Origin of the sequence: Fibrobacter sp. (assembly GCF_045601785.1) — a bacterium.
Lineage (GTDB): Bacteria > Fibrobacterota > Fibrobacteria > Fibrobacterales > Fibrobacteraceae > Fibrobacter.
The window spans coordinates 1-89,672 of sequence record NZ_JAZSAF010000001.1 but is presented as its reverse complement, the minus strand read 5'-3'; the positions used below and the strand labels follow the sequence as shown (position 1 = coordinate 89,672).

At 53.6% G+C, this 89,672-nt stretch carries 74 protein-coding genes and 1 tRNA gene; 35 read left to right on the top strand and 40 right to left on the bottom strand.

Features of this window, described 5'->3' with window-relative positions; translation table 11 throughout:
• Positions 1-206: 206 nt before the first annotated feature.
• Positions 207-1,112 carry a hypothetical protein gene (locus tag ACKI61_RS00375; protein ID WP_407455846.1) on the bottom strand — a complete coding sequence of 302 codons (906 nt, stop codon included), beginning with the start codon at positions 1,110-1,112 and terminating at the stop codon, positions 207-209.
• Positions 1,113-1,410: 298 nt separating this feature from the next.
• Between ACKI61_RS00375 and ACKI61_RS00370 the strand changes: the two genes are divergently transcribed.
• The 4 genes from ACKI61_RS00370 to ACKI61_RS00355 all read left to right on the top strand — a co-directional run bounded on the left by ACKI61_RS00370 (position 1,411) and on the right by ACKI61_RS00355 (position 11,327).
• Positions 1,411-7,572: a vWA domain-containing protein gene (locus tag ACKI61_RS00370; protein ID WP_407455845.1), complete on the top strand. Its 6,162-nt coding sequence runs from the start codon at positions 1,411-1,413 to the stop codon at positions 7,570-7,572.
• A 119-nt stretch (positions 7,573-7,691) separates the two neighbouring features.
• Positions 7,692-9,764, top strand: coding sequence for a transketolase family protein (locus tag ACKI61_RS00365; protein ID WP_407455844.1), 2,073 nt, complete (start codon positions 7,692-7,694; stop codon positions 9,762-9,764).
• 8 nt (positions 9,765-9,772) lie between these two features.
• A complete protein-coding gene (nrdR, locus tag ACKI61_RS00360; protein WP_072977912.1) occupies positions 9,773-10,216 on the top strand; it encodes a transcriptional regulator NrdR in 444 nt (147 codons plus the stop codon).
• A 208-nt stretch (positions 10,217-10,424) separates the two neighbouring features.
• Positions 10,425-11,327, top strand: coding sequence for a class I SAM-dependent rRNA methyltransferase (locus tag ACKI61_RS00355; protein WP_407455843.1), 903 nt, complete (start codon positions 10,425-10,427; stop codon positions 11,325-11,327).
• A 9-nt stretch (positions 11,328-11,336) separates the two neighbouring features.
• Here ACKI61_RS00355 and ACKI61_RS00350 read toward each other — a convergent pair whose 3' ends face one another.
• From ACKI61_RS00350 to ACKI61_RS00320, 7 genes are all read right to left on the bottom strand, one after another.
• The gene (locus tag ACKI61_RS00350) at positions 11,337-11,972 is read right to left on the bottom strand and encodes a CatB-related O-acetyltransferase (protein ID WP_407455842.1); all 636 of its coding nucleotides are present in this window, start codon (positions 11,970-11,972) and stop codon (positions 11,337-11,339) included.
• 21 nt (positions 11,973-11,993) lie between these two features.
• Complete coding sequence (locus ACKI61_RS00345) at positions 11,994-12,962, bottom strand: hypothetical protein (protein ID WP_407455841.1); 969 nt, start codon at positions 12,960-12,962, stop codon at positions 11,994-11,996.
• On the bottom strand, positions 12,955-14,268 hold the full coding sequence (locus ACKI61_RS00340) for a bifunctional phosphopantothenoylcysteine decarboxylase/phosphopantothenate synthase (RefSeq protein WP_407455840.1): 1,314 nt from the start codon (positions 14,266-14,268) through the stop codon (positions 12,955-12,957). Before ACKI61_RS00340 ends, ACKI61_RS00345 begins: the two co-directional genes overlap by 8 nt.
• Before the next feature lie 407 nt (positions 14,269-14,675).
• Positions 14,676-16,442: a 30S ribosomal protein S1 gene (rpsA, locus tag ACKI61_RS00335; RefSeq protein WP_407455839.1), complete on the bottom strand. Its 1,767-nt coding sequence runs from the start codon at positions 16,440-16,442 to the stop codon at positions 14,676-14,678.
• A gap of 35 nt (positions 16,443-16,477) precedes the next feature.
• Positions 16,478-17,146, bottom strand: a complete 669-nt coding sequence (gene cmk, locus ACKI61_RS00330; RefSeq protein WP_407455838.1) for a (d)CMP kinase — start codon at positions 17,144-17,146, stop codon at positions 16,478-16,480.
• A gap of 8 nt (positions 17,147-17,154) precedes the next feature.
• Positions 17,155-17,631: a hypothetical protein gene (locus ACKI61_RS00325; RefSeq protein WP_407455837.1), complete on the bottom strand. Its 477-nt coding sequence runs from the start codon at positions 17,629-17,631 to the stop codon at positions 17,155-17,157.
• Positions 17,631-18,242, bottom strand: a complete 612-nt coding sequence (locus tag ACKI61_RS00320; protein ID WP_407455836.1) for a hypothetical protein — start codon at positions 18,240-18,242, stop codon at positions 17,631-17,633. The genes ACKI61_RS00325 and ACKI61_RS00320 overlap by 1 nt, the downstream gene beginning before the upstream one ends.
• Positions 18,243-18,364: 122 nt before the next feature.
• Between ACKI61_RS00320 and ACKI61_RS00315 the strand changes: the two genes are divergently transcribed.
• From ACKI61_RS00315 to ACKI61_RS00275, 9 genes are all read left to right on the top strand, one after another.
• Positions 18,365-19,534 (top strand): TraB/GumN family protein, encoded by a 1,170-nt coding sequence (locus ACKI61_RS00315; protein WP_407455835.1) that lies wholly within the window; start codon positions 18,365-18,367, stop codon positions 19,532-19,534.
• An 89-nt stretch (positions 19,535-19,623) separates the two neighbouring features.
• Positions 19,624-21,024 (top strand): ATP-binding cassette domain-containing protein, encoded by a 1,401-nt coding sequence (locus tag ACKI61_RS00310; protein WP_407455834.1) that lies wholly within the window; start codon positions 19,624-19,626, stop codon positions 21,022-21,024.
• A gap of 21 nt (positions 21,025-21,045) precedes the next feature.
• Positions 21,046-22,170: an Mrp/NBP35 family ATP-binding protein gene (locus ACKI61_RS00305; protein ID WP_407455833.1), complete on the top strand. Its 1,125-nt coding sequence runs from the start codon at positions 21,046-21,048 to the stop codon at positions 22,168-22,170.
• The gene (locus ACKI61_RS00300; RefSeq protein ID WP_407455832.1) at positions 22,167-22,463 is read left to right on the top strand and encodes a DUF971 domain-containing protein; all 297 of its coding nucleotides are present in this window, start codon (positions 22,167-22,169) and stop codon (positions 22,461-22,463) included. Before ACKI61_RS00305 ends, ACKI61_RS00300 begins: the two co-directional genes overlap by 4 nt.
• Positions 22,464-22,525: 62 nt before the next feature.
• On the top strand, positions 22,526-23,377 hold the full coding sequence (locus ACKI61_RS00295) for an RNA polymerase sigma factor RpoD/SigA (RefSeq protein WP_407455831.1): 852 nt from the start codon (positions 22,526-22,528) through the stop codon (positions 23,375-23,377).
• Positions 23,377-25,092 (top strand): tetratricopeptide repeat protein, encoded by a 1,716-nt coding sequence (locus ACKI61_RS00290; RefSeq protein ID WP_407455830.1) that lies wholly within the window; start codon positions 23,377-23,379, stop codon positions 25,090-25,092. Before ACKI61_RS00295 ends, ACKI61_RS00290 begins: the two co-directional genes overlap by 1 nt.
• A 31-nt stretch (positions 25,093-25,123) precedes the next feature.
• On the top strand, positions 25,124-27,031 hold the full coding sequence (locus tag ACKI61_RS00285) for a tetratricopeptide repeat protein (protein ID WP_407455829.1): 1,908 nt from the start codon (positions 25,124-25,126) through the stop codon (positions 27,029-27,031).
• Positions 27,024-27,479 carry a septal ring lytic transglycosylase RlpA family protein gene (locus ACKI61_RS00280; protein WP_407455828.1) on the top strand — a complete coding sequence of 152 codons (456 nt, stop codon included), beginning with the start codon at positions 27,024-27,026 and terminating at the stop codon, positions 27,477-27,479. The genes ACKI61_RS00285 and ACKI61_RS00280 overlap by 8 nt, the downstream gene beginning before the upstream one ends.
• 119 nt (positions 27,480-27,598) lie before the next feature.
• Positions 27,599-27,829, top strand: a complete 231-nt coding sequence (locus ACKI61_RS00275; RefSeq protein WP_407455827.1) for a hypothetical protein — start codon at positions 27,599-27,601, stop codon at positions 27,827-27,829.
• 54 nt (positions 27,830-27,883) lie between these two features.
• Here ACKI61_RS00275 and prmC read toward each other — a convergent pair whose 3' ends face one another.
• Positions 27,884-28,792, bottom strand: a complete 909-nt coding sequence (prmC, locus tag ACKI61_RS00270; RefSeq protein ID WP_407455826.1) for a peptide chain release factor N(5)-glutamine methyltransferase — start codon at positions 28,790-28,792, stop codon at positions 27,884-27,886.
• A 58-nt stretch (positions 28,793-28,850) separates the two neighbouring features.
• Positions 28,851-29,918, bottom strand: a complete 1,068-nt coding sequence (gene prfA / locus ACKI61_RS00265) for a peptide chain release factor 1 (protein ID WP_073057722.1) — start codon at positions 29,916-29,918, stop codon at positions 28,851-28,853.
• A 43-nt stretch (positions 29,919-29,961) separates the two neighbouring features.
• Between prfA and ACKI61_RS00260 the strand changes: the two genes are divergently transcribed.
• Positions 29,962-31,353 carry a hypothetical protein gene (locus tag ACKI61_RS00260; protein WP_407455825.1) on the top strand — a complete coding sequence of 464 codons (1,392 nt, stop codon included), beginning with the start codon at positions 29,962-29,964 and terminating at the stop codon, positions 31,351-31,353.
• Here the strand turns inward: ACKI61_RS00260 and ACKI61_RS00255 are convergent.
• Positions 31,350-32,042: an LrgB family protein gene (locus ACKI61_RS00255; protein WP_407455824.1), complete on the bottom strand. Its 693-nt coding sequence runs from the start codon at positions 32,040-32,042 to the stop codon at positions 31,350-31,352. The two genes, ACKI61_RS00260 and ACKI61_RS00255, sit on opposite strands and share 4 nt — an antisense overlap.
• Positions 32,039-32,464: a CidA/LrgA family protein gene (locus ACKI61_RS00250; protein ID WP_407455823.1), complete on the bottom strand. Its 426-nt coding sequence runs from the start codon at positions 32,462-32,464 to the stop codon at positions 32,039-32,041. Before ACKI61_RS00250 ends, ACKI61_RS00255 begins: the two co-directional genes overlap by 4 nt.
• 42 nt (positions 32,465-32,506) lie before the next feature.
• On the opposite strand from ACKI61_RS00250, the gene fmt reads away from it, so the two are divergent.
• Genes fmt through ACKI61_RS00230 form a run of 4 tightly spaced genes read left to right on the top strand, consistent with a single transcriptional unit; the run spans position 32,507 to position 37,018 of the window.
• Positions 32,507-33,433, top strand: coding sequence for a methionyl-tRNA formyltransferase (gene fmt / locus ACKI61_RS00245; RefSeq protein WP_407455822.1), 927 nt, complete (start codon positions 32,507-32,509; stop codon positions 33,431-33,433).
• Positions 33,427-34,719 (top strand): transcription antitermination factor NusB, encoded by a 1,293-nt coding sequence (locus ACKI61_RS00240; protein ID WP_407455821.1) that lies wholly within the window; start codon positions 33,427-33,429, stop codon positions 34,717-34,719. The genes fmt and ACKI61_RS00240 overlap by 7 nt, the downstream gene beginning before the upstream one ends.
• Positions 34,720-34,727: 8 nt before the next feature.
• On the top strand, positions 34,728-35,321 hold the full coding sequence (locus ACKI61_RS00235) for a hypothetical protein (protein WP_407455820.1): 594 nt from the start codon (positions 34,728-34,730) through the stop codon (positions 35,319-35,321).
• On the top strand, positions 35,321-37,018 hold the full coding sequence (locus tag ACKI61_RS00230; RefSeq protein ID WP_407455847.1) for a hypothetical protein: 1,698 nt from the start codon (positions 35,321-35,323) through the stop codon (positions 37,016-37,018). The genes ACKI61_RS00235 and ACKI61_RS00230 overlap by 1 nt, the downstream gene beginning before the upstream one ends.
• On the opposite strand, the gene ACKI61_RS00225 is transcribed toward ACKI61_RS00230, so the two are convergent.
• The 7 genes from ACKI61_RS00225 to aroE are packed head-to-tail and all read right to left on the bottom strand — an operon-like array spanning position 37,015 to position 44,887.
• On the bottom strand, positions 37,015-38,088 hold the full coding sequence (locus ACKI61_RS00225; protein WP_407455819.1) for an A/G-specific adenine glycosylase: 1,074 nt from the start codon (positions 38,086-38,088) through the stop codon (positions 37,015-37,017). The two genes, ACKI61_RS00230 and ACKI61_RS00225, sit on opposite strands and share 4 nt — an antisense overlap.
• Positions 38,078-39,523 (bottom strand): glycosyltransferase, encoded by a 1,446-nt coding sequence (locus tag ACKI61_RS00220; protein ID WP_407455818.1) that lies wholly within the window; start codon positions 39,521-39,523, stop codon positions 38,078-38,080. Before ACKI61_RS00220 ends, ACKI61_RS00225 begins: the two co-directional genes overlap by 11 nt.
• A complete protein-coding gene (gene hisA, locus ACKI61_RS00215) occupies positions 39,492-40,268 on the bottom strand; it encodes a phosphoribosylformimino-5-aminoimidazole carboxamide ribotide isomerase (RefSeq protein ID WP_407455817.1) in 777 nt (258 codons plus the stop codon). Before hisA ends, ACKI61_RS00220 begins: the two co-directional genes overlap by 32 nt.
• Positions 40,268-41,320, bottom strand: coding sequence for a hypothetical protein (locus ACKI61_RS00210; protein ID WP_407455816.1), 1,053 nt, complete (start codon positions 41,318-41,320; stop codon positions 40,268-40,270). Before ACKI61_RS00210 ends, hisA begins: the two co-directional genes overlap by 1 nt.
• A gap of 41 nt (positions 41,321-41,361) precedes the next feature.
• Positions 41,362-42,345, bottom strand: coding sequence for a GDP-mannose 4,6-dehydratase (locus ACKI61_RS00205; protein WP_407455815.1), 984 nt, complete (start codon positions 42,343-42,345; stop codon positions 41,362-41,364).
• A 24-nt stretch (positions 42,346-42,369) separates the two neighbouring features.
• Positions 42,370-43,980, bottom strand: a complete 1,611-nt coding sequence (gene aroB / locus ACKI61_RS00200) for a 3-dehydroquinate synthase (protein WP_407455814.1) — start codon at positions 43,978-43,980, stop codon at positions 42,370-42,372.
• Position 43,981: 1 nt separating this feature from the next.
• Positions 43,982-44,887, bottom strand: coding sequence for a shikimate dehydrogenase (aroE, locus tag ACKI61_RS00195; RefSeq protein WP_407455813.1), 906 nt, complete (start codon positions 44,885-44,887; stop codon positions 43,982-43,984).
• Between the two features lie 148 nt (positions 44,888-45,035).
• On the opposite strand from aroE, the gene ACKI61_RS00190 reads away from it, so the two are divergent.
• Together ACKI61_RS00190 and ACKI61_RS00185 are read left to right on the top strand one after the other, a co-directional pair.
• The gene (locus tag ACKI61_RS00190; RefSeq protein ID WP_407455812.1) at positions 45,036-46,814 is read left to right on the top strand and encodes a DNA repair helicase XPB; all 1,779 of its coding nucleotides are present in this window, start codon (positions 45,036-45,038) and stop codon (positions 46,812-46,814) included.
• 116 nt (positions 46,815-46,930) lie between these two features.
• A complete protein-coding gene (locus ACKI61_RS00185) occupies positions 46,931-48,178 on the top strand; it encodes a hypothetical protein (RefSeq protein WP_407455811.1) in 1,248 nt (415 codons plus the stop codon).
• A 39-nt stretch (positions 48,179-48,217) separates the two neighbouring features.
• Here the strand turns inward: ACKI61_RS00185 and ACKI61_RS00180 are convergent.
• A tRNA-Thr gene (locus tag ACKI61_RS00180) sits at positions 48,218-48,290 on the bottom strand.
• Between the two features lie 107 nt (positions 48,291-48,397).
• On the opposite strand from ACKI61_RS00180, the gene ACKI61_RS00175 reads away from it, so the two are divergent.
• Positions 48,398-49,081, top strand: a complete 684-nt coding sequence (locus ACKI61_RS00175) for a tetratricopeptide repeat protein (protein ID WP_407455810.1) — start codon at positions 48,398-48,400, stop codon at positions 49,079-49,081.
• Here the strand turns inward: ACKI61_RS00175 and ACKI61_RS00170 are convergent.
• Entirely contained in the window at positions 49,078-50,088 is a 1,011-nt protein-coding gene (locus tag ACKI61_RS00170) for a rhomboid family intramembrane serine protease (protein ID WP_407455809.1), read from the bottom strand. The two genes, ACKI61_RS00175 and ACKI61_RS00170, sit on opposite strands and share 4 nt — an antisense overlap.
• A gap of 208 nt (positions 50,089-50,296) precedes the next feature.
• Between ACKI61_RS00170 and ACKI61_RS00165 the strand changes: the two genes are divergently transcribed.
• Both ACKI61_RS00165 and ACKI61_RS00160 read left to right on the top strand, forming a co-directional pair.
• The gene (locus ACKI61_RS00165; RefSeq protein ID WP_407455808.1) at positions 50,297-50,716 is read left to right on the top strand and encodes a hypothetical protein; all 420 of its coding nucleotides are present in this window, start codon (positions 50,297-50,299) and stop codon (positions 50,714-50,716) included.
• Positions 50,671-50,823 (top strand): hypothetical protein, encoded by a 153-nt coding sequence (locus ACKI61_RS00160; RefSeq protein ID WP_407455807.1) that lies wholly within the window; start codon positions 50,671-50,673, stop codon positions 50,821-50,823. Before ACKI61_RS00165 ends, ACKI61_RS00160 begins: the two co-directional genes overlap by 46 nt.
• A gap of 186 nt (positions 50,824-51,009) precedes the next feature.
• On the opposite strand, the gene ACKI61_RS00155 is transcribed toward ACKI61_RS00160, so the two are convergent.
• Genes ACKI61_RS00155 through ACKI61_RS00145 form a run of 3 tightly spaced genes read right to left on the bottom strand, consistent with a single transcriptional unit; the run spans position 51,010 to position 54,586 of the window.
• Entirely contained in the window at positions 51,010-52,602 is a 1,593-nt protein-coding gene (locus tag ACKI61_RS00155) for a PHP domain-containing protein (RefSeq protein WP_407455806.1), read from the bottom strand.
• Positions 52,602-53,678 (bottom strand): hypothetical protein, encoded by a 1,077-nt coding sequence (locus ACKI61_RS00150; RefSeq protein WP_407455805.1) that lies wholly within the window; start codon positions 53,676-53,678, stop codon positions 52,602-52,604. The genes ACKI61_RS00155 and ACKI61_RS00150 overlap by 1 nt, the downstream gene beginning before the upstream one ends.
• A 53-nt stretch (positions 53,679-53,731) precedes the next feature.
• Positions 53,732-54,586 carry an outer membrane protein assembly factor BamD gene (locus tag ACKI61_RS00145; protein ID WP_173565880.1) on the bottom strand — a complete coding sequence of 285 codons (855 nt, stop codon included), beginning with the start codon at positions 54,584-54,586 and terminating at the stop codon, positions 53,732-53,734.
• Positions 54,587-54,648: 62 nt separating this feature from the next.
• Between ACKI61_RS00145 and ACKI61_RS00140 the strand changes: the two genes are divergently transcribed.
• The 8 genes from ACKI61_RS00140 to nrdG all read left to right on the top strand — a co-directional run bounded on the left by ACKI61_RS00140 (position 54,649) and on the right by nrdG (position 64,788).
• Positions 54,649-56,061, top strand: coding sequence for an LptF/LptG family permease (locus ACKI61_RS00140; protein ID WP_407455804.1), 1,413 nt, complete (start codon positions 54,649-54,651; stop codon positions 56,059-56,061).
• The gene (locus tag ACKI61_RS00135; RefSeq protein WP_407455803.1) at positions 56,058-57,197 is read left to right on the top strand and encodes an LptF/LptG family permease; all 1,140 of its coding nucleotides are present in this window, start codon (positions 56,058-56,060) and stop codon (positions 57,195-57,197) included. Before ACKI61_RS00140 ends, ACKI61_RS00135 begins: the two co-directional genes overlap by 4 nt.
• Before the next feature lie 10 nt (positions 57,198-57,207).
• Positions 57,208-59,034 carry a diguanylate cyclase gene (locus tag ACKI61_RS00130; RefSeq protein ID WP_407455802.1) on the top strand — a complete coding sequence of 609 codons (1,827 nt, stop codon included), beginning with the start codon at positions 57,208-57,210 and terminating at the stop codon, positions 59,032-59,034.
• A gap of 8 nt (positions 59,035-59,042) precedes the next feature.
• On the top strand, positions 59,043-60,536 hold the full coding sequence (locus tag ACKI61_RS00125; RefSeq protein WP_407455801.1) for a sodium:solute symporter: 1,494 nt from the start codon (positions 59,043-59,045) through the stop codon (positions 60,534-60,536).
• Complete coding sequence (locus ACKI61_RS00120; protein WP_407455800.1) at positions 60,533-61,303, top strand: SIMPL domain-containing protein; 771 nt, start codon at positions 60,533-60,535, stop codon at positions 61,301-61,303. The genes ACKI61_RS00125 and ACKI61_RS00120 overlap by 4 nt, the downstream gene beginning before the upstream one ends.
• 412 nt (positions 61,304-61,715) lie before the next feature.
• Positions 61,716-64,046, top strand: a complete 2,331-nt coding sequence (locus tag ACKI61_RS00115; RefSeq protein ID WP_407455799.1) for an anaerobic ribonucleoside triphosphate reductase — start codon at positions 61,716-61,718, stop codon at positions 64,044-64,046.
• Positions 64,047-64,071: 25 nt separating this feature from the next.
• Positions 64,072-64,218 (top strand): anaerobic ribonucleoside-triphosphate reductase, encoded by a 147-nt coding sequence (gene nrdD, locus ACKI61_RS00110; RefSeq protein WP_072798566.1) that lies wholly within the window; start codon positions 64,072-64,074, stop codon positions 64,216-64,218.
• A gap of 6 nt (positions 64,219-64,224) precedes the next feature.
• The gene (gene nrdG, locus ACKI61_RS00105) at positions 64,225-64,788 is read left to right on the top strand and encodes an anaerobic ribonucleoside-triphosphate reductase activating protein (RefSeq protein ID WP_407455798.1); all 564 of its coding nucleotides are present in this window, start codon (positions 64,225-64,227) and stop codon (positions 64,786-64,788) included.
• 12 nt (positions 64,789-64,800) lie between these two features.
• Here the strand turns inward: nrdG and ACKI61_RS00100 are convergent, their stop codons facing one another.
• Together ACKI61_RS00100 and ACKI61_RS00095 are read right to left on the bottom strand one after the other, a co-directional pair.
• Entirely contained in the window at positions 64,801-65,778 is a 978-nt protein-coding gene (locus ACKI61_RS00100; protein ID WP_407455797.1) for a hypothetical protein, read from the bottom strand.
• Positions 65,779-65,791: 13 nt separating this feature from the next.
• Positions 65,792-67,111 (bottom strand): FISUMP domain-containing protein, encoded by a 1,320-nt coding sequence (locus tag ACKI61_RS00095; RefSeq protein ID WP_407455796.1) that lies wholly within the window; start codon positions 67,109-67,111, stop codon positions 65,792-65,794.
• Positions 67,112-67,196: 85 nt separating this feature from the next.
• Here ACKI61_RS00095 and pflA point away from each other — a divergent pair, with 85 nt between their 5' ends.
• The gene (gene pflA / locus ACKI61_RS00090; protein WP_407455795.1) at positions 67,197-67,937 is read left to right on the top strand and encodes a pyruvate formate-lyase-activating protein; all 741 of its coding nucleotides are present in this window, start codon (positions 67,197-67,199) and stop codon (positions 67,935-67,937) included.
• A gap of 252 nt (positions 67,938-68,189) precedes the next feature.
• Here the strand turns inward: pflA and ACKI61_RS00085 are convergent, their stop codons facing one another.
• Entirely contained in the window at positions 68,190-71,333 is a 3,144-nt protein-coding gene (locus tag ACKI61_RS00085; protein WP_407455794.1) for a GH116 family glycosyl hydrolase, read from the bottom strand.
• A 209-nt stretch (positions 71,334-71,542) separates the two neighbouring features.
• Between ACKI61_RS00085 and ACKI61_RS00080 the strand changes: the two genes are divergently transcribed.
• The 3 genes from ACKI61_RS00080 to ACKI61_RS00070 are packed head-to-tail and all read left to right on the top strand — an operon-like array spanning position 71,543 to position 74,380.
• The gene (locus ACKI61_RS00080) at positions 71,543-72,577 is read left to right on the top strand and encodes a hypothetical protein (protein WP_407455793.1); all 1,035 of its coding nucleotides are present in this window, start codon (positions 71,543-71,545) and stop codon (positions 72,575-72,577) included.
• A 1-nt stretch (position 72,578) separates the two neighbouring features.
• Positions 72,579-73,040, top strand: coding sequence for a hypothetical protein (locus ACKI61_RS00075; protein WP_407455792.1), 462 nt, complete (start codon positions 72,579-72,581; stop codon positions 73,038-73,040).
• An 11-nt stretch (positions 73,041-73,051) separates the two neighbouring features.
• Positions 73,052-74,380, top strand: coding sequence for an FISUMP domain-containing protein (locus ACKI61_RS00070; RefSeq protein ID WP_407455791.1), 1,329 nt, complete (start codon positions 73,052-73,054; stop codon positions 74,378-74,380).
• Positions 74,381-74,450: 70 nt separating this feature from the next.
• Here the strand turns inward: ACKI61_RS00070 and ACKI61_RS00065 are convergent, their stop codons facing one another.
• Genes ACKI61_RS00065 through ACKI61_RS00005 form a run of 13 tightly spaced genes read right to left on the bottom strand, consistent with a single transcriptional unit; the run spans position 74,451 to position 89,236 of the window.
• The gene (locus tag ACKI61_RS00065; RefSeq protein ID WP_407455790.1) at positions 74,451-76,247 is read right to left on the bottom strand and encodes an FISUMP domain-containing protein; all 1,797 of its coding nucleotides are present in this window, start codon (positions 76,245-76,247) and stop codon (positions 74,451-74,453) included.
• A gap of 42 nt (positions 76,248-76,289) precedes the next feature.
• Positions 76,290-77,723, bottom strand: coding sequence for an NADH-quinone oxidoreductase subunit N (locus ACKI61_RS00060; protein WP_407455789.1), 1,434 nt, complete (start codon positions 77,721-77,723; stop codon positions 76,290-76,292).
• 5 nt (positions 77,724-77,728) lie between these two features.
• On the bottom strand, positions 77,729-79,240 hold the full coding sequence (locus ACKI61_RS00055) for a NuoM family protein (RefSeq protein WP_407455788.1): 1,512 nt from the start codon (positions 79,238-79,240) through the stop codon (positions 77,729-77,731).
• A 19-nt stretch (positions 79,241-79,259) separates the two neighbouring features.
• Positions 79,260-81,215, bottom strand: coding sequence for an NADH-quinone oxidoreductase subunit L (gene nuoL, locus ACKI61_RS00050; RefSeq protein WP_407455787.1), 1,956 nt, complete (start codon positions 81,213-81,215; stop codon positions 79,260-79,262).
• Entirely contained in the window at positions 81,208-81,513 is a 306-nt protein-coding gene (gene nuoK, locus ACKI61_RS00045) for an NADH-quinone oxidoreductase subunit NuoK (RefSeq protein ID WP_072798596.1), read from the bottom strand. Before nuoK ends, nuoL begins: the two co-directional genes overlap by 8 nt.
• Positions 81,510-82,091, bottom strand: a complete 582-nt coding sequence (locus ACKI61_RS00040) for an NADH-quinone oxidoreductase subunit J (protein ID WP_407455786.1) — start codon at positions 82,089-82,091, stop codon at positions 81,510-81,512. Before ACKI61_RS00040 ends, nuoK begins: the two co-directional genes overlap by 4 nt.
• Positions 82,091-82,564 (bottom strand): 4Fe-4S binding protein, encoded by a 474-nt coding sequence (locus tag ACKI61_RS00035; RefSeq protein WP_407455785.1) that lies wholly within the window; start codon positions 82,562-82,564, stop codon positions 82,091-82,093. The genes ACKI61_RS00040 and ACKI61_RS00035 overlap by 1 nt, the downstream gene beginning before the upstream one ends.
• A gap of 1 nt (position 82,565) precedes the next feature.
• Positions 82,566-83,684, bottom strand: a complete 1,119-nt coding sequence (locus ACKI61_RS00030; RefSeq protein WP_407455784.1) for a complex I subunit 1/NuoH family protein — start codon at positions 83,682-83,684, stop codon at positions 82,566-82,568.
• A gap of 3 nt (positions 83,685-83,687) precedes the next feature.
• Positions 83,688-84,827 carry an NADH-quinone oxidoreductase subunit D gene (locus ACKI61_RS00025; protein WP_407455783.1) on the bottom strand — a complete coding sequence of 380 codons (1,140 nt, stop codon included), beginning with the start codon at positions 84,825-84,827 and terminating at the stop codon, positions 83,688-83,690.
• Positions 84,827-86,086: an NADH-quinone oxidoreductase subunit NuoB gene (gene nuoB, locus ACKI61_RS00020; RefSeq protein ID WP_407455782.1), complete on the bottom strand. Its 1,260-nt coding sequence runs from the start codon at positions 86,084-86,086 to the stop codon at positions 84,827-84,829. The genes ACKI61_RS00025 and nuoB overlap by 1 nt, the downstream gene beginning before the upstream one ends.
• A gap of 4 nt (positions 86,087-86,090) precedes the next feature.
• Positions 86,091-86,471: an NADH-quinone oxidoreductase subunit A gene (locus ACKI61_RS00015; RefSeq protein WP_072978267.1), complete on the bottom strand. Its 381-nt coding sequence runs from the start codon at positions 86,469-86,471 to the stop codon at positions 86,091-86,093.
• Between the two features lie 27 nt (positions 86,472-86,498).
• Positions 86,499-87,092, bottom strand: coding sequence for a hypothetical protein (locus ACKI61_RS00010; protein WP_407455781.1), 594 nt, complete (start codon positions 87,090-87,092; stop codon positions 86,499-86,501).
• Positions 87,089-89,236, bottom strand: coding sequence for a RelA/SpoT family protein (locus tag ACKI61_RS00005; RefSeq protein WP_407455780.1), 2,148 nt, complete (start codon positions 89,234-89,236; stop codon positions 87,089-87,091). The genes ACKI61_RS00010 and ACKI61_RS00005 overlap by 4 nt, the downstream gene beginning before the upstream one ends.
• Positions 89,237-89,672: the final 436 nt, after the last annotated feature.

Genomic DNA, 89,672 nt, shown 5'->3' with positions numbered 1-89,672 from the left:
TTGCAAAATCCTTTGGTTATTTGTTATGCAGGTGGTCAGACCGCGTGGCAAATTTAATCAAAGGATTTCTGCTTTCCACAAGGATGTAAAGCCGTAGGCTCTTTGGAACCACCCGCCTAGCGGGTGGTTTTCTGTATACAATAAAGAAGGCGCCGAAAGGCGCCTAGCTTGTTGTGAATTATTCAGATTTCTTTTTTGTGTGATCTTTACTTCTTCTTTTTGCGGGATTTCTTGCTCGACTTTTTCGAGGACTTTTTGGAAGCCTTCTTAGAAGATTTCTTTGTCGATTTCTTGGCGACCTTCTTCTTTGCTGCGGGCTTGGGTTCTTCAACCGGCGCTGCTTCCGGTTCGGGCTCGGCTACTTCTTCGGCGGCTTCGGGTTCTGTTGCTCCGGCACTTTCCTCGGCGCTTTCCGCTGCGGTGCTCTCTGCGGTCGCGGCCGTGTCGGGTTCCGTTGCTGTAGAATCTTCGGTTGGTTCGGCGGCGGGCTCTGCAACGGGTTCTGCGGCACTTTCTTCGGCTGCGGTCGTATCCTCGTCCGTTGCGGTCTGATCGTCAAGTTCGCTGTAGGCAGCGGTATAGGGTTCGACGGTGCTGTTTGTGTCCGTGCTTTCTTTCTTCTGTTCCTTTAGTTCTTCGTCGGATTTGTAGGTCCTGTCGTGAGAAAGCTTGATGCCAACAGAAAGCTGTAGACCGATACGGCCGGACGATACGCGGAACTTGGTTTTGGAACTTTCATAGGATTTCAGCATCGATGAGTAGTCGTAATTGACTTCGAGACCGATGTTGTAAGGCAGATAAGTTCCGAGACCGCCCTGGACAAAGAAGTTGAACGGACGTTCCCACCAGTTTCCGTTGCCGGAAAGCGGGGCCATTGAGCCTGCGCGGACGACGGCGTAGGGGGTGACTGACCAATCTTTTTTGAATGCACCGAAGGCGAGGTGGCCCCATACGGGAATCGATGCGGGGGTTGCCTGTTGGGAACCTTTCTTCTGGGCGCTCTTGTAGCCAAGGCCGAATCCATAATGGAGAGGGCTGAACTCGGCGGCAAACAACATTTCTGCTGCACCGATAAAGACGGGATCTGTGTTCCACTTCTTTTCTTGCTTCACACCCTTGGCGTCTTTTTCAATGTTTACTTTGGATGGAAAGTCGAATTGGAAAAAGGGGCGAACTTCAAATGCATTAGCTAATTGCGAACAAATGAAGACGACGGTCAGGAAAAGAATTTTATTGTAAAATTTATTTTGCATAAGTTCTCTGTGTTGTTCCTCTTGCGGGTGAAAGATAACTAAATCTTGCGGCAATAGTTGAAGAAAATGCTATAATTTTATATTTTTTACATATACAATTTTGAGAGGTTAGTTCATGAGGAGAATTTGGGGCATTGCATTTGTCATTTTTCTTTCCTTGGCTTTTGCCGCGGAAGAACATGGAGTTGTTTTCCCGATAACGGAAACGACGACAGAATATAACGCTAGCGACAATTTTTACGATGCAGCCGATTCCGGCCGGGTTCATTTTAGTTACACACCGTCGAAGTCCGGGTACTGCACGGTCACTTCGTCTTACGCGAGCTCCTCTTTTTATCGGTATCTCTACTATTATGGAACGGACGATAGTTTTTCCAGCTCCTTGGACAATTCTTCTAGCTACTATAGCCCTAGCGTATCCTTTTACTGCGATGCCGGAGAGACCTACTATTTCGTGGTCGATGTTTATTATAGCGACGATTATACCGATATCTTTGACATCAAGGCCTCCCGTGCAGATGTTTGGACTGTTACCGTAGAAAGCGAGTCTCCGAACTGCTCCCCGGTTACGGAAACGCAAAAGGTTCTCGATGGACAAATGGCCCTTTTGGAAGCGACCGGCGTGACGGGCTACCGTCCGAACGGCTGGAAGTTTGTAAGCGGCACGCACCAGTTCTCCGATTCGTCTGCATCGTCGATCGAGCTTACCGTTCTTGAAGACACTAAGGTCAAGCTGCTGTGCCGCGAGGCTAAGCTGATTGACATTTCCGAAAAGGTCCAGAAGTTTACCCCGAACAATGATTTCTACAATGTTTCCCCGGCAAATGGTATGCGCTTCAGGTATGTGGCTCCGACGACCGATCTCTATATTATGCGCGTGCAGTCGACCGATTTCTATGGGACTCACCGGTATTATGGAACCGACGACTCCTTTACGACTCCTGTAAAAACGGTATCTAGCACAAGGGCATCGTCTTATGAGTATGTGAAGGCGTCTGCTAAGGACGAAGCCTATTATTTGTCTGTCGTGCCCTATTCTTCTTCCTATTACGACGAATCGATTTCGGTCTTTGTAGACAAGGCTTCCATCGTGACCGTTGATGGTGGTACGCCGGACACCGTTTCGATGGGCAAGACGATGAGCCTGTCGGCCCCCCTTTCTAGTGGGGAACATTTTGCGGGCTGGAAAATCGTTTCGGGAACGGGCTCCTTCAGCGACAAGAATGACCCCAAGGCGACGTTTATTCCGACAGCTCCGGTGGTGAAGTTGTCGAAGACCGTAAAGGACCTTCCGATTTACGAGCTGACGGGCAAGTACAAGGGATTTTCGTATACCGATAATAGCAGCCAGACGGCATACGGCTACTACGGAATCCGTTCGTCGTACAAGGCCACCGATTCGGCGATGTATGCCCTAGTCTATAGGACGGCGCGGAACACGACCGCATACCGTTTCAAGGACAGCACCTTTGCTTCGTATTCAAACTATAGCAGCTGCTATCCGTCCGGAAACGAGATGGAATGCAAGATGCTTGTCACCTTGAATGCAGACTCTACGGTGTATTTCCTGTTGTATCCCACGGGAGATGTAACGGCAGATTCCGTGCATGCCAAGGTCCAAAAGACGGTCAAGGTGAGTGCCGATACGGTGGGGGGTGGCTATGCCTATGTGGGAATTAACAGCCGCAACTACGACTCCACCTATGTGTCGGGGGATTCTGTTCCCCTGCGGGCGTATCCGTTGAATTCATTGTACAGGTTCAAGTACTGGCAGAAGGTTTCGGGCTCGTGCAAGATTGTCGATTCCACCAAGGTAAACGCCTATGCGGTGGTGAACGGAGATTGCCGCGTGAAGGCCGTATTTGGCGAAGGCACGGTGTACACGATTACAAAGACTTCGACGGAGTACACGACGGCTGAACATTACTATTCTGGAAATGTCGGCAGTGCCGTCCGCTTCAAGTTCGTGGCTCCTTCTGCGGGAACATACGCCTTTGTCTTTAGCCGAGCCAAGAGAACATACTCCAATGTCTACCGGTACGATTCGTCCGACTTCTCCTCGTACACAAATTCTCTGTCAGGCTATGACATTGTAGTGGATTCCCTGAAGCTTGCCAAGGGCGATTCCGTGTTCTATACGTTCTCGAACGGTTACACGTCGGACAACGAAGTGCCCTTCTGGGTGAGCTATTCGACATCCAGGGCTTCCATTGCGCTCGAAGGCGGAAAGAATGGTGTCGCAATTCCCGCTGGGGGCTATCCGAAGGCATGGGCGAATGTGGGGTATCCCATCGATGCGATGGGCAAGGCGGGCTACCGTTTCTACCGCTGGAAGGTGATTTCTGGAAACGGAACCCTGGCCGATTCCAAGGCGAAGATGACGACAGTTTCCGCGAAGGATACGATTACGGTAAAGGCGTCTTTCAAACTCGGCGAATCTTATGAGCTGACCGAAACCAAGACGAAGTACAACTTCCGCGACAACTACTACAGCGATTCGACTTATTCAATGGTCCGGTTCGTTTGGTATCCGCCGGATACGAACGCCCACCTGCTTACCATTACGCATGTCGATGAACTCGATGGAAAATTTGTGAATTTTGGCAGAGATTCCACTTACAAGACGGCTGGCAAGCAGTATACCGTTTCGGGCGATACCTCGGTCGTCGTGCAGGGTATTCCTGGAATCCCGATTTATTTGGGCTTTGAAGATGCTCGCACCTCAGAATATCCTGACAAGTCCTTTGAAATGCAGATCCGCAAGCCCTATGTGATGTATGTAGAGTCCAATCAGGGCAGGGCGATTCCTTCGGGCAATGTCTACCTAGAACCGGGCAAGGATACCTCAGTAACGGTAGCTCCTTATGGCGGCTTTGTGTTTGACTCGTGGAGTCTGGTGGAAGGCAAGGCAAAGATTGTGGATCCGACAAACATCAAGACCAAGGTGATTCCCCAGTCTGAATACTGCCACATCAAGGCGAACTATGTTCTTGACTTCACGGTGGAACCCTCAATCGATATCACGGGCCTTGACCTGAGCAACCATCCGGGTGTCTGTGCTGAAGTTTCCGTGACCGACGAAAATACGGGCCGTCCGATTTATGGCTTGGATTCGACGAACTTCATCTTGTTCCAGGACAAAAAGTCGCTGCCGATTCAGGTAACGAGCATTCAGGACTTCGGGGGCGTTGCTGTGGCACTTGTCGTCGATGAAAGTGGCTCTATGTCAACATCCGATATTGCGGAAGTCAAGACCGCAGTTCGTGCGTTCATTGATGCCATGGGGCCTTCGGACAGAACGACACTTATTGGCTTTGAAACTTCGGCAAGAATTATTCAGCCGATGACATCGGATAAGAGCCTGTTGTATGCGGCGACCAACCAGATTCATTCGGGGGGCGGAACGGCCATTACCAATGGCGCCTATGCGGCCTTGGATGAATTGGCGAACGAAGCGGGTTCGACGACGATCATCATTTTCTCGGATGGTTCCGGTCAGGGATCCTACAGGACTGAAGAAATCGTTGAAAAGGCGTTCTGGCAGAACACGGTGATTCACTCGGTGGGTATTGGTGCAGGTGCGACCAAGGAACCTTTGAAGGGTATGGCGGAAGGCACTGGCGGAACGTTTGCGGTTGCACCTTCGGCAACAGAACTTGCAGACATCTATGCCTCTATCCAGAGCTCGGTGCAGGCAAAGTATATCCTTTGCTACCAGAGCCCCGATACGGTCTTGAACGGCGATACCCACGAAGTGATTGTCAAGACGGATTTTGTGAACAAGAACGATGTCGATACGGCCTACTGGAGCGAAGATTACCTGCCGCCGCAGGTGAAGCTCACCAAGGATACCTGGAAGAAGGTGGGAGTATCCCAGAAGCAGAAGGACAGCATCGAAATTACGGTTTACGTGACTTCGAAGGTGCCTGTCGTTTCGACCCGCATCTATATCCAAAGATCCAATACCTACAGACAGTCCTTTGTCTCTTACGAAATGGAACATGTCAAGGATAGCCTGTGGCGCTATGTGGTTCCTGCGTCAAGCGCCATTGCTCCGGGAATTGACTTTTATGTGATGGCGACGGACTCCCTGGCTCTGATCGGCAAGGCGCCACTGATTTCAAATCCGGCTCGCGAACCTTATTCGATACCGATCAAGAACGATGTCCCCGCGATAGCCTTCTCCGGTGTGGAATGTGTCGATACGACCGATGGAACAGGCTACATGGCCTTTGACATTACCGACGATGATGGCATCTACAAGTCGTCCTTGTACTACAAGGATTCTCTGGCGGTGCTGTTCCGTGAAGTTTCGATGGGGCGGACGACCGAAGACACTTGGATCGCGAATGTCCCTGCAGAAGCGTTCTCTGCGGGAACGCTGGAATACTATGTCCGCGCGATGGATGGCGATGGCTCGTCGGTACGCTATGAGAAGAAGAGCAACTACAAAATTTCTGCCTGTAAGGATGGCTACAAGGTGCCCGATGTCGATGACGAAATCAAGATTGTCTCGATGGACGAAGACGATCGCATTTCCCGTGAGACACCCTATATTGGACTTACTCTCAAGACGCAGAATTTCTCGTTCAAGGTGGACACCGCGAAGGTGAAACTCTCCTGCCTTATTTCGGGTGACATTGAAAACAACATCAAGCTTGTGGAAACGAAGAACGGATTCTTCAAGAAGGATTCCATTCCGAAGAACGAATTGTCCGCAAAGCGCGACAACGGAACAATCTCTTGCGCTCCGATCGATACGCTGGTCGCCGAATACAAGGATCCCGTCTACAAGACGGTCGTTTACGACACCGTGATTATTCACGACTCTGTTTCTGTCACCTACCGATTCCTAGAAGTGAAGGATGATGACGACCTGGATTCCGTAGAAACAACTATCAGCGCCCCGTTTCGTGTGCGGGTGACTGCAGAAAGTCCATCTTTGAACAAGGTGGATACCCTGAAGCTTATCCTGTTTACGGACCAGGGGGACTCCATTTGGGTGAAGGCTGTCGAGACGGGCAAGTTTTCTTCCACTTTCGAATATGTGGGCAAGTTCTATTTTGTCGAAGATTCGACTTTGCTGAAAGACTCGCAGCTCGATGCCGTGTTCAACCTGGACACCATTTACAACCGCGTTATAATCCATGCGCAAATTCTGGGCGACACATCTGAATTGGATGCTCGGGATTCCCTGGTCGTGTTCTCGAACTATGTGCCCGCAGACATCGCTGAAATCTACGATGCTGATTTGGATGGCCACGCCGATTCGATCAGGATTCACTTCAAGAAAAAGCTTGAGTCGATGGTGGTCGGTGTCGATACGGTCTACTGGAACGCTGCGGGGGGCGAGTGGCGTAAAGTGCCCAAGAAACAGCTTAAGATGGGCGACGATAAATCATGGATAGAAGCGAAACTCTCGGACGAGTTCGAGTATGGTGTAACGGCTGCTGATTCAGCGAATCCTCCCTACCTGAGAGTCAAGAAGACGGAAGACGACTTCTCTCAGAAGGTCCGCTTGGTGGACTATGTGGGGGCCGTTCCTGCCAAGGCGGTGAAACACCCCGGCACGCTGTCGATGACGGAGTTCTTGAATCCAGATGCGGAAACTCCGCCGGATACCATCGTCATCACGATGTCGGAACCGATTCGCAGGGCAAAAAAAGCGAAAAGCGACGAATGGAAGAGGCTCTTCTATCACAGCGCTTCTTGCGATGAGGAAAAGGAATACCCGATGAACCTGGCCAAGGAGCCCCTGGTCGATTCTACGGGGCAGGAATGGACGCTGATTCTTGCCGACTACAACATGATTGTCGGAAACTGCATCAGGACGAACCCGAAGGCGGCTTATGAGGATTCCTCCAAGAACTCGATGGGACATGGCGGGATCGAGATGGAAGGCGACGATGGCGACCGTTACCTGTATGAAGTGACTCCTGTGCCGTTTGTAAGTGGAATGGATAAGGGTGCCAAGTGGATCGAGCCGAAGGGAGATTCCTGGACCAAGGTCCCCGATACGCTTTCGACGATAAAAGTTGCAAGTATTGCGCCGTACAAGGCCTATATCACCATTTTCGACGGTTATTCCAATGTGGTCGCGACATTCAAGCAGACTTTCGGCTACGACGGCGAAATGAAGCAGAAAATTCGCGGAAACGACGAAAACAGGTCGAAAATAGGCTTCCTTTACTGGAATCAGAGGACGAATGAAAACCGCAAGGTCGGCACCGGAGTCTTTATCTGGCACATTGACTTTAAGTTCGAAGACGGACATTCTGAGTTCCGTTTGCTAAAAACAGGAATAAAAAGAAAGAAATAAGATTGTTTTAGCGTGAAATGCGCTCTGGAACCTTGAGAGAAAATTGTAAAAAAGTTAAATTTGGGTCGCTTATTTTATGGGCGGCTCATCGCCCGCTATTATAAAGAGAGGTTAAAAAAGTGCAAGACGCGTTGGTTACAAAAGCGGCTGACAACATTCGAATCCTTTCCGCTGCCATGGTGCAGAAGGCAAAGTCCGGACACCCGGGTGGAGCCATGGGCGCTGCAGACGCCATTACGCTCCTGTATTCGGAATTTCTCCGTTTTGACCCCGAAAACCCCTACTGGGAAGCCCGCGACCGCTTCTTCATGGATCCGGGCCACATGTCTGCGCTCCTGTACGGCGAACTTGCCATGCTCGGCAACCTCTCGATGGATGACCTCAAGAATTTCCGCCAGCTGGGTTCCCGCACTCCGGGTCACCCCGAAGTCGAAGTCGCCCTCGGCATCGAAAACTCTTCGGGCCCGCTCGGTATCGGTCATGCCGTAGCCCTCGGTAACGCGATTGCCGAACGCTTCATGGTGGAACGCTTTGGCGACATTCTGCAGCACAAGGTCGTATGCCTCGTGTCTGACGGCGGCCTCGAAGAAGAAATCGCTTACGGTGTGGGCCGTATTGCCGGTCACCTCAAGCTTTCGAACCTCATTTTCTTCTACGACGCGAACCAGGTGCAGCTGTCCTGCAAGGTCGAAGACGTGATGAGCCACGACTTGGCTGGTCAGTACGAATCCTGGGGCTTCCGCGTGATTGACGTGGCTGACGGTCACGACATCGCCGCCCTCCGCAAGGCTTTCAAGGAAGCCTGGGCCGAAACTGAAAAGCCGACCATCATCATCGGTCACACCACCATGGCCAAGGGCGCCATTGCCGAAGACGGCAAGTCCTTCGAAGGTGCCGTTTCAACCCACGGTCAGCCGCTCAATGCAGCAGGCGCTTCTACCGACGCAACGGTGAAGAACCTCGGCGGTGATCCGGCCGATGCATTCAAGATTTTTGACGACGTGAAGGCTGGCTTCGAGGCCCGTAAGGAAGAACTTCGCAAGCAGGTCGCCGAATGGAAAAAGGCCAAGGCCGCTTGGGACGCCAAGAACCCCGAAAAGGCCGCTACCCTCAAGGAATGGCTCTCGGGTAAGGCTCCGAAGATCGACCTTTCCAAGCTCGAACTCAAGGAAGGTGTCGCAACCCGCGTGACTTCCGGCACCGTGCTCGGCTACCTCGCCGAAAACGTGAAGAACTGCATCTGCAGCTCCGCAGACCTTTCCAACTCCGACAACACCCAGGCCTTCCTCAACAAGACCGGCATCTTCCGCGCAGGCGACTTCAAGGGCGCCTTCGTTCAGGTGGGCGTTGCCGAACTGACCATGGGCGCCATCTGCTGCGGTATCGCATTGCACGGCGGCCTCTACCCGATTTGTGCTACATTCTTCGTGTTCAGCGATTTCATGAAGCCGGCAATCCGTATGGCAGCCCTCATGAAGCTCCCGGTCAAGTTCATGTACACGCATGACAGCTTCCGCGTGGGCGAAGACGGCCCCACACACCAGCCGATCGAACACGAAACCCAGATCCGTTTGCTCGAAGGCCTCAAGCGCGAAGACGGCAAGTCCGAAATGCTGGTGCTCCGCCCGGCCGACGCCTTCGAAACCGTGACTGCCTGGGAAATGGCTTTTGAAAACAACGATCGCCCGACAGCGATTATCCTTACCCGTCAGAACGTGAAGACGCTCCCCGGTGACAAGCGCTACGAAGCTTCCAAGGCTTGCCGCAAGGGTGCCTACATCGTGAGCGACAACTGCGGTTCCGCACGCCCGGACCTGACCTTTGTGTCTAACGGTTCCGACGTGCTCCTGACTCACGACGCCGCCGAAATCCTCCGTGGCGAAGGCCTCAAGATCCGCGTGGTCTCCATGATCAGCCCGGCCCTCTTCATGGCTCAGGACAAGGCATACCGCGATTCCATCATTGTTCCTTGGACTCCGGTGTTCGCAAAGTCCAGTGGCCTTCCGCTTCTGTTCGCCCAGGTCGTGGGTGGCTTCGGCAAGGTCTCCGGTCTCGAACGCTTTGGCGCCTCTGCTCCGGCAGCCGTGCTCGAAAAGGAATTCGGTTACACTCCGGAAGCCGTCGTGGCTGCTGCGAAGGAATACCTCGCTGAATTCAAGGCAAATGTCGCTGAATTCAAGAAGTTCAACTAGGGTTCAAGATGATTTGCCCATTCTGCAAGAAAGATAACGACAAGGTGGTGGATAGCCGCGTGAGCGGTTCCTCCATTCGACGCCGTCGTGAATGCTGCGAATGCGGCAAGCGCTTTACCACTCGCGAATACATCGAAGTCCAGCCACTGACCGTAATCAAGCGCAGCGGCGAACATGAACCGTTCCAGCGCGAAAAGCTCTTGCGCGGTATCATGAACTCCTGCAAGAAACGTCCGGTTTCTGTTGCTGACATAGAACAGCTCGCGACCAACGTGGAAAACGCCTTGACCGTGACTGAAAACTTCGAAGTCAGCTACGAACAGATTGGCAATCTGGTGATGCAGGAACTCAAGAAACTCGATGCCGTCGCTTACGTGCGCTTTGCCTCGATTTACCGCGAATTCAAGGAAGTCGGCGAATTCGTGGACCAAATCAAGAGCATGGACAAGTAGCGCTGCGCGTCTATGAGTTTTGAGCGCGTTCGTAAACTCACTTTGAGGTCGGTGCTACGCACCTTTGAGGATTCAGCTAGGAACAAAAATTTATCTTTCTACTAAAGCCTCTTTCCTCATAGGGAGCTTAAGGCGACCGAGCTCATACCTCATTCCCATGAAAGATTTAACCAATAATTTAGATGCTGCTTATAAAAGACGTGCTCCTTTGCTAGGGGTTACCGAGGCTTTCCGCATTGTGAATGGGGCTCCAGATGGATTCCCCGGTATGACGCTCGACAAGTTCGGTGACCGTTACCAGATTCAGTTTTTCGGCGAAGAACTGCTCCGCGAAAAAAATGTTGTCGTTGCCGCCGTCTCAGAAAAGTTCGCGCCGGTTTGCCTCGTTATAAAGGAACGCCTTTCCCGTTCGGGCAAGTCGCTGGAGAACCCGCCGATGGAAGTGGCGGTGGGGCGCGCGGAAGATTCTGTAGGTGAAGTCCGCGAAGGTTCTGCGAAATTTCACATCGATTTGCTCGACACGGTGAATCCGGGGCTGTTCCTCGACATGCGTGCGATTCGATTGGAAATGGGCGAACGCGCGGCCGACCGCCGTATGCTCAACTTGTTCAGCTACACTTGCGCCTTCTCGGTGCACGGCCGCTTGGGCGGTGCAGAGATTTCGACGAACGCCGACATCAGCGCGAAGATTCTGGATAAGGGCCGCGAAAACTACGCCCTCAACGGACTCGAACCGAAGCAGGGTGAATTCTTCAGGGGTAACGCCGTCGAGTACGTTCACTGGGCGCAAAAGAAAGGCCTTAAGTTTGATGCCATCGTTTTGGACCCGCCGAGTTTTGCTCGCTTCAAGGGCAAGAATTTCAACGTGCGTGAACACCTGATGCCGCTGGTGGCCGATTGCGCCACGCTTCTGAACAAGGGTGGCTTCTTTATGGTGAGCTCCAACTACAGCGAATTTAATTTGTCCAAGTTTTCGCGCGATGCGCTCGCTGCGGTGGCGTCTGTTCACTCGAGCGCCAAGACGCTTTGGAACAAGTCGCAGGATATCGACTTTGTGGGCTCTGGCCACACTAAAGACAGCTGCCTAGTGGCGACGCTGATTGAAGTGTAGCTGTTTGAATTAATCTTTCATTAGCCGGTGGATTTCGGCTTTGACTTTATCAAGATCGCTGCTTGTAAGGATCGGAATCAGTTCGTTGATTTCTTCGACGGGCTTGTCCCACCATTTGAACTTCAAAAGGAGCGAAGTCAATTCTTCGTCAAAGCGGTAGCGGATTGTTTCAGCAGGATTCCCGACCACGACCGCGTAGGGTTCCACGTTGCTACCGACGACACTGTTTGCGCCGATGATGGCACCGTCGCCAATATGCACGCCAGGCAAGATGGTGGCGTTCTGCCCAATCCACACATCGTTTCCGATGACGGTGTCGCCCTTGAACGGCATGTCGCCAGCGGCAGGCGGTTTCATGTCCCAGCCCTCAAGCGTGTAGAACGGGAAAGTCGAAACGGCATTCATCTGGTGGTTCGCCCCGTTCATTACAAATTCTACGCCCGCGGCAATCTGGCAGAACTTTCCGATATTCAGCTTGTCGTCGATAAAATCGTAATGGTGCGTCACATGGCTTTCGAATTCCGAGTCCGCGATATAGGTGAAGTCCCCGACAATGATATTCGGGTTCTTGATAGTCGGCTTGACATAGATTTCCTTGTCATAGCCCGCAATTGGATGCACCGTGTTCGGATTCGGAGCGCTCATGCGATTCTGCCTCGTCGAAAATTACTTTGCAGCTATGGTGAAAAGCCCACTGCGCGGGATGTGAACCTTCCAGGTGAGCCATTTCATTTGCTTGTCGTTTACCATGAGGTAGGGGTCTACGAGAGCGACGCTCTTGGTGCCGGCGAAGTCCATGGCGGTGCCGGCGTTGTCGTCGAAATTCTTGCCCTTGCCGAATACCTGGTAGAACAGCGGCTGCCCGAAGGTCACCATGATTTCGGGCTGAATAAAGTCCAGTTCCTTGGTAAGCATCTTGCGGAGCGCGGCTTCCAAAAGCGGCGCGAGCGGGCGCTCGGTCGACTTGAAGAAGTACGTGATGCCGATGTCCTTCTGCTCGATGGAGAGGCTTGCGAACAGGCGCGAAAGCATTTGTCCGACAGCGGTCCCGAAGAAGGCGTCGGTGCTGCCCGCCGTATTGAAGGGGGATGCGGCGGAGCCAGCATCGGACAATTTTACGGCGGGGAGCACAAAGAGCAGCTTTGGCTTTGCAGGGCCCGCGTAGCGGGCGAGTGCGGTCTCCTTGGCGTACATGGCTTCGCCCTTGATGGATTCGTAGAATGCGTCAAGGGATTCTGCGGATTCAAAGGCGTGGGTAGCGCGCTTGACGGTGCGTGCCGTCGGCATGTTGGCGGCAGGAATTGCGGATGCCTTGGTGTCGACGGCGCCGAAGAGCGAGGGGGCAAATCCGGTGGTGTCCGGAATCGGGGCCTGCGGAATATCGGCGGGTGCGCCAGGTGTCGAGCTGTTCGGAAATTGCGGTGGCAGGTTGCGCGGCACCGGGCGAGCTGTGGCCGGAGTCGGCGGAATGGGACGCGCGGCAACAGCCGGGCGTGTGGCAGGTGCGGGCGCACCAGGAACAGCGGGCTTGCGAGTCAGCGTCCACGGTTCGTCGAGCAGCAGTTCCGCTTCGCCCAGGTCGATTTGACCTTCTAGGTAACGGTGCAGTTCGCTAAAGTCAAATTCGTCAGCCATTTAGGCGCTCCAGGCAAAAGTTCAAAATCGTCTCGGCCAAATCGACCTTCTCGCCCATGGCGAGCGGTGGAACGGCCTTGCCACGCTCCACCAGGGCGAAGCGCACGCAGTCGCGGCCGAAGCCGGAATCAGCGGCCACGGGTGCATTTAACAAGAGTGCGTCGGCGCCGCTCTTTTCAAGTTTTTCTGCGGCGTGTTCTTCGAAGTGGTCTGTTTCGAGTGCGAATCCGACGATCACCTGCTTGTGTGCTGCGGTTCCCGATGCGGAATTGCTGCGCGCCCTGCGGGCGGCGGTGCAATCGCGAAGTATGTTTGGATTCGGTACAAGTTCAATCGAGAGCTGGCTGCGGCTGTCCTTGATTTTCTCGTCGGCGGCGTGGGCGGGGCGGTAGTCCGCTACCGCCGCGCAATGCACGACGGCGTCCGCAGAATTGAACCTTTCCATCACGGCGTCGTGCATGTCCCGGGCGTTTTTCACGCGGGTCACTTTCACGCCGCCCGGGAACGCCGCCTCCATCGGGCCTGCGACCACTTCGACGTTAAAGCCGTTGGCGTAGAACACCGAGGCGAGTGCGACGGCGGTCTTTCCGCTGCTGCGGTTGCTGATGTAGCGCACCGGGTCAATCGCTTCTTCGGTGCGGCCCGCAGTCAACAGAACTTTTTTGCCGTAGCCGGGAAGGCTTGCGTCTTGTGTCGGCGGAACATCGACAGCGACAGGAACAGCCGGCACGGGGGTTTTAGGGGCCGAGCCCCTAGGCGATGGGGTACTTGCCCCTTCTAGCCACTTCACAATTTCGGCCGGTTCCATCAGGCGACCTTGCCCGACTTCGCCACAGGCGAGTTCACCCGCAGGCGATTCCAGCACGGTCGTGTCTTCAAAGCCGCGCAAAATCTCGAGGTTGCGCTTTACGGCGGGGGAGTTGTACATCGCCACATTCATCGCGGGCGCAATCACGCGCGGGCACGTGCAGCTCATAAAGCAAAGGCTCACCGGATCGTCGGCGATACCGCAGGCGAATTTACCGATGACATTTGCCGTCGCGGGCACAACCAGGTAAAGGTCGGCCCAGCGCGGAAAATCAATATGCTGGAAAGGGCGCGCCTCGACGGCGCCGTTCTTCAGGTATACGGGGCACTTGCTAAGGCTTGCAAAAGTCAGCGGTGCCACGAATTCTGTCGCCGCATCGGTCATGCACACGCGTACTTCTGCGCCCTTCTTTTGCAACAGGCGCAACAGCTCGCAGCTCTTGTACACGGCAATGCCGCCCGAGACTCCGAGCAAAATTTTCTTTCCAGCGAAATTCATGAGCATTAAAATAGAAAAATAACTTTTTGCCATTTTTCTACAACTAGAAATTAGACAAAAAAGAACACAACGCATATAAGAATTGCGTTTTTGTTCTTTTTATATGCTTCAAAACACCATAAGAAGATCTCTAAAAACATCTATCGTGCTAAAGAGGCATATAAATCATCTCCACTCTCTCATTTTATATGCTTTCGTGTAGCATAAACAAACTAACAAAAATGCTTTGCGAATTCAATAAGCATATAAATTGAACCATTTTTATTTTTTATATGCCGAACCGGCCCAAAAAGTATTTAGAATTCACAACAAAGTAACGAAATTGATTGCGCCCCCAAAAAAAAGAAACCCCGTGGTTTTACCCACGGGATTCCTTTAAGCTTTAGGCTTAGAACAACAGAAGCGAATTAAGCTTCGGCTTCAGCGTCTGCCTTCTTCTTGGAGGACTTCTTCTTCGGAGCGGCGGCTTCACCGATGGTGGTACCAGATTCGCCCGGCTTGTGAGATTCCATCCAAGCCTTGAGCTCGGCGTCTTCACGGTTCTTGAAGTAGTCAACCACGGAGAGGAAGATCTTACGGTTGTTCTGATCGATTTCGGTCACGACAGCCGGAACTTCGTCGCCAACCTTGAATGCATCGGCCGGAACCTTGATGTATTCAGCGGTGAGCTTGGAAACCGGAACGAAGCCTTCGATACCGTCGGCGAGTTCAACCACGACGCCGCGGTCGAGCATGCGAACGATCTTGCCCTTCACTTCGCTGTTCACCGGGTAGGTGGAATCGATGGTGTCCCACGGATCTTCGGTGAGGTGCTTCATGGAGAGGCTAATGCGGCGCTTTTCCTTATCGACGGCGAGCACGACGCATTCGACCTTGTCACCCTTCTTGACCATTTCGTTCGGGTGGGTGATCTTCTTGGTCCAGGACATGTCGGAAACGTGGATGAGACCATCAACACCTTCCTTGATTTCGACGAAGGCGCCGAAGGATGCGATGTTGCGGATTTCACCAACCACGCGGGCACCCGGCGGAAGTTCGGTTTCGATAGAATCCCACGGGTCGCTTTCGAGCTGCTTCATGCCGAGAGAGATACGTTCTGCATCTTCTTCAACCTTGAGCACGACGGCTTCGACTTCCTGACCAACGGTAAGGATCTTGGACGGGTGCTTGACATGCTGAGTCCAGGACATTTCGGAAACGTGGATGAGGCCTTCGACGCCGCTATCCAGTTCAACGAATGCACCGTAATCGGTAATGGAAACAACCTTACCCTTGACAATGGCGCCTTCCGGATAACGTTCGGCGATGTCCTTCCACGGATGCGGCTTAAGCTGCTTCATGCCGAGAGAGATGCGTTCCTTCTTGTCGTTGAAGTCGAGAACCATGACTTCGACTTCCTGACCAAGCTGAACCATTTCGGTCGGGTGGTTGATGCGCTTGTAGCTCATGTCGGTGATGTGGAGGAGGCCATCTACGCCGCCAAGGTCGATGAATGCACCGAAATCGGTGATGTTCTTGACGATACCCTTGCGAACCTGACCCTTCTCGAGAGTTTCGAGAACGTCGCCACGCTGCTTGTTGCGTTCTTCTTCGAGAACGACGCGGCGGGACACGACGATGTTGCGGCGCTGCTTGTTGACCTTGATAACCTTGAGTTCGTATTCCTGACCGATGAGGGCGTTGATGTCCGGAATCTGACGGAGATCGATCTGGGAACCGGGCAAGAAGGCGTCGATGCCGAACAGGTCGACAACCACACCGCCCTTGATACGCTTCGTGAGCGTACCACGCACGACTTCGTTGTTTTCGAATGCAGCGTGAATGCGATCCCACACGCGCACGAAGTCGGCCTTCTGCTTGGAGAGGATGAGACGTCCGTCTTCATCTTCAAGCTTTTCGACAAACACTTCGATTTCGGAACCGATTTCGAGGGAGTCCGTGTCCTTGAATTCAGCACGGTCAATGACACCTTCGGACTTGTAGTTCACGTCGATCAGGACTTCCTGGTCGTTCACCTGGCTGATCTTACCGGTAACAAGCTTGCCCTGTTCGAGGCAGTCCATGCCGGCGTAAACGTCAGCGTTCTGCTTACGGAAGTCGGGGCTGCATTCGCTCTGAGCGGCGAGGATTTCAGCGAGATCTTCTGCGGTACCGAATTTGAGATTTTGAGACATATTGTTTGATTGGGTTGTGGAACAAAGGATTCAGGCTACGCCACTACACCTACGTAGTCGAGAATCTTTTGAACCTGTTGTTGGATTGAGATGTGTGTAGTGTCAATTTCAATAGCGTCGTCTGCTTTCTTGAGGGGAGCGTTTGCACGGGAAGAATCCAGGCGGTCGCGTTCGACCAGGTTCTGGAGAACTTCTTCGAGCGTTACCTTCTCGCCCTTTTCAAGGAGTTCCTTGTAGCGGCGTTCGGCGCGGACTTTTACATCCGTCACCATAAAAAACTTGTACTTGGCGTCGGGGAAAACGACGGTTCCGATGTCGCGGCCGTCCAGAATGCAGCTCTGCTTCTTGCCGATTTCGCGCTGCTTTTCGGTCATCGCGGCACGGACCGACGGGAGGGCGCAGTAGATGCTCACGTTGCTCGACACCTTCATGCCGCGGATTTCGCTTTCGCGGCTCACTCCGTTAATGAGGATGTGGTTTTCGGAGTCGAACCCGAGGTCAAGGTTCTTGAGTAGTTCGTCCATGGCAGGGCCTTCTTCGGCCGCAAGTCCCTTGTCGAGGGCGGCAAGCGTCACGGCGCGGTACATGGCGCCGGTATCCAAATAAGTAATGCCGAGAGTCTTGGCCACAAGTTTGGCCGTGGTGCTCTTTCCGGTGCCGGAGCCGCCGTCCAGGGCGATAACGAAATTTTCTGAACTACTCATGAGTGGGGCTAAAAATAGAAAAAATCGTAGTAGTAGTAGGTGACCGTTCCGTCAAAAGAGTTCCAATAGGCGAGCGTTAGGCCGTCCTTGTAGACTGTCAGCTCGTCATCGTCTTGGTAGAAGTGGAAAAAACTGCCAAATTCCGAATCGTAGCCTTCGCTGTATTCGGATTCCATGTAGGTGTAGAGGTCTCCGTTTATCTCGAGCTTTGCAAATCCATCGCTGTCGACCCGGAGCTTCAGGTGCTTAGGGCGGTCTAGCCCCTCGATATCGCTGCAGAGGTACACGTCGTAGCTCACGGTATTGTAGCTACAGATCTGCACATAATAGTAGTTGTAGCTCCTATTGAACCTGGCTCCGTCCGCATCCGGGTCGGGGCCCAGGTCGCCACATGCGGTAAGGCCCAAAAGGAGAGCGGACGATACTGAAAAAAACGACGCCGTGTAAAGCGCCGTTTTAAAAAGCTTTTTAAACGAGTTGATCATTACGGATTTTCGTAGTCGCCACCGTAGAGTTCTTCTTCGGCTTCCTGGGTGTTTTCGTCCTGGTAGGCTTCGGGGGCCTGCAGGTCGCGGGTGCTTCCGTACTTGCGCTTTTCTTCTTCGGTCAGCTTGTTGGAATAGACGATTTCTTCCTGTTCCTGGTTGGCTTCGGATTCTTCTTCTTCCAAAATCTTCTGACCTTGCTCGAGGCGGCGCTTGATGCGTTCGTCTTCCATCTGCTTCAGGTTCGTGCCGACCTTGGCCTGCTCTTCGGACATCACGTAGCGTTCGTTGGCTTCATCCATGGCAGCCTTGATGCCGATCAGGCGGCCGCGACCGTCCACTTCGAGACCGGCCTTGCGGAGCGTCGAAAGCGGGAGACGGCGAGCGGCGGTCTTGTACTGGTCCTTGAATTCGTAGCCGTCGTCGGATGCGATGGCGCTCGCTTCGTCCGGGGTGACGTATTCCAGGGCTTCTTGCCAGCGGGAACCCTGCACGCAGGAAGTGAAAGCCACGAGGGCGTTGTCGAGAGCCTCGGGATCGTCCGACTTGGAACCTGCACAGGCAGTCAGAACCAGCGCCACAAAAGAAATACATGCCAAAAGTTTTTTCATAGGGTTTAGCCTCCGAAAAAAAATAGGATTTTACCTAAATATAAACATTTTTTTGTAAAGTAAACAAAAAAGTGAAAATTTTTTCAATCTAGACACCTTTTTCTTGCTATCATTATAGGCCTATGAACGAAAACGCAGACATTTACCGCATCCAAAGAGACGACCATGAAATCATTTTGATTGGAACCGCCCATATTTCGCAGGCCTCCAAGGAACTGGTTCGCGAAACAATCGAGGCGGAGTCCCCGGATACCGTCTGCGTTGAACTGGACGAAGGCCGCCTGAAGTCCATTCAGGATCCCGACCGCTGGAAAAAGACCGACCTTAAGGAAGTCATCAAGAAAAAGCAGCTCGCGACGCTGATTGCAAATTTGGTCCTTGGATCCTACCAGAAGCGTATGGGCGCCCAGACGGGTGTAAAGCCTGGTTCCGAACTAAAGGAGGCGGTCGATGTCGCAGGCGAGAAGAATGCCGAACTGGTGCTTGCCGACCGCGACATCAAGGTGACGCTTAGGCGCACATGGGCATGTACTCCCTGGTACCGCAAGCTGAACCTGCTGGCTGGACTTTTTGCAAGCATATTCGACAAGACCGAAGTAAGCGAGGAAGAGCTCGCAAAAATTAAGGAACAGGATGCCCTGAGTTCCATGATGCAGGAATTCGGCAAGAACTTTCCCGAAGTCAAGCAGGTGCTGATCGACGAACGCGACCAGTTCCTAGCGATGAAGATCAAGGCTGCGCCAGGAAAAAAGATTGTCGCCGTGGTGGGAGCCGGTCACATGAGGGGGATTGCAAGTATCATCGAGGAGGACAAGCCGCTTCCGAGCGAAGAATCCATCAGTGTCATTCCGAAGAGCTCCCCGGTCTGGAAGATTATCGGGTGGGCCATACCCATTGCGATTGTCGCAAGCATTGTCGCTGTCGGCGTACATGCAGGTGCCGCCAAGGCGGGTGAACTCAGCCTGCAGTGGGCGATGCTCACCGGTGGGGGAGCTATGCTTGGTGCGATTGTTGCTGGCGGCCACCCGCTTACGGTTCTGGTGGCGCTTTTGGTAGCTCCCTTTACGGGGCTTACGCCGCTCATCGGTGTAGGTTTCTTCACGGCACTTACGCAGGTGTACATGCGGCCTCCGCGCGTCTCTGAAATGGAAACCTTGGCCGACGATGTCTGGCAGGTCAAGCGCTGGTGGAAGAACCGCGTGACACGTGTAATACTCTGCTTCTTGTGCCCGGGAATTCCGGCTATTGTCGGGAAGATTCTCGCGATATTCAAAATATACCAAGCAATGTAGGGTGAAAGACCACTCGCGCCCAATCGTCAAGCCCAATCGGCTATGGCGTTATTCTTCTTTGTTGAGAAGACCTTTCTATATTTGGGAGTATGGAATTCAAGCGTTTTGAGGCCCTGATTGAAATGTACCCGCAGGTGCAGATTTTCAGCACCGAGGGCGAGGACTTGGACAGGGTCATTACCCATTTTTTGAACCAGCAGAAAAATGTTTCCACGATGTCGGAAGCGATGCAGCGGAAAATCCAGCGGGCGCTTGCCCCGTTTTTCCAGCAGCGTTTTATCAGCCTGCACGACTCTGAGGCCCCGCTCGTAAGGAACCTGCTCTTGAACAAGAAGTTCTTTTTGCAGACTGACCGCTACATTGATGACATGGCGTGGCCGGAGACTGATCCTGCAAAGCTCGACGAGGCCATAGCGATTGCGGAACTTTCCAAAGAAGTCTTGGATCGCAAGCTCCTGAGCTTATCGAATGGGGAACTTCGCCGCGTGCTCTTGGCGCGCATGTGGATGGAAAATCCCGAGTGGATTTACTTCAACGACCTGTTTGGAGGCCTTGACCCGGAATACCGCTGTCACCTTTCGGCAAGCGTCGTGGACTTGTCAAAGCGCCCCGGCGTAAAGCTTGCGGTGCGCCTTGCCCGTGAAGATGAGCTGTTGCCTGAAATTCCTGCGTTCGTGTATGCGGACAAGACCTTTACGCAGTATGCGGGAAAGCTCCCGGATGCCGCGGCCAAGCCCAAGTTCACCAAGGCCGAACTCACGGATTACGAGATAGTTTTGCTCAAACCTCAAAGCGAGCTTGCGAGCGACCCCATCGCTCAAACCTCTTCTGAAATCCTCTTTGACCTGAAGAACGTGAACGTGCAGTTCGGCGACACGACTGTCCTGAAAAATCTGAGCTGGACTGTCCGTAAGGGCGAGCACTGGGCGGTCATGGGTGAAAACGGCGCCGGCAAGAGTACGCTCTTGGGCATGCTCACGGCGGACCATCCGCAGATCTACAAGAACGACATCACGCTCCTGGGGGAGCGTCCGGGCCATGGGCTCAATATTTGGGACCACAAGGCGAAACTCGGATTCTTCTCGCCAGAACTTGCGTTACAGTACCGCGAAGACTTGGACCTTTCCGAAGTGCTGTGCACGGGTTTTACCGGGAACCTCTGCAAGGCCGAAAACACCACCTGGGAAGAACGCGCGAAGGCCAAGGATTGGCTCACGTACCTAGGTTTCGAAGATATTCACGCCCGTTTCCGTAGTCTCTCTCCCATCGACAAGCGCGTGGTGCTGATGGCTCGCGCGGCGATACGACCGCCCAAGGTGCTTTTGCTCGACGAGCCGACCCAGGGACTGCAGGGCGCCTACCGCGAAAAGATTTTCAACTTGCTGCAGCTGCTTTCTAGGGAGACGACGATCATTTTAGTGAGCCACTACGAAGAGGAGTGGCCTCCTTGCATGACCCATCTCCTTCGCATGCCGAAATTCTCTCTATAAACCAGTTTACCGCCTACTATTATGCAACTGAACGAACAGACCATTTTGAATGCCTTGCGGGCAGTTCAGGATCCCGATCTCCACAAGAATATCGTGGAACTGAATTTTGTCCAGAACTTAAAGATTGATGGCGACAAGGTGAGCTTCGACCTTAGGCTCACGACTCCGGCATGCCCTATCCGCGACCAGTTCAAGGACCAGTGCGTGGCTATTGTCAAGTCGCTTGGCGCCTCTGCCGTGGATGTGACATTTACTGCGCAGGGGCGCGTGGGGGACTCCAATACGGCTACATCTGCTCCAAAGGTGTCCTACTTGGGCGAAGTTGCCCATGTGGTCGCTGTCGCAAGCGGAAAGGGCGGCGTCGGCAAGTCTACGGTGACGGCGAACCTTGCCATGGCATTGAGCCTTTCCGGTGCGCGCGTAGGCATTCTCGATGCCGACATCTACGGACCGTCGATGGGTCTCATGTTCGGTATCGACAAGGCTCCCGAGGTCTTTGACGACAACACGATTGCCCCGGTCGAAGCGAAGGGGGGAATCAGCATCGTTTCCATGTGCATGTTTGCCGACAGCGACAAGGCGACCATCTGGCGCGGCCCCATGGTGTCGCAGATGATCCAGCACTTTATCCACCATGTGCGGTGGGGGCGTCTCGACTACTTGCTTGTGGACTTTCCTCCAGGAACGGGCGACATTCAGCTCACGCTCACGCAGAATTGCCCGATGGCAGGCGCCGTCGTGGTGACGACTCCGCAGGAAGTGGCTCTCGCGGACTGCCGCAAGGGTCTTGCCATGTTCGACTCGGTGGGCGTTCCTGTGGTAGGCGTCGTCGAGAACATGAGCTACTTCATTTGCGATCAGTGCGGCAAGCATCACAACATTTTCCGCGAAGGTGGCGGTGAACGCATCGCGAAAAGTTGGGGCGTGCCGCTCATCGCGAAGGTGCCGCTTGAACCGGCTGTTGCGGGCTGTGGCGACGAAGGGACCCCCGCGGTGCTGCGTTACCCGAACTCCGAGTCGGCGAAAGCGTTCATGCAGGCTGCAGACGCCACCGTGCGCACGCTTTCGATGTTTGAATCCGAAGGCGAAGCCGTTCTCAAGAATTTCAACTACGAATTTGCGGAACTTCCTGTGGAGGATGTATGATTCAGCCCAAGAAAGTTTTCAGAACAAGCGACGGAAAGCTCGGCTTTGAGTGGAACGACGGCAGCCGCGGTGCGTGTGGCATTCGCGAACTTCGTCTCGCGTGCCCATGCGCCCTGTGCGTCGACGAACATACGGGTGAAAAGCTTTTGGATGATACCACGGTTCCATCCGATATTGCTCTTGTGAAGGTGCAGTCGATTGGACGCTATGCGGCGGGCCTTTCATTTAGCGATGGTCACAATTCAGGAATTTACCCGTATGATAAGTTATACAACTTGACGAAAATAAAGTAAAAAGACATATTTGGAATGTCTTAAGGGAAATTTTCCTTGAAGAATCGAAGGTATGTGTTTTTATGAGTGATGCAAACGAAGCGCTATATTTTAGGGATCTGAATCGGTTTCCTACCCTGAGTCCCCAGGAAGAGGATGCTCTTCTTGAGATTATCAAGAGCGACCAGGCCGAGGAAATCCGCAAGTCCGCTCTGCAGCGCCTGATTCGTGGCAACCTCCGCTTTGTGGTGAGCGTGGCGCGAAAGTATCAGGGGAGGGGACTTTCTCTCCTGGATCTTATCAACGAAGGTAACATCGGACTCTACAAGGCTGCGAAACGCTTTGATATGGGCAAGGATGTCAAGTTCATTTCGTATGCGGTCTGGTGGATTCGTCAGTCCATTCAGAAGGCCCTGTTTGAACAGGTGGGGGCGGTTCGAATTCCTCCCAACAAGCTTGCCCTGGTGAATCGTTTTAAGCGTGCCCTGATGCAGAACGAAGGCGACTACGACCGCACTATTGCGATGGACGAGTTTGCCCCGTTCGAAAAGGATATCGTCGAAGTCATGGAAAAGATTGTCGACATCTCGCTCGACGCCCCCATTGGCGATGCAACGACCGTGGCGGGTACTGGCGATACGGTGAGCACCCTGATGGATGTCCTCGGTTCCGACGGAAACCAGAACGAAGATTTGGAAAAGGAAGAACGCAAGAAGCTGATTCAGGAAACCCTGTCCGCGCTGCCGCAGCGCGAAGAGGAAATCCTGCGCATGTTCTATGGACTGGATACCGTAGAAGACAATACGCTGAAGGACATCGGTGAGGACCTGAAGCTGAGCCGCGAACGTGTACGCCAGATCAAGAACAAGACTTTGCGCCGCTTGCAGAAGAGCAAGGAACACAAAGAAAGATTGGCTGATTTCCTGGAAAAATAATGGCGAATTCGTCTTCTTCGGCCCGAAAGGCCGCCTATCTGTTTTTGACGCTATGCTGTGGGGCCCTGCTTGCTTTGGCGGGCTTTCGCATTTATGATGTCTATGGCCCAAGTAAGATTATTGTCGGGGGTATCCCTTTTGGGCTTCCGGCTGGCTCCACGGTCATCCGCGGTGACACTCCGGACATCTCCGCTGAAATGGCCGCTGTTCCGGTGCAGGTCCAGACGGAGCTGCGCCGTGCGGCAGAACTGGCGCGGTCGGGTTCGCTTTCGTCGGCGTACGACATCTACGACGGCGTCATCGTTCTTTACCCCGATCTTTTGCCGGCGCTTCTGGGCCAGCTGAACATCTTGTTCGAAATGGATTCCCTGACGGATGCCCAGCAGGACCGCCAGTTCCTCCTGATAGAAAAGCTGCAGGTGCGTTTTCCGGGGTCTGGCATTGCCGCCTATCTGGAAAGCCGAAAAATCTACAAGTCCGGCAACGAGTCCGCGGCGATGGAACTTGCACGGGTCGCCTCGGAACGGGCGCCTGCGCTGTACCAGACCAGGCTGTGGTATGGCAAGATTTTGATGGATAACGGCCGCTACCTGCAGGCGACAAACGAATTCAAGACGGTCATCAGCTTGTCCAGCGGCGATGTCCCCTCTGCATACGAGTCGCTGGCCGACCTGTATCACCGGAGCGGTAACCTGGACAGCTGTGCTGCCATTGTAGAGTACGCCCTGTCGCAGTTCCCGGTCAATGTCAAGCTGCTCTTGCTGCGGGGCTATCTGGATGAATACCAGGGGCATTTCGACAAGGCCGAAAAAATCTACCAGCGCATTCTTGCCTTTATGCCCGACTATAAGCCCGCTCGTGAAGCTGCCTCGACTTTGGGAGAAAAGTCCCCGCCGGGTACGGGGGCAGGCGTGGTGCTTTCTCCGCAAGACCGTGCCCAGACCGCTTTAGACATCTTGGAGCCGCTCGTCGAGAAGTATCCCGAAAATCTGCCGCTGCGCGAAGCGCTTGGCCGCGCCTACCTGAAGGGTCGCCAGTTTGACCGTGCCCGAACACAGTTCCAGGAAATCCAGAAGGTCGATCCCGATTATCCGGATATCCAGCAGCGCATCCAGGAAGCGTCAATAACGCGCCCTGCGCCCATCAACAAAAACGATGGCCTGACAGCGAACTTGAATCGTGCCGTTGACAGCCTCCGCGAAAGCATGTCGCCGTCGAAGGTCCACGACTTCTCGACGATGCTTGGCCATTATGTTGTTCGTTATGGGGCGACCCCGAGGGAGTTCTTCAAGAAGTATTCCATATCAAATTTCAGGCCTGTTTCCAACAATGTGTGGCAGGAATCGTTCTACATTGCTCCCTACAAGCACACCTACACGGTCGTGTTCGACTCGCTCAATCATTTCCGCGAGGTCCATGTGGTCGTCTACGATTCGTCGTCGAGTTCGAACCACTTTGGAATCGCCCCGGAAGTGTACACGCGGCTCCTGAAGCAGAACTCTAGAATATCGGGCATCGGGAACAGCACTGGCGAAACGGACTGTGGCGACGGCCTTATTATCGATGCGGCCGTGTGGGAAACCCAGGACAACTTCGAAATGCTTGCCCGAGTGGTGGGTAAGCCCGCCGAAGTCCGCATGGTACGATTCGACAAGACGGCGCTTCCGCCGGGACTCAAGCTCTGCGATTACAGCAAGTACCTGAACCAGTACTAATGTGTAGTGTGGTTTTTTGTATCTTTACGCTATGATGTTCCGTTTTTTGGCATTGGCTCTTGTTGCCCTCGTGTTAGAGGGCTGCACTTGCTGTGCCTATCTGAACCACATGTTCAATGCGGAACGCCTGGACGAACAGGCCGGGGAGATGCGCGCCGCCCGCATGGACAGCATTCCCGATAGCGAAAATTCCCTGCCCGGCTCCGAGGAACGCCAGAAGTACGACAAAATTATCGAAAAAGGTTCCCGTGTGCTGGAACGCTTCCCCAAGAACAAGAAGCGTACCGCCGAGGCCGTTTTCCTGATTGGCGAGGCTTTCCGCCACAAGCACGAGTGGAGCAAGGCGATTACCAAGTACGACGAGTTTGAACGCTACTTTGCCGACCACGATTCCATGAAGGCGGTGGAGTACCAGCGCGCCTATTGCCTTTACCGCAACCAGGAATTCAACATCAGCCGTTTTGCTCTGGAACCGGTGGTTGCTTCAAAGGATCACCCGTACTATTTCCAGGGGCTGAATCTCCTTTCGCTTTTGGATGAACAGTCCGAAGCTCCCGAACAGGCGATTGCGTCCCTGGAAGCGCTGCTCGCGGATACGGCGGGAACACCCTTCATGCGCGGCAAGGCTCACTTCAGGCTTGCGGGGCTTTACTTCAAGAAGGAAAACTGGGACAAGGCCCGCGAACATTACATCGCCAAGGAAATCAAGGAACTGAACCCGCGCGAACAGCAGACGGCGGGCTCGCAGGCGGCGGAATGTCTAGCGAACCGCAAGGAATACCTGCAAGCCGCCGACGAATACAAGGAACTCTACAAGAATCCCGAATATGAATCCAAGCAGGCTGAATACCTGGTGCGCATCGGTGAACTCACCATGCTTGCCGAGCGTTACCCCGATGCCATTATCATCTTGCAGAAGGTGAATACGGATTATCCGCGTTCAGAAGAGGCTTCCCGCAGCTATTTCTGCCTGGGCGACTACGAACAGCACAAGACGATTGACTACGACAAGGCGGTGGTCTACTACGACAGCAGCTTTATCTCCAGGACCATTAGCAAGTGGGGCCAGGAAAGCCGCGAACGCCGCGACGCCCTGAAGCGCCTGATCGCGATGCGGAACCAGAACGACAAGGACCGCAAGGATTCCATTCCCAACGTGGAAAACTTCTTCCGTTCCGAATTCCTGATTGCAGAACTCTTCCTCTTCAAGCTTTCCGAAGTCGACAGCGCCATCATGAGGCTCGACAACGTCATCAAGGATTCGGGCGACAGCGCAAAGACCCTGCGCGCCATCTATGCCAAGGCGTTCATCTACGATGAATACATGCACGACCCCGATGCGGCCGAAGAAATCTACAAGGAAATCATCGAGAAGTACCCCGATACAGAGTATGCGAAGCAGGCGCAGGTGAACCTGGGAATGCGAGTGACGCTCAAGACCCGCGAGGACCTGGCAAAAGAAAAGTACATGGAGGCCGAAAGCCTCTGGACGATTGCCTCCGAGATGCCCCTGGACCAGATGGATTCCGTAGATTCGGCGTACGCGCGGGCATTCACCTACTTTGACACGCTGTATCAGCAGTATCCAGAAACCCAGTCGGGAATACAGGCCCTTTACATGAAGGCGGTCTATTTCCAGATGAACCCGGAACGCATCGACAGCACGATGCGGACATACAAGGAACTGCGCGACAAGTATGGACAGACCCCATGGGGCAAACAGGCTGCAAAGATGATGAACTCCCGCTTGACCATCACGGACAAGGATTTGGAGAGACTCCGCAAGCGCGTCAAGAGCACCGAAACACATGTGGATAGGCTGTCTGCGCAGTACTACGAAGAATTGAACAAGGCTCCCGAAGAAAAGCAGGCCGAAGTCAAGAGCAAGGAAGACGAAATTCTCGAAAACACCTACAACAGTATGTATGATTTTGAGTAGGTTGAAACATCTTGCCGCCTTGGCGGTGGTCCTTGGCCTTGCGACATCGCTCCTCTTGTCTGGCTGTGCGGCGGCAAATGCAAAAATTGCGTCGCGAAAGGGCTATGTTAGGTTCCCGGGCAAGCATTACGCTTCGGGTGAAAAAGCAGAGATTGGTACAAAGATCGAAGGAGAGGCGAGCTATTATGGCCCTGGCTTCCATGGAAAGCTCACGGCGAGCGGCGAGACCTTCGACCAAAACGACTACACCTGCGCCCATAAGACATTGCCTTTTGGCACAAAGCTCAAGGTGGTGCGCAAGGACAATGGCGAAAGCGTCGAAGTCCGCGTGAACGACCGCGGTCCCTATGTGGGCGACCGAATCCTGGACTTGAGCGTGGCGGCGGGCAAGAAGATTGGCCTTGACAAGGTGGGACATGCCTATGTTACCGCCACTGTCGTTGAATAAGCCGAATTTTTTTCAGAAAAAGCTTAAAATGTCATTATATGACATTGAATCGATTCTATATTTTGCTGTACAGAAAAGCACTAGTCCGTTTGTGTGCCTTTCTTTAAAAAAGAGGAAATATGTATAGCAAGTATCGTGTAGAAAAGTCTGCCTGTAAAACCGACTCCGAAGAGAACATTCTTTGGAAAAATTCCGGTTTTTTATCCTTCAAGCGCCGCATTGACGAACAGCTCCAGCTAAATGGCCTGGACAATTCGCTCCTCGACGACGAGACGCTCCTGCCCTATTACCGTATGGGAGAAAGCGAAACGTATGTGCTTTCTGCGCTCGGCTGTGCCGTGGGGACTTAAGCGTTATATGGAACTGTCATCCTGGATGCGTAGCGTCCAGGAATCATACGATTCTTACTTACACCTGTAACTTACGAATCGGACGCTGCCGCAGAAATCCTTGTGGATTCCTGCGAATTCGAGCCACGGATAGCTTTCGGCTTCGTTCTTCAAGACTTCGGCTTGCTCCGAACCGATTTCAAGGAAAATCGGGGCGCCGGAGCTGAGTCTGCCTTCGGTCTGCGAGAGCATCTTGCGCACGAGCGTGAGTCCGTCGGGTCCACCGTATAGGGCGAGCGCCGGATCGAACTTGTCAACTTCGGGCTGGAGTTTTCCCTTTTCGCTGTCGGGAATGTAGGGGAGGTTTGCGATCAGGCAGTCGATTTTTTTGTCGGCGCTGCCTGTGGCCTTTGCAATTACATCGGAGGTGACGGCGACGAGCAGGTCGCCTTGGACAAATTTTAGGTTCGAACCTTCGGAGCCTTCGCCGAGTCCGTTCGCTTCTGCGTTTTCGCGGGCGAGCGAAAGGGCGTCTTCAGAAATGTCTGTCGCAAGCACAATAGCCCCGGCAATTTCTTTCGCGCAGGCGATCGAAATCGCCCCTGATCCCGTGCCCACCTCTACAATGAACGGGTTCTCGATTCCCTTCAACGCCTCTTTGGCCATATCCACGAGGGATTCGGTTTCGGGGCGCGGGATCAGCGCCCGCTTATCGCACTTGATGATGAATCCGCGAAAGCTCGTGTCGCCCACGATGTGCTGTAGCGGTTCGCGGTTCGCGCGGCGGGCCACCATTTGGCGGAGTACGTCGAGCTCTGCATCGGTGAGCGGCTTTTCGAAGTTCAGGTAGATGTCCATGCGGCTCTTCATTTTGAGCCCGTGGCTGATGATGTACTCAGCGTCTAGGCGCGCGTCAGGAATTCCCTTCTTTTCGAAGAAGACCTTGGTGCGGTTCAAAATTTCAAGTACGGTCATCTGTGGCATTATAGACATTCCTATCGTGCGTCATTGCGAGGCCCCGTATGGGGGCCGCGGCAATCCATTAAGCGTTGAACTTCCCGAGCTTTTCCTGGGCGTTGGCCATCTGAAGCCCGTTGATGATTTCATCCAGGTCGCCAGTGATGACTTTGTCCAAATTGTACAGCGTAAGGCCGATGCGGTGGTCGGTGACGCGGTTCTGCGGGAAGTTGTAGGTGCGAATTTTGGCGCTACGGTCACCGGTGCCCACCAAGGCCTTACGGCTAGCAGCTTCTTCCTGTTCCTTTTTGGCAATCACGGCGTCCAAAATCTTGGAACGCAGCATTTCCATGGCGTGCAAGCGGTTCTGCAACTGGCTACGTTCTGTCTGGCAGCTCACCACCACGCCTGTCGGAATGTGGGTGAGTCGCACGGCGGAGTCCGTCTTGTTGATGTACTGACCGCCGGCGCCCGAAGAACGATAGGTGTCCATGTGGATGTCGGCTTCGCGAATTTCCACGTCGACTTCTTCTGCTTCGGGGAGAATGGCGACGGTTGCGGCAGAGGTATGCACGCGGCCCTGGGTTTCGGTTTCGGGCACGCGCTGCACGCGGTGCACGCCGCTTTCGAACTTGAGCGTTCCGTATACGCTGTCGCCTTCAATGAATACGCGGATTTCCTTGTAGCCACCCACGGTGCCTTCGCTCGCATCCTGAATGGTCATCTTCCAGCCCATGCGGCTGCAATAACCCTGGTACATGCGGAACAGGTCGCCCGCAAAAAGCGCCGATTCGTCGCCGCCGGTACCGCCGCGGATTTCGAGCGTCGCATTGCGGTAGTCCCACGGGTCCTTCGGCACCATCAGAATCTGGAGCTCGTCGGTAATGCCCGGCAGCTTCTTTTCGATGTCGGAAAGTTCCGACTTCGCCATCGCGACCATTTCAGGGTCGGAATCGCCAAGTGCGGCCTTCCATTCTTCCTGGTCGTTAAGCATCTGCAGGTATTCCTTGGCCTTGAGTACAGCCTTTTCGATACCCTTGTACTGCTTGTGAATCTTGTTGTAACGAGCCTGGTCAGAAAGAACATCCGGATTCCCGAGTTCCGATTCCAGTTCCTCGTACTTTTCAATCAGTTTTTTTGCCTTGTCTTTCATCGCGCTCAAATTTAGAAAAAAAAGACTTTTTTATCTTTTGGATATGCGGTTCTTTTCTGAAAAATACCACCACTCCATTCGCTATGTCCGCAAGGAAAAGCCTGTGGATTTGTCCTGGGAATCGCAGAAAACCGGTGACCGTCGCTACAAGGGGTGCAACCGGATCGACCTGCACCAGGGAGAAGTTCCCCCGTTTGGGTATGTTTCTGGCGATGGGCTTGCCCCGGTGGGTGTCTATGTCGTGGTGCGAGGCCGTTCCATTCCCGATGGAGTGTATGCCTACGACCCTGATGGCTACAGCTCGGCTCCCGATGTGGTGGGGCAGCTGGTGCGTATCGGTGGTAAGGAAGAGACGAAAAAGATTGTGTCGGCATTCCCTGACAGGGAAGTCGTCGAAGAATCTCCTTTGCTCTATATTTTTACGGGACAGATGGAAAGCTCCGTCTGGCGCTTCCGCGAAGCGGCCTATGCGCAGGTCTTGCAAGATGTCGGCGCCTGTGCGACAAGCGTCCTTTTGCATCAAAAATCCAAGGGGGCGAAGGTCTTTGCCTTGGGTGGCTTTGTCGATGACGAACTTGCCGTAGCACTTAATTTATCTGCAACCGAGCTTCCGCTCGCTGCCCTCGCGGTGTTTCCGGAATACAGCGAAACGGCCTTCAATTCTGTCGACGAAGGCGTTGGGGAGACCGCCTACTCCAACCGTAGCGAAATGGAGTGCGTTGCTGAAAATTCGGTTCTCTACGATGCGTCATCGCGTTATCCGTCGCAGTTCATGCTGCAGAACAGGGCCGAAAGCATCGTTGACCTTTCAAAGTGTATCCGCATTCGTAGGCTCTCGGCACAGGCACTCCCCGGCGATGAGTTCCCGCTGACGCCCGCCCGGTTCGACACCCCGCAGTACCTGAAGATGGCTTCTGACTTTGTGTCGGATTTTAGGGATTACCGGCCTTTCAAGAAGGTGGGCCTCGATCTCGACGACTTTTCGGGAATGCTCCGCTGGTTGGAAGTCGGGCAGATTAACTTGTTCGGGGCGGGGCTTCTGAAAATTTGGGTGGTCGCCTTCGACGTGATGTTCGTGTTCCCCGGCGTTTACCGCTATGTGCCGGTGCGGAAGTCCATCTACATGCAGTCGGGCGAGGTCAACATCAAGAAGTTCGCAAAGTGCCATGCCGTACCCGAAGAAGCCGAAAATGCGGGCTTTGCTGTGATTCTTACGGCCGACCTGAACGAGTCCTGCAACTTGCTCGGTGAACGCGCCTACCGCTACATGAACCTGAACGCGGGATATGTCTTGCAGTCCATGCACCTATCTTCTGAAATGCTCCAGCGGAAGGCCCGCGGCGAGCGCTTCTTCTATCACGACGAACTCAGGGCCCTCTGCGGCATCCCCGAAGGCGAAAGCATTGTCGCCGAGATTTTGGTGGGGAAGGTTTAGCGGATAAGATTCAAAATAATCGGTGCTGCGATTGCGGTGAAAAGTCCCGCGACTCCGATGGAAAGGCTGCTCATGGCGCCCTGAACTTCGCCCATCTCCATGGCTCGGGTGGTGCCGAGGGCGTGGCTTGCCGTGCCGATGGCGATTCCTTGGGCCACCTTGTGCTTGATGCGGCAGAACCTGCATACGGCGGGGGCCGCGACCGCTCCCGTGATTCCCGTGATGGTAATCGCGATGATGGTTACGGCCGGAATGCCGCCAATCTGCTCCGATACGACAGAACCCATCGGAATAGTGATGGACTTGGGTAAAAGCGATAGCATGAGTATCTCGCTAAGGCCAATCAGCTTGCTTACCGCGATGACGCAAGCGAGCGAAGTGAGGCTCCCTGCAAAAATGCCCGCGAGTATGGGTTTCCAGAATTTTGCGAGTTTAGAAATTTGTCTGTAGAGCGGTACGGCGAGAACGACGGTCGCGGGCGAGAGCATCACCGAGATGTAGTCTCCGCCCACGTTGTAGCTTTCGAGGCTGATGCCCGTGACTAGCAAAAAGCCGACAATCAGTACGTTCGCAATTAGGAGCGGGTTCAGGAAGGAATACTTGAACTTCTTGCTGATGGCGACGCCGATTTCAAAGGCGACGAGTGTGAGCAGAATTCCAAACAGGGGAGAGTTGATGATGGCGTTCATTTTTCGCCCCCGTCTGTTTCGTTATGGACTGCTCGTTTGGCAAGGCGCTCTGCACGCAAGGCGAGATTTTCGCGGTATTCTTGCTTACGGATAAAAAGCTGCGTGACCCGGCCGCCAGCTGCAATGGTCACGAGCGTGAAGGCGATGCAGAGAAACAGCAGGAGCGGCCACTTGGAAAGGACATCGTCGCCGACGGCCATGATGGCGATGCTTGGCGGCAAGAAGAAGAGTGCCAGGTGGTTCAGGAAAAAGCTCGAGACGCCCGAGATTTGCTCTGGCTTGATGACTTTTGTACAAAGTAAAATGAGCAACAGGACCATGCCGATAATGTTCCCCGGCAGGGGCACGCCCACGATGCGGTGGAGGAACTCCCCGGCGACGCAGATGGCGAAAATGACGGCAAGTTGGAGCGGGATTCTCATAGCGGGCGTAAATTTAGAAAAGTAAATTCTATATTTCGTAACATGAAAGTCGTATTTATGGGAACGCCGGAATTTGCGGCCTGTTTTTTGAAGCATCTCAAGGAATCTGATTTTGTGGACGTGGTGGCGGTTGTCACGCAGCCTGACCGCCCGGCAGGGCGCGGGCGTGTGCTTACGCCCCCGCCAGTCAAGCAACTGGCGCTCGAATACGGGCTCCCCGTGCTGCAGCCGACCGACCTGAAGTCGCCCGAATTCGAGAGCGCCCTGCGCGCCTTCGATGCAGACCTTTTCGTGGTTGTGGCCTACTCGATTTTGCCGAAGAACATTCTCGGTGTCGCGAAGTTCGGTGCCGTGAACGTTCACGGAAGCCTGCTTCCGAAGTACCGCGGTGCCGCCCCGGTGCAGCGCGCGATTGCCGATGGCCTCCCCGAAACGGGCGTCACGGTTTTCCGCCTGGACGAGAAGATGGACCACGGCCCGATTCTTGCCCAGCGCACGGTGGCGATTGACCATCAAGATACGACGGCCTCGCTTTTGGAAAAAATGGTCGCTCCCGGTTGCGACGCGCTGGACGATGCGATTCACCAGCTCATGGAAGGCCGCGAGAAGGACTTGACGCAAGATCATGCACAGGCAAGCGGTGCACCGAAGCTCAAAAAGGAAGAAGGCCTGATTGACTTCGACTTGCCCGCAAAGGTAATTCACGACAGGATTCGCGCGTTCAACCCGTGGCCCGGCGGTTACGGAAAGCTGGGCGGCCGCATGGTTTATCTGCGCAAGACGGATACTCCGGAGGCGGGCCCGAAGCTTGCCCCAGGTGCGGTAGAATTCAAGGACAACCGTTTTTACGTGGGGACGGGCGAGGGCGTGCTTGAAGTGATTGAAATTCAGGCCGAAGGCAAGAAGACGATGCCTGTGGCCGACTTTATGCGCGGAATCCAGAAGCGCGAAGGACTTTGTTTTTGCTAGACGAATCGCTGAAAGAGAGAATGGATGCGTTCCGCGTTCTTGTGCTCTGGCAGAAGGACGGAAGCTTTATCAAGGAAAGCGGACTTTTTCCATTCGCGATGGAACTTGCCCTAGGCGTGTGCCGCAGGCACCTGTACCTGCAATTCTTCGTGAAGTCGCTCGTGAAGAAAATGCCTTCGCTCGAAGTCTGCACGGTACTGGAACTGGGACTTTTCCAGATGTTCTTTACCGAAGTGCCGGACCACGCCGCCGTTTCGACGAGCGTGGAACTTGCGAAGGCGGCGAACCTTCAAGAAGGTTCCGCGCGGCTGGTGAATGCCGTGCTGCATGCCGCGCGCAGGTCCGGCCTGCCGCAGCTCCCTCCGCAGCGGGTGCGCCGGGTCTCCATCGAAAATTCGGTGCCCGAATGGCTGGTTCGCCGCTGGTTCGATGTCTACGGCGCTGACCGTGCCGAATCGCTTGCGAAGGCGACGCTTGAACGCCCCGTGGAATGGATCCGCGTGAACCTGCAGAAAGCATCTGCCCCCGTCGTTTCGCAGAAGCTCGGGCTCACGGGTGCCTCGATTCTCTACGACCGCTACATTCAGGTTCCCGATGATGCGAAACTCAAGCCGATTCTCGAATCGGAATCTTTCACGAATGGCGAGTTCAGCCTGCAAAACCCTGCCGCCTACGAGGTCGTGAAGCTTCTGGACCTGAAGCCTGGCCTTAAGGTGTGGGATGCCTGTGCTGCTCCCGGCGGTAAGGCGGCGCTCATGGCGGAGATGGATTCTTCGCTCCAAATTTTGGCGAGTGACGTTTCCGAAACCCGCGTGCTCAAGATGCATGACGTGGTGGATCGCTTGGGGTTAACGAACGTGCGCGTTGAATGCCGCGATGCGCTGGGGGGCGTTGCGGGTTCTCCCGCTAGAAGGGGTAGCGAGCAACGGAATCGTGCGAGCGAGGGGGAGACTTCCCCCTTCGACAGGATTTTGCTCGATGTGCCGTGCAGCAACATGGGTGTTATGGCACGCAGGCCCGAATCGAAGTACCGCATGACGCAAGATTCCGTGAAGGAACTAGCCGAACTGCAGTACAGCATATTGGAATCGGCGTCGGCAAGCCTTGCGGAAGGAGGCGTTCTCGTGTATGCCACATGCAGCCCCGATCCCGAAGAAACGACCAAGGTGGTCATGCGATTCTTGAAGGCGCATCCGGAATTTGAAAAGGCGGGTGAAGCCGTTTACCCAGCAAATGTGGATTCCCGTTTTGACAGTTTCTTTGCCCAAGCTCTGCGGAAAAAGTAGGACATGAGATGAACAAATTATTTTTCATAATCTTGGGATTCCTTGTTGCAATATCGCTCGCTCAGGCTGATTCCACCAAGGTCGAGGACTGGGCGTTTTCGCATGCTGCCGTTTCGATTGAAGGTGGCGAAGTCTACCCGTTCGGTGACCTGATCGATGCTGTCTACAATACCTATTATGGCGGTTTTGGTTTTCGATATTCCTATTGGGAAAATGTCGATGGCGTGGTGATGTTCCATTACTCCTACTTTGAGCCGCGTCCCAAGGAAGTGGTTTACGACGGTGTTCACCAGTTCATGGGCAAGGTCGGTCTGGATTGGCGATTCAAGGTGATTGAACCGGTCGTTCTCGGTGGCGGTTTTGCCTGCAACTGGACCCGCGCCGATTACGAAGAAAAGGAAAAGCCCGGTTTCAATGAGCCTGGGGGAACCCTGACCGACAACGAGACCGAATTCGGCTGGTACGCGCGCCTGAGGGTCGATTTTATAAAGCTTGAAAAGTATCGCGTCGGCCTGAATGTCATGTGGGAAGAAATCTGGACCCTGCCAAAACGCTCCGATATGCTGTACGCGGGCTTCTATATCGAAAGGAGTCTGTGGTGATGAAGATGCGTTCCTTGTTGTGGCTTGTGTTGGGAGCCGTGGCGATGTCCTTTGCCCAGGTCCCTGCCGAAATGGAAGGGATGGAATACGAAACCCGCGCCGATGGCACTTTCTTGATTGGCGGACCGACATTTGTGTTTGACCGCGTTCTGGGTGCGGGTGGGTTACATTCCGAGAGCGAGTTGTGGACTCCTGCGAAGTTGCGCGACCGCCTTCTGTTTAACCGCTGGTCGGGAGTTCCTTCGTGGACGCCCTTCGAGCCGTCGGTCTGGATGAAGACGGGCAATGAACTCGGCGACCTGATTTACCAGGACTTTATCACGCCGGAAAATAGACCTTCCAACAGGACTCCCGTTTTAGAAGCGGGATTCCGCACGCCGAGCTTCAAGGGCTTCTGGGCGACGGCGCGGATGTTCCAGGATGACCATTTCTGCAGCGGTGCCTACGGGATTCGTTCCAAGATGGTCGATGACGAATTTTCACACTTCGGCGCGAACTGGCCCTTCTTCAGTTCGGCTTATGGTGGCCTTGGCTATACGAATTCTCTTGTCAACGCATCTGTCCTAGTGGGTGATGAATACATCTGGTTCTATACGGAAACATCTCGCTGGATTCCGGCGCATTACAAACCGCGCGTAGAGGCTCGAACCGACATTGGCAACTTGTCTGTAACGGTGGCGTACGAAGATGTCGAATATCAGAACCGTCTTCAGAACGAGACGGGTGCCCGCAAGGAGGTGAACGGCTCGGTCTACTACAAGTGCGGCAAGTCGTGCAGGCAAGGAATCTTCCAGGTGGCGGCCGGTATGGCGTTCCGTGCGGTCGACGATTCGGGTTATGTGTATACGGAACTGGAAGAAGATCGTGTGGCGTGGCCGTTCATGGAACTGCGCGTGCAGCCACATCGCCGCCTGACCGCCGATGTGACTTTTGGAATCAACGAACGGGACTGGCTCGTGCAGGATAGCGTCGAGTACCATGTACCCGCTCCCAAGGACATGGGTGTGACGGTGGGTGTCAAGAATATCTCCGGTTCGCGCCTGAACCCGCTCGCGGATTCGTATGAAATCGTCGGTACTCGCATGGTGGATTTGACTGCCGACGGCCAGATGAATCTAATCCAGAGCTATGTCGCATTTGAAGATACCTTGGGACGTTTTGCGCTGGGCGGCCGCGGAAGTTTCTGGGCAGAACACGGTGCCGAGACTTTTGACGTCGAAGAGTATGAGGTCGACAAGGAATTCGGGCTGAAGACCCGCTATGGCAATGTGGACCGCATCGACGAATGGATCAAGGGCGTGACCGGTGAATTCTGGCTCCATGCCTGGTACCACGAAATGTTCCACTTTACGGCGATGGCCGGTTTTGAACATATCGAAGGCAACGTAGACAATGCCGAGGTCACTCCGGCGGAGTTCTACACGGGCTTTACGGGGGACTGGCTCTTGAACAGGACTTTCAAGGTGTCACATTCGCTGCGCTACCGTAGCGACGCGAAGTGGAACCTGCGTTCTACAAATCCGCTGGTGGTCAAGGGCGACTGGGTTTGGGACGCGTCGTTCTCGCAGATGTTCCCCAAGTATGGAATCACCTTGACGGGGACGCTCATGCATGTGCTTGCCGACGAAGTGGAGGAAACGGTGAACGGCGGCATTGACCGTCTGCGTTTCATCTGTACGGCGAAGAAAACCTTCTAGGGCTTTAGAAGGGCGAGCGCCTTCAAGCAGAAGCTGTTCGCGAAAAATTCTGTGGCATCGCTACGTTCAATCCACTGGATTTCATGCGCCGTTTTTGCAAGTTTGTTGCGAACGGGAGCCTTGCTGCTGAGTTTAATATGCAAAACGTCGCATTCGATTTTATGTATGGTGATGTTGTGCTTGAAAATGCCGATGTTTTCGACTACTGCAACATGGTCTGTGTTGATGTAGCTCTCGGCTTGCGCAGGTAGGCCCGCAGTTGCGCTTCGCGGCGATTCGAAATGCGGCAACGTGAACTGGTTCTTGAAAAATTTTTGTCCGCCGTGAATCGCCAGGATCTTGTGGTCGCTGCTTTCGATGATGAGAACTGTTCCGTGCCAATCTTTTTGAATATGTTTTTTGCTGGGCGGAAATTCGGCGGTACGGTTTTCGAGATGCGCTCGGCAGGTGTCCCGTAGAGGGCAGCTTGTGCATTCCGGATTTTTCACCTTGCAAACGGTGCGGCCAAGTTCCATCAAGGCTTCGTTGTGCATGTAGGCCTTGGGGGAGTCGGCGACTTCACGTGCGTAATCCCAGTAGGTATCTGCGGCTTCTTTAGAATCGACGGGAAGAATGCCTATGGCGTAGAGTCGCGAAAAAATGCGTACCAGGTTGCCGTCGAGAATCGCTTCTTGCTGGTGGAAGGCGAGGCTTAAAATCGCCCCTGCCGTGTATGCCCCGATTCCAGGCAACGCCTCGAGTTCTTTGCGGGCCTGCGGAAATTTCTGTGTGGCGCCTTCGGCGACAATCTTCGCCGTCTTTAGGATGTTTCTTGCGCGGCTGTAATAGCCTAAACCTTGCCAGTATTTAAAGACTTCTTCTTCTGTGGTGGCGGCGAGTGTCTCTATGTCGGGAAAACGCTTCATCCAGCGTGTAAAGTAGTCGCGGACGGTAGACACCTGCGTCTGCTGCAGCATGGTCTCGCTAATCCACACCGCATACGGATCGCGGGGGGCGTCTAAATCGCTCAAGCGCCACGGTAACTCAGCCGCATTCTTCCGAAACCAATTGCGGAGCTTTTTACAGTCCATACGCTTCGCGCTTCAGTTTCCTGAAGTATTCGAATTGTGCCTTGGTGGAAGATTCCATGGTGTATTTGAGGCTGCGTTCGTGGGCCGTCTCGCGCATCTTGGCGTAGGCTTCGGGCTGCTCCAGGTAGAGTTTGCGGGCATCTTCCAAGGCGTTTAGCCAGGCGTCTTCGTCAATCGGCAAAATGCGTCCGGCCGCTTCGTCCATCACGATGTCGTGCGGTCCGCCGTAGTCGCTCACGATTGCGGGCGTGCCTGTAGACATGGCTTCGACGACTACGTTTCCGAATGTGTCGGTAACGCTCGGGAACAAGAAGAAGTCGGAATCGGCGTAAAGGCTTGCGAGTGTTTCTCCGCCTTGTTCGCCTGCAAAGTGCACGCTGTTGTCGCCTTCAAAGAATTTCTTGATTTCTTCAAGGTACCAGCCGTAGCCTACGTACATGAGTTCTACGTCACCGTGCTTGGCAGAGAATTTTTTCCAGACTCCGTTCAAGAATTCCAGATTCTTTTCTTTAGAAATGCGCCCGATAAACGAGAATCGCACTTTGCGGTTTTCGCTCTGGACGGTTTCGGTTGCGCCGTTGTACTTTTCCCAGACGCCCTTGCCGCGCAATTCCGGCGAAAATTTCTCCAAGGGGAGCCCGCGCGGGAGTATCTGCACCTTGTTTTCGGGCACCTTCAACTGCGACGTGAGAATGTCGGCGTAGTCCTTGCACGGGCTTATCACGGGCTTCGTCATGCCGTAGAAAATCTTCATGAGCCAAAGCACGAAGTGGAACATCCATTTGGCTTTCACGAGCGTGCGGGTGTAAGTCGGAACGTCGGTGCGGTAATGGCTGAAGACCTTGATGCCTGCAACCTTTGCGCAAAAGCAGACGAGCCAGGCTCCCGGACTCGGCGTTTCAAATTCAATCAAGTCGATGGGGTAGCGCTTGAGCAGGCGAAGTACCGGTCCCACGCGCGGAATGGCCAGTTCGCTGTTCGCATACCCGAGCTGCTCCATGCTGAATAGGCGCGGGAGTAAAATACAGTAGCCGTTTTCGACGACACCGCAGGGGCGCGTGTTGAAAGCGTTCCCGGCGAGGAACGCGTGCATGCCGTGGGCGCGCATGTAGGGAATCACGTTTCTTAAGTTGTTTGCAATTCCGTTTGTCTCGTCCAGGTTGTCCGAATAGAAAAGGATGCGTACATCGTCGGCGGGGTGCTGCTTGCGTTCCTTTTTCAGGTAAGAGCGGAGCTTTAAGAGCTTGGGGATGTTTAGAATGAGTGAGCCGAAAACGATGGGCGGAATCATGCCCGTGCGCAGGTTTCCGGGGGGCTGGTGCTTGAAACCGAACATCTTCTTGAAGGTGCTCGTAACGGTGCGTCCAAAGATTGCCGGACGCGTATCTAAAACGTCGGTGGCCTTAAGCTTTGTTGAATTTGACGCAGTCGGCATATTTCACTCCTTTGCCACCGAACAGGTCCAAGGCCGATCCGATGGTGAGATCAATCGTTCCGTTAGAAATTTGTTTGCAGTGCTTTAAGTCTTCAAGCGACTTGGCGCCGCCGGCGTAGGTGCAAGGAATGGGACTGTGCTCGGCGAGGAACATAATCAGTTCGTCGTCCATGCCCTGCTGCTTTCCTTCGACATCGGCGGCGTGAATCAGGAATTCATCGCAGTAGCGCGAAAGGTCTTCGAGCGTTTCCTTGTTGACTTCGATGTCAATTAAAGTTTGCCAGCGATTAATCGCAATTTTCCAGCGGGGGGCTTCTTCGGGGGCGCTTACGCGCTTGCAGCTCAAATCAAGAACCAGGTGTTCCTTGCCGACCGTTTTAGAGAGCAATTCCAAACGTTCGCGGTCCAACTTGCCTTCGGGGAAAATCCAGCTCGTTACGATTACATGAGATGCGCCTGCATCCAGATATTCCTTTGCATTCTCGGCGGTAATGCCGCCGCCGACTTGCAGTCCGCCGGGGTAGGCGGCGAGTGCGGCTTTGGCGGCTTCGGTATTGCCCTTGCCGAGCATAATCACATGGCCGCCCGTAATGCCGTCTTTCTTATAGAGTTCTGCGAACCAGGCGGGGGAGCGGTCCGTTTCAAAATTCGTCTTGAGACCCGTGCCGCTGTCGTTGAGCGAGCTGCCTACAATCTGTTTTACACGTCCGTCGTGCAGGTCAATGCATGGGCGAAACTTAGTCATTAGTCTTTAACTCCGGTAATGCACCAGTCAATCTTTTTCCCGTGGCTTCCGTCGCTTCTACCCCTGTAGAATAGAACTTCGCCGCCGGCTGCAATCTTGAACGCTTTCTTGGCGATCCATCCGTCTACTTTGTCCAAAAGGCTTGCCTTCTGGAGCGTCTTGGCGACGTTGAACTTGAGTGCTGGAACGATTGCATCTTGCCATTCGAAGGTCAAGTCGCTCTTGGCGAATTTCTTGCCGTTGTAATTGTCGCTGCCTTCCTTGATTGCTTTGGGGCTTGCGACCTTGATTCCGGATTCGTCTTTGTAGAGTGCGTATCCGAAGGGCTCGCCATTTTCGGTGAGCGAAACGCGTCCGGCAAATAGCGGGGAGCGTGCGCTTGTGCTAAAGTTGATGGAGCGTACGGCCATGTCGGTCGCCTGCACGGTTTGCCAGGTCTGATCCATATAGGCATATCCCTTCACGGCAATGGTGTCTTCATTGTAGGCGATTTTGCCCACTACGCGGCCGTAAGGAATGTGCACGTACTGCCCGAAACTTTCCTTGCCGATTTTCCAAACGCCGTTGCCGGGAACTTTCCCGACTTCGGCCGATTCGAAGGTCACGTCGAGCAGGAATTTGCCGCCCTTGTCGGCGGTAAAGTATACACGATGATCTTTGCCCGGCTTGTGCTCCATCTTGTATTCGCCCTTGATGTCGATCGTCGCAGACGCCTTGTCTGCCTTAAGGCGTTCGGGGGGATACTGGCGGCCCACGGTGTAGGTCTTGCTCTTGAAGTTCCAGAAGCTCATGTCGCAGGCGACCTTCTTGCCCGAGGCCGGGATGTAGAGCGTGGAGTAGTTGATGAAGGCTCGGGTGCCGTTGTCGAATACGAACTGATAGCTCCAAGTCTCGTTGAATTCTTTTGCGTTGTTCTGGTGCGGCATGAAGTCGTCGACCGACACGCTGCGAGCAGAACCCTGCGGCGCCACGACATCGCCCGCAACAGCAAACGATGCGCCGAATAAAAACGCAAAAATCCAAACGAGAGCTGTTAAGTTTTTTTTCTTCATTCGCTGCATTAAATCACCTCCAACTTCCTACTGTCTACTTCCTACAATCTCAAATCCTGCCCCATACCAAGCTTGAGTTCGGTGCGGCGACGGAGCACCATCTCGTTGAACAGGTCCGTGAGGCAGTCGTCGATGCCTATCATCGGCTTCCAGCCCAGGTTCATCGCCTTGGAGGGGTCGCCGAGCAAAAGCGGAATGTCATTGCTGCGTTCATAGCCGGGGTCGAAGCGGAAGTCGACGCTCACGCCGGCAATGTCGACGAGCATTTCGGTGAGTTCGCGGAATGTGTAGGACTTTCCGCAGCAGAGGTTGTAGACTTCGCCCGGTTCCGACTGGTTCAACAGCTGAATCATGCCACGGGCCACGTCGCGAACGTCGATCACGTCGCGGCTGATGTCTAAGCTTCCGGAATAGATGGCAGGCTCTGCTCCGTAATACTTGATTTTTACCAGCTGGTAGGTGATGGAGGGAATTACAAATCGGCGGCTATGGTGTGGCCCCGTAAAGTGGAATGGTCGCACAAAAACGACATGGAGACCGTAGGCGTTTTTGAACTGGTTGCCCAAAAGTTCCATACAGGCTTTCGATGTCGCGTAGGGGGTGAGCGGATTGGGGTTGTCCGTTTCCTTGTGCAGGTAGGTCAGCTGGTGTTCCATTCGTCCGTATATTTCGCTGGAACTTAAGAGCATAATCTTTGCCTTGGGGCAATTTTGCCGAACCGCTTCGAGCAGGTTCTGCGTGCCGAGCAGGTTGATGGTCAAAGTTTCGTAGGGTTTCTTGTAGCTGAGTCCCACCGAAGACTGGCTGGCCAGATGGTAGATGTGGGTCGGCTGCACGTACTGGATCATGTCCAGCACGTCCTTGTTGTTCAGCAGGTCGCCGTTCAGGTACTGGACTCCGTCCACCTTTTGCCAAGGCTGCGGCTGCTCGTCGCTAAAGCTGAACAGTTCATGGGTTGTTCCTACAAGGCTCGACAAAATGTGGTAGCCCAGTCCTCCAGTTCCACCCGTTACAAGAATACTCATTACATCACTCCTTTATGCTTCCTGCTATCTGATAGCATCCCAAGATTTGTCTACAATGGCTTTGTCTATGTTTACGACTTTTTCGACAGCACCGATCTTTGTCGGCAAGATGTACACGCGCGTTCCCTTTTCGGCCTTCTTGTCGACAGCCATGGCATTCCATGCTCCTTCCACGTCGATGTTGTAAGTCTTCGGGAATCCGAGGTCGTCCAGGAGCTTGTTCTGGCGAGCTTCCTCTTCGGCGGAAATCTTGTTCAAGAGAACTGCCGCGCGGGCGGCCACGCGCATGCCAAGCGAGACGGCGATTCCGTGCGTGAACATGTCGTAGTGCGTCAGCTTTTCGATGGCGTGCCCGAAGGTGTGCCCGTAATTCAAGATGGCGCGAAGCCCCGCTTCCTTTTCGTCGATGCCGACGACTTCCGCCTTGATGGCGCAGCTGCGGTAAATCAGATGCTTGAGCACATCCAGGTCGTGCGCCTTGATCTTTTCGACGTTCTCTTCCATATAGCGGAAGAATTCCTCGTCATAGATCACGCCGTACTTCACAATTTCGGCGAGGCCTGCCAGGTATTCCGTTTCAGGGAGCGTTTCAAGCACGGCCATGTCGCAGACGACGGCGCGCGGCTGGTAGAACGCCCCGATCATGTTCTTGCCTTCGGGGTGGTTCACGGCTACCTTTCCGCCTACGGAGCTGTCAACCATGCTAAGGAGCGTTGTCGGGAACTGGATGAACGGAATGCCACGCTGGTAGGTGGCTGCCCCGAAGCCAGCCATGTCACCGACGACTCCGCCGCTGAACTGCAACAGGCAGCTCTTGCGGGTGTAGCCGCGGTGGAGCATAAAACTGAACAGCTGGTTCAGGTTGTGAAGAGTCTTGTTCTTTTCGCCGGCCTGGAACTTGAACACGGGGCAGCGGCCGGCTTGGCCTTTCAGCTCGTTCAACATCTTGCTCTGAACCTTCGCAATGTTCGTGTCGGTGCAGACCAAAAATTCGTGGCTCGGCGCAAGCTTCAGGCATTCTAGCAGCACGCCCGCTTCGGGAATGATGTTCTTGCCAATGAAGATGGGGTAGCGTCCGCCGCTGCTCGGGCAAACGTCCAGGGCGTGGCTATTCCAGAAATTCAAAATGTAAAGGATGCGTTCGATGACATGGTCTTCGGTGAACTCGTCGGAACTTTCTACGCTGAAGTCGGCGTGGGCATAATTCTTTTCGCGTTCCTTGAGCATCACCTTGATTTTTTCAAGGCGCTCTTCGTCGCTAAGGTTTGCAAGCAGCGGACGCGTGTTCTTGCGACCGATGCGTTCCGAGAGCACTTCGGGCTTTGCCCACAGGCGGATGATGATTCCGTTCTCGCGGATGACCTTCAGGTTCTCGGCTTGCGTGAGTGCGCCACCGCCCAACGAAATGATGTGCGGCGTTTCGTTCCTTGCATATTCGGCGACGACTTCGCGTTCCATTTCGCGGAACTTGGCTTCGCCGTCCTGTTCAAAAATTTCGCTGATGGTCTTGCCTGCGCGTTCGACGATGACGGCGTCGGTATCCACGTAGGGGCGGTTCAGCCGTTCTGCCAGGGCGCGTCCGGTGCGGGATTTTCCGCTTGCCATGAATCCGGTAAAAAAGATGTGCTTGTTCATATTAGCCCTGCATTCCTTTGCGCATAATCTGTGCGAGTTCGTCGTTCGTCTTGTTTTTCGTTTCTTCGGGGAACCACTTTCTGAAGCTTTCGATGCCCTGGTGCACCAGCATGCCTTCACCATTCACGGTCTTGCAGCCTTTGGCCTGCGCCATCTGTAAAAGCTTTGTCTTTGGCGGGGTGTACACGATGTCGCAGACCGCCTGGCCTTCAACAATCGCTTCGTCGGGTAACGGCGACTGGTCGTCGTTTGGGCTCATGCCCACCGAAGTCGCGTTCAGAACAACTTCGATGTCCTTTGAAATCGCCGTGAATTCGTCGAAGGTGGCAACCTTTACCTGAGGTGCCTTGCCTGCAAAAGCCTTGTTGAGCCCGTCGGCGAGGACTTGCCCTTTTTCGCGGGTGCGGCATACGATGGTGAGCTTGCAGAGCTTTTCGACGAGCGTGTAGGCGATCGCCTTGGCTGCTCCTCCGTTGCCGAGGAGCGCGACGGATTTTTTACTGACGTCGACGCCGTGTTCTTCCAGGTTGTGGATACAGCCGTAGGGGTCTGTGGTGGTGCCGCAAAGGGTGCCGCCTACGATGCCGTCTTTCCAGTAGAGCGTGTTCACGCTGCCGGTAAATTTCGAAATGTCCGAAAGTTCGTCGATAAGTCGTGCAGAACCGTCTGTCTCGAAAAATTCGGTCTTGTAGGGGATGGTTACATTTGCCCCGCGGAACTTCAACGCCTTGAATCCTTCGACAGCCTTGGCGAAGTTCTCGGGTTCCGGAGCGTAGGGTAGATATGCCGCATTGATGCCCAGCGCATCAAAAAGCGCATTGTGCATCAGGGGCGACTTGCTGTGTCCAACAGGATGACCGAAGATGCAAAGCGTCTCCGTCTTTCCGTTCAATTTTAACTGGCTCAAAAAAACCTCTTCTCTTACATTATAAAGATATAAAAATACACGAAAATGAAAAATGGATAATTGAAAAACATCCGACAGCAGTGTGTATGGCTTTCTTTCCATTGCGAGGTCTGGAATCTGTACGACTTTTTTACTAAATTTGGCGCCTATGAATCCGAATGGCGCCATTATTGTTCAGAGTAATATGGAAATCATGGTGGAGGTCGACGCCCCCACCTACGAAGCTGCCCGCGACGCAATCGCTCCCTTTACCGAGCTGGTCAAGAGCCCCGAGCACCTGCACACCTACAAGATATCGCACCTGAGCCTCTGGAATGCTGCTTCCACTGGGCTACGCGCCAAGGAAGTCATCGAGCGTCTCGAGAGCCAGAGCCGCTTTCCCATCCCGGATACTGTAATTACCGAAATTGAAGACTACATGGCCCGCTACGGCATGCTCCGCCTCAAGAAGGATGGAGACCGCTTGATAGTCGAATCTGACGACCCGTACATGTTCGCCGAAATCTGCAGGCTCAAGGAAGTCGAACCGTTCGTACAGAACTTCATCGACGACCTGCATGCCGAGGTGGATCCGGAACGCCGCGGCCACCTGAAGATGGCACTCACCAATGCTGGGTTCCCGGTCGAAGACCTGGCGGGCTACACCATCGGTGACCCCCTGCCCATCCACCTGCGCGAGACGACGCTCTCGGGCAAGAAGTTCGAACTCCGCGATTATCAGAAAGAAGCCGCCCAGGTGTTCTACGCGAGCGGTTCCGAGAAGGGCGGTTCGGGCGTGATCGTGCTGCCTTGCGGTTCGGGTAAGACGGTGATCGGACTTGCCACGATGGCTTTGGTACAAACTAAGACTTTGATTTTGACGCCGAACATTTCGGCTTCCCGACAGTGGATTCGTGAAATCTGCGACAAGACGGACTTGACGATTGACCAGGTGAAGGAATACTCCGGCGAAGTCAAGGAAATTGGCCCCGTGACAGTGGCGACATATCAGATTTTGACGCAGCGCAAGCGCGCGAAGAAAGCTGAAAACGAAAAGCCCGAGACCGAACTCGATGACTTTACAGAGGAAGAAGTCAAAAAGGAACTGGCGAATTTCCCACTGTTCAGCGAGCAGAAGTGGGGGCTTATGATTTACGACGAAGTCCATTTGCTGCCCGCTCCGGTGTTCCGCCTGAGTACCGAGATGCAGGCGACTCGCCGCCTGGGCCTTACCGCCACGCTTGTCCGTGAAGACCATAAGGAAACGGAAGTCTTCAGTTTGATTGGCCCGAAAAAGTACGACATCCCGTGGCGTATTCTGGAGGCGCAGGGCTGGATCGCAACCGCCGACTGTAATGAAATTCGCATTCCGATGGAAGCGGAACTCAAGATGAAGTATGCGCTTGCCCCGGTGCGCGAAAAGATTACGCTTGCATCTACGAACCCCGAGAAAACCGACGTCGTGGAGCGCCTGCTCAAGTATTTTGACAAGCCGGACGACCGCGTGCTCATTATCGGCCAGTACATCGACCAGCTCGAAGCTCTATCGAAGGACCTGCAGATTCCGCTGATTACAGGCAAGACGCCCAACAAGGACCGCGAAAAGCTTTACGCCGCCTTCCGCAGCGGCGATCTCAAGAACCTGATGGTTTCCAAGGTGGGTAACTTCGCTATCGACTTGCCGGACGCCAATGTGCTCATCCAGATTTCGGGCACCTTCGGTAGCCGTCAGGAAGAAGCCCAGCGACTTGGCCGCGTGCTCAGGCCCAAGAGCGACGGCGGTGCGGCCCACTTCTACAGCATTGTCACGCAGGATTCCAAGGAACAGGAATTCGCGATGAACCGTCAGCTGTTCCTCACCGAACAGGGATACGCCTACAAGATCATTAAAAGAGGAGATTGGGACATTCTCGCTCGAACTCCAGAGGAATTAGCTGCTAGAAAATAAATGAAAAAAATCCCACTCAACGAGCGGGATTTTTCATATCTAGTATAAAAGTAATTCCGCATTATTATAATTTTAGTTACCTTTGTGAAAGTAACTAACCTGTGGGGAATTGTAAAATGAAAAGTCTATCTATTCGTGGCTTTGCTGCAGTGAGTCTTGTAGCAACGTCTATGTTTTTTGGATGCTCTGACGATTCTTCTCCTGTTGTGACGGATGATGAGACTGGTGCCTTGTCGTCTTCGGATGATTCTGTGGTTGAATCTAGCAGTTCTTCTAAGAAAGTTTCAAGCAGTTCTGCTGAGGAAAAGTCGTCTAGTTCTTCGAAGAAAACGAAAAAATCGTCTAGTAGCACAGTAGAGGATGATGAAACAGAATCTAGTAGTTCTCTTGAAAAATCCAGTAGCAGTGAATTGGTAATTGTTGTTCCTGATCAGAGCGGCTTTACTATCACGGCCTCGGAGCTTGACTCTAGAGTGGCTGGCGATGAAGTTCGCTTCAAGGGAAAATTCATGTTGAATCTTCTCGGCGATTCTACCGTCGTGGATTCTTCCCTCAATATCTATTTCACCAGTATTAGCTATATGGTTGGTGTGGGCACTGACATCAACAGCATGGCTAGAGCTAATGTGAATGTCAACTCTAACATCGTCATTTTACCAACTCAGAATACCATCGATCTGAACGCCATGAGTTCCGCTCACGTGTCCATTGACCTGCTGGATCCGGGCTTCACGGAATGCGGCATGTACAGCCTTATTGTTACCGTGACGGCTACCAATGGCAAAAAAGATATCATGAGAACTGAAATCATATCGTTCGAACGCGATTCGAGCGAATATTGCAGTGATGGGCATTCCTCTTCTTCCGTCGCTCAGACTACAGAAATTCCGATGGTATCTTGCCAGGTTGAACTTTCCACGAACGTGAATCCGGGGGTTGACCTAGCTTACTGCGTCGCAGTGCCTGTCGCAGGTGCTGCAACGGCAGACATAATCTTCGAAAAGGCTGGTGATGTGACGAATCCGGAACTTTCTGCAAAAAGTGGCTCGGGTCTTCTGTTTTCCCCAATTACCAATGGAGACCTTCCGCCGTACACCGACGATTACGAAGTGGATATCTGGCCGGAAGACATGAATGCGGATCGTTCTCCGGCAACGGCATACGTGAGCGACTTCAAGTTCAAGACTATTGATGCCGAACGACTGACGAACATGATTCAGAACTTCAACCAAATTTACGTCGCCAAGGCCCCAACCTACAATGCTGATACTGGTGAAGGCTTCTACGCCTTCGCAATTACCGATGCAACCGAAGGTAACCGTGGCGATTACACCTTTATGGTCAAGATATACAAAGTACCCTAAAAATCAAAAAATCCCGCTCAATGAGCGGGATTTTTTTCGAGCCACCCAGCAGATTTGAACTGCCGACCTGCTGATTACGAATCAGCTGCTCTACCAGCTGAGCTAGAGTGGCATGGTAGGCGCAAAATTAGCAAAAGGGCCCTGTTTTGTCAAGGTCTGCTGACAACACAATAAATTTTTTCTAAGATTGTGTCACAAAATTTAACATGGACCAAAAATATGGCTAACGAATCGAATACCAATAATTCTGAAATTAAGGAATTTTTTGTTGCACACGGCTCCAAGGTTGTTGCTGCTCTCGTGGTGGTGATGGTGATTGTGGTGGGTGTGGTGCAGTATCTCGACTACCGCAAGGCGTCTGCTGCTGAACAGGCCGAACTCCTCGGACCGGGCATGACTTACCTTTATGCCGACCAGAAGGATTCTGCCCTGGTGGAATTCGAATCCAAGATTAATTCCGGCAAGCTCGAAGGCGTGGCTCTTGCCAAGGCCGCCCTCTATGTGGGCAACATCAAGTACCAGTCCGGCGATTTTGACGGTGCAGCCGTGTTCTTCCAGAAGAGTCTCGACAACGCCGAATCCGTGGCTCTGGTCCGTTCGGCCGCCATGCACGGTCTCGCCTCTGTGAAGATTGAAAAGGCGGACTATTCCGCTGCTGCCGGTCTCCTGGAAAAGTACATCTCTGAATTTGCAAGGCGCACGGGCGACAAGGAAGACCGCTACCAGAAAGACGAACCGGTGGACGAAGTCCCGATGGTGGCAGATGCCATGTGGAAGCTCACTCTCGTTTACGAACAGCTCGGTGCTGCCGACAAGGCGAAGAAGACTGCCGAACGCATCCTCGAAGTCTACGGCGATAACCAGGCCTACGCTGACAAGGCAAAGAAGTTCCTGAATATCTAATTGAAAGCCATTTTCCATGCGGCCAGGTATAGGCCGTAATAGAATAGAAGCCCGATTCCGTCGGCAGCTGCAAGCGGCGTTCCCCAGCGGAGCGCCTTTTTGCTTGGGATGAACCCGGTGAATAGACCCGCGACAAATCCGTAGGCGTGGCCGAGTATATCGGCGTTCTCGCCGAGTCCAAGGAACACGGCGAGCGAGGCCGCGCCGCAGAGAGGCGCAAACCTGCGAAGCAGACCGTGCGTTTCCTTAGGCATGAGCCTGAATTCGATTACCGAAAGGCAGCCGATGGCAGCGAATACAAACGACGAAAAACCGAGCGACCTAAAGTCGCTTTGCACTGTCAAGGAAACGCACAGGTTCGCGATTGCGGCCGCAATCGCGATGAACGGCGCAAGTCTTAGCAGGGGAATACGGAAGGTAATCATGTTCATCACGATATACCCGCACAACAGGTTCGATGCCAGGTGGCGCGTGTCGCCGTGCAGGGTTTGTGCCGTGAGTGCCCTGAACCATTCGCCCTTGAGCACTTTGCTTGCGTCCGAAATGCCTGCGGAATGTAGATTTACTTTGTCTGTAAAATCAATGAGCGTGAAAACGGTTGGGGCAAGCAGCACCCATAGCGGCTGTAGGCTAAAACTCAATGGAATCGGCGGATTCTCTTCTTTGGGTGGGTTTTCCTTGCGAAAGAGTGCAAGCTGAAGCCTTGCGCGGGCTTCGTGTTCAGGGAGAATGAAAATCTGGAAGGGGCCGTTTGTGTCGCGGAGCAGGCGGTGCGAAATCCCCTGCGAAAGTAGCACCAGGCTGTCGTCGCGGATCTGGCGGAAGGTCCCTTCGGAGACGCAGACCGTTTCGGGGTAGAGTTCTTCTTCGCGGGTCTCGCTGTCTGAGCCGTTTGCGGGCGCTTGCACTTGTTTAGGAGAAACGGCCTCATCGGTGGAGGTGTCGTCCGCAGCTTTGGGGGGAATCCGCATGTAGCGGGGTCGCAGGGGCGACATGAAGCGTGGCATGTGGTTCTCCTCATTTTTTTTCTACAAAATACAAAAAGGCGGTGTCGAAACGCCCGCTTGATGCCCCATAAGTCGTCTTTTTTCTTTGTAAAAAAAACTTTGACGAATTATGTTAAATTTTTGATGAATGTCGCATGAATTTATATGCGTTACGGTGGAATACCGTCTATGAATAAAAAAATTGTAAGGACTCTGCTCTTTTTTGTCAATGCTAGCCGTTCCTGTCTTGGCTGACGATGAAATCGCTCTAGCCCAGCCAGAAGCTCAATCTGAATCGGTGGCGCAGGAATCGGTTTCTGAACAAGCTTCGGTTGCACCGGAAGTTGCACCTGCCACTGCACCTGAAACCGTGGCGAAGCCTACTGAACCGGCATCTACCGAAGTGTCCATGTCGCAGTCCGCGTCGATCTTTGTGCAGGACCCGGCGATATTCCACCAGCGCCAGACCGAACTTGAAAAATTGAAGAAGTCGGTTGGCAGCAAGAACGAGGGCCTGGACTCCTTGCTTGCCGAAGCGAGCCACTTTGCTAAGATGAACGACCAGTGCGCAACGATTAGCATCAACGATGTGATGGGTGACGTGTGCTGGACCTTCTACCGCGTAGAGCTGCCTGCGTTCGCTACATGAGGGTTACCGGCGAGGTACGACTGGGCCACATGGAAACTGCCCGCGGTCTCGAAGACCGTAAGCTTCAGATTGATGCCTGTGTTGACGCCCTTTACGCTGCAGTATGAACCCAACCACCGCAAGCACGCCTTTGAAATTGCCCAGAAATAAGGTAGGCTTGGGTGAGATGGGCGACTTCTTTGTGGGGGCTGGCCTTGGCGATGGGCTCCAGCGAGTCGATATCGCTCCTGTAGGCCAGGCCGAAGTGGGTTACGATCGCTTTGGCGTCCGTGAAATAGCCAATCTACGAATTTCTATAAAGCCGCCGCCGAGGTCATTGCGAAATGGCCGGCGGCGGTTTCGCATTCGGCGCGCAGGTAGGCGAAGTCGTCGATGTGGACACTGATGTCGCTACTCATGGGGGCTGCCACGAGGCTTTCCATGCAGACGCTTTCTTCGGCGGCGAGCTTTCCGCTGCGGCTCCTGTGGCGACCATAAATGCGAATGTAGCGAAACGCTCCGCCAAAGTCTTCGGTGTTTCGCGCGTGGAACGTGACGACCTTGTCTCCGCGTTCCCACCAGAGGGCGGGACCGTCGGTGATGTAGCAGTTGTCGCCCGCGAATGCTTCGTTCAAGGCTTCTTGGGTGAGTGCGGATTCGCGTAGTCGCACCACGGTGCGGACCTTTCCGAAAACGTGGTCTCGGCTATGCCTCAGTGAAATGAGCGGAAGCCCGACAGATGTTGTGTCGTTTAAGTCGCCGTGGGCGTCGTTTCCGCCAATAGGCAGCAGGTAGTTGCCCTTGCCGAGCTCTTCGATCCACCACAGGCGTCCGAGCTTGAAACCCTCGTCGCGGATTCCATTCCAGAACTGGATGCCTCGAATCTTGTGTTCCGCATCTAGGTTCAGGTCCTTGTGGCTCCAGTAGCCGCGCCTAAAGATGAATTTCTCCAGGTAGCCCATGGGCTGCATCGGGTGCGCCGCAAAGCAATGCGCCGATGTCATCTGCAAGAGCTTCGGAATCTTAAGCGTCGGCTTGTTGTCGAGCCAGTTGCGTCCGCAGTCGCCGAGTCCAGGCAGGTAGCCGTCGGGACCGAGTGCCGTCATGTGGACATTTTCACCCTTGGAGTTGCCGGCAGAGACTTCTTCGCCGGCGATTAAAAGCGGAAGGCTTTCGTCGCCTTCTTTTCGCGCCTGATTCAGTTCGCGGATTTCTTCGCGCAGCATGTCGAAGCGGGTGAGTGGAGTGTCTGCTTCCTTGGTGTAGTCTTCGGTCAGGTAGGCAAAGTCGTAGGCGTGGTCAGTACAGCTCACGAAGTCGAGCCCGACGGCCTTGGCGGCCTGCTGCAAAACTGTCGGCGAGGCGCCGTGTTCGACATGGTCGGCGGAATAATGCGTGTGGCAGTGCATCTCGCCTGCGACAAATCCCGGTGCCTTTGGTGGCTCCTTGGCGAGAACTTGAATCTTGATGGGCTTTGACTTTAGACCATGGTAGTTCCAGCGGCTAAAAACCTTGGTGTCCCCAAAGGCGTTCTTCTCGCTGTCGATTCGCTGCGCGGTAATGTTGCAAAAAATCTCGTATTTGCCTGCGGGGAGTGCTCCCAGCTTCACAGGGAAAAAGCAGAACTGTTCCATGGCGCAAATCTGCAGGTCGAAGGTCTTTGTCGCATCAAGGGGGGCGTTGTCTAGGCCAGCGCCTTTTATCTGTACATCCAGCTTCTGGATTTGCGTCGGGAACCGGTGTGCATCGCGCACCACAATCCATAGCGTGGGCTCCACACCGGGGACAAACTGGAACGGGAAGTCCACTAGGATTTCCGGCCACGGCCTAAACAGGAGCGACCAGGGGAGCTTGAACTTGAAATGGGTCTCGGCGTAGTGAAGCCTTTCTCCGGGAATAAGACTCATTATTCCTCCGTGGCTTTGCCCGCCTCTTTCTTGTCGCCTGTTGCCGCAGCGGCACCTTCATTTGCGGCTGGAGTTGCTTCTGCTTCTTCTGCTGCCGGAACCGTATCCGTTTCGTTTGCTGCTGTTTCGGCTGCATTTTCAGTGGCTTCGCTTGGGCTCTCAGATGTACTGTCGCTTGTTTCGTCAGTTTCCGTAGCAGGATTTTCTTCAACTACGGTCTTGGTGGCCGTGGAGTCCTCAGTAGCCGCTCTCGGAACTAAATCAGATTCTGGGACATCGTCGTCATCGTCCTTGTCTTCGACGGGCTCCGGCTCGTTCCAGAGCCCAAAGCCCACGCGCACTTGCATCGTGAGTCCGCCGATATTCCAGCGGGCCTTCTTCTCGGGACCGTCGGGAACAATGTGGGCGTAGGTCCTGTTCGAACTCACCTTGATGCTGCTGAAACCGATGTCGCCGTAGATGTTGAAACTCCGCCAGCTGGCAATCAGGTAGCCAACACTTACACCGAAGCCTGCACCCCATGCGGGAATTTTTGCTTCGAGTCCACCCCAGGTCGTGTAGATTTCAGTTCCTGGCAATACCCAGTACCAGCGCACGGCGACGCTGAACAGGCTCTCTCCCGAAAGCGTCATCAGGTTTCTCGGAATGCCGAGTCTGTATTCTAGGAACAGGGGCATGCCCTGAATGGTGTAGCTGTAGTTGTGGGTGCGGTTCTTGCGGTCGGTGAGCACCACGGATTCGTTGTCATAGATGAACGAGATTCCCGCACTAATGAAGTTGTCCGGAAAAATCTGGTACTGGATTCCCGCCGAAATCGGAAAGCAGAAGTTCACCTTCTGAAAGTCCTGCTTTGCGACACTCAGCGATTCGCTTTCGGTCAGGGCGTCCTGCCTAAAGCTGTAGTAGAGCGTGTCGATGGCATTCTGGAAGTATTCGCGTTCGGGAAAGTCCAAGAAAGAAACTGCAGGCTGTAAAAAGATCGATAGCCTAGAACGGTCGCGGTTGGAAGTCTCTTCGGCGGCCATGGCAGATGCGGCAAAAATCACCACAAGGAGAATGTGCAAAAGAACTTTCACCTGTTTGCGACTTCCTCATTCCTCATTTCACGTTCCATGTCCCGCATTCTACATCAGTTCTGCATTTCGCGGTCTTCTTTCCAGAAGCGCTTCTTCTGCGAATCCTTCTTCATGCGCTTTGCGAAGGCAATTTCAGCCTTGTCGATCTTCTTTTCGGTCTTTGCGATCTGCTTCTGAATTTTCTTGTCGTCGGGGGCCGCTTCGTTTTTCGCGATGTTCAGGTAGAGCTTCGCCGTTTCGAACTGGTCAAGTTCGTTGTAGGCCTGGGCAATCATGAAAAGGGCCTCGGTGCGGCGCTTGCTGTTGGGGTAGGTCTCCAGGAATTCCTTGAAGTAGATCACGGCGGCCTGGTACTTGTCCATGCGCAGGTAGAGCCTTGCGGTCTGGAATTCCTTTTCTGCCAGGCGCTCCACCAGAAGGTTATAGTAGTAGTTCACGGAGTCGCGCAGCGGCGTTTCGGGATAGTTCGACAGGTAGCGCTCGAAATCCTTCATGGCGATCGTCGTGTTCGCCTCGTCGCGGCTCACGCGGAATTCCATGTTGAAAGACGATACGGCCTTGCGGAACTCGGCCGTCTCGATGAACGGGGATCCGGGGAAGTTCAAGATGAAACTGCCATATTCGCCGCGGGCTTCGATCCAGTCTTCCATGTTGAAGTAGCTTTCAGCCATCAGGAACTGGGCCTGTTCCATATAACCGGTTCCGGCGCAAGTGGCAAGGATTTCTTCAAGCTTGTCGGTGGTGCGGCCGTACTTGCCCTTCTTGAATAGTTCTTCGGCGTTCTCGTAGCGGATTCGGCACCATTCGGTGTGCTTCATCTTGGTCTGTCCGCTCGACGAGCAACTTGCAAAAAAGGTTGCAAACGCAAAAAGGTAAAGGAATAGGGAAATCTTTTTGAACAGGGTCATTTTTTTTCTGCGGTTTTCTAATTTTACCCCCGTAAAGTAGAAAATTTTGAAAGTCCAGAAAAATGATTCTAGTCCGCTATGTATTGAAAGAGCTCATTGGCCCCTTTTTGGCGGCTCTTTTTGGAATCACGTTTCTGTTTGTCGTGGACTTTCTCGTCAAAATTCTCGACAATGTGCTTTCAAAGGGGCTTCCGGCTTCGACCGTCCTTGAAATTTTTGCGCTGAACTTGGCGTGGATGCTTTCGCTCTCAATTCCGATGGCGGTGCTGGTCGCAAGCCTCATGGCCTTTGGTAGGCTTTCGGGCGACCAGGAAATTACCGCCTGCAAGGCGGCTGGCGTTTCGCCCCTTTCGCTGATGCGCCCGGTGCTTCTGGTGGCGTTTCTGATATCGCTTTTGATGGTGGTATTCAACAACTGGGTGCTTCCCGAGGCAAACCACCGTTCCGTTGAACTCATGAATGCGGTTTCGCGCAAGAAACCCCACGTTTTCATCGATGCGGGCAGACTCATTACGCAGTTCCCCGACGTGCAGCTTTGGGTAAACCGCATTGATCCTGTCACGGGAACTTTGTACGGAATCCAGATTTTCGAGATGGAAAAGAAGGGGCCTCCCCGCATTGTGTATGCCGACAGCGCCTCGATGGAATATACCGACAACGGCGCCACCCTGATGCTTAGGCTGCGCAGTGGAGAAAACCACATAGCCGATGCGGACAATCCCGAAAACTACTTCCGCATTCGCTTCTTCTCGCAGGATCTTGCGATGAAGAACGTGAACGACCGTCTGGAACGTCGCAGCCGTAGCTACAGGAGCGACCGTGAGATGCCTATCGAGATGATGACGGAAGTCGTTGAAGAGGCCCGCAAGCAGTATGCGGAAGCCCGTGAGAGGGCTCTCGAAAAAAGGCTCAATACGCTGGTGGATTTGCAGAGTATCGTTCGGGGCGACTCGATCGTTCCCGAAAACTTGGAAAGCAAGACCACAATGGATTCTGTCCAGCGGCGGCGGTCTCTGCAGCGTGTTCGCGTCCAGGAAATTTCGGCGTTGCGTTCGACCGAGCGCGTCTATGGCCGTATGGAAGCGGAACTGAAACGCGAAGCGCAGTATACGGTTGAAATCCAGAAAAAGTACAGCACTGGGTTTGCGTGCTTCATCTTCATCTTGATTGGCGCGCCTCTTGGAATCATGGCGCGCAAGGGCGGTATCGGAACAGGCATACTCTATAGCCTTGCCTTCTTTGTTATCTACTGGATTTGTCTGATTGGCGGCGAGAACATGGCGGATAGGCTCATCGTGAGCCCCTACCTTGCCATGTGGGCGTCGAACATTATCATCGGAACTTTTGGCATCTTCATTACGATTGCCATGGTGCGTGACCGCTTCTCGGGAGATTCGAAGTTCTTCAGGGGACTTCGCGCCATCGGCGGCTTCTTCAAGAAATTCTTCGGGTTCTTTACGCGGAGGCTCGGATGAAGTTCACCAGGTACCTGATGTGGAATTTCCTGAAGATGTTCCTGATCGTGCTGCTCGGCGCGATCCTCATGTTCGCGGTCATTGACTTTGTGGGAAACATCAAGACCTGGCTTGCCCGAGACACCAAGGACGCCGTCGACTACTATGTGAGCTACCTGCCCTACATGCTCTATCTGATTTCTCCGGTGGCACTCTTTATCGCGGTTCTTGCCTCGGTGGGCAACATGACCAGGCACCTTGAGATGAGTGCCATGCAGAGCTCGGGACAGGCTCCTTTCAAGACGCTTTTTCCCATATTCGTCTTTGGAGTCATCATATCTATAGGCTCATACGAAATGAGCGAACTCTGGCTTCCGGACGCAAACCACAAGCGCCTAGAAACCATGGAGACGAATGCCCAGAAAAAGAAGAACCCGCGCATCAAGGAAAAGCGCGACTTCACCTTTATCGATAGCGAACGGGCGAGCTGGTTTTTTAGGAACTATTCCGGCAAGATGAAGCTTGGCCGTGATGTCGTCTTGCTTTTGCGCGAGAATGGTCGCTTGAGTGAACGCTACGATGCAAAGATGGTGCGTTGGATCGAAGATCCTCCTCGCGATTCACTCGATTCGATTGCGCGCCTAAGCAGCATCGACCCGCCTCCAGGTTGCTGGCAGTTCGAACGCGGCTTTCGGCGAGAATTCTTAAAAGATGGCTCCGTCAAGGTGTACCCGCTTACCCGAGAAAAGATGTGCGGCAAGGTTTCTACCTATCCCGGTGACCTGATCAACGAACGTCAGACTCCAGACGAAATGGATTCCAAAATGGTTTTGTCCAGAATCAACGTGCTGCGTCGTTCGGGCGAAGATACCCGTGCCATGGAAACTGCCCTCCATTTTAAGCGTTCTGCGCATTGGATGAACTTGATTGTACTACTCATCGGTGCAGCACTTTGCCACCGCTATAGCCGCTCTGGCGGGCTTTCCCAGAAGTTCGGGGTTGGCCTCTTGATTGTTTTTAGCTATTATATCCTTGAAAGAATTGGTTTAAAGATGGGAGAAAATGGTGCTTTGTCGCCTTTCTGGGCCGCATGGATCAGCCACTTTGTTTATGGCGGGGTGTCTGTCGTGATGCTGTACCGTTCCTTCCGCTTATGATGGGATAAATATGTTGTCTGTTGCAGAAATTTTGTTCGCGGTATCGGGGCTCCTGTTAGGGCTTGCTTTCCTGGGAGGAATGTTCCTGTTCCTGATTCCCTTTGCGGTGGTCGCTTTTGTGCTTGCCTGCTTGAATCGCCCACGCCTTGCGGGACCGGCCTCCACGGCGACGCTTCCCGTGATTTCGATTCCTGGGCGCTCTACGACGACGACTCCTGTAGTGGCCCCTGATTTGCGCTCGGAATTCCGCAATGGTACCGGCATGGCGAACGAGCCAGAAGCCGCTCTTAAGGTAAGCCAGGTGTGGGCCCGTGCAAATGCTGACATCAACCGTTCCATGACCGACATGCTTCGCGCCCTGAAGATTGTCGTGCCGCATGTGAATTCCGTGCTGGTGTTCACCCAGATGGAAAGCCAGAAGGAATGGGGAATCCGCAATTTTGTAAACGACAAGGAAATCTCGGTGAATCCCTGCATCCGCATCACCGAGACTTCGGGACTTCTGGGGCAATTGTTCCGTTCGGGAGTGAACCGCCTTTTGGAAGGCGACCTGCCCGGCGCCAAGAGCATGATGTACTATCTGGACAATCCCGCCATCAAGTCGATGGTGGCTGTCCCCCTGATAGACCATGGCAGCGGCCTTCGCGTAGGGGCCCTGGTGATGGATTCGGTGTACCCCAATGCGTTTAACGATTCTATAGCGCATGCTCTTTCCTATGTGGCAAGCGCCATCGCCATGCTCGACTACAAGGGCTTCTACTCGGCACAGAAACACATCGCCCTTCAGCAGTACAGCGGTCTTTACAACTACCTGCGTCGATTCTTCCAGACCATGACGGTCAAGGACATCTTCAAGCAGATCATCAACTACGTGAAGACGAACATGGCCTACGACCGCCTGACAATTCTTGCGATGGACCAAGGTGAAGAACTGGGTGGCCGCATCGTGTATTGCGACGGTGTTGACTCTGAGCAGTTTGCGAACAAGCGCTTCACGCTTTCGGACAAGGGCGTCTTTGTCCTTTCGCTGATGCGTAACCGTCCTATCGAACGCTCCTTTATGCCGGGCTTCAAGGACTACCTGCCGCGTCTGAACGATTCGGAACGCAAGAACTTGAACTTGCGTCAGATTTTGGTGATGCCGATTGCCTCTGACCCCGAAGCAGAAATTGCCCAGATCGCAATCTGCCTCGAAAGCAGCAGCTCCATGCCCTACAACGACCACGAAAAGGAGCTCCTCAAGGCGTTTGCTGGCGTGGCGGGCTTTGCCTACGACAAGGCGCTCAAGTTCGAAAAGGGCCGCGAGGAATCCATGCGCGATGGCCACACCGGGCTCATCAACAAGAAGACGCTCTTTGAAAAGCTTCGCGTTGAAAAAAGCCGTGCCGAACGCAGCCGCTGCAATATCGGTCTTCTGATGATGGATATCGACCACTTCAAGAGCGTGAACGACACCTACGGGCATCCGATCGGCGACGTGGTCATCAAGGGAATTGCCGATACCATCAGCAACGAAATCCGCAAGGACATTGACATCGTCGCGCGCTTTGGCGGCGAAGAGTTTGTCGTGGCGCTAATCGATACCGATGGAGAAGGAATGATTGAAACTGCAGAACGCATCCGCAAGTCGGTGCAGAAGCTTGCCTTCGACATTCATCAGGCAGATCCCCTGCGTGTGACGGTGAGTATCGGCGCATTCCTGCTTGCGCCGGGCTTCAACGGCGAACTGCAGAAGGCGGTAAACAATGCCGACCAGGCTCTTTACCGCGCCAAGGAAGGCGGCCGTAACCAGGTCGTGCAGTTCCAGGAAGTCGAAGCTGAACCTGCTACAGTGTAATTTCCCTTATGTTTACTCTACTCGATTGGATAGTCCTTGCTGCGTATCTGCTGCTTTCCGTTTTTATTGGCCTCTGGGTTTCCCGCGGCAACAAGAACCTTAAGGAATATATGCTCGGCGGAAGCGCGATTCCCTGGATCGCGGTGGGCATCAGCCTTATCGCCACGTCGGTGAGCGCAACGACCTTCCTCGGCGCACCCGCCGATGTCTACGGCGACAACATGACATTCCTCATGTTCCAGATAGGCGCTCTCATCAGCATCTTTGTCGTGGGCTTTGTGTTTATCCCCAGGTTCCGCAGCTCCGGCATCACGAGCGCCTACGAACTTTTTGAATCCCGCTTTTCGAGACCAGTTCGTAAAATTGCGGCGGTGTTCTACTGCCTGCACCTGCTGCTCCGCACCGGCATCTTGCTGTTTGCACCGTCATTGGTGCTTGCGCAGATTCTGCATATCGACCTGAAGATTGCGATTGTCGTTGCTGCAGCGGTCGCCATTTTCTACACGTGGTTCGGAGGCATCAAGGCGGTCATCTGGACCGACGTGATGCAGTTCTGCGTGTTCTTTGGCGGTGGCGTGCTGGTGCTTGTCGTTATTGCGTCTTCGGTGGGCGGCTTCGGCGAAATGGCTGCCCTCGCATCAGAAGCAGGCAAGACCAAGTGGTGGGATGCGTCCATGGACATCTCGAATGCCCGAACCCTTGTCTCTGCGGGCTTTGCCTATGCGATTCTAGAAATTGCCATTCGCGGCTGCGACCAGCAGTTCGTGCAACGCTACTTGAGCTGCAAGGATGTCAAGGCGGCGAATCGTTCGAGCATCTTGTCCATGGTGCTTGGCTGCGCCGTCTCGATCCTCTTCTACTGGGTGGGGGCAGCCCTCTTCGTGTATTACCAGAAGGCCCATGTAGCCCCTCTTCCTGAAGGAATTGGTCAGAACGATGTTTTCCCTTACTTTATTGTGAATGGGCTTCCGGCGGGAGTCACGGGTCTGATAGTCGCGGCCATCTGTGCGGCTGCCATGAGTAGCCTTTCCAGCGCCATCAATTCGCTCGGCAATACGTCGGAACGCGATTTCTTGAGCTGGGACGAAAACGAAGGCATCGGTGGACTCAAGCGCGCTAAGATCTGGACCGTCGTCTGGGGTGTTCTTGGAATTTTCTTTGCCCTGTTTGCCGCAACGCAGCAGGGGAGTCTGCTAAAGAACGCCATCTTCTTTACGGGACTTTTCACGGGGCCGCTTCTTGGTATGTTCCTGCTTGCTTTCTTTGCCGATAAGATTTTTGGGTGCGGAGCAGGGAAACTTCGCAGCTGGGTGGTCATTGTTGCCGTGGTGTGCGGCATGGGGAGCCTTATCTTGGTGCAGGGTATTCCGGTGTTCCATGTTCCGGCGCTATTGGGCGGAATATTCAGCTGGCCCTGGATGCCCTTTATCAGCACGACAACGACTATCGTTGTTGCAATACTTGTCAATGCGGTTGTTAATTTATTCAAGGTAAGAAAATGAGTAAGGTGACGTTCTTTCTTGTCGCCCTTGTGGCGCTCCTCGGATTTTTGCTCCTGTCTATCGACAAGGATAATTCTTCTCGCTCTTGGGACATGCCTGCCCTAGCATCTGACCGCCCGGTTCCGACCGTCGATGTTTCTGCGTCAGAAACCCGCAAGTACGAGGCGAACGAATTCGTGACGGTTGCGCGTCTTGAACTGCATGGCAAAGATAAGGAACTCCTGTTCAAACAGCTCACGAGCCGCCGCAATTCCGTTTTTGAACAAATGAAGGCTCTTGGGGTGTCGGAATCCGATATCGAGCAGAACAGTGTTGAAATGCGCAAGGAATGGTCTTACGATCGCGGGACGCGCAGCCTTACGGGCTATGTGGTCTGCCAGACTTTTGCCATAAAAACTTCGTCCAGGTCCACGGCGGCGGCTGTCATTGCGTCGCTTTCTGCAGAAATGGATGTCGAAATCAGCCATACCTCGGCAACACTTAAGAACCAGGATTCCCTGAAGAATGAAGCCATTCTTGCGGTGGGCAAGAAGGCCCTTGCAAAGGCGGAGAGTTACGCCGAAAGCGTCGGTGGCAAGCTCGGACGCGTCATCTTGGTCGGTGGAGACAATTACGGCGATGGGGGTGTTGTCTATGGCCACACCGTTCTTGGCTCTGCCAGAAAGTCTTTTGCCTATAACGATGCCGCGGGTGCAGATGTTTCTTCCGTTGCCGACTCTGTAGAAATCTCTGCATCGGTTCATTTGGTTGTTGAATTGCTCCAGTAAGGGGGCTAGTCACAAGGTTTTCGTTTGTCAAGGCGTTGATTATAAAAAAACTTTTATTTTTCTGTTGATAAGTGACCGTGATAGTTATAAAATGCTAACTGCTTATAAATAAAGGGGTTAGCCTTTTTTGTTCATAATTTGTCTTAAACAGGAAAAACGGGGGCCGGTTGTAGGTGTTGATAAATTTTATTTTGTAAAACAAAATTTACTCAAAAAGCGAAATTTTTTTGAAAAATGTCTTCCATTGTCACTTTCATTTATTATATTGTTTTCCATATCTTGTGCTTCGGTGTTGCATTGAGACACAAGATATAGTAAATCAATAAGATTGGAAGAAAATTGTATGCTCGATACGAATTTCGCCGCTCAACCCCTATTTTGGGCAGATTCGCCGAGCAGTAAGGATTGGTAGATGATTGTTTCTGTAAGGAAGCGCGACGGCCGTGAGATGCCGTTTAACATTGAAAAGATTGCCGACGCCATTGTCAAGGCCTTCCGTGCCTCTGGCGAACTGAATGAACAGATCAAGGCCGCCCAGAGCCAGTTGAATTTGCTGGGTAACGACGACGTGCTTACGAGCACCGCTCTCAAGGTTTCTGCCGACGTTGTAGGTAGGCTCGAAGCCGAGGGCAAGACCGTTCCCGATATCGAGGAAATCCAGGACGCTGTAGAAAAGGCACTTACCGAAGGTGGTTATGGCGACACCGCCAAGAGCTACATCCTGTACCGTGCCGAGCGTACCCGCGTGCGCGAAGTCAATACGCGCCTCATGCACACGCTCAAGGATATTACCTTCAGCTCTGCCAAGGAATCTGACCTCAAGCGTGAAAATGCAAACATCGATGGCGACACCGCCATGGGTACCATGCTCAAGTATGGTTCCGAATCGGCAAAGCATTTCTACACCATGATGATGCTCAAGCCCGAGCACAGCCGCGCCCACATGGAAGGCGACATCCATATCCACGATTTGGATTTCTACTCGCTTACCATGACCTGCTGCCAGATTGACCTGAAGAAGCTTTTCAAGAACGGCTTCAATACGGGTCACGGCCACCTGCGCGAACCCAAGGACATCCGCAGCTACGCGGCTCTCGCTGCCATTGCCATTCAGAGTAACCAGAACGACCAGCACGGCGGCCAGTCCATCCCGAACTTTGACTACGCCATGGCCGACGGCGTGCGCATCACCTACCGCAAGGCCTACCTTTCCAACATGGTCAAGGCACTTATGCTTCTGACCGGAAAGACCGAAGAAGAAGTTCAGCCGGTAGTGAAAAAGCTTCATACCGAAATGGCCGAGATGGGCATGGTGGCAACTCTTGTTCCCAACGAAAAGTTCCAGGAGTCCGAAGCCTACGAGCTTGCCAAGAGCTATGGCGAACACACTGTCGTGAATGCACAGAAGTTTGCAGAAAAGATGGCCTACGAAGAAACCGACAAGGCGACCTTCCAGGCCATGGAAGCCTTTGTCCACAACCTGAACTCCATGCACAGCCGCGCCGGTGCCCAGACTCCGTTCTCGAGCATCAACTACGGTATGTGCACCGAACCCGAAGCCCGTATGGTGATGAAGAACCTTCTCCTCACCACCGAGGATGGCCTCGGCGGTGGCGAAACGGCCATCTTCCCGATTCAGATTTTCCGCGTCAAGGAAGGCATCAACCTGAACCCGGGAGACCCGAACTACGACCTGTTCAAGCTGTCTTGCCGCGTGAGCGCCAAGCGTCTGTTCCCGAACTTCAGCTTCCAGGATGCCCCGTACAACTTGCAGTACTACAAGCCGGGCCATCCCGAAACCGAAATTTCGTACATGGGCTGCCGCACCCGCGTGATCGGCAACAACTATGACCCGACCCGCGAAATTTCTTATGGTCGCGGCAACCTGAGCTTCACTTCCATCAACCTTCCGCGCATTGCCATCAAGATGAAGTCGGTGGACCTGTTCTTCAAGGAACTTGACCGCATGCTGCAGCTTGTGAGCGACCAACTCATGGAACGCTTTGCGGTGCAGAGCAAGCGCAAGGTGAAGAACTTCCCGTTCCTCATGGGACAGGGCGTGTGGATCGATTCCGACAAGCTCGGCTGGGAAGACACCGTGGGCGAAGTCATCAAGCACGGTACCCTTTCCATTGGCTTTATCGGCCTTGCAGAAACCTTGGTGATGCTTACGGGCAAGCACCACGGTGAATCCGAAGCTTCCCAGGAACTGGGGCTCAAGATCATTGGTCACATGCGCGAATTCTGCGACAAGGAATCCAAGCGCCTGGGCCTCAACTTCAGCTTGCTTGCAACACCTGCCGAAGGCCTTTCCGGTCGCTTCGTGCGTATGGACAAGAAGAAGTTCGGCATCATTCCGGGCGTGACCGACCGCGACTACTACACCAACTCGTTCCACGTGCCGGTGTACTACAAGATTTCTGCGTTCAAGAAGCTTTCTCTAGAAGCCCCGTACCACGCTCTCACGAACGCTGGCCACATCAGCTACGTCGAACTCGATGGCGACCCGACACAGAACCTGGACGCCTTCGAAAAGATTGTGCACCACATGGCGAAGGTGGGAATCGGCTACGGTTCCATCAACCATCCGGTGGACCGCGACCCTGTCTGCGGATTCGTCGGTGTGATTGGTGACTGCTGCCCCCGCTGCGGACGCACCGATGGACACGCCATTTCCGAAGAAAAACTGGCTGAACTGCGTAAACTTTATCCGGGTATGCCCGCCTTCAAGGGCATCCGCTAAAAATTTCTAGTAAGGAGAATCAACAATGTCTGAAAAAGAACTGAACAAGTATGGTGAAGGAATCGGATTCGAACGCATCCGCCGTATCACGGGCTACCTCGTCGGTACCGTCGATCGCTTCAACAACGCCAAGCGTGCCGAAGTGAACGATCGCGTGAAGCACGGTGTGTAAGTCGTTATGGAAGAAGAAGAAAAGCCGAGGCTTCGCATTGCGGGAATTGAGCCCGAATCCTTTGTCGATGGCCCCGGCATTCGCATGACGATTTTTACGCAGGGCTGCAATCACCATTGCCCTGGCTGCCAGAATCCGCAGACCCACGATTTCAACGGGGGTCATTTTATCGATATTGACGAGATCCTTGAAATGATCGAGGAAAACCCCCTGCTGGACGGTATCACCTTCAGCGGTGGAGACCCGATGGATCAGGCTGCCGCCTTGATTCCCTTGGCTCGTGAAATCAAGGAACGCGGACTCAACCTGGTAATCTTTACCGGCTACACCTATGAACGCCTCATGGAACTCTCGCCTGAGCGTCCGGAATTGTTCGAACTCTTGACATTCGCGGACATCCTGATCGACGGCCCCTTCATTATGGCAAAAAAGTCGCTCGAGATCAAGTTCAGGGGCTCCACGAACCAGCGCATCATCGATGTGCAGCAGAGCCTTGTCGAAGGCCATGTGGTGCTTCATCAGATTCAGCTGGACGAAATGAAAACCCGCCCGGACCTGGTGCTGGCCTAGTTTGCGACAATCCTAGAATTTTTTCGTGAAAATGCACATGATGGTGCGGAGGTCCCACTCCGCACCTACTTGTTTCTGTAGCAGTTCTTCGCTTGTTTCGTAGCGGCTGTGCTCGTAGCGGCGGTCCCTGGAAATGGCTGCCATCAGCATCCCGTTCCAGGTTTCGTTTACCTTGAACGAGAGCATCGGCACGATGCTTATGGTCCTGAATCCAGGGTTGTAATCCTTGTAGGCGGGGTCGAAGTCGTAGGCGTGCTTGAATCCGCTCACGTTTGCGGCAAGCATGGCCATGGGGACTCGCTTGAAAGGCATCATATAGATGAGCGTGCCGCCACACTTGTAGTGGAATCCGTTGACCATGTTGCCGTTGCCGGCTTTCCAGACTTCGCCGTCGTCGGCGCCCGTGTAGCCGGAGTAGGCGTATTCTCCCGTTAGCTTCAAGATGACTTTGGTCCAGTCGCTTTTAGGGAGCAGAACCAAAAGGGGAAGCGTGAGGGCTCCCTTGTAGGTGAACCCGTAGGCGTATTCGGTAAAGATGATGTCTTGGCGGTAATCCTTTTTTTCGATGTCGTAGACGCCCATGAAGGTGGATGTCTCGCCGTAGTTGAGAGCTGTCCCGCCATCTGCCTGCAAACCGATTTCTAGCAGGTGGATCAGCTCCACGGCGACATCGAGCTTTATTCCCAGTCCTGCAAAGTTTGCTTCGCCAATAGCGGAACCCTTGAATGTGGCCAATTTCCCGCTGGGTTTTTGCCATTTGTAGAAGGTGCTCCACGAGGGGGCGGCAAAGGCGAAGAATGGCCAGTTGTGTAGGGTCTTCGAATTCTTTAGGGAATTGTGCGGAAGGATCAGACCTACAATGGAAAGCGTGTTTTCGTGTTCGTAGACAAGCGTGTCACTTGCAGGTGTTTCGGCAAAAGCGATTTGTATGCAGAACAGCACCAAAACGAGCAGTTTCGGAAGATGTCGAGATGTCCTTGCGGGGTCCATCGGGATGTCTCCGTTAACGGCCGGCTGCAGAATCAGCTCCAGACTGGTTGGCTGTTGCTGCGGCGCTGTCCGCTCCCGCGCTGTCTGCAGGGGCTACTTCGGTGCTGTCGGAGTTCACTGGCGCGGGCTCTTCGTCTCGGCCCATGATGCAGCGGACGAAATGGTAGTCCTCGCGGCACAGCATCGCTTCGCAGTAGTCGGTGCCGCCAAAGCGGTAGTGCCTCAGCTGCTTGACTTCCACGTTGCCTTCTTCGTCCGGCCAAAGGGGAACTTCCTTGGAGTCCTTGGTCCAGTACGAACCGAAGGCGTATGTTTCGCCGGTTTCTTCGGTGCATTCGCTGCCATAGTAGTGGCGCGTCAAGGTGGAAATGTTGAGCCCCGTGGCGTTGGTGGGGTAGAAGAATACCTCTGTATCGGTGGAGTAGTCCTTGGAACCGCTCAGTTTGCCGATGGTCTGTATGGAATAAAGGGGCCTGCGGTAGGCAGAAGAGAACAGGTCGTCGTAAGAAGCCGACTCGGGAAGTTCCATCTTCAGTTTTTCAAGTTCGGCCGCCTTCGGAAGTCGCCAGCCGTCCGGGCAAATCTTGTCGAGATCTGATTCGGGATATTCGAGGCCTGCATCCGAAGGAATCTTCAACTTGGGCGAAGCGGGATCCGTAAAGGGGCGGCTCCCCGGAGTCTTGTAGCGCAAATCTTGAGCCATCCAGATGTTGTCACCCACGTCGACGGTCCTGTACTTTTGTCCATCGCGTTCGTCTGTGACCTGGCCAATTCTCGGCTTGCGCGGCAGCTTGGGGAATCCCCAGAACTTGACCAGGGCGACGCATACGTTCGGGTAAAGCTTTCCCGGATAAATGTCGTCGATTTCGATGATGATCTTGAGCACGTTCTTGAGCGGCTTTTCAAAAAGGATGATGTCGGCGTGGGGCTTCTTGTATCCGTGCCACTTCGGCTTGGCAAGCGTCGCCACCTTGACCAGGTTGTCCGTAGTGTTCAGGTAAATCTTGATGGTCTTTGCAAGGCTGTTGTTCACATAAGATGCCGAGTCGCGCATGAACCCGTTGAACAGGGTAATCTCGTCGAGCCGCTGGGCTTCTACCAAAAATTCCAGGGTAATGGGCTTGTCGTTGTACTTTGCGCCCCAGACCTGGTAGAACGGGTGCACATAGTTCTTCATGACCATGTTTTCTGGGCGGAAATTGTTCTGGCCTACATCAGGTAAGGTTGCTGAAGCTTTGATGCCGTTGATGGGGATAGATGTAATTGCATGCGAGAGAGCCACCCCCAAAAAAAGGAGTACAATCCACACCAATTTTACAGAAAATAATTTCACTCGACACAATATATGTTTTTTTGGGACTATGTGATGGGTTCCAGTGTAAAATTTTAATAGTTCGAATGGTTATATTTGCAGGCGTATGACTCTAGGACGCATCAACAAACTTGAAACATTTGGTTCGGTCGACGGTCCCGGCGTGCGCTTCGTCGTGTTCACGCAGGGCTGCCCCATGCGCTGCCTGTTCTGCCACAACCCCGAAACCTGGGACTTCAAGGGCGACAAGGATGGCGCGTTCGACATTTCGGCCGAAGACCTTCTCAAGAAGGCGCTCCGCTACCAGAGCTACTGGGGCCGCGATGGCGGCATCACCGTGAGTGGCGGCGAACCCCTGATGCAGATGGATTTTCTTATTGAGTTTTTTGAACTGGCGAAGGCTGCGGGCGTGAACACTTGTATCGACACCTCCGGAGTCAACTTTGTCCGTAGCGAACCCTACTTTGGCAAGTTTCAGCGGCTCATGAAGTCGACAGACCTGCTGCTGGTAGATCTCAAGATCATCGATCCCGAAGAGCATAAAAAGTTGACGGGGCACGGCATCGAACATAACCTGGACATGTTCCGCTACCTTGACGAAATTGAAAAGCCTATCTGGATTCGCCACGTGCTAGTGCCTGGCATCAGCGACAACGACGAATACCTTCACCGTGCCCGGGATTTTATCGACACGCTGCACAACGTCCAGAAGGTCGAAGTGCTGCCGTACCATTCGCTCGCTACGGCAAAATACCAGCAGATGGGCATAGACTACGCCCTCAAGGAGACCAAGTCGCCTACGCCGGAACGGATCGCAAATGCGAGAGCGATTCTGTCTATAGACTAGAAACTCCATTTATCCGTGATGAAATGCACTAGAAACCATGCTTTTGAATGAATTTTGCCCCTCTTGCTATGGTAGGGGCTTTTCTGTATACAAAAATAGGTGCCCCGAGCGGGACACCTGTTTTGCTATATCCGGAAAAACGGGGCTTATTAGTATAACGTAGGCGAAAGAGGTAAGTCGTTGAGCGAACATTCGTTGGCCAAAGGCCAAGGCCATGTGAGCGAGACGAGCTCACCTCTGGAGCGGAGCATACTAATAAAGCAGAGCGAACACCATTCCCGGCCTAAAGTACTTACCGGCGGTGTACTTGAGCGCCGTGCTGTGGAGCAGCATGAATAGCGCGCTTGCTTCAACCTTATTGGCCTTCGCGACGCTACTGAATGCCTTCGTAAAGGCGGGCAGGTTGCGGGGGAGCTTCGGGCTGATGCGGGAATCTGCAAGCAGGGCGCCCTTCTTCAGGAGTTCCTTATGCATTTTCTCGGCGGCGGTGGCGCTGAGGCCGAAGGCCTTCACGAGAGCTTCCGGGTGCAGGCGGCAGGAACCGTTGAATCCTTCCGGTGCGGCGAACGGGATGCGGGCTTCTTCGTAGAGGTTGCGGATCATGGAATCGCCCATGTCGGCAGCCTGCTTCTCGAGGCCGTGGTGCATCATGGCGCACATGATGCTATACTGGATGCCGATCCACACGTCGTGAGCCTGGAAGTTGAATTCGTCGAGCGGGGAGCCGTCCTTACGTACAAGGTTTGCGGCACCGATGAGCGGGCTGTTGGCCTTGTAGTTCGTGTTGAAAACGCGCAGCAGGTTCGCCTTCGCCTTCTTCTCGTCGCTGATGGGCTTGAGGCCGAGCAGGCGGAGGTACGTGTCGGCGAGCATCGTGTCGGCGAATACGTCATCGCAGTCGTTTGCAATCTTTGCGTTCCAGCTGGCGGTGAATGCGTCCTTGCACTGGGCGGTGAGCCATGCCTTCTTGAGGCCGCGGAGTTCGTTCTTCGAAAGTTCCACGTCGCTCGGGATTTCGCCGGAGTTGAGCCATTCGTTGATGGTCTTGAGGGCTGCCTTCATGTTGGTGCCTTCGATGACGAGCGTTTCCTTGATGGCGTCGGCCAGCTGCGGGAGCTTGTCTGCAACCACATCCTTCGCTTCCATCGGGGTCACGAAGAAGTGGTAGTAGCCTTCGGCTTCGTCCCACAAAGCTTCATCGAATTCCTTATTGGCGGCATCGGCCTTCGCGTTCCAGGTGTCGGCCTGTGCCTTGTCGCCGAGGAGTTCGGCAATCTTTGCCGCAGCGCGGAGGCCTGCAATCCAGAGGCTACCGCAGTACACGGAAATGCCGTGGCTGGAGAGGTTGTCGAAGGTGTCGTCGGTACCGTGGGTGAGCGGGAAGTTTTCGCCGACCTTCACCATCTTTTCGAGGTACTGCATGGCGGCGTAAACGGCTTCCTTGCAGTCCTGCAAGTTCTGCTTGTCCTGCGTCTTCACGTAGTGGCGGAGCACCATCAGCACGTACTTCGGAGCGAGATCCTTCCATTCCTTCACGTTGTGCCAGTCGTAGGCATCGGGTTCAGCGTCGAAGGGACTTCCCAGGTCGTGAATCACGGCACCACGAACGGCGCGCGGGCCTTCCAGCTTCGGGTCCGGGAGGTCGGCGTAGGGGAGGTTCACATATTCGTGGTGGCGGCGGCGGTTGTTGTTTACGGCGAGAATGGCGTCGCCGAAGCGCTTCATCACTACGCCGTCGAGGCGCGGCATCAGGGCCATCAGGCTGAAGCTTCCGTAGAAGTAAACGTCCAGGGAGTTGAAGAACGGATAGTCAGCGCATTCGCGAACCAAGAAACGGTCGTCCTTGTCCCACACGGTGGCTTCGGCGAGGAAGCTGAGGGTGTTGATAGCGAGGCTCTTGAATTCGGCCTGCTTGGCGGCGGTCTTGTAGAGCTTTGCTACGGCCTTCTTCGGCACGAGTGCTTCGAATGCCTTGAGGCGAGCGTCAAAGTTCTTGTCTGCGGCGAGGGCTTCTTCTAGGATAGCGCCCACACGGCCATAAGCTTCGGGGAAGAATGCGGTGTACTTTTTGGCAGAAGTAAGCTTGTTCAGCTTGATTTCGGGGAAATCCAGCACCAGGTTGAACTGGAAGCTGACCTTCTGCTTCGGCTTCAAAACGGCAGTCACGGCGACGGCGCCTGCAATCGTTTCACGACCGCTGTAAACGTTCTTGACCCAAGAGCCTGCAACGCGACCGCTCTGGAGAGCGCCCTTCAGCACAGAGGCTGCATCGTCTTGGTAGAACATGGGCTTCACGGAAACGTTCAGGTTATCCTTCTTGTTCCAGGCGACGGACACGCCCATGCAACCGTTGAAGTCGCTTTCGGCCAGCGGCTTTTCGTTGTAGAATTCAATACCGCGCACAGAGCGGCCATCCTTGAGTTCCTTGTCAAACTGCACGCCCTTCGGGAAACGAGCAGACGGCACCAGCACAAAACTGGAGTCCTGAACGCCCTGGCGGTCCTTCTTGGCCATGTAACCCGTGATGCTGTCCTGAATCTGGACAATCGTCACTTCGCGGGTTTCCTTGGTGGTATTTTCGATGGTGAACACGGTAGCGTTCACCGGGAGGCTAGAGAGGCGTTCGTCATCCGGAGTCACGTAGCTGGACTGGGTTTTGGTGATCTGCACGCCCTTGCCTTCGTACTTGGTTTCGCTCACCGGATAGAGGGCGGCGTACTGCATCTTGGCGGCGTCGTAACCCGGCTGACCCAGGAATTCGGAGTCGTTTGCCCAGGCGGCGGTGAGGGCGCCTTCGCGGGCTGCCTTTTCGCCAATCATGCCATCGAAGAAGTCGATAAGCACGGCGCGGTTGATGGCGGCGGTGTCTTTGCCTGCAGAGATCAAAGCCTGGGTGCGGTCGCTGAACTGGATGTGCCAGCGTTCAAAGGCGGCCTTGTTCGTTGCCAAAAGAGTCTTGTCGGCAAGTGCCTTGTTGAGCTTGGCTTCTGCCTTCTTCTGGTCCTTCATGTCGGCATCGCCGAAAACGCGCGCGCCGTTTGCATCGAGGAGCGGGAAGTTGTTGTTGTAGATGCCGAATGCGGCGAAGTTGCCAATCACAAGGGGAGCCTTTGCGCTTAAGACCGCTTCCTTGAAGAAGAAGTTGTTGAAGCGGAGGTCAGCGGGCTTTTCGGTGCGGACCTGCACGCCAGGCATCACGTTCATCACGGGAGTGGTGCCCGCAGGCGTTGCGGTGAATGTGGAGCCGATACCGCCGACAGCAATACCCGTGGTAGAAGGGGTCGTAGAAAGCGGGGTGTACCAGGGCTGGATAAATTCCACGGCGAGGCCCGGGGTCATCAGCTTCTGGACGGAACCGGCCTGTTTTGCGCCGGCGAGGTAATCTTTGATGCTCATAGTAGGTTCCATGAATTAAGGTTTATTTCCGGGGTAAAAATTACAAATTAAACGCGAAAAAGATGCGTTGAAGGAACAAAATGTGTATACAAAATGGATTCCGTTCCTAGAACGCTTGAAAAAGGCGACGAAATGCAAAATAGAACGCTCCAAAAAGTTGGCAATCGAATTTGAATAAAGTATATTTTTCTTTGAAAAAGGAGGATCTTATGAAGAAAGTTCTCATATTTATCATGGTCGCAGCTATGGCTCTGTTTGCCGCCGAAAAGGTTTATCTTGCTCCGGTGGGCCTTACGGGCATGCACGAAGACTATGCCGTGGCATCGTCCAAGCTGATGAAGGCATACATTGAAGATGATGGCCGTTATATATTGGTGGTGGGTACAGCCGAAGATGGAGTCAAGGCCGACAATCAGGCAGCCGTTCGTCAGAAGGCTACAGAAAAGGGATGCTCCAAGTACATTATTGCTGAATTCACCCGTCTTGGCGAAAATGTCATCATGTCCTTCAAACTGTACGATGTCGGTTCCGAAGCCCCGATTTGGGATGACCGTTTGAAGGCCCGCAACCCCGACGACTTCGATCCGATTATCCAGCGCGTGGCCCGCAACATCGGTACAAAAAATAAGGCTGTCGACGATTCCGACATCTACAGCGTGACCGAACAGGAAACGAAGACTCCCAAGCGCAAGGGTGTCAACGCCTACATCGGTATGTCCGTGGGTGGTCTCATGGCGACCCAGCCCGATGTGGAAGTCTACGCAGGACTTGACTTCTGGCTGCTTTATGACGCGCAGGTCATCTTCTTCGGTATTGACTGGGATATGTACGGCCTGGGTGACGACGCTCCTATCGACTACATGGATTTCGCCATTTCTGCCTACTACCCGTTTGGAACGAGGGCTATCACTCCGTTTGTTGGTGGTGGCCTTGCTTACAGCAAGACGGAATACTACAGCGATATTCCGAAGGAGTACCGGAGCGGTTACAATTCCTACTATTATTATGACGATGATGAATATGACGATGAAAGCGCCGGTTTGACGGGCTTTATCGGCGGTGGCGTGATGTTCAACCGTTCCAGCCGCGTGATGTTCATCGCACAGGTGAAGTACATGCTCAACTTCTACAGGAACGACATCTATGAGACCAAGAAGAAAGACGATGGCTATGTCGATATCGTTTCCAAGCATCATGCCGTCCAAGGTCTCGTGTTCAATGTAGGTATCGGCTACGGGTTCTAATATGCTTGCCCAGCGAATTTACCGTGTAGCGGCGCTCGCCCTGGTGACGGCGTTGCTTTCGGGCTGCTACTTTGGACGCACCGCGATTAGGACGTCAGACGGTGGAAGTTATGACATCTATGCCGATGGACGCTATATTTGTTCTGCCGACGATGATTGCTCTGTCACGACGCGTGGTGCCATGGGAAAAACCTTGTTCGAAGCCCAGAAAGGCGAGACTGTGGTGGGGCAGGATGTTGTGTCGCGTGAAGTAACGGCTGCAACCTTCCTTTGGATGCCCTTTACCTATTTTCTGTCGCTTTTTCTGTATCAGGCATACCCTGATGAAATCGTCATTCCGGTTGACCCGAGCAAGGCTCCTGCAGGAAGTTCCTGGGGCGTAAATTCGGCTTCGGCATCATCGGCTACTTCGGAATCAGCAAATACGACGGGCGGAAGTGTCTGGGATAAACCAATCTATTGATGGAGCCTACGATGAAGTCTATATGGAGTCTCCTGTTAGCATCTGCGGCCTTGCTTGCATCGGCCTGTACTGAAGGAGATGAAGAAGTGGTCAAGAGTATTTCCGATTATGAACTGAACGGGATGACCATCAAGAATGGAATCTATACCGATAAGCGAAATGATCGCGAATACCGGATTACGAAAATCAACAAGCCTCTGTCATTGGCTAGTGATAATTTTAGCCTGTGGTTTGCAGAAAATCTGGATTATGTTGATTCTACACTAGAAAAATCTTCTTGGTGTTATGAAAACAGTAAGGATAGCTGCAAGGTTTACGGTCGACTCTATACTTGGGAGGCTGCCCAGAAGGCTTGCCCGGAAGGTTGGCATTTGCCCACTCATGAAGAGTGGAATGAGCTTTACCAGGCTGTTAGTGACAGAATTGAACCTGCCGGAACCAAACTGAAAACCATTGACCATTGGCAGAATGCAGAATCTATTTTGCAGGGATCAAACCGTTATGGTTTTTATGGACTCCCTGCTGGCCGAAAGAATGTGGAAGGCGGGTGGCTTCCTACGGGCAAGTTCGCTTATTTTTGGTCAAGTTCGGCTTTTTCAGAGGATGCTGCCTATGGTTGGCAGTTGACTTATGAAACGGATATGTTCAACTATGGGGAATATTATAAAGGCCATGGCATGTCTGTGCGTTGCATGGCGAATTATCCCTCTTCGTGGAATTACAACGATATTCACATCGAAGGAGACTTTGATTCGACTTTCCTGGATGAAATCCCGCTTCATACGGGCACATTGAAGTATGATGGCCAGACTTATAAAACGGTGGAAATCCGGGGCACAACCTACATGGCCGAAAATATGAATTACGAAACAGGAAACAGCTGGTGCTATAACAATAGTGCGGATTCCTGCAAAAAGTATGGCCGCCTTTACGACAAGGAAACTGCTGCAAAGGTATGCCCTGAAGGCTGGAAACTGATGACGATTGACGTTTCTGATGATGTAGATACTAGCGAACGTGCGGCCATATTGCGTATGATGGGAACCTCACAAGCCTTCTATGATTATACCGCTGAAGAAACCAAGTCCATAGAAGGCTGGGTAAAGGAACCGGGCAACAATTTGTCTGGCTTTAATCTGCTCCCCGCTGGTGGCTATGATATTGGCTCCGAATCGTTCTTTGATGTGGGCTATACGGCCTATCTGTGGGTGAATCGCGAAGGTTCTGCAAAAGGCGCGAACGATATTGTTTCGGTGGCTCTGCGGTATTTTGACGTGAACTTTAATCTGGCCGAAAACGGCGAAGATTTTGCCTACGCTGTCCGCTGCATGAAAGAATAATTAGAAGAGTAATTAAACAACAAACGCCTCGTTTATACGAGGCGTTTTTCTTATTTGTAGCCAGCTCGGTCTAGGGACTTGTGTCTTTAATGCAACGTACGGATTCCATTCCTTTGGCAAAGTCTTCTGAAAGGCCATTTAGGAATACGTTGTTGTTGGTAAGTTCCCAACCGCTAAACGTGATGATGAAGGATGTTGGCCTTAAGGTTCCGTTTATGCTCCAAAATTTGGTGTATGCATTCAATCCTTTATAGAGTCCTTCGGAATTCTTGCTACCGCCAGGTAGAGCAGCGAAACCGAATATATCCGTCCCATAATTGTCTGTCACAAGCCAATCAGATGGACTCCTTAGGCCGTTGGAAGGGGAGTCGTCCTTATTGTAATTTTCGGTGACATAGGTAACAAGCTCCTTGAATTCGAGTGAGTCTGGTAAATGCCATCCATCGGGGCAAATTCCTTGGACAGGAGCCTCTTGACCTCCACAGAGGTTGTGCTCGTATTTGTCAAGACATTCTTCGTTGGTTTTACCTATGGCGACATACCAAGGGTATAGTCGTCCGTATGTTTGACAGTTTTCTTCTTTTTGAGCATAGCATTCGCTATGGGGTGCTTCATAATTGAGATTTTCTGCCATCCAGATTTGATTGCCAATTTGAACGGTCTTGTAATTTTTACCATCACGATTGTCGTACAAGTTTTCATAAGTTCCGTTGTATTCTGAAGGCGGAAATGTGATGGGTTCCGGTGAAGGATCCATATTTTCGATGTTTTCTATACAGCGGATGTTGAATGCACTATTAAATACGTCAAATATTTTTACATCGTAATGGGGTTCGATATGAAGTGTTAGAAGACTGTCGGTGCCTAATAGTGCCACCCATCTTTGTGTTTCGCTTTTAAGTCCGTTCTCGGTTCTTTTGGATTGCATACCACTAGCAAGGAGTGAAAAACCGGATGTGTTGTAGGTTCCGTCCATGACGGAGTAGATTCCATTGGAAACGGCGTCGTATGTCCAACCGGCTAGACTTTGCCTCTTTGATATGCGTGCGGCAAGTGGCGTGGTAAAATCATTGTTGCTTGAAACGCTTGTATAGTCCAGAAGTTCTTTAAATTCCTTACTTGTGGGAATATGGAAGCCTTCAGGACAAATGCCCTGGCGCATTCCTATGGAGTCGGGACATTGACTTGGATCGTCGCAGTCTTGAAGTCGCATCGCGTCTTTCCAAGTATAATATCTGCCGATAGCCCCGCATCCTTTGTCGACGAAACGAATGCTGCTGTCCATCACATCGGTCTTTTCGCTATTTTGGTAGTAGTTTAAATTCTGAGCCATCCAATTTTGGTTGCCGATACGGATAGTTTTGTATTTTTGACCATCACGTTTATCGGTGATTGTTCCGTAAGTCAAAATAGGGTTCAGATACTCCCAGGCATCCTCTGTGGGGCATTCCTCTACATATTCCGCAGGTTGGGATTTAGACGACGAACTGGGGTAAGTGTAGGATACAAAAACTCCATTATGGCATATAGCGAGTCCTATGTCTAAAACATGCCGAATCGTGCCTTCGGCTGAGTCTGCGCATTTCTCTTTTGAAATACGGATTGATGAAGAACTTGATCCCGTCTCGTTGCTTGAAGAGCTATTCTTGGAATCATTGGAGTAGTCGCTTTTCTGGCTGCTGCTGGATTTTTTAGAAGAACTGGAGCTAGAAAAGCCTTTTCCCGAGGAACTCCATTCAGAAGAACAGGAAGAACTCGATGAATCTTCGTTGAAAAGTTCATCGGCTCCCGAACTGCCTGTTCCATCACAAGCTACCAAATAAAATGCGGTCGCAAGAAAAAGTGCGGAAAAAACACTTTTTTTCATCAAAAACTCCTAATCGCCCCCAAAATAGACGCTGGATTCTTACTAGAACGTGAAGCCTGCAAAGATGTTGTCGCTCAGGAACGGTAGTACACCCAGCGCAATCACCGCGACCGTCAAGAGAATGATCACGCCGCGCTGACGCTTTGTCATGCGCAGCGGATTCAGGTGTTCATCGGTCTCGTCGATCCAGGCGCTCTTGATGAGCTGCAAGTAGTAGAACAGCGCAAGCACGTTGTTCAGCACGGCAAAGGCGACAATCGCGTAATGCCCAGTGGAGGCTCCGCTGTAGAACAGGTGGAACTTACCGAAGAACCCTGCAAGGGGCGGGATGCCTGCCAAGCTGAACATGGCAACGGCGAGGGCTATTGCCAAAGACGGCTTCTGCTTCGAAAGCCCGCGCAGGGAATCGAAGGTCTCTTCGCGGTGATGCCCGATGATGCCGAACACGAAGAAGGCGAGGTAGTTCGAGACGGCGTAAACGAACAGATAGTAGATGATAGCTGTCTTTGCGATGGTTGTAGGGCCAAGGAGCGCAATCATGATGTAGCCTGCCTGCGCAATGGAACTGTAGGCCATGAAGCGGCGGAGTCTGCTCTGCTTTAAGGCGCCTAGGTTGCCGACAAAGAGCGTGAGTCCCGCAAGAAGTGCGATGAAGGGAGCAATCTGTTCCTGGATGGGAGCGAGAGGCCCGTAGATGAGGACCACGAGGAACGCGATGGCAGTAGCCTTCGAGGTTACCGAGAGCACGGCCGTCACGGGCGTGGGGGCGCCTTCGTAGACATCGGGTGCCCATGTATAGAACGGGAACAGCGTGAGCTTGAAACCGATTCCTGCAAACAGGAAAAGAACTGCGATCCAGAGCAGCGGGCTTGCGCCGCTAGCGACGGCGTCGTGGATTGCATCAAAGTGGATGGAACCTGCAAAGCCGTACAGGTAGCTGAAACCGAAGAGCTCGAAGGCCGTTGCGACCGAGCCCATCAGAATGTACTTGGTGGCAGCTTCGGAACCATACTGGTCTTGCTTATTCCAGGCCGCAAGTGCGTACATCGGAATCGTCGCGATTTCAAGCCCGAGGAAGAAGGTGAGCAGATCGCAGGCTGAGACGACGGTAAAGCCGCCGAAGGTCGCGAAGGCGATGGCTCCGATGAATTCTGCAATCTGGTGCATGGCGGGCTTTCCGCCACCACCGTGTTCGAAGTAGTCCTTGGCAAGCCAAATTCCCAAGATGGCAGAAACCATCAGCACTTCGCGCATCAAGACGCCGAAGTCGTCGATGTGCCAGTTACTAATGAAGAACCGTCCCGTGCCGCTCGCGAGCGGGATGAAGTTGAGCAGTACAAAGATCAGGATGAACCCGATGTTTGCAATGCGCCAGGGGGCCTTTGAACGGTCGGTGCAGAAGAGCCTGCTCCCGATGACGATAAACGGGAACAAGAGTAGGAGCAGGTCGGGGAAAATAAAGTTGGGTAAATACATAGTCGTTACAGGGCTGAATTAATCTTTGCAAAAATCGGGGCGATGCTCTGGTCGAGCATGTCGGCTATCCATCCGGGGAATACACCAATCAAGAGAAGGCAGAACACCAGTACCACAACCACGATCTTTTCGCGGATGCAGGCGTCGGTAAGCGTTTCGTATTTGGCGGGCATGTTGCCGTGCAGCATGCGGTTCGCCGTCTGCAGAATGTAGACGGCCGTCGTCGTAATCGAAAGGATGGCGAGCACCGTGACAATACGGGTAATCGTCGATTCCTGCTGGAAGGCGCCGATGAAGATGTTGCTTTCGGCAATGAATCCGCTAAAGCCTGGGAGGCCAAGACCTGCAAAGCCAGCAATCACAAATCCAACGCCGAGGAACGGGAGCTTCCTCATGATGCCGCCCATCTCGGTGATGTCGCGGGTGTGGGTGCGTTCGTAGATCATGCCAATGGTCGCAAAGAAGAGTCCCGTCAAGAAACCGTGAGAAATCATCTGGAGCGATGCTCCGCGGAGTCCTACCGGAGTCATGGCGGCAAGTCCCAAGAAGATAAGTCCCAGGTGGCTAATGGAACTGTAGGCGGTGATGTACTTGAGATCCTTGTGACGCAGTGCGATGAAGGGGCCGAGCACCACGTTGAAAATCAGGAGTGCCACTACATACGGGAGCCAAATCTTGGCAGCTTCGGGCATTAAGAACATGGCAACGCGCAGGCATCCGTATGCACCCATCTTCATCATCACGCCGGCGGCAAGCATCGAGACTGCCGTCGGTGCGGCGGAGTGGCCGTCCGGACTCCAGAAATGGAACGGGAACAAGGAACTTGAAACCGCAAAGCCCATGAACATGAGCGGGAACGCCCACATCTGGAAATCCATCGGGAGCGTCACCTTGGAAAGTTCTATGAGGTTCCAGCTGCCGGTTCCGCTTTCGAAGTAGAGCCCAAAGAGTGTTGCCAAAATCATGGAAGAGCCGAAGGCAAGCGTTAACGTCAGCTTTTTACCGCCGTAGTCCTTGCGGCCGGAACCATAGCCTGCAATCATCAGATACATGCAGAGCGCTTCCATTTCGTAGAATACGAAGAACAGCACCAGGTCCATGCTCATGAACACGCCGTAGACGCTCGTGGCCAAGAGCTGGATGAGGGCGAAGAACACCTTCTGGTTCCCCTTGATATTCCAGCTGACCAGAATGCCTCCCCAGACGATAACCGCGGTGAGGAACAGCAGGAACATGTTGAGCCCATCGGCGCCAACGGCGTAGTGCGCGTTGAACGTATGGATCCAGGGAATGTCCATGTAGTAGTGGAGCAGGAGCGGTGCCGATTCCTTGGCGGCGCTCTCGATGCCGAGCGTGTAGAGACGGTAGGTGAGGTATCCGACGAGCAGGAGCACCAAGGTGCCCGACGCCGCGTGGATTGTCTTGAGAAGCGATTGGCGTTTTCCGTCGATGGGCGCACAAACAAGCACCGTAATCAGCGGAATGATCCAGATTAAGTTGAAAAGCAAAGTATCCATAATCAAAATGCCTCAGGGATTAAAAGGGAAGTTGCCCCAGGAAGCGCCAAAGCAGAACGCCTACGAGGAGTGTACCCAAATAGAAGGTGAGGTTTCCGCCCTGTGCGTAGCGCACCAGGTCGCCCAGCTTGTGGATGAACCAGACGCAGAACGCGAGGATGCCTTCGATAATGTAATCTTGGATGAACCTTGCCACGCGGGCGATTCCGCCAATGACGAACTGGCGCACCACGGCGTAGTACATTTCATCGAAATAGAACTTGTGGTAGACCACCTTGTAAAGGCCGCAACGGTTCGATTCATCGAGCGCGCGTTCCACTTTAGCCTTGGGGCTTGCGTAGAAGAACCAAGCAATCAGCAGTGCCACGACTGCGACGGCGACTGCTGCATAGGGAATCCATTCCGCATGCGGAAGCTGCATGAGCTGCGGCACGCGAAGCTTGCCGGGCACAAAGTAGTGCTCGAAGATTCCCTTGCCCAAAATACCGCTCAGGAGCGCCGGAACTGCAAGGATCACGATCGGGAGCGTCATGAAGAAATCTTCGTGGACATGTCCCTGCTCCACGGATTTGCAGCGCGGTGCACCATGGAAGGCGAGGAAGAACAGACGGAACATGTAGAAGGTCGTGAGTCCGCTCGTAAGGAGCGCAAGGCCGAATACGACATAGTGGTGTCCCTGGAAGGCCGCCAGGATGATTTCGTCCTTCGAGAAGAAGCCGGAGAACGGGGGAATACCCGAAATCGCAAGCACGCAAATGAGGGCGCTCCAATAGGTGAGCGGCATCTTCTTGCGGAGCCCTCCCATGGCATCCAGGTCGTTGGTGTGCACCTGATGAATGAGGCTACCCGCAATCAGGAACAGGGCGCACTTGAAGAATGCGTGGGTGAAAATGTGGAATGTAGAAGCGGTCCAGCCGGTGGTGATGACCGCATCGCCAATCTTGCAGGCACCGAGGGCAAACATCATGTAGCCCAGCTGTGAAAGCGTCGAGTAGGCAAGGATGCGCTTGATGTCTTTCTGCGTGCAGGCGATGACTGCCGCAAAGACCATCGTGAAGGCGCCCACCACGAGGATGATGTCGAGCGTTTCGCCGCAGACGGCAAAGAACGGGAAGAGCCTTGCGGCAAGGTAAACGCCTGCGACCACCATCGTTGCGCTGTGGATGATCGAAGATACCGGAGTCGGACCTTCCATCGCGTTCGGAAGCCAAATGTGCATCGGGAACATGGCCGACTTGCCCCAGCCGCCGGTAAAGATGAGGATGGAACCGAGAATCAGGGCGTCCGCCTTGGAGACGACCATCAGGCCTAAGTCGATGGTTTCCTTCTTGAATACGGAAAGCGTAAGGCCGTTCAGCGCGAAGAAGTCGAAACTCTGCACCACGTAACTCACGATCACGATGCCGAGCAAGAAGAAGCTGTCGGCAAAACGCGTTAAGATGAACGCCTGTTTCGATGCGCTCACCGCAGACGGCTTATGGTACCAGAAACCGATCAGCAGGTAGCTGGATACACCCACGAGTTCCCAGAAAATAAACATCTGGAAAATGTTCGTTGCGGCGACGAGTCCCAGCATGCTGAAGCTGAACAGCGAAAGGAGCGAGAAGAACCTGCCGGCAGACCGGTCGCCCTTCATGTAGCCGATGCTGTAGATGTTCACCAGGAACGAAATCACCGTAACGACCACGAGCATCATCACCGAGAGCGGGTCAATCAGTAGCCCGATGTTCGCGTTGAAGTTTTCGCCGAACTTGAGGAAGGGGATGTCGAACATGATCCCTTTCTGCGGAGCGAAGGAGGAACTAAAGTAGTGGACCGCGACAATCAGCGCAGACACCATGGCGATTCCGTTACCGATGACGGCGAAGGCGGATGCAGCCTTGTCGGACTTGCGGCCGAGAAAGAGCCCGTTTACCGCGAATACGAGTAGCGGCATCAAGAAAATCAAGTAGCTGATGGAAACGTCGTTAATCATGGAGGTCCCTCAACTGTTCTACGTCCAGACTCTTATAGCGGCGGTACATCGACACGATGATGGCAAGGGCAATCGCCATTTCGCAGGCGGTCACCGCAATCACGAAGATGCTGAAGAGCGCACCTGCGGTAGAGTCCTTTGCGCTAAAGTAGGCAAAAGAGATAAAGTTGATGTTCGCTGCGTTCAGCATGAGCTCGATCGAAATCAGCATGCCGATCAGGTGGCGACGGCGCATCAGGCCCCACACGCCAATGCCGAACAGCAGGAATGCGAGAATCAGGCAATTCATCAGAGTCATTTTTCTTCGTCCTCCTTGCCTTTACGGGCGATGGTGATGGCGCAGATCAGCGTCATCAGGAGAAGGATACTTACCACTTCGAATGGAATCACGAATCCGTCGGGTCCGTAGCCCAGGAGCCTAAGGGCGAACGCCTTGAGAGAGGCGTAACCTTCGGGAGCGACTACGGCGCCACTCGAAAGACCTTCGACGGGGAGCAGGCACTTGACCATCACCAGGACAAAGATAATCGACAGCGCAAATGCCGCAAAAATCCTCGGCATCTTGACCGCGAAGGCGTCTTCGCCGAGGTGACTTGTGAGAAGAATGGTGAATACCACGAAAATCACGACGCCGCCCACATAGACCATTACCTGGGCAAGCGCAGTGAATTCGGCGTGCAGCAGCAAGTAAAGAATGGCGGTTCCTACAAAGGAGAATATCAGGAACACGGCACTCTGCAGAATGTTCTTGACGGCGACCGTGCAGACGGCGGTTACGAGGATAATAAAGGCTACCAGATAGAACGCCAAGTCCATTCCACCCATCGGGAAGGCGACATTCTGCGGAATAAGCCCTGCTAACAGATTCTGGATCATTAGCCTTGGCCCTCCTTCTTGTTGAGAATCATTTCGAGCGAAGCAGGATCGGTCGTTGCGACTTCGAACGCCTGGCTCATGCGGATGGCCCCGAACGGGCAGGCTTCCACGCAGAGCCCGCACTGGGTGCAGCTCGCAAAGTGGTAGACGTAACGGCCGAGCACCTTTTTGCCCGCGATGTTCTTGGTCGAAAGCACGTTAATCGATGCGTTCGGGCAGGCGCGTTCGCACATGCCGCAGGCGGTGCAGTGGTTGTTTCCGTCGGCGTCTTCGATCATCTCGAGGCGTCCGCGGTAGCGCTCGTGCATCTTGAGCGTCTTCTTGTTTTCGGGGTATTGTTCCGTAACAATGCGCCGCGGGTCAAAAAAGTACTTTAACGACACGGATAAACCGCAGATCAGGCTCCACGGACCCGTGATGCAGCGCTTCAGGTAGCGCTTGATGTATCGACGTGTAGAAATTCGTTCTTGCATATTAGACCAAAATCATGTAAACTGCGCCGGCGGTGAGAATCACCAGGTTCACCGGCAAAAGGAATTTCCATTCAAAGTCCATGAGCTGGTCCACGCGGGGGCGCACAAAGGTCCAGCGGACCATCATGTAGCACCAGATCATGAAGTAAATCTTTGCAAAGAACCACACGAAGCCAGGAACCATCTGCAGGTAGGTGTCGATTGCTTCGACTCCGATGCAGGGCGCGTGGAATCCACCCAGGAAGCAGGTGGCGGCAAGAGCCGAGTTCGTGACCAGGGCGATGTATTCGGCCAGGTAGAACATGGCAAACGGGGTGCCGTTGTATTCGGTGTGGTAGCCGCCGGTGAGTTCCTGTTCCGCTTCGGCGATGTCGAAGGGGGCGCGGTTCATTTCGGCGGTAGAAGAGATGAAGAACAGGATAAAGGCGATGAAGCCGATGACCGGAATCTTGAAGATAAACCAGTCGAGAACGGTGCCGGACTGACTCATGGTAATGTCCATCAGGTTCGTGGAACCCGAAACCATCACGACGAACAGGAGAATCATCGCAAACGAAATTTCGTAGCTAATCATCTGGGCGCCGCTGCGCAGCGCACCGAGCAGGGAATACTTGTTGTTGCTGCTCCAGCCGCCGAGCAAAATGCCAAGCACTCCGAATCCGTTCACGGCAATGATCATCGGGATGCCCATGTCGATATCGGCGACCACCAGGTTCTTGTCGAAGGGAATCAGGGCACAGACGATGAACGGAGCGATGAGCACAATCATCGGTGCCACATAGAACATCAGCTTGTCGGCGCCGCTCGGGGAATAGACTTCCTTGAAGAGCATCTTGATCACGTCGGCGATGGTCTGAAGCGTACCGTGCCAGCCGAGACGCATGGGGCCCAGGCGGCATTGCACGTGGGCGCACACCTTGCGTTCCATGTAGATAAGGATCGGAGCCGAACCGATGTTCACCGCGCAAACGGCCACGATGCAAATCAAGGCGTTCACGAGGAATGCGGTGATGCTATCGAGAGTTGCATTGTGCAAGGCATCCGGCAAGTATGCCGTGAGTTTAGGAACCCAGCTGCGAACAAAGTCGCCAATCGGATGTGTTACAGATGGTACAAACATAAATTACCTGTCAATCTCTGGAATCACGGGGTCAAGCGTTGCCATAATGGTCACGAGGTCGGAAATCTTGTGACCCTGCGCCATCTTATTGAGGGCGGCAATGTGCGGGAAACTGGGCCCACGTGTGTGGATGCGGTAAGGCTTTTCGCCTGTGGTGGCTGCAACCACGTAGGTGGCGTACAGGCCCTTGGCGGTTTCGATTTCGCTGTAGTAGCGACCCACGGGCAGACGCACGGGCTTTTCCTTGCTGCGCCAGGGGCCTTCCTTTGGGAACTTTTCGATGCACTGGTACAGAATTCGCATGGACTCGTGGATTTCGGCGATGCGGACTGTGTAACGGTCGTAGCAGTCGCCGGTGTAGGTCACGGGCACATCGAATTGCAGCTGGTCGTAGATGCTGTAGGGGTTTGCCTTGCGGACATCGAAGTCGACGCCGCTGGCGCGGAGCACCGGGCCGGAGCATCCGTAGGCGATGGCGTCTTCGGCAGAAAGGATGCCGATGCCCTTGCTGCGTTCCAGCACGATGACATTCTTGGAAAGGAACCTTTCGTAGTCCTTCATGGCGCCTTCCAGGTGCTTGAGGAACGCCTTCACGCGGTCGATGAAGTTTTCAGGAACATCATAGCGGCTGCCACCCGGTCTAAAGAAGTTGGTGGTGAGGCGAGACCCGGTGACCTCTTCCAGAATGTCATGGATCATTTCGCGTTCCTTGAAGCCAAACAGCAAGCAGGTTTGGCCGCCCAAATCGCCGCCGAAGCAGCCGAAGAACACCAGGTGGCTCGCGATACGTCCTAGCTCCGAAAGCATCACGCGGATGTATTCGGCTTTTTCGGTAACGCCTACGTTCATGCCTTTTTCAAGTGCAATCACGACCCCCAGGTTGTTTTGTATTGCCGTCAAGTAGTCCTGGCGGTCAGACATCGCAATGTACTGCAGGTAGCTCATGGACTCTGCCTGCTTTTCCATGCCGCGGTGAATGTAGCCAAAGTGGGGGACCACTTCAACAATTGTTTCGCCGTCCATGCGGAGTGCAAGTCGCAAAGCACCGTGGGTACTGGGGTGCTGCGGACCCATGTTGATGAAAAATTCTTCGGTATTGGTATCGCGGGTAATCTTAAATCCCGGGGGAAGTCTCGTTGCCATTATACGGGCCTCCTGATGATTTCGGGATGGGTAAAGTCTTTACGCAAGGGGTAACCTACAAAGTCCTTGTCCAAGAAGATGCGGCGCAGGTCGGGGTGACCCACGAAGTCAATGCCGAACATGTCGTAGACTTCGCGTTCCTTGACTTCGGCACCTGGGTACAGGTGGCTGATCGTCGGAACTTTGCCGAGGAGCGCTGTCGGGCGCTTGTCTTCGGGAATGTCAAAATCTTTCTTGATCTGCACGCAGAAGAACACCTTGTGCCCGATTTCGGTGCTGCGGAGCATGGTCACCATGTCGAAGTGATCGTCGTAGTCGATTGCGGTTACGTCGATCAGGTAGTTCATCTTGAACTCGGGATCATTCTTCACGTATTCTACGGCGGCCACGTAGTCTTCGACGCTGATCATCACTTCGAGGGGACGGTCGGCAGGCATAGCGGCGACGACATCTTCTATAGGGTCTTCGCTGTGCGTGTGCACGGTGATGTCTGGGAACTTCGCCTTGAGCTTTTTGTAGATGTCGAGCTGGCTTAAGCCGAAACGCTTGCAGGCGACTCGTTCCACTTCGGGGAAGTCTTCCTTCTTTACGCGCACGGGCTTGAAGCTGCTCTTATAGTCGGGATTTTCTTCCTTGAACTTCGCGCGGGCTTCGGCCATTTCCTCGTCCTTGATGCGTTCAAGGGCGGCCCATGCCTTTGCGGCTTCGCGGTAGCGGTCCATCGTGGACACGTTGCGGATTTCGCCTTCGTGCCAAGGGGCGCGGCAGGTTTCTTTCAAAATCTTTTCGCGGAGCGTGAGTAGACCGTGGAACAGTGCTTCTGGGCGAGGCGGGCAACCGGGAACGAATACGTCCACCGGAATCAGGTTCTGCGCCCCGCGCACCACAGCGTAGTTGTCGTAAATGAAGGGGCCTCCGCTGATGGTGCAGGCGCCCATCGCAAGCACGTACTTGGGACCAGGCATCTGTTCCCAGAGCATCTGCAGTGCGGGCGCCATACGGCGGGTAATGGTTCCTGCGATAATGAAAAGGTCCGCCTGGCGGGGCGAAGCGCGGAACACTTCGGAACCAAAGCGAGCAATATCGTAGCGCGCCATGGAGCTACTCATCATTTCGATGGCGCAGCAGCTGGTGCCGTAAGTAAGGGGCCAAATAGAGTTGGCGCGAGCCCAGTTGACAACGTAGTCAATCGCGTTGACGACATACTTGCCGCCCGGGATAGGATCTAAAATCTTAGGAGCTAGGTTTATAATTCCCATAGGGTTATTCCCACTTAAGGATTCCTTTCTTCCATGCGTAGGCAAGGCCCGAAACGAGGATTGCCATGAAAATCACAAGGTCAATGACTACGACTTGAGGAGGTAGCGGCGTGTTGCCTGCCATAATCTCCTTGAAGTTTGCCATGACCGGGAACAAGAACAGCGCTTCGATGTCGAAAACGAGGAACAGCAGTGCGAACAGGTAGTAACCTACCTTGAACTGGATTCGTGCGTTTCCGATGGTTTCCATACCGCATTCGTAGGGTGCCATCTTGTTTTTGGTGTTCTTGGTGCGGTAACCGAGCAGAAGCCCCGTGACGGTGGCCGCTGCCGCGATAAACGCGCCCAGGAAAAGGAAGATTGAAAGTATAATGTACTCTGACATTTCTTGTGTCTCTTGTCTTTCTCTCGTTTAGTAGAAGTTCTGTAGCTCTTGAACCGTTCCGAAAAGGTTGTTGCCGATCTGGAATCGGTCAAGCACGTGCTTGAGCAAGTCCTTGAACTCGTCAAGCGTTGCCGCGTTCATTTCGTTCAGTTTTTCCTGAATGGTGTTCACGTAACCTGACGCTACCGGCTTGGTTTTCAGGTCCTGTATTTCGCCTGCCCAGCGCTGTAGCATCTGGTCGGTTTCGATTCGGGCAATCACGTAGCGTGTGGTAGATAGTAGCTCTTGCAAAAAGTGAACCAAGAAGATTTCTTCTTGCAATATACCCCAGCGCTTGTCCTTGGAATACATTGCCTTGTTTTCGGCCTTGCCATAGAAAATAGCCGCCTGCGCGTATTCCAGGCAGGTCATGATGAGCCTTTCGTAGCGCTTGATTTCCTTGCTCAGGTTTTGGAACCAGATGGTGTCGGCGGCCGGGTTGTGCTCGCGGCGTTCGGCGACTTCGTTCGGGAAAATGGCCCTGAATGCGTAATACACCTCTTCGTAGTAACGGTTGCGCATGCGGCAGTTGAATGCGCGGTTTTTCAGGGTGTAGTCGCTGTGGTGGAGCTTGGAAATCATGATTTAACCACCTGTTTTACGCCGGGAATGTTCTTGATTGCGTTGATGATGGTGTCAACCTGTTCCTTGCGGAAGGCCTTGAACACCAGGCGGATTCGACCCGAATAATGCTTGCTCGCCGAGGTGACCCTTTCCAGGAACACGTTCGCGCGCTTGAGTTCCTGCAACACATCGAAAGTGATGTTCTTGCGGTTCTCGGTCTCGATGGTGAGGTGCGCTTCGAAGGAGTGCTTGATGTCTTCGCTCCATTCGACTGCGATATGCTGGTCTTCCGGGAGGTTCTTTAGCTGCGGACAGTCCGTCGTGTGGACCTCGATGCCAATCTTTGGGCGGAGGATTCCCACAATCGGGTCGCCGGGAATCGGTGCGCAGCACTTGGCGAATTGCACCACGAGACTGGTTTCTTGGCCAATCTGCAGCGGCATTTCGTCGCGGCGGTCCGCCTTCAGGTCCTTGTTGAACTTCGGGAAAAACCTAAGCGTCGAGGATTCCTTCTGCGTGGTTTCGCCACCGTTCAAGAAACGCTGGATGTCCGCCAGCGGCAGTTCGCCCTGGCCCATGCGTTCGTAGAAATCGTCGATGGTGGGGGTGCCAAAGTATTTGCAAATGGATTCTTCGGTCGGCCTCTTGTCCTTTTCGATTTTTTGCAGGCGCAGTTCGCGGTCCCAGATTTCCTTGCCAAGGCTGAGCGACTGCTTCATGATGCTGCTCTTCATCCAGCGGCGCAGTTCCTGCTTTGCCTTGACGGTCTTGACCATTTCGAGCCATTCGGGGCTCGGTTCCTGGTTCGGGCTCTTAAGTACCTGAATAGTGGCTCCATGCTCTACGACCGTATCGAGGTTCACCACCTCGTCGTTGATGCGGGCGCCAATGCAGTGCAGGCCCAGCTCGGTGTGGACGGCAAAGGCGAAGTCCAAGACGATGGAACCCTGCGGAAGTTCGATGGAGGTCCCCTTGGGAGTGAATACCGTCATACCCGACGGCTTCAGGTCCACTTTCAAGAAGTCGAGATATTCCTTGGAGTCCGAAATTTCGGACTGGAGCTTGACCATGTGGTTCAGCCAGGCGAGTTCCTCGCCTTCGTGCTGGGTTTCGAGCTTGTAGGCCCAGTGGGCGGCGAATCCCTTTTCGGCGGTCAGGTCCATGTCCTTGGTGCGGATTTGGATTTCGACCATCTTGTTTTCGGGGCCGATGACCGTGGTGTGGATACTTTGGTAAAGGTTCGGCTTCGGGGTCGCGATGTAGTCCTTGAAGCGGCTCTGCAGCGGAGTCCACAGGTTGTGGACATAACCCAGCGCCAGGTAGCATTCGGGAATGGTCTCTACGATGATGCGGATGGCGAAGATGTCGAAAATGTCTTCGAACTGGCACCCTCGGCTAATCATCTTGTTGTAGATGCTGTAAATGTTCTTGGTGCGCCCCTGGATGGTGCAATCGAAGTCTTCGAGAGCCATCTTGATCTGCAACGGTCCTATCACCGACTGGATGTACTTTTCGCGGGACTCCTTGTTCTCGATAAGGAGATCCACCAGCTTTTGGTACTCGTCGGGGTTCACATACTTGAAACTAAGGTCTTCAAGCTCGTTTTTAAGCTTGTAGAGGCCGAAACGGTGCGTGAGCGGAATGTAGATGTCAAGCGTTTCCTGCGCAATGGCTTGCCGTTTTTCGGGCTTCATGTAGCGCATGGTGCGCATGTTGTGGATGCGGTCCGCAATCTTGATCATGATGACCCGCGGATCTTTCGCCATGGCGGTGATCAACTTGCGGTAGGTTTCCGCCTTCTGGGCGGTCTTGCTTGATTCCTGGGCGGCGGTAATCTTTGTGACGGCATCGACCATGAAGGCCGTGTCTTCACCAAACTTCTGGGCGATTTCTTCGAGCGAGTGGTCGGTGTCTTCGACGACGTCGTGGAGTAGCCCTGCAAGGACCGTGGACTGGTCCTGTTTTAAGTCGGCAAGAATTTTTGCGACTTCGTAGGGGTGCTCGGTATAGGGCATGCCGCTTTTGCGGTACTGGCCTTCGTGAGCCTCTGCGATGAAGTTAACAGCCTGGGAAAGAATCCCGCGATCCAGCTTGGGATTCTTCTTTAAAAGCGAATCAACAATATGCTCTTGATTCGATGTCAGGCTTACTGGTTCCATCATTATAAATAATATCTAAAAATTCGATAGCTGGAGTGCCTAATTTTGCGAAATAAGCGAAAAATAAGGCTTTTTTATAGTTTGGTTGTTGTTTTCTTGAACAACACTTTGTTTTTCCTAAGTATCCGGTTTTTATCTGAAAAAAATTATTTTACTTGTAGGCAAAAGCCTAAGGCTAGGGAGTGGTTTGGAAAATCTTAATCGTAAGGAGTTGTCAGGGGGTTGGGTACAACAGCGATTAAGACCCTAGCCCCGACTTAGGTCGGGAAAAGCCGTGTCCGACTTGCGGGACACGGCTTTTTTTGTATACAGAAAACCACCCGCTAGGCGGGTGGTTCCAAAGAGCCTACGGCTTTACATCCTTGTGGAAAGCAGAAATCCTTTGATTAAATTTGCCACGCGGTCTGACCACCTGCATAACAAATAACCAAAGGATTTT

Excerpts from the sequence above, each read along its gene's own strand:
- nrdR (WP_072977912.1), top strand. The coding sequence starts at position 9,773 with ATGATTTGCCCATTCTGCAAGAAAGATAACGACAAGGTGGTGGATAGC.
- ACKI61_RS00350 (WP_407455842.1), bottom strand. The coding sequence starts at position 11,972 with ATGAGCGCTCCGAATCCGAACACGGTGCATCCAATTGCGGGCTATGAC.
- ACKI61_RS00345 (WP_407455841.1), bottom strand. The coding sequence starts at position 12,962 with ATGGCTGACGAATTTGACTTTAGCGAACTGCACCGTTACCTAGAAGGT.
- ACKI61_RS00340 (WP_407455840.1), bottom strand. The coding sequence starts at position 14,268 with ATGAATTTCGCTGGAAAGAAAATTTTGCTCGGAGTCTCGGGCGGCATT.
- rpsA (WP_407455839.1), bottom strand. The coding sequence starts at position 16,442 with ATGTCTCAAAATCTCAAATTCGGTACCGCAGAAGATCTCGCTGAAATC.
- cmk (WP_407455838.1), bottom strand. The coding sequence starts at position 17,146 with ATGAGTAGTTCAGAAAATTTCGTTATCGCCCTGGACGGCGGCTCCGGC.
- ACKI61_RS00325 (WP_407455837.1), bottom strand. The coding sequence starts at position 17,631 with ATGATCAACTCGTTTAAAAAGCTTTTTAAAACGGCGCTTTACACGGCG.
- ACKI61_RS00320 (WP_407455836.1), bottom strand. The coding sequence starts at position 18,242 with ATGAAAAAACTTTTGGCATGTATTTCTTTTGTGGCGCTGGTTCTGACT.
- ACKI61_RS00315 (WP_407455835.1), top strand. The coding sequence starts at position 18,365 with ATGAACGAAAACGCAGACATTTACCGCATCCAAAGAGACGACCATGAA.
- ACKI61_RS00310 (WP_407455834.1), top strand. The coding sequence starts at position 19,624 with ATGGAATTCAAGCGTTTTGAGGCCCTGATTGAAATGTACCCGCAGGTG.
- ACKI61_RS00305 (WP_407455833.1), top strand. The coding sequence starts at position 21,046 with ATGCAACTGAACGAACAGACCATTTTGAATGCCTTGCGGGCAGTTCAG.
- ACKI61_RS00300 (WP_407455832.1), top strand. The coding sequence starts at position 22,167 with ATGATTCAGCCCAAGAAAGTTTTCAGAACAAGCGACGGAAAGCTCGGC.
- ACKI61_RS00295 (WP_407455831.1), top strand. The coding sequence starts at position 22,526 with ATGAGTGATGCAAACGAAGCGCTATATTTTAGGGATCTGAATCGGTTT.
- ACKI61_RS00290 (WP_407455830.1), top strand. The coding sequence starts at position 23,377 with ATGGCGAATTCGTCTTCTTCGGCCCGAAAGGCCGCCTATCTGTTTTTG.
- ACKI61_RS00285 (WP_407455829.1), top strand. The coding sequence starts at position 25,124 with ATGATGTTCCGTTTTTTGGCATTGGCTCTTGTTGCCCTCGTGTTAGAG.
- ACKI61_RS00275 (WP_407455827.1), top strand. The coding sequence starts at position 27,599 with ATGTATAGCAAGTATCGTGTAGAAAAGTCTGCCTGTAAAACCGACTCC.
- prmC (WP_407455826.1), bottom strand. The coding sequence starts at position 28,792 with ATGCCACAGATGACCGTACTTGAAATTTTGAACCGCACCAAGGTCTTC.
- prfA (WP_073057722.1), bottom strand. The coding sequence starts at position 29,918 with ATGAAAGACAAGGCAAAAAAACTGATTGAAAAGTACGAGGAACTGGAA.
- ACKI61_RS00260 (WP_407455825.1), top strand. The coding sequence starts at position 29,962 with ATGCGGTTCTTTTCTGAAAAATACCACCACTCCATTCGCTATGTCCGC.
- ACKI61_RS00255 (WP_407455824.1), bottom strand. The coding sequence starts at position 32,042 with ATGAACGCCATCATCAACTCTCCCCTGTTTGGAATTCTGCTCACACTC.
- ACKI61_RS00250 (WP_407455823.1), bottom strand. The coding sequence starts at position 32,464 with ATGAGAATCCCGCTCCAACTTGCCGTCATTTTCGCCATCTGCGTCGCC.
- fmt (WP_407455822.1), top strand. The coding sequence starts at position 32,507 with ATGAAAGTCGTATTTATGGGAACGCCGGAATTTGCGGCCTGTTTTTTG.
- ACKI61_RS00235 (WP_407455820.1), top strand. The coding sequence starts at position 34,728 with ATGAACAAATTATTTTTCATAATCTTGGGATTCCTTGTTGCAATATCG.
- ACKI61_RS00230 (WP_407455847.1), top strand. The coding sequence starts at position 35,321 with ATGAAGATGCGTTCCTTGTTGTGGCTTGTGTTGGGAGCCGTGGCGATG.
- ACKI61_RS00225 (WP_407455819.1), bottom strand. The coding sequence starts at position 38,088 with ATGGACTGTAAAAAGCTCCGCAATTGGTTTCGGAAGAATGCGGCTGAG.
- ACKI61_RS00220 (WP_407455818.1), bottom strand. The coding sequence starts at position 39,523 with ATGCCGACTGCGTCAAATTCAACAAAGCTTAAGGCCACCGACGTTTTA.
- hisA (WP_407455817.1), bottom strand. The coding sequence starts at position 40,268 with ATGACTAAGTTTCGCCCATGCATTGACCTGCACGACGGACGTGTAAAA.
- ACKI61_RS00210 (WP_407455816.1), bottom strand. The coding sequence starts at position 41,320 with ATGAAGAAAAAAAACTTAACAGCTCTCGTTTGGATTTTTGCGTTTTTA.
- ACKI61_RS00205 (WP_407455815.1), bottom strand. The coding sequence starts at position 42,345 with ATGAGTATTCTTGTAACGGGTGGAACTGGAGGACTGGGCTACCACATT.
- aroB (WP_407455814.1), bottom strand. The coding sequence starts at position 43,980 with ATGAACAAGCACATCTTTTTTACCGGATTCATGGCAAGCGGAAAATCC.
- ACKI61_RS00190 (WP_407455812.1), top strand. The coding sequence starts at position 45,036 with ATGAATCCGAATGGCGCCATTATTGTTCAGAGTAATATGGAAATCATG.
- ACKI61_RS00185 (WP_407455811.1), top strand. The coding sequence starts at position 46,931 with ATGAAAAGTCTATCTATTCGTGGCTTTGCTGCAGTGAGTCTTGTAGCA.
- ACKI61_RS00175 (WP_407455810.1), top strand. The coding sequence starts at position 48,398 with ATGGCTAACGAATCGAATACCAATAATTCTGAAATTAAGGAATTTTTT.
- ACKI61_RS00170 (WP_407455809.1), bottom strand. The coding sequence starts at position 50,088 with ATGCCACGCTTCATGTCGCCCCTGCGACCCCGCTACATGCGGATTCCC.
- ACKI61_RS00165 (WP_407455808.1), top strand. The coding sequence starts at position 50,297 with ATGCTAGCCGTTCCTGTCTTGGCTGACGATGAAATCGCTCTAGCCCAG.
- ACKI61_RS00155 (WP_407455806.1), bottom strand. The coding sequence starts at position 52,602 with ATGAGTCTTATTCCCGGAGAAAGGCTTCACTACGCCGAGACCCATTTC.
- ACKI61_RS00145 (WP_173565880.1), bottom strand. The coding sequence starts at position 54,586 with ATGACCCTGTTCAAAAAGATTTCCCTATTCCTTTACCTTTTTGCGTTT.
- ACKI61_RS00140 (WP_407455804.1), top strand. The coding sequence starts at position 54,649 with ATGATTCTAGTCCGCTATGTATTGAAAGAGCTCATTGGCCCCTTTTTG.
- ACKI61_RS00135 (WP_407455803.1), top strand. The coding sequence starts at position 56,058 with ATGAAGTTCACCAGGTACCTGATGTGGAATTTCCTGAAGATGTTCCTG.
- ACKI61_RS00130 (WP_407455802.1), top strand. The coding sequence starts at position 57,208 with ATGTTGTCTGTTGCAGAAATTTTGTTCGCGGTATCGGGGCTCCTGTTA.
- ACKI61_RS00125 (WP_407455801.1), top strand. The coding sequence starts at position 59,043 with ATGTTTACTCTACTCGATTGGATAGTCCTTGCTGCGTATCTGCTGCTT.
- ACKI61_RS00120 (WP_407455800.1), top strand. The coding sequence starts at position 60,533 with ATGAGTAAGGTGACGTTCTTTCTTGTCGCCCTTGTGGCGCTCCTCGGA.
- ACKI61_RS00115 (WP_407455799.1), top strand. The coding sequence starts at position 61,716 with ATGATTGTTTCTGTAAGGAAGCGCGACGGCCGTGAGATGCCGTTTAAC.
- nrdD (WP_072798566.1), top strand. The coding sequence starts at position 64,072 with ATGTCTGAAAAAGAACTGAACAAGTATGGTGAAGGAATCGGATTCGAA.
- nrdG (WP_407455798.1), top strand. The coding sequence starts at position 64,225 with ATGGAAGAAGAAGAAAAGCCGAGGCTTCGCATTGCGGGAATTGAGCCC.
- ACKI61_RS00100 (WP_407455797.1), bottom strand. The coding sequence starts at position 65,778 with ATGGACCCCGCAAGGACATCTCGACATCTTCCGAAACTGCTCGTTTTG.
- pflA (WP_407455795.1), top strand. The coding sequence starts at position 67,197 with ATGACTCTAGGACGCATCAACAAACTTGAAACATTTGGTTCGGTCGAC.
- ACKI61_RS00085 (WP_407455794.1), bottom strand. The coding sequence starts at position 71,333 with ATGAGCATCAAAGATTACCTCGCCGGCGCAAAACAGGCCGGTTCCGTC.
- ACKI61_RS00080 (WP_407455793.1), top strand. The coding sequence starts at position 71,543 with ATGAAGAAAGTTCTCATATTTATCATGGTCGCAGCTATGGCTCTGTTT.
- ACKI61_RS00075 (WP_407455792.1), top strand. The coding sequence starts at position 72,579 with ATGCTTGCCCAGCGAATTTACCGTGTAGCGGCGCTCGCCCTGGTGACG.
- ACKI61_RS00070 (WP_407455791.1), top strand. The coding sequence starts at position 73,052 with ATGAAGTCTATATGGAGTCTCCTGTTAGCATCTGCGGCCTTGCTTGCA.
- ACKI61_RS00065 (WP_407455790.1), bottom strand. The coding sequence starts at position 76,247 with ATGAAAAAAAGTGTTTTTTCCGCACTTTTTCTTGCGACCGCATTTTAT.
- ACKI61_RS00060 (WP_407455789.1), bottom strand. The coding sequence starts at position 77,723 with ATGTATTTACCCAACTTTATTTTCCCCGACCTGCTCCTACTCTTGTTC.
- ACKI61_RS00055 (WP_407455788.1), bottom strand. The coding sequence starts at position 79,240 with ATGGATACTTTGCTTTTCAACTTAATCTGGATCATTCCGCTGATTACG.
- nuoL (WP_407455787.1), bottom strand. The coding sequence starts at position 81,215 with ATGATTAACGACGTTTCCATCAGCTACTTGATTTTCTTGATGCCGCTA.
- nuoK (WP_072798596.1), bottom strand. The coding sequence starts at position 81,513 with ATGACTCTGATGAATTGCCTGATTCTCGCATTCCTGCTGTTCGGCATT.
- ACKI61_RS00040 (WP_407455786.1), bottom strand. The coding sequence starts at position 82,091 with ATGATCCAGAATCTGTTAGCAGGGCTTATTCCGCAGAATGTCGCCTTC.
- ACKI61_RS00035 (WP_407455785.1), bottom strand. The coding sequence starts at position 82,564 with ATGCAAGAACGAATTTCTACACGTCGATACATCAAGCGCTACCTGAAG.
- ACKI61_RS00030 (WP_407455784.1), bottom strand. The coding sequence starts at position 83,684 with ATGTTTGTACCATCTGTAACACATCCGATTGGCGACTTTGTTCGCAGC.
- ACKI61_RS00025 (WP_407455783.1), bottom strand. The coding sequence starts at position 84,827 with ATGGCAACGAGACTTCCCCCGGGATTTAAGATTACCCGCGATACCAAT.
- nuoB (WP_407455782.1), bottom strand. The coding sequence starts at position 86,086 with ATGGGAATTATAAACCTAGCTCCTAAGATTTTAGATCCTATCCCGGGC.
- ACKI61_RS00015 (WP_072978267.1), bottom strand. The coding sequence starts at position 86,471 with ATGTCAGAGTACATTATACTTTCAATCTTCCTTTTCCTGGGCGCGTTT.
- ACKI61_RS00010 (WP_407455781.1), bottom strand. The coding sequence starts at position 87,092 with ATGATTTCCAAGCTCCACCACAGCGACTACACCCTGAAAAACCGCGCA.
- ACKI61_RS00005 (WP_407455780.1), bottom strand. The coding sequence starts at position 89,236 with ATGATGGAACCAGTAAGCCTGACATCGAATCAAGAGCATATTGTTGAT.